General features: G+C 45.3%; 101 protein-coding genes, 1 pseudogene and 1 other annotated feature (1 of these 103 running past the window's edge). Of the genes and pseudogenes, 46 read left to right on the top strand and 56 right to left on the bottom strand.

From position 1 onward, the window contains the following. From fadD to GMES_RS07465, 8 genes are all read right to left on the bottom strand, one after another. Nucleotides 1-415 carry the 5' end (the start) of a long-chain-fatty-acid--CoA ligase FadD gene (gene fadD, locus GMES_RS07500; protein WP_006992030.1) on the bottom strand. 1,244 nt of this gene lie to the left of the window's left edge, so 415 of the gene's 1,659 nt are visible here — the first part of the coding sequence; it begins with the start codon at nt 413-415; its stop codon lies beyond the left edge, outside the window. Between the two features lie 150 nt (nt 416-565). After that, nucleotides 566-1,513, bottom strand: coding sequence for an alpha/beta fold hydrolase (locus GMES_RS07495; protein WP_006992029.1), 948 nt, complete (start codon nt 1,511-1,513; stop codon nt 566-568). A 115-nt stretch (nt 1,514-1,628) separates the two neighbouring features. Next, a complete protein-coding gene (locus tag GMES_RS07490) occupies nt 1,629-2,225 on the bottom strand; it encodes a Slp family lipoprotein (RefSeq protein WP_006992028.1) in 597 nt (198 codons plus the stop codon). Nucleotides 2,226-2,423: 198 nt separating this feature from the next. Further along, entirely contained in the window at nt 2,424-2,735 is a 312-nt protein-coding gene (locus GMES_RS07485) for a hypothetical protein (protein WP_006992027.1), read from the bottom strand. A gap of 230 nt (nt 2,736-2,965) precedes the next feature. Then, nucleotides 2,966-3,670 (bottom strand): tRNA (adenosine(37)-N6)-threonylcarbamoyltransferase complex dimerization subunit type 1 TsaB, encoded by a 705-nt coding sequence (gene tsaB / locus GMES_RS07480; RefSeq protein WP_006992025.1) that lies wholly within the window; start codon nt 3,668-3,670, stop codon nt 2,966-2,968. Next, complete coding sequence (locus tag GMES_RS07475) at nt 3,667-5,790, bottom strand: DNA repair helicase YoaA (protein ID WP_006992024.1); 2,124 nt, start codon at nt 5,788-5,790, stop codon at nt 3,667-3,669. The genes tsaB and GMES_RS07475 overlap by 4 nt, the downstream gene beginning before the upstream one ends. A gap of 133 nt (nt 5,791-5,923) precedes the next feature. Next, on the bottom strand, nt 5,924-7,261 hold the full coding sequence (locus GMES_RS07470) for an alpha-amylase family glycosyl hydrolase (RefSeq protein WP_006992023.1): 1,338 nt from the start codon (nt 7,259-7,261) through the stop codon (nt 5,924-5,926). 119 nt (nt 7,262-7,380) lie between these two features. After that, nucleotides 7,381-8,526: a hypothetical protein gene (locus GMES_RS07465; RefSeq protein ID WP_006992022.1), complete on the bottom strand. Its 1,146-nt coding sequence runs from the start codon at nt 8,524-8,526 to the stop codon at nt 7,381-7,383. Between the two features lie 196 nt (nt 8,527-8,722). Here GMES_RS07465 and GMES_RS07460 point away from each other — a divergent pair, with 196 nt between their 5' ends. Then, nucleotides 8,723-9,466, top strand: coding sequence for a flagellar basal body L-ring protein FlgH (locus GMES_RS07460; RefSeq protein WP_033187154.1), 744 nt, complete (start codon nt 8,723-8,725; stop codon nt 9,464-9,466). After that, nucleotides 9,467-10,657 (top strand): flagellar assembly protein T N-terminal domain-containing protein, encoded by a 1,191-nt coding sequence (locus GMES_RS07455; protein ID WP_006992020.1) that lies wholly within the window; start codon nt 9,467-9,469, stop codon nt 10,655-10,657. Between the two features lie 581 nt (nt 10,658-11,238). Here GMES_RS07455 and GMES_RS07450 read toward each other — a convergent pair. Next, nucleotides 11,239-11,424 carry a hypothetical protein gene (locus GMES_RS07450; RefSeq protein WP_006992019.1) on the bottom strand — a complete coding sequence of 62 codons (186 nt, stop codon included), beginning with the start codon at nt 11,422-11,424 and terminating at the stop codon, nt 11,239-11,241. 141 nt (nt 11,425-11,565) lie between these two features. On the opposite strand from GMES_RS07450, the gene GMES_RS07445 reads away from it, so the two are divergent. Next, nucleotides 11,566-12,456, top strand: coding sequence for a homocysteine S-methyltransferase family protein (locus tag GMES_RS07445; protein WP_039986890.1), 891 nt, complete (start codon nt 11,566-11,568; stop codon nt 12,454-12,456). Nucleotides 12,457-12,546: 90 nt separating this feature from the next. Here the strand turns inward: GMES_RS07445 and GMES_RS07440 are convergent, their stop codons facing one another. Further along, entirely contained in the window at nt 12,547-12,924 is a 378-nt protein-coding gene (locus GMES_RS07440; RefSeq protein WP_006992017.1) for a cysteine-rich CWC family protein, read from the bottom strand. Between the two features lie 497 nt (nt 12,925-13,421). Here GMES_RS07440 and GMES_RS07435 point away from each other — a divergent pair, with 497 nt between their 5' ends. Continuing rightward, nucleotides 13,422-15,518 (top strand): collagen-like triple helix repeat-containing protein, encoded by a 2,097-nt coding sequence (locus GMES_RS07435; protein ID WP_006992016.1) that lies wholly within the window; start codon nt 13,422-13,424, stop codon nt 15,516-15,518. A gap of 540 nt (nt 15,519-16,058) precedes the next feature. Then, nucleotides 16,059-18,221 carry a response regulator gene (locus tag GMES_RS07430; RefSeq protein WP_006992015.1) on the top strand — a complete coding sequence of 721 codons (2,163 nt, stop codon included), beginning with the start codon at nt 16,059-16,061 and terminating at the stop codon, nt 18,219-18,221. 95 nt (nt 18,222-18,316) lie between these two features. On the opposite strand, the pseudogene GMES_RS07425 reads toward GMES_RS07430, so the two are convergent. After that, nucleotides 18,317-18,862 (bottom strand): annotated as a pseudogene (locus tag GMES_RS07425) (outer membrane beta-barrel protein); the annotation flags it as partial. Between the two features lie 251 nt (nt 18,863-19,113). Between GMES_RS07425 and GMES_RS07420 the strand changes: the two are divergent. After that, a complete protein-coding gene (locus tag GMES_RS07420; RefSeq protein WP_006992013.1) occupies nt 19,114-19,587 on the top strand; it encodes a DUF6491 family protein in 474 nt (157 codons plus the stop codon). Between the two features lie 55 nt (nt 19,588-19,642). On the opposite strand, the gene GMES_RS07415 is transcribed toward GMES_RS07420, so the two are convergent. The 3 genes from GMES_RS07415 to GMES_RS07405 form a co-directional block, all read right to left on the bottom strand. Then, nucleotides 19,643-19,978: a YceK/YidQ family lipoprotein gene (locus GMES_RS07415; protein ID WP_039986872.1), complete on the bottom strand. Its 336-nt coding sequence runs from the start codon at nt 19,976-19,978 to the stop codon at nt 19,643-19,645. 131 nt (nt 19,979-20,109) lie between these two features. Beyond that, nucleotides 20,110-20,355: a DUF6868 family protein gene (locus GMES_RS22975; protein WP_039986869.1), complete on the bottom strand. Its 246-nt coding sequence runs from the start codon at nt 20,353-20,355 to the stop codon at nt 20,110-20,112. Nucleotides 20,356-20,437: 82 nt separating this feature from the next. Next, on the bottom strand, nt 20,438-20,806 hold the full coding sequence (locus GMES_RS07405; RefSeq protein WP_006992011.1) for a SpoIIAA family protein: 369 nt from the start codon (nt 20,804-20,806) through the stop codon (nt 20,438-20,440). 218 nt (nt 20,807-21,024) lie between these two features. Here GMES_RS07405 and GMES_RS22800 point away from each other — a divergent pair, with 218 nt between their 5' ends. After that, nucleotides 21,025-21,417: a hypothetical protein gene (locus GMES_RS22800; RefSeq protein ID WP_226990264.1), complete on the top strand. Its 393-nt coding sequence runs from the start codon at nt 21,025-21,027 to the stop codon at nt 21,415-21,417. Nucleotides 21,418-21,513: 96 nt separating this feature from the next. Beyond that, nucleotides 21,514-21,957 carry a hypothetical protein gene (locus GMES_RS22795; RefSeq protein WP_226990263.1) on the top strand — a complete coding sequence of 148 codons (444 nt, stop codon included), beginning with the start codon at nt 21,514-21,516 and terminating at the stop codon, nt 21,955-21,957. Between the two features lie 136 nt (nt 21,958-22,093). On the opposite strand, the gene GMES_RS07395 is transcribed toward GMES_RS22795, so the two are convergent. Continuing rightward, nucleotides 22,094-22,978 (bottom strand): ArgP/LysG family DNA-binding transcriptional regulator, encoded by an 885-nt coding sequence (locus GMES_RS07395; protein WP_006992010.1) that lies wholly within the window; start codon nt 22,976-22,978, stop codon nt 22,094-22,096. A gap of 96 nt (nt 22,979-23,074) precedes the next feature. Between GMES_RS07395 and GMES_RS07390 the strand changes: the two genes are divergently transcribed. Next, a complete protein-coding gene (locus tag GMES_RS07390) occupies nt 23,075-23,677 on the top strand; it encodes a LysE/ArgO family amino acid transporter (RefSeq protein ID WP_006992009.1) in 603 nt (200 codons plus the stop codon). 150 nt (nt 23,678-23,827) lie between these two features. On the opposite strand, the gene rluB is transcribed toward GMES_RS07390, so the two are convergent. From rluB to GMES_RS07365, 5 genes are read right to left on the bottom strand one after another with little or no spacing between them, the layout of a single operon-like run. Beyond that, entirely contained in the window at nt 23,828-24,697 is an 870-nt protein-coding gene (rluB, locus tag GMES_RS07385; RefSeq protein WP_006992007.1) for a 23S rRNA pseudouridine(2605) synthase RluB, read from the bottom strand. Next, nucleotides 24,697-25,434, bottom strand: a complete 738-nt coding sequence (gene scpB / locus GMES_RS07380; protein ID WP_006992006.1) for an SMC-Scp complex subunit ScpB — start codon at nt 25,432-25,434, stop codon at nt 24,697-24,699. Before scpB ends, rluB begins: the two co-directional genes overlap by 1 nt. Then, complete coding sequence (locus GMES_RS07375; protein ID WP_006992005.1) at nt 25,435-26,292, bottom strand: segregation and condensation protein A; 858 nt, start codon at nt 26,290-26,292, stop codon at nt 25,435-25,437. Between the two features lie 18 nt (nt 26,293-26,310). Continuing rightward, entirely contained in the window at nt 26,311-26,931 is a 621-nt protein-coding gene (locus GMES_RS07370) for an L-threonylcarbamoyladenylate synthase (RefSeq protein ID WP_006992004.1), read from the bottom strand. A 59-nt stretch (nt 26,932-26,990) separates the two neighbouring features. Beyond that, on the bottom strand, nt 26,991-27,830 hold the full coding sequence (locus GMES_RS07365; RefSeq protein ID WP_006992003.1) for a PHP domain-containing protein: 840 nt from the start codon (nt 27,828-27,830) through the stop codon (nt 26,991-26,993). Nucleotides 27,831-28,272: 442 nt separating this feature from the next. Between GMES_RS07365 and GMES_RS07360 the strand changes: the two genes are divergently transcribed. From GMES_RS07360 to GMES_RS07310, 11 genes are all read left to right on the top strand, one after another. Next, nucleotides 28,273-29,907: an anthranilate synthase component 1 gene (locus GMES_RS07360; protein WP_006992002.1), complete on the top strand. Its 1,635-nt coding sequence runs from the start codon at nt 28,273-28,275 to the stop codon at nt 29,905-29,907. Nucleotides 29,908-29,930: 23 nt separating this feature from the next. Further along, complete coding sequence (locus GMES_RS07355) at nt 29,931-30,587, top strand: aminodeoxychorismate/anthranilate synthase component II (RefSeq protein WP_193362979.1); 657 nt, start codon at nt 29,931-29,933, stop codon at nt 30,585-30,587. A gap of 9 nt (nt 30,588-30,596) precedes the next feature. Next, on the top strand, nt 30,597-31,619 hold the full coding sequence (trpD, locus tag GMES_RS07350) for an anthranilate phosphoribosyltransferase (protein ID WP_006992000.1): 1,023 nt from the start codon (nt 30,597-30,599) through the stop codon (nt 31,617-31,619). Between the two features lie 10 nt (nt 31,620-31,629). Further along, nucleotides 31,630-33,036 carry a bifunctional indole-3-glycerol-phosphate synthase TrpC/phosphoribosylanthranilate isomerase TrpF gene (gene trpCF / locus GMES_RS07345; protein WP_006991999.1) on the top strand — a complete coding sequence of 469 codons (1,407 nt, stop codon included), beginning with the start codon at nt 31,630-31,632 and terminating at the stop codon, nt 33,034-33,036. Nucleotides 33,037-33,090: 54 nt separating this feature from the next. After that, complete coding sequence (gene trpB, locus GMES_RS07340) at nt 33,091-34,278, top strand: tryptophan synthase subunit beta (RefSeq protein WP_006991998.1); 1,188 nt, start codon at nt 33,091-33,093, stop codon at nt 34,276-34,278. Further along, a complete protein-coding gene (trpA, locus tag GMES_RS07335; protein ID WP_006991997.1) occupies nt 34,271-35,113 on the top strand; it encodes a tryptophan synthase subunit alpha in 843 nt (280 codons plus the stop codon). The genes trpB and trpA overlap by 8 nt, the downstream gene beginning before the upstream one ends. 9 nt (nt 35,114-35,122) lie before the next feature. Beyond that, nucleotides 35,123-35,422 (top strand): YciI family protein, encoded by a 300-nt coding sequence (locus GMES_RS07330; RefSeq protein ID WP_006991996.1) that lies wholly within the window; start codon nt 35,123-35,125, stop codon nt 35,420-35,422. A gap of 119 nt (nt 35,423-35,541) precedes the next feature. Further along, nucleotides 35,542-35,955 (top strand): alternative ribosome rescue aminoacyl-tRNA hydrolase ArfB, encoded by a 414-nt coding sequence (gene arfB, locus GMES_RS07325; RefSeq protein ID WP_006991995.1) that lies wholly within the window; start codon nt 35,542-35,544, stop codon nt 35,953-35,955. 274 nt (nt 35,956-36,229) lie between these two features. Continuing rightward, nucleotides 36,230-36,505, top strand: a complete 276-nt coding sequence (locus GMES_RS07320) for a PepSY domain-containing protein (RefSeq protein WP_006991994.1) — start codon at nt 36,230-36,232, stop codon at nt 36,503-36,505. Next, nucleotides 36,505-37,185: a response regulator transcription factor gene (locus GMES_RS07315; protein WP_006991993.1), complete on the top strand. Its 681-nt coding sequence runs from the start codon at nt 36,505-36,507 to the stop codon at nt 37,183-37,185. Before GMES_RS07320 ends, GMES_RS07315 begins: the two co-directional genes overlap by 1 nt. Before the next feature lie 3 nt (nt 37,186-37,188). After that, the gene (locus tag GMES_RS07310) at nt 37,189-38,526 is read left to right on the top strand and encodes an ATP-binding protein (protein WP_006991992.1); all 1,338 of its coding nucleotides are present in this window, start codon (nt 37,189-37,191) and stop codon (nt 38,524-38,526) included. A 55-nt stretch (nt 38,527-38,581) separates the two neighbouring features. Here GMES_RS07310 and GMES_RS07305 read toward each other — a convergent pair whose 3' ends face one another. The 5 genes from GMES_RS07305 to GMES_RS07285 form a co-directional block, all read right to left on the bottom strand. Then, a complete protein-coding gene (locus tag GMES_RS07305; RefSeq protein ID WP_006991991.1) occupies nt 38,582-40,270 on the bottom strand; it encodes a Mur ligase family protein in 1,689 nt (562 codons plus the stop codon). 57 nt (nt 40,271-40,327) lie between these two features. Next, the gene (cphA, locus tag GMES_RS07300; RefSeq protein WP_006991990.1) at nt 40,328-43,144 is read right to left on the bottom strand and encodes a cyanophycin synthetase; all 2,817 of its coding nucleotides are present in this window, start codon (nt 43,142-43,144) and stop codon (nt 40,328-40,330) included. Nucleotides 43,145-43,312: 168 nt separating this feature from the next. Continuing rightward, entirely contained in the window at nt 43,313-44,131 is an 819-nt protein-coding gene (locus GMES_RS07295; protein WP_006991989.1) for a cyanophycinase, read from the bottom strand. Between the two features lie 2 nt (nt 44,132-44,133). Continuing rightward, nucleotides 44,134-45,306, bottom strand: a complete 1,173-nt coding sequence (gene iadA / locus GMES_RS07290; protein WP_006991988.1) for a beta-aspartyl-peptidase — start codon at nt 45,304-45,306, stop codon at nt 44,134-44,136. A 167-nt stretch (nt 45,307-45,473) separates the two neighbouring features. Next, nucleotides 45,474-46,583: a mechanosensitive ion channel family protein gene (locus GMES_RS07285; RefSeq protein ID WP_006991987.1), complete on the bottom strand. Its 1,110-nt coding sequence runs from the start codon at nt 46,581-46,583 to the stop codon at nt 45,474-45,476. Nucleotides 46,584-46,851: 268 nt separating this feature from the next. Here GMES_RS07285 and GMES_RS07280 point away from each other — a divergent pair, with 268 nt between their 5' ends. Further along, nucleotides 46,852-48,768 carry a glutathionylspermidine synthase family protein gene (locus GMES_RS07280; protein WP_006991986.1) on the top strand — a complete coding sequence of 639 codons (1,917 nt, stop codon included), beginning with the start codon at nt 46,852-46,854 and terminating at the stop codon, nt 48,766-48,768. A 125-nt stretch (nt 48,769-48,893) separates the two neighbouring features. Here the strand turns inward: GMES_RS07280 and GMES_RS07275 are convergent, their stop codons facing one another. The 4 genes from GMES_RS07275 to GMES_RS07260 all read right to left on the bottom strand — a co-directional run bounded on the left by GMES_RS07275 (nt 48,894) and on the right by GMES_RS07260 (nt 54,371). Then, a complete protein-coding gene (locus GMES_RS07275; RefSeq protein WP_006991985.1) occupies nt 48,894-49,658 on the bottom strand; it encodes a tetratricopeptide repeat protein in 765 nt (254 codons plus the stop codon). A 215-nt stretch (nt 49,659-49,873) separates the two neighbouring features. Beyond that, on the bottom strand, nt 49,874-52,183 hold the full coding sequence (locus GMES_RS07270) for an FdhF/YdeP family oxidoreductase (RefSeq protein ID WP_006991983.1): 2,310 nt from the start codon (nt 52,181-52,183) through the stop codon (nt 49,874-49,876). Nucleotides 52,184-52,257: 74 nt separating this feature from the next. Then, nucleotides 52,258-53,286 carry a formate dehydrogenase accessory sulfurtransferase FdhD gene (locus GMES_RS07265; protein ID WP_006991981.1) on the bottom strand — a complete coding sequence of 343 codons (1,029 nt, stop codon included), beginning with the start codon at nt 53,284-53,286 and terminating at the stop codon, nt 52,258-52,260. A 107-nt stretch (nt 53,287-53,393) separates the two neighbouring features. Continuing rightward, nucleotides 53,394-54,371 carry a sulfite exporter TauE/SafE family protein gene (locus tag GMES_RS07260; protein WP_006991980.1) on the bottom strand — a complete coding sequence of 326 codons (978 nt, stop codon included), beginning with the start codon at nt 54,369-54,371 and terminating at the stop codon, nt 53,394-53,396. 214 nt (nt 54,372-54,585) lie between these two features. Between GMES_RS07260 and GMES_RS07255 the strand changes: the two genes are divergently transcribed. After that, nucleotides 54,586-55,050 carry a DUF2244 domain-containing protein gene (locus GMES_RS07255; RefSeq protein ID WP_226990261.1) on the top strand — a complete coding sequence of 155 codons (465 nt, stop codon included), beginning with the start codon at nt 54,586-54,588 and terminating at the stop codon, nt 55,048-55,050. Between the two features lie 30 nt (nt 55,051-55,080). Here GMES_RS07255 and GMES_RS07250 read toward each other — a convergent pair whose 3' ends face one another. Continuing rightward, nucleotides 55,081-56,202: a DUF2855 family protein gene (locus tag GMES_RS07250; RefSeq protein WP_006991978.1), complete on the bottom strand. Its 1,122-nt coding sequence runs from the start codon at nt 56,200-56,202 to the stop codon at nt 55,081-55,083. Nucleotides 56,203-56,346: 144 nt separating this feature from the next. Here GMES_RS07250 and GMES_RS07245 point away from each other — a divergent pair, with 144 nt between their 5' ends. Further along, nucleotides 56,347-57,303 carry an MBL fold metallo-hydrolase gene (locus GMES_RS07245; RefSeq protein ID WP_006991977.1) on the top strand — a complete coding sequence of 319 codons (957 nt, stop codon included), beginning with the start codon at nt 56,347-56,349 and terminating at the stop codon, nt 57,301-57,303. A 205-nt stretch (nt 57,304-57,508) separates the two neighbouring features. Here the strand turns inward: GMES_RS07245 and GMES_RS07240 are convergent, their stop codons facing one another. The 4 genes from GMES_RS07240 to GMES_RS07225 all read right to left on the bottom strand — a co-directional run bounded on the left by GMES_RS07240 (nt 57,509) and on the right by GMES_RS07225 (nt 64,725). Further along, nucleotides 57,509-58,012 carry a DUF2059 domain-containing protein gene (locus GMES_RS07240; protein WP_006991976.1) on the bottom strand — a complete coding sequence of 168 codons (504 nt, stop codon included), beginning with the start codon at nt 58,010-58,012 and terminating at the stop codon, nt 57,509-57,511. A 536-nt stretch (nt 58,013-58,548) separates the two neighbouring features. Next, the gene (locus GMES_RS07235; protein ID WP_006991974.1) at nt 58,549-61,200 is read right to left on the bottom strand and encodes a TonB-dependent receptor; all 2,652 of its coding nucleotides are present in this window, start codon (nt 61,198-61,200) and stop codon (nt 58,549-58,551) included. A 753-nt stretch (nt 61,201-61,953) separates the two neighbouring features. Then, on the bottom strand, nt 61,954-62,937 hold the full coding sequence (locus GMES_RS07230) for a DNA topoisomerase IB (RefSeq protein ID WP_006991973.1): 984 nt from the start codon (nt 62,935-62,937) through the stop codon (nt 61,954-61,956). Between the two features lie 390 nt (nt 62,938-63,327). Next, a complete protein-coding gene (locus GMES_RS07225; protein WP_006991971.1) occupies nt 63,328-64,725 on the bottom strand; it encodes a hypothetical protein in 1,398 nt (465 codons plus the stop codon). Between the two features lie 221 nt (nt 64,726-64,946). On the opposite strand from GMES_RS07225, the gene GMES_RS07220 reads away from it, so the two are divergent. The 3 genes from GMES_RS07220 (at nt 64,947) to GMES_RS07210 (ending at nt 69,708) form a co-directional block, all read left to right on the top strand. After that, on the top strand, nt 64,947-65,438 hold the full coding sequence (locus GMES_RS07220) for a GNAT family N-acetyltransferase (RefSeq protein WP_006991970.1): 492 nt from the start codon (nt 64,947-64,949) through the stop codon (nt 65,436-65,438). A gap of 154 nt (nt 65,439-65,592) precedes the next feature. Continuing rightward, complete coding sequence (locus GMES_RS07215) at nt 65,593-67,554, top strand: alkaline phosphatase D family protein (protein ID WP_006991969.1); 1,962 nt, start codon at nt 65,593-65,595, stop codon at nt 67,552-67,554. Between the two features lie 168 nt (nt 67,555-67,722). Beyond that, entirely contained in the window at nt 67,723-69,708 is a 1,986-nt protein-coding gene (locus tag GMES_RS07210) for an alpha-amylase (RefSeq protein WP_006991968.1), read from the top strand. 112 nt (nt 69,709-69,820) lie between these two features. Here GMES_RS07210 and GMES_RS07205 read toward each other — a convergent pair whose 3' ends face one another. Continuing rightward, nucleotides 69,821-70,570: a GntR family transcriptional regulator gene (locus GMES_RS07205; protein WP_006991967.1), complete on the bottom strand. Its 750-nt coding sequence runs from the start codon at nt 70,568-70,570 to the stop codon at nt 69,821-69,823. A 350-nt stretch (nt 70,571-70,920) separates the two neighbouring features. On the opposite strand from GMES_RS07205, the gene GMES_RS07200 reads away from it, so the two are divergent. The 6 genes from GMES_RS07200 to GMES_RS07175 all read left to right on the top strand — a co-directional run bounded on the left by GMES_RS07200 (nt 70,921) and on the right by GMES_RS07175 (nt 79,349). Continuing rightward, a complete protein-coding gene (locus GMES_RS07200) occupies nt 70,921-73,008 on the top strand; it encodes a glycoside hydrolase family 31 protein (RefSeq protein ID WP_006991966.1) in 2,088 nt (695 codons plus the stop codon). Between the two features lie 27 nt (nt 73,009-73,035). Then, nucleotides 73,036-73,587 carry a TRAP transporter small permease gene (locus tag GMES_RS07195; RefSeq protein ID WP_006991965.1) on the top strand — a complete coding sequence of 184 codons (552 nt, stop codon included), beginning with the start codon at nt 73,036-73,038 and terminating at the stop codon, nt 73,585-73,587. 1 nt (nt 73,588) lies between these two features. Further along, the gene (locus tag GMES_RS07190) at nt 73,589-74,875 is read left to right on the top strand and encodes a TRAP transporter large permease (RefSeq protein ID WP_006991964.1); all 1,287 of its coding nucleotides are present in this window, start codon (nt 73,589-73,591) and stop codon (nt 74,873-74,875) included. A gap of 1 nt (nt 74,876) precedes the next feature. After that, nucleotides 74,877-75,917, top strand: coding sequence for a TRAP transporter substrate-binding protein (locus tag GMES_RS07185; RefSeq protein WP_006991963.1), 1,041 nt, complete (start codon nt 74,877-74,879; stop codon nt 75,915-75,917). Nucleotides 75,918-76,303: 386 nt separating this feature from the next. Beyond that, nucleotides 76,304-78,700: a TonB-dependent receptor gene (locus GMES_RS07180; RefSeq protein ID WP_006991962.1), complete on the top strand. Its 2,397-nt coding sequence runs from the start codon at nt 76,304-76,306 to the stop codon at nt 78,698-78,700. 307 nt (nt 78,701-79,007) lie between these two features. After that, nucleotides 79,008-79,349 carry a hypothetical protein gene (locus tag GMES_RS07175; protein WP_039986865.1) on the top strand — a complete coding sequence of 114 codons (342 nt, stop codon included), beginning with the start codon at nt 79,008-79,010 and terminating at the stop codon, nt 79,347-79,349. 92 nt (nt 79,350-79,441) lie between these two features. Here the strand turns inward: GMES_RS07175 and GMES_RS07170 are convergent, their stop codons facing one another. Next, nucleotides 79,442-80,140 (bottom strand): cation diffusion facilitator family transporter, encoded by a 699-nt coding sequence (locus GMES_RS07170; protein WP_006991960.1) that lies wholly within the window; start codon nt 80,138-80,140, stop codon nt 79,442-79,444. A gap of 66 nt (nt 80,141-80,206) precedes the next feature. Here GMES_RS07170 and GMES_RS07165 point away from each other — a divergent pair, with 66 nt between their 5' ends. Continuing rightward, on the top strand, nt 80,207-80,596 hold the full coding sequence (locus GMES_RS07165; RefSeq protein ID WP_006991959.1) for a Cd(II)/Pb(II)-responsive transcriptional regulator: 390 nt from the start codon (nt 80,207-80,209) through the stop codon (nt 80,594-80,596). Nucleotides 80,597-80,707: 111 nt separating this feature from the next. Here GMES_RS07165 and GMES_RS07160 read toward each other — a convergent pair whose 3' ends face one another. Genes GMES_RS07160 through GMES_RS07150 form a run of 3 tightly spaced genes read right to left on the bottom strand, consistent with a single transcriptional unit; the run spans nt 80,708 to nt 85,907 of the window. Beyond that, the gene (locus tag GMES_RS07160) at nt 80,708-83,782 is read right to left on the bottom strand and encodes an efflux RND transporter permease subunit (RefSeq protein ID WP_006991958.1); all 3,075 of its coding nucleotides are present in this window, start codon (nt 83,780-83,782) and stop codon (nt 80,708-80,710) included. Next, nucleotides 83,779-84,834: an efflux RND transporter periplasmic adaptor subunit gene (locus GMES_RS07155; RefSeq protein WP_006991957.1), complete on the bottom strand. Its 1,056-nt coding sequence runs from the start codon at nt 84,832-84,834 to the stop codon at nt 83,779-83,781. The genes GMES_RS07160 and GMES_RS07155 overlap by 4 nt, the downstream gene beginning before the upstream one ends. Continuing rightward, a complete protein-coding gene (locus GMES_RS07150; protein WP_006991956.1) occupies nt 84,834-85,907 on the bottom strand; it encodes an efflux RND transporter periplasmic adaptor subunit in 1,074 nt (357 codons plus the stop codon). Before GMES_RS07150 ends, GMES_RS07155 begins: the two co-directional genes overlap by 1 nt. A 191-nt stretch (nt 85,908-86,098) precedes the next feature. Between GMES_RS07150 and GMES_RS07145 the strand changes: the two genes are divergently transcribed. Continuing rightward, nucleotides 86,099-86,818 carry a TetR/AcrR family transcriptional regulator gene (locus GMES_RS07145; protein ID WP_006991955.1) on the top strand — a complete coding sequence of 240 codons (720 nt, stop codon included), beginning with the start codon at nt 86,099-86,101 and terminating at the stop codon, nt 86,816-86,818. 78 nt (nt 86,819-86,896) lie between these two features. Here GMES_RS07145 and GMES_RS07140 read toward each other — a convergent pair whose 3' ends face one another. From GMES_RS07140 to GMES_RS07110, 7 genes are all read right to left on the bottom strand, one after another. Further along, a complete protein-coding gene (locus GMES_RS07140) occupies nt 86,897-87,292 on the bottom strand; it encodes a hypothetical protein (protein WP_006991954.1) in 396 nt (131 codons plus the stop codon). 2 nt (nt 87,293-87,294) lie between these two features. Next, nucleotides 87,295-88,668: a sulfite oxidase gene (locus tag GMES_RS07135; RefSeq protein WP_006991953.1), complete on the bottom strand. Its 1,374-nt coding sequence runs from the start codon at nt 88,666-88,668 to the stop codon at nt 87,295-87,297. Between the two features lie 22 nt (nt 88,669-88,690). Then, on the bottom strand, nt 88,691-89,671 hold the full coding sequence (locus tag GMES_RS07130) for a YeiH family protein (protein ID WP_039986863.1): 981 nt from the start codon (nt 89,669-89,671) through the stop codon (nt 88,691-88,693). A gap of 81 nt (nt 89,672-89,752) precedes the next feature. Then, nucleotides 89,753-90,742, bottom strand: coding sequence for a TauD/TfdA family dioxygenase (locus GMES_RS07125; protein ID WP_006991951.1), 990 nt, complete (start codon nt 90,740-90,742; stop codon nt 89,753-89,755). A 9-nt stretch (nt 90,743-90,751) separates the two neighbouring features. Continuing rightward, entirely contained in the window at nt 90,752-91,717 is a 966-nt protein-coding gene (locus tag GMES_RS07120) for an aldo/keto reductase (protein WP_006991950.1), read from the bottom strand. Nucleotides 91,718-92,002: 285 nt separating this feature from the next. After that, nucleotides 92,003-92,455, bottom strand: coding sequence for a hypothetical protein (locus GMES_RS07115; protein WP_006991949.1), 453 nt, complete (start codon nt 92,453-92,455; stop codon nt 92,003-92,005). Between the two features lie 3 nt (nt 92,456-92,458). Next, nucleotides 92,459-92,803, bottom strand: coding sequence for a hypothetical protein (locus tag GMES_RS07110; protein ID WP_006991948.1), 345 nt, complete (start codon nt 92,801-92,803; stop codon nt 92,459-92,461). A gap of 438 nt (nt 92,804-93,241) precedes the next feature. Next, nucleotides 93,242-93,355, top strand: a sequence feature (His leader region). 80 nt (nt 93,356-93,435) lie between these two features. Between GMES_RS07110 and hisG the strand changes: the two genes are divergently transcribed. The 12 genes from hisG (at nt 93,436) to GMES_RS07050 (ending at nt 104,168) form a co-directional block, all read left to right on the top strand. Beyond that, nucleotides 93,436-94,335 (top strand): ATP phosphoribosyltransferase, encoded by a 900-nt coding sequence (gene hisG / locus GMES_RS07105; protein WP_006991947.1) that lies wholly within the window; start codon nt 93,436-93,438, stop codon nt 94,333-94,335. A gap of 80 nt (nt 94,336-94,415) precedes the next feature. Beyond that, complete coding sequence (gene hisD / locus GMES_RS07100; protein ID WP_006991946.1) at nt 94,416-95,732, top strand: histidinol dehydrogenase; 1,317 nt, start codon at nt 94,416-94,418, stop codon at nt 95,730-95,732. After that, complete coding sequence (gene hisC / locus GMES_RS07095; protein WP_006991945.1) at nt 95,725-96,840, top strand: histidinol-phosphate transaminase; 1,116 nt, start codon at nt 95,725-95,727, stop codon at nt 96,838-96,840. Before hisD ends, hisC begins: the two co-directional genes overlap by 8 nt. Before the next feature lies 1 nt (nt 96,841). Beyond that, nucleotides 96,842-97,918 carry a bifunctional histidinol-phosphatase/imidazoleglycerol-phosphate dehydratase HisB gene (gene hisB, locus GMES_RS07090; RefSeq protein ID WP_006991944.1) on the top strand — a complete coding sequence of 359 codons (1,077 nt, stop codon included), beginning with the start codon at nt 96,842-96,844 and terminating at the stop codon, nt 97,916-97,918. Continuing rightward, nucleotides 97,918-98,547: an imidazole glycerol phosphate synthase subunit HisH gene (gene hisH / locus GMES_RS07085; protein WP_006991943.1), complete on the top strand. Its 630-nt coding sequence runs from the start codon at nt 97,918-97,920 to the stop codon at nt 98,545-98,547. The genes hisB and hisH overlap by 1 nt, the downstream gene beginning before the upstream one ends. An 8-nt stretch (nt 98,548-98,555) precedes the next feature. Beyond that, complete coding sequence (gene hisA, locus GMES_RS07080; protein WP_006991942.1) at nt 98,556-99,290, top strand: 1-(5-phosphoribosyl)-5-[(5-phosphoribosylamino)methylideneamino]imidazole-4-carboxamide isomerase; 735 nt, start codon at nt 98,556-98,558, stop codon at nt 99,288-99,290. A 188-nt stretch (nt 99,291-99,478) separates the two neighbouring features. Further along, complete coding sequence (locus GMES_RS07075) at nt 99,479-100,477, top strand: branched-chain amino acid aminotransferase (RefSeq protein WP_006991941.1); 999 nt, start codon at nt 99,479-99,481, stop codon at nt 100,475-100,477. Nucleotides 100,478-100,553: 76 nt separating this feature from the next. Further along, nucleotides 100,554-101,327, top strand: coding sequence for an imidazole glycerol phosphate synthase subunit HisF (gene hisF / locus GMES_RS07070; RefSeq protein ID WP_006991940.1), 774 nt, complete (start codon nt 100,554-100,556; stop codon nt 101,325-101,327). Nucleotides 101,328-101,386: 59 nt separating this feature from the next. Continuing rightward, on the top strand, nt 101,387-102,007 hold the full coding sequence (gene hisIE, locus GMES_RS07065) for a bifunctional phosphoribosyl-AMP cyclohydrolase/phosphoribosyl-ATP diphosphatase HisIE (RefSeq protein ID WP_006991939.1): 621 nt from the start codon (nt 101,387-101,389) through the stop codon (nt 102,005-102,007). Between the two features lie 252 nt (nt 102,008-102,259). After that, a complete protein-coding gene (locus GMES_RS07060) occupies nt 102,260-102,817 on the top strand; it encodes a cytochrome b (RefSeq protein WP_006991938.1) in 558 nt (185 codons plus the stop codon). Continuing rightward, a complete protein-coding gene (locus tag GMES_RS07055; protein ID WP_006991937.1) occupies nt 102,814-103,383 on the top strand; it encodes a YceI family protein in 570 nt (189 codons plus the stop codon). Before GMES_RS07060 ends, GMES_RS07055 begins: the two co-directional genes overlap by 4 nt. Before the next feature lie 320 nt (nt 103,384-103,703). Then, a complete protein-coding gene (locus GMES_RS07050; RefSeq protein ID WP_006991936.1) occupies nt 103,704-104,168 on the top strand; it encodes an Hsp20 family protein in 465 nt (154 codons plus the stop codon). A 114-nt stretch (nt 104,169-104,282) separates the two neighbouring features. Here GMES_RS07050 and GMES_RS07045 read toward each other — a convergent pair whose 3' ends face one another. The 10 genes from GMES_RS07045 to GMES_RS07000 all read right to left on the bottom strand — a co-directional run bounded on the left by GMES_RS07045 (nt 104,283) and on the right by GMES_RS07000 (nt 115,168). Further along, a complete protein-coding gene (locus GMES_RS07045; RefSeq protein WP_006991935.1) occupies nt 104,283-104,672 on the bottom strand; it encodes an MAPEG family protein in 390 nt (129 codons plus the stop codon). A gap of 132 nt (nt 104,673-104,804) precedes the next feature. After that, complete coding sequence (gene adk / locus GMES_RS07040; protein WP_006991934.1) at nt 104,805-105,449, bottom strand: adenylate kinase; 645 nt, start codon at nt 105,447-105,449, stop codon at nt 104,805-104,807. A 188-nt stretch (nt 105,450-105,637) separates the two neighbouring features. Continuing rightward, on the bottom strand, nt 105,638-107,560 hold the full coding sequence (gene htpG, locus GMES_RS07035) for a molecular chaperone HtpG (RefSeq protein WP_006991933.1): 1,923 nt from the start codon (nt 107,558-107,560) through the stop codon (nt 105,638-105,640). Between the two features lie 156 nt (nt 107,561-107,716). Beyond that, on the bottom strand, nt 107,717-108,319 hold the full coding sequence (gene recR / locus GMES_RS07030) for a recombination mediator RecR (protein ID WP_006991932.1): 603 nt from the start codon (nt 108,317-108,319) through the stop codon (nt 107,717-107,719). Between the two features lie 265 nt (nt 108,320-108,584). Next, on the bottom strand, nt 108,585-109,448 hold the full coding sequence (locus GMES_RS07025) for an AraC family transcriptional regulator (RefSeq protein WP_006991931.1): 864 nt from the start codon (nt 109,446-109,448) through the stop codon (nt 108,585-108,587). A gap of 265 nt (nt 109,449-109,713) precedes the next feature. Continuing rightward, nucleotides 109,714-110,040 (bottom strand): YbaB/EbfC family nucleoid-associated protein, encoded by a 327-nt coding sequence (locus GMES_RS07020; protein ID WP_006991930.1) that lies wholly within the window; start codon nt 110,038-110,040, stop codon nt 109,714-109,716. A gap of 31 nt (nt 110,041-110,071) precedes the next feature. Further along, a complete protein-coding gene (dnaX, locus tag GMES_RS07015; protein WP_006991929.1) occupies nt 110,072-112,783 on the bottom strand; it encodes a DNA polymerase III subunit gamma/tau in 2,712 nt (903 codons plus the stop codon). Between the two features lie 9 nt (nt 112,784-112,792). Continuing rightward, entirely contained in the window at nt 112,793-113,329 is a 537-nt protein-coding gene (apt, locus tag GMES_RS07010) for an adenine phosphoribosyltransferase (protein WP_006991928.1), read from the bottom strand. A 240-nt stretch (nt 113,330-113,569) separates the two neighbouring features. Continuing rightward, nucleotides 113,570-114,319: an HvfC family RiPP maturation protein gene (locus tag GMES_RS07005; protein ID WP_006991926.1), complete on the bottom strand. Its 750-nt coding sequence runs from the start codon at nt 114,317-114,319 to the stop codon at nt 113,570-113,572. Continuing rightward, the gene (locus GMES_RS07000; RefSeq protein ID WP_006991925.1) at nt 114,320-115,168 is read right to left on the bottom strand and encodes an HvfB family MNIO-type RiPP peptide maturase; all 849 of its coding nucleotides are present in this window, start codon (nt 115,166-115,168) and stop codon (nt 114,320-114,322) included. Nucleotides 115,169-115,343 lie beyond the last annotated feature (175 nt).

The following is a 115,343-nucleotide window of genomic DNA, read 5'->3' as shown; positions in this document are numbered from 1 at the left end:
CTATCACTTCACTAAGGGTACAAGCAAAGTTTTCAACGATCACGATGGCTTTAGCATCCGCATCATTAAGTTGATGTTTTAGTTCGCGCGCTGTGTATTGAGGATTCACATTCACCACCACCATACCTGCGCGTAATACACCGAATAAGGCAACTGGATATTGTAATAAATTAGGCATCATAATGGCGACAGCATCGCCCTTCTTTAACCCTGAATGCTGAAGATACGCTGCAAACTGCTTAGACTGCTGGTCTAGCTCTTTAAAAGTAATTGATTTACCAAGATTGATGTAGCTTACGCTATCAGCGTAGGTTGATACTGCTTGCTCTAAAATATCAACGATAGACGCATAACTATCAGGATTGATTTCATGAGGTACTCGAGCGTCATAACTCTTTAACCAGGATTTTTCCACATTGCCTCCTCGGCGCTACCTCGACCAAAGAAGACGCCCAAGCGCGCCGGTCGACGATATTATACTACTTATTGCGCCGCATAATACCCAAAGCCCATGTAAAAATAAACGAAGATCCCTACATATAATTAACATTTTACCTATAAATAGTTAATTTTCGTGAAGGAAGTGCAAAATATGAACAGAAACTGACTGCGTATTATCCAAGTGTGGATGATGAGAGCCCGGAACGCTGAGTAATTTTGCATCTTTTAACAAGTTTATTCGTAATTCGGCTGTTTTCTTCATAATTTCGTAGCCGTTATCAGCAATAATTACAATGGTCGGACAAGTAATAGCTTTTAAAAACGCTTGCGCTTGGCCTTCGGTCAATCGTAATGAAGAAAATGTGCGAAGGCGCCTGTCAGTGGTGAATTCAAGCTGCCCCTCTATTTCGCACAGGTTTCGCTCAACCAGTAAACGAGCGCACTCATCAGAAAAACCACCTGCGATCGCTCTTGCGCGGATCACGCTTTGCTTATTACTTGGGTGCTTACCTTCACTTGCTGCACCTTTGAGCCGGCTTTCAATGGATTCGCGCAATTGCTCTGGGCTGCTTTCACTGTCTTTGGTGACAGGCCCTAAAGATTCAATCGTAATATACTTGCTCACTTTCTCGGGAAAGCAACTGGTGTACATTGAGCCGATAATTCCACCCATAGAATGCCCAAGTAAAATGAAATTATCCCAACCTTGAGTTTCAACAACTTCATGCACATCGTAAACAAAATCCACCAAATGATAATGCGCATCTTTACTGCGATGATCGGATTTACCGTGACCTGCGAAATCCAGCGCGATGACATAATAACCCTGTAAATAAGCGGCCAAGGGAACAAAGGTGGCGGCATTATCGAGCCAACCATGCAGGGCAACGATTAACGGTTTTGACGGGTCGCCGAACGCTAGGCCACGCAGCGTGATATTACGCAAAGGAAATTCAATTTCGCTGCCACTGGTGTTTAGTGTACTTAATTGATGTGCGCTTAGTTGTTGAGAGCTTATTCCTGTCGTGCTCTTTTCTTGGGTGCTTCTTTGTTGGGTGCTTTTTTCTTGCATAAATCTTCCATAAAAAAACGGCTATCAAGAATACCTAATACTAAAAGGAATAACGTGAGTAGCCGTTTGCTCTGCTGTCTTCAAATCAACTAGCGTTGAACCAAGAAACGTTAATTTAATTACTCTTGGTTTTAGCAGAGGGTTTAGATCTCGCCGGGCTACTTCTAGTGCGATGAGTACTGCGTAAAAACACTCGATTGTTAAACGGGCGATTATACCAACCGTATCGCCAGTAATCATAAGGCCAAACGCTGATCATATTCATATCAACTTGCTGAATCTCTTTCCATAAGTAATAGCCAGTTGAAGCAAGTGTCGGGAATACGTATTCATGCTCGCCTACCATTCCTTTCTCTAAACGAACAAAATCACCGGTAAAGGTCATGGTGCGACCTTTTTTGTACACCATAGGATCTAAGAAGCCGTTCACGTAAACCCTAAAACGCCCGATACTTTCATCACTTTGTAATGGACGGCCATAACTACGTAACGGGTAGTAAACCATTTCGATAAGAGTATCGTTGGGTTTATTTTCTACCTTAGCGATAATCCCGCCCCAGCGGGCTTTCTGACCCATTACATCTTTCGATTTAGACGCTGCTTCTTGATAAGTAATCAAGTTTGATTCATCAGGTAACTGAATTTGTTCAGGAAGCGTTGAACAACCCGCTAACCACAAAGTAACGAATAGGAAACCGATTTTAGTGTACATAACCACCTCGACAAAAATACATCATTGAAACAACGATACTACAGTTCGGGGTAAAGCAGAACTTAACAATAGTTAAAAGGCTTGTATCAAAACGTTACAGTAGCCGGGGTTTATCAAGACAAAAGAGCGTTGAAAATGTGGGGAGCATGAGGCAGGATTATTGAATGAGATTAACAGTGAGCGGTTTTTGTCAGATACTTAAGCGAAGGTATCAACGCCTAGCATTTGTTGAATTTCATTGCGACGTTCTTCCTTGGACACACTTTGGTAGGTATCTATCGCGTTTTGTGAACTAAACGTTGAGCTGTCATCAGCGCCGGCTTGCTGACGAAATGTTTCAGCCTGATCAAATGCATCTACCGAGCCACTGCGAATAATTTCTTGCACATCTTTAGCGCCACCAAGAGCAGATGCCACATCTTGTTGGGCATTATCTTGTTGTTTATTACCCTTTACTGCTTTGTCGTTTAACGGACTTTGCAGGGCACTAACGGACGATTCGACTCTCACGCGGCTCTCTTATCAATTTTAAACAAATACATTATCGACTAATGACGGCACCCGATTCGACAATAGTTTGTATGTTACCTGTTACTTATAGCACAGATTTAATAGGCTTTACTATTCGCCAAATGGTTAAGTTACTTCGCTACTTCTCGCACCTAGGCAGCTTTACGCACCAAGCCAGCTTCTCGCACCAAACATAAGAAGCCGTCTAGGCCATTGACCAGCCAGGGCTATTACTCGCGCCCAGGCAGTTTTTTCCAAGTCACTTTATCGCGCAGATACACTGGCTCTACCTGTTCGATCTCTTTGGCAAGCCCAGCTGTTGCAGCACTTTCAACTAAAGGCAGCATAAATTTCGCATCAGGGTAAAGTACGCTTTGAAGTACATTGGGTTTACGCTCATCATCCAATGTCGCCAGTAACACATCATAGGCGGCCCAACCGGTGCCAACAGCGAACGACGGTGAATTCGATTTCTGAGCAAGGATTTGAGCGGCGTTCTCTGGAGGCAAGACTTGCTCACTGCCTACTAAAGTTGCCAAGCCGTTCTGTGCTTGATAGTGAGCAAAATACACTTCCCCCATGCGTGCATCAATGGCGCAAAATACGTCTTGTGCCTGATGTTCACTTACCGCCTGCTGGGCCATAGCAGCAAGCGTAGAGACACCGACTACGTGCAAGCCTGTGCCCAAGGCTAAACCTTGCAAAATTCCGGTAGCAATACGCACCCCAGTAAAGCTGCCCGGGCCTTGCCCAAACCCTAAGTAATCTATCTCATTTAGGGTTGCGCCGGCTTCTTTTAATAAACCGTCAATCATGGGCAGAATACGCTGGCTGTGTTGCTGAGGGCAAATTTCAAATTGGTTAAATGGTTGGCCATTAATGTTTAGTGCAACTGAGCAAGCCTCTGTTGCGGTATCAATGATCAAAAGATTCATTGTGCTTCCTTTTTTAAGATATCGTTCGTACCGGTAGCTATGTTTTGACTAATGTCTCGACTAGTGTCCTGAGTCACCTCTTGAGCAATCTCTTGAGAGACATGTTCTTCTTTTACTCGAGTCCCAGTGTTTACTGCGTCTTGCCGACATTGATCATCCGCTGATTTTTTAGCGGCCTTAAGTGCTTTCTTCGTTTGCTGAGCGTCTTCATGGATCTCTTCAAGAAAGGCCAAAGCGTTTGGCAAATGTCTCGTGCGTTTCATATCGGGTAAACTACGTAAAAACGTTTTCGCATAATCTTTGGTCACCAGTCTATTATCACAAATGACCAGTACGCCTCTGTCTGTTTCATCCCTTATTAAGCGCCCTGCACCTTGTTTTAATGCAATGGCTGCCTGAGGGATTTGCAACTGACCAAAGGGGTTGCCACCGGCTTTACGGCAATCCTCAATTCGCGCTTGCAACAAGGGATCATCCGGTGAGGCAAAAGGCAATTTATCAATCAATACACACGTTAAATCGTTACCTCTGACATCCACCCCTTCCCAAAATGCACCAGTGCCAAGCAGCACAGCATTGTCACTTTTCACATATGACTCTAGAAGCGCACGCTTAGTCGTCGTGCCCTGCACTAAAATAGGGTTGTCTACCTTGTCTTCCAGCATACCGGCAATGGCGCGCAAAGTGGCGTGACTGGTGAACAATAAAAAACACCGCCCACCACTGGCCGCTATTAACTTAATGGAGATATCCAATAAGGTTTGCCGCATTTCTCTGGCATTAGGCTCAGGTAAAAAACGCGGTACACACAACATGGCCTGTTTTTGGTAATCAAAAGGGCTATCCAGCGAGAGTGTTTTGGCTTGTTGTAAGCCCATTTGTCGCTGAAAATGATCAAATGCATCACCGACCATTAATGTGGCTGAGGTGAAGATCCATGCGCGCTCAGGCGTTGAGACAATTTTGGAAAATTTCGCCGCGATGCTCAAAGGGGTTAAGTGCAACACTATATGGCGCATGGTGGTTTCATACCACAAGCTCACGCCTTTTTGATTGGCATCTGTGAGGCGCGTTAGCTTCATTCTGGCATCACTGACACGCTCAAAAATACTGTCTAAGTCTTTGTCGCGACTCAAATGCAATTTGATCACTTCGTACAATACATCTAGCGAGTCAATCAACTTACTGATTTGGGTTTGCACATCATTACGCGCCAACATTTCTCGCCAGTTCCCTTTTTGCGCTTGCTCGGGAAATAGCAAACGTAAGTCGGCAGAGATCATTTTGCATTTTTCACCGGCACTGTGTAACTGCTTAGCGTCTTTTAAAGACGTGCGATACACCAACTCCAAATCACGGCTTAAGTCATGCAATTGTCTGCTTGATAACGCTTCACCAAAATACTCACTGGCAATATCCGGTATCTGATGGGCCTCATCGAATATGACCACGTCAGCTTCTGGAATAAGCTCGCCGAAGCCGGTGTCTTTTAGCGCCATGTCAGCAAAAAATAAATGGTGATTGACCACGACCAAATCAGCATCTAGGGCTTTGCGCCGCGCTTTGATCATGTAGCAGTCTTCGTAGTCGGGGCAGTCTTTACCTAGGCAATTATCCACAGTAGAAGTCACAAAGGGTAAGACTTTGGCATCTTCTGCGAGGGTTTTCATTTCCCCCATGTCACCGGTTTTGGTCGATGTCGCCCAGCGGCGTACATCAGACAGCTCCACCATGGTTGTTTTGTCGAGTAAGGTACTACTGCCACCGTGCTGACGTAGGCGGTGCAAACATAAGTAGTTTGAGCGCCCTTTTAGCAGAGCAATTTTACCGTTTACCCCGATGGCTTTTTTAATCAGGGGTAAGTCTCTGTGGTAGAGCTGTTCTTGCAGGTTTTTGGTCCCTGTAGACACAATCGTTTTCTTCTTCGATTGTAGTGCAGGCGCTAAATACGCAAAGGTTTTACCTGTGCCGGTACCCGCCTCAACAATCAACGGGGATTTTTGCTCGATAGCCTCTTCTACCGCATTCGCCATATCGGTTTGCGCTTGGCGTACTGTGAATCCGGGGATCGCTTGAGATAAAATGCCATCTTGGGCAAACAGTTTAGAAGACTTGGACATAACGAGCGGCGCACGTACCTTTAAATAAAAAAGAGAGGGATTATGCCAAATTATCGAAGGCTTTTCAGAGATTAATCGCCCTTTTGCGCATTAATTCTGACACTGCTACTTCGCCCGCTAGTCAGCGCTTGGGTCACGACGTAAACACCTGCCATTCCCACGCCCCTAAGCTAAATTCACACCTATTCGTCAGCTCTATTCGCTCACCGCTCAACCAATCAGTTACTCGCCCAAACGCGATATTCGATGACAGCGATACCGTGAGTGACTCGCCGCTAAAGTTAAGTAACACCAGCACTTTACTTTTTTCGTCTTGGCGCACGAAACTAAATACTTTGTCGGCATGGGAGTTCTTCACGGGGATCATACGAGCGCCCCACTGACCATTGTGCAAAGCACTGTGCGCTTTTTTTAGGGCGATCAAATCCGTATACAAATCACCTATATTGTGGCTACGCCAATTGATAGGGGAGCGCTCAAAAAAAGCCAAACGTTTAGGGTTACCGGCTTCTTGACCATTGTAGATCAGCGGCATTCCCTCTCCCAGGACTGACAGCACGATGGCGCATTCTAAAGCTTCGCCAAATTGCTCGAATTGGGTGCCGTCCCAAGCGTTTTTGTCATGGTTACTGACAAAGGTCATTCGCATGGAGGCTTTGGGATAGGTTTTTTCATTCCAAGAATAATATTTGTAAAGCTTACTCAGGGGTAGCTTTCCCAAGGCGATACCGTGCATGGCTTCATTCCACGACCACGCGTAACTCATATCAAATGCGTCGTAGTGCACATCCCGGGCTTCCCATTCAGCCAGCATAAACACCGGCTTAATGTCACATAACTCCTCACGTACTTGAGCCCAAAAGTCTTGAGGTACGAAGCCAGCGACATCGCAGCGGTAGCCATCGATATCGGTTTCCTTAAGCCAATAACACATAGCCCTAGCCATGTAGGCACGAAGCTCAGGCACAGAATAGTCAAAGTCGATAATATCATCCCAGTCCCACCAAGGTGTGGGCGTGAAATCACCCTCGTGATTTTTGGCGTACCAGTCGGGGTGTTGCTCGACTAGGACATTGTCCCAAGCACTGTGATTTGCCACCCAGTCAATAATGATGTGAAAGTCCAGCTCATGTGCAATATCGACAAAATGGCGCATATCATCGAGATTGCCAAACTCGGAATTTAGTGAAAAATAATCTTGCACAGCATAAGGGCTACCCAGGGTGCCCTTACGATTTTTTAGTCCAATAGGATGAATAGGCATAAGCCATAAAATGCTCACACCGAGTTGCTTCAACCGTGGCAGGTGCGCCTCGGCCGCTCTAAACGTACCCTCTTGTGTAAATTGGCGTAAATTGATTTCATAGATAACCGCATCTTTGCACCAGTTTGGCGCTTGGATCTTCACCGGTGTCTGGGGCTGATGAGCAGTTAAATTGGACGCATGAGCAGATGGTTCGGTGTTAGGCATAGAGACTCCAACTTTTTAGCGCGAAAGAAAATTGTAGTCTTTTTGCCTATGCAATCATCATGCGTATTTTTAATTTAAGCTTGGGTCGCTTTTAAATAAGACTGCTGAAGATAGCGCTTCTAGAAAAGACGAGACACAAACTGATAGGCATTCGCCGATTCTTCAATTGGCTCTTCTTTGGTCTTCAATGCTTCTTGAGCGGCGGACGCCTCTATGTTGTCGCCGAAGAATGTACCTGCATAATCGAAGTCGACAATCGCATCACTGACCGTTGTGCCAGTTACGCCTTTGACGACCAAATCAGCAGCTGATAAGGCTAATCCTGTCGGCCCGCCATATAAAAAACCACCCGCCAAACTTGCCGCCGCACTCATCGCTTCACCCGTCATATCTTGGTAAAGACTAGAAACAATTGGCACGTGCTGTGCAATATTTACCGTATCAAAAAATTCATTTAAGCCAAATCCGTCTTCACCAAAAGACAGCTCACTCATATTTTGTAAAAACGAATAATTGGCTTGGGCATCGCTCACGGCACTCTTTGACGCGGTTAAGAGGTTAGTCTCATCCGTGGTAGTTTGTGAGGTGGTGGCTGAGTCAGTCAGGCCGCTAAACAAACTAGCATGCAAACTGGTCAATAAATTTGACTGCATAGCGGCCAGTGACTCATCCGAAAGTGAATCGTCTAAAAAAGAAGTACCAATGCCTGCGAGTAATCCGCTCGTCGAGGCACCAGTGCCGTCAGCGTTTGTGCCATCACCTAGCATTGCGCCGAACAAATTCGCATTAAGAGAGGCCATTAATTGTTGCTGAATTTTCGCGATGCTTTCATCTGCACTCAGCGCGGCACTGATAAGCGAGCTACCTGAGGCGATAGCAGTCGAAGATGCATCGAGCGAGTCAGACGACACTAGACTACCAGCGGTCTCTTCGCTGTCAGATAAAAGTGAGGAAAATAGGTTTGCTGCCGCAGCACCCGATGTGACCGCGGTAGCTAGGGCTGATTCACCAGAGCTGGAATCTTGTTTTGTGGTACTAGCAATTTGCGTGATGACGCTGGCATTATCATTGCCCATGAATTTGCTGGCTGAGCCTTGCAGGCTAGCCAAAATGTCCGCAAAGTACGCACCAACGGCTGTACCGCTTTCAAGTGAAGATGAGGTAGTTTCATTTCCTGTGGATTGCGCATCATTCTCTACTTTGGAAAGTACTGATGTGTTCGGCTCGGTAAATTGGCTTAGCGAGAATTGATCAATGATGCTCACCCTGTCCCCTAATTAACGTAAATATATAATTTTTATAGCAATACTAGTCATACCAAAATAATACAATGGCAGGCAGATAATTTACCTATCTTTGCAAAGTTGACCCTTCATTACACAACCTTGACACAAGTCAGACAGACAAGCTTCAAACGAATATGCGAACATCATTATTCGCTTTTTATTTGAAGTTAAAGTCATGTTAATCAGAATCTTATCGCTATCTGTGGTGCTCCTTGTCACAGCTTGCAGTACCCCCGTATCGAATGAAGAACAGGTTATAGCCAGTAGCCCTACTAACCCCAATGTGAAGCAAAGGGCTATTCAGCCGACGAAGACCGAAATTGACCGCGGAAACCCTGAATTTCGTCCTGTGAGAGTCGACCCCTTCCCTGCAGTTAGAGTCCCTACAGGTTCGCTGTTTGATCCCGACAACTTAGTCGGTTTGTATCAACGCAATAATCGTTACCGTGTAGGGGACATGATATTGGTTGAACTGGCTGAGAAGACCTCGTCCAAGAAAACACTAAATTACAGCCGGGATAAAAGCGGCAATTTCACCCTTGACCCCGTCACCGTGAATGCAGGACCGCTGCAAATCGATGGTGACAAACTTAATGCGGATTTTGAGCAAGAAAATGAGTTTGATAGCTCAGCAGAAACCAAGCAAGACAATTCATTGGAAGGCGATGTCACGGTTTATGTGCTTGAAATTATGCCTAACGGAAACTTACTCGTGGCCGGTGAAAAGTGGATGACCCTGAATAAAGGTGAAGAATATATCCGTTTTTCTGGCGAGATTCGACCTACAGATATCGATAATGACAACACTGTCAGTTCAGTAAAAGTGGGCAATTCACGTATTGAATTTAGCGGTAAAGGCGAGCAACAAGATAATCAAGAGTCATCTTTGTTAGGCAAACTTTTCGGTATTTTAGAATAAATGAACGCGTTACGCCGGGCACTACTCGCTTACTTACTTCCTATTCTCTGGCTTGGTTTGTGCAGTCAGCAGGCCTTAGCCGTATGGTATCAAGGTAACGCAAAATTGGCCGTTGACGGGGTTGATCTTAACGTAATTCGAGCGGCAGCGATTAAAAATGCTATTGCGGATGCTTCTTTTCAGCATGGCATCATGATCACAGCCAAAGACATTTCACTCGATGGTTTATTGCAAAGCAGTAAAACCGAATTGCGCAGTGAAGGTAAAATCAGGCGCGTCGAAATTCTCAGTGAAGAGGTCATCGACGATATTTTACACGTGTACGTGAAAGTCGATATTGAACCACTTTTTGATTGTAGCCATGACAACTACATGCGCTCTTTGCTTGTTACCCAACTACCTATGTTAAAACCTGCTCAAGCCAGTTATGGTGCTATTTTTGACCTAGGGCCACAGGTTAGTAAACGCGTCGAACAGCAGTTATTCTCAGATGAGCTGGTGGCAAAAGTACAACTGATTAACCAGGTGTTTATACCTAAAAGCGTGCTGCAAGAGCCTACGTTGGGGTATATTTCCCAGACCGCTCGTCATTTGGCAAACCAATATCACAGCCAATTTGTGCTATTTGGCTATATCAGAGACATTAGTCTTTTTGAGCAAACCACTAAGGGCTTAATCAGCGATGATGTGGCCCTTAGGCGCAATTTCACTATGCAACTGTATTTATTTGACGCCTTTTACAACAAGATGCTGGTGAATCAGAGTTATCATGGCGAAGCAGATTGGAACTTCGATGCCACCTACCCGGTCGATACCTACAATAGCCTCTTTTGGCGCAGCGATTACGGCCGCGTAGTATTGAACACGATCAATAGCGCTGTCATCGATATCAGCAATACCCTCACCTGCCAAAAATCACTTGGCCAAATCATTCATAAAAACAATCAACAGATAGTAATTAATATTGGCAGTGAAATGGGCGTCGCAAGCGGAGACAGATTTCAACTGATTAAAAGCGAAGCAATACCGGGTCAAAATGGTGATATGTTCAACATACTTACCAACGAAGACAAACATGTATTGACCGTAGTCAGTGTTGATGCACAAACCTCCACTCTGACCAGCGACGATACCAGCCTTTTCGACAACAGTAATTTGTTTGACCTCGTCAGCCCGCTTGCTGGGTACTAAAAGCAAGCCCGTGCTTGCGGGCATCAAGAGCAAGCTGCTGCGGAGCGTTGAGAGCAATCCCGCTTGACGACTTTTAAAAAAGTTGAACTGGTGTTGACACTAAATACCCAGTGAACTGAAATTGCATTGAAAATTGTATTAGGCTTTTCTACTTCTTATCCTTGACTCACATGTGGCTTTCAAACCAGCTTGCTATCCTGTTTGTCACTTCATGATGATGCGAGAATAAATTGTGGCCACAGGTTTCGAGTTCCACAATTTAAAAGGCCTGCTCGGCCGCGTTTAGGACTTTTTTCATATCGATTGAATGCTTAATGTTACCCGCTTTTCGTCTTGCGCCTAGATTAACGAGATTGGGGCCTTAGGTGATCAATATGTAGTTAACCGATAAGTGTGAATTTAGCGCTTCATTTGTTTTGATATCACAATTAGAAATTAGCGTACTTAGCATGAGAGCTGTCTTCTCGTCACAATTTATAAATATACGCTTCACTGATGTCTGATTTCACTACCATCGCTTTTACATTTTGATAGGGGTTAGAAAACAAAAAGCTCTACATGCCTTGTACTGCCATAAGTTCCTATCCGTTGCCATTTGCAATCTTTAACTGAGTGATAATAGTTAATAATGCGACCACACCTTGAACAGCAATAGCGCCAAATTGTTCTTCTGAACCGTCGGTCACGAATTGTTCTTTATTCCTGCGTTTTCCCGACCGCCGAGACTGATTGGCTATTACGCCGGAGCCATTTTCGGCAAGAGGCATGAGATCACCCATCATTTTGTCACAGAAAACACACTTCATAACAGAACATGTCTGTACGGCTCCAGTGAATAAAGAAATAAAATAAGGCATTATGTCGTGCTATTTCATGGCATCACCAATATTCAAATTGCAGGAAGTTTAATGAGTACAATTACCATACTAGATGGCGGCATGGGCCAAGAATTATTGCGCCGAAGCTCTCGCGAGGTCACCCCTATGTGGTCGGCTGACATCATGCTTAATGAACCAGAACTGGTCAGAGATTTACACCGAGAGTTTATCGACAGTGGTGCTCGGGTCATTACGTTAAACACCTATACTGCTACCCCACAGCGCCTTAAGCGTGAAAACCAATTTGAGCAATTAACGCATTTACATCACGCAGCGATGCGCGTCGCCCAAGAGGCGATTGAACTATCCCAACGTGATGATGTAGCTATCGCAGGTAGCTTGCCGCCACTAGTGGCAAGCTACCATCCTGAAGTGTCTTTATCTTATGAAGCCTCACTGATGAGCTACCGTCAATTGGTAGCATTGCAATCGCCGGCTAGTGATATCTTTATTTGCGAGACAATGTCGTCGATTTGTGAAGCACAAGCGGCCTGTACGGCGGCTAAAGAAAGTGGGAAACCCGTGTGGGTGGCGTTTTCTGTAAGTGACAGTCACCCCGAGCAACTTCGCAGTGGCGAATCGCTTAAAGAGGCGTTAGCTGCGCTTGAAACACTGGCACCAGAGGCGATATTACTCAATTGTAGTCAGCCTGAAGCGATCAGCGCCTGCTGGCCACTGATGCAAGCTTCTGGTGCAAAAATAGGTGCCTACGCGAATGGCTTTGTGTCTATCGATGCGCTGTATCCAGGAGACACAGTAGAAGCGCTAGAAATGCGCAACGATTTAAGCCCAGCACATTACGCGGCGCACGCTATGAATTGGGTAGATAATGGCGCATCCATTATTGGAGGTTGCTGTGAAATAGGCCCTGCCCACATCAAAGCGCTAGCATTAAAACTGCAAAGTGAAGGCTTGTTGTAAACTATTAGGCAGCTAACGCGGCTTAAAACCGCAGCTAATAACCTATAGGCATTTAGGAACCGACGACTACTCTTTCGTCAGTAGCAATTGTCAGCAGCAATACTTGCGTTTGAACGCACATGGATCGTGGCTGAAAGCATTGACGCATTGTTGGCAGATACACTGTTTGTGCTGGCTATTTGCAGGCACTAAATCAATAAGTGCTTGAGGAATAGAAGCCACAAAACACCAGCAATCAAGCTTATTTTGTGGTTTTAACTGTTGTTGATTATTAGCTGCGGCGTTTATTGGCTCAAGGCTGTTAATTGGCTCAGGGCTGTTAATTTGCTCAGGGCTGCAGGTCTGTACGTCTGCTTTTGCTCGCTTTGACGTATTTTGAGCAACTTGAGCATTATTACACTGATTACCTTGGTGGCAAAATGGGCAACGCATGTCATCAACAATAGAGAGTGCTTCCTCTTTACGCATTGTTATTTCTCGAAACATTCTAATAGTTAAAATAAATGATGTGTTTATTATTGCATGTGAGGGCCATGCTATTTTATACCCATTCCAGTAAATCATTGCCTTTTAGAACTCAACCAGCGTATTAAGTACAAAGCGCCGCTGAGCGCTAATGCGTACCTTTTAAGTTGTTTCATTCTTTAAAATACCAAGAATGTAGCACAAAACCCGCTGAAGTATTCCCTTAAGCTAATTGGTTGTTCGAGCAAACCAACCGTGTTGGTTATGTAGTTGTTTTCTCTTTTGCCAGCCCTCCGCTCTAATACCAATCCGCATTAATAATTGCCCTCCTCACTTGTTACAGTGGAATGATGTAACTGATTTTTATCATTTTAAATATTTTTTGCACAATTTTGCATTAATTTGCATCCAGTGCGCTTAGTGAATCGTTAAGTTATATGTACCGCGCGTTTTCGGCGCTTTGCAATATGGCAATCATGCTACTTTAAGGAGCTAATATCATGATCAGGAATACACAAACAAAGAATACGTCAACCCGGAAATTTGTAACTACATTGATTGGTCTATCCGTCGCTTTATCGCTTACAGCCTGTGATGGCGATGATGGCGCCCAAGGTCCACAAGGTGAGCAAGGGGAAATGGGTACCCCAGGTAATGACGGCCAACCAGGCACGCCCGGTTTCGCAGCAGCGCAATTCTTAATATCAAATAACGGCCCTGACAATGCAGGAACCGTTGATCTAGTCGATCAAAATGCGGCCAAACTAAAAACCCTTTCTAGCGGCAACAATGAAGGCATCGCCCTTGATCCACTTAATAACCTTGTACACGCTGGCGATGCCACCACAGGCAGTTTGCGTTTTCTTTGTGGAGTTGGGCAACGCGCCGAAGATAACGCATTTAATACGACTGAAGACCGAGAAATTACCGGCGCCAATACTGGTTTAGTTAACCCTAAAGGTATCGGCATAGCACATAGTGCTGGCTTGGTTTTGGTCGCTGACTTCAACGGTATGCGTATCAGTGTATTTGGCTCAGCCGCTGCGGGCGACGTCGCCCCTCTAGCAGAAACCTTAACGGACGCCAAGCCATGGGACTTGGATTACGATGAAGTCAACGATCGTTTATTCGTGGCGCTAACCGACGGTACTATTGCGGTTTATGACGACTATGTATCAGGTGGGTTTGCTGCCATGCCTGCCCGCGTGATCACCCCTAGTGACGATACTCAAACTACGATTTCAGTAAATATTCACGGTATTGTGTACGACCGTGAGACAAACAAACTGGTTGTCAGTGATGTTGGTGATGCAGCATCTGCCACTGACGGCGCTATTTTTGTCATCGATAATGCTGCTAGTGCCGATGGAAATGTCAGTGTTGCACGTTCTATTTCTGGTCCGCTGACATTATTGGGTAATCCAGTCGATATCATACTTAGCGGAACAGATTTACGTGTAGCGGAGAAATCTAATGACGCCATACTGGTGTTTTCGAATATATTTTCTGGTCCAAGTGGAGATATCGCTCCGACATTAACCACCAGCAGTATAAAACCTGAGTCATTAGTGCAAGTCACTGAAGCAAACAACAATGCAGACGCATCGGACATTGCCACAACCAGCGTCAGTTTTAATGGTATCGCGGTAAGTGGAAACCCAGCAGCAGGCGATGATACTTTTGGTATGATTGCTAAATTTAACACGTCATTGAATACTCAGCTCAGCGGGTACGATTACAGTCAAAGCATAGAAAGCGTTGCATTTGACATCGCAGGCGATGCCTACGCAACCTTTGATGATCCAGATACAGGTACAGCCGGTATACTCGTGGGTAACCGCGTTGCTAAGTCTCGCGATACGGAATCATTCGATACCTCCAGAGACAGAGTTATTGCCGGTGAAAACACAGGACTCGTCACTCCCAAAGGCTTAGACGTCGCGTCAAATAGTGGCTTACTGTTTGTGGCCGAAAATAACGCCACCACCCCAGGAATATTGGTATTTTCTTTGTGCGCCTCAGGCGATGCTGCTCCAGTACTAACCTTAAATCTTGCCGACAATACTCGTCCGTGGGACGTTGATTATGATGCGAGTACAGACCGAGCATATGTAGCGCTAACCAATGGTACGGTTGCCGTATTTGATGAAGTTACCGCGCGTATGAATAGCGGCATGACGACGTTAACAGCACAAGATCGTACGATCATTCCTGCTGTAGGCGGCACCGCATTACTCGCACCATCAAATATCCACGGCATTGATTTTGACCCAGCGTCAGGTAACTTAATTCTATCCGATGTAGGCAGCGCAGCTGATGCAACTGATGGCAAACTATACGTATTATCGGCCGCTGATTCAGCAGATGGACTAACCGAAATACAAGTTAATATTGGCGGTGCAAACTCCAATTTAGGCAACCCTGTTGATATTATGTATTCGGGCAGTGATCTATTCGTAGCAGAGAAGTCAAATAACGTGATCATGCGTTTTGACAACATCTTAGCCAGCGAAGGAGGAGACATCGCTGCCAATGCAACCATAAGCTTTAATGCGCCTGAATCGGTCGCTATTATTCCGCATTATATTTCTGAATAAATAACAAAATAAAGCCACTGCATAAAGTTATTCACTTTATGCAAGCTACACTTTTGTACTAAAACCTACGCCACTAAGCAGAGCAATTTGCTAAGTGGCGCTTTTGCATCGCTACCCTTTAAATATCGTTCCCTTTTAAATAAGGCTACATGTCACCTTTCTTAACCCACTTTTCGCCAATATTAAGGTTAAAAGTATGGTCGCTAGCAACGGCTTTATCTCATGCTAAAGAGGTAAAGCATCTACCCATCATGCAGAACCTACGATGAAGTCAGCTCTGCCTCTTTATAGTAGGTTGCTCACAAGAGGCATCAAACGGTAGACTGGGTAAAATAACCCTCCATTATCGACTAAGCTTTAGTTTAATCCGTCTATGACGTTAATTCGCCTAGACCGTTAATTCTTTTAAGTATTTGATTTTATTGATAATTTATTGCGCTCGCTAAAAAAGACACATAAAACGGTTAACTTGACGTATATTACAAGGTTCAAGGTTAGTGTCGACACTCGATGATAACCATGAGCACAGGAGTAAGGACTTTGGCAGGAAGGACAGGTTTATCGATTCGTGCACGTTATATCTTAGCATTGACGCTAGTGGCGGTAACCGTTACTGGTTCTGCACTAATTCTTAAGTACATATTCAGTGCCCAAGCAAATGACGCAAATGTGATTAATATTGCGGGGCAGCAACGTATGTTGTCGCAACGTATCGCTCTATCGATTTCTAGGTTATCCGCTTGCCAACTCTCCCCTCAATCTACGCATCAATTTAAACAAGCCCTAGAAAGCGCCCTCAGCACATTTAGTGGTAATCGAAAGTATTTGACCAGCTTAAGCAATGTTCCCCCAGCGGTAAGTTCTTTATATTATGGCGAACACGGCCTAGATAAGGCCAGTCAGGATTATGTCGCTGATGCCAGAGCATTTTTAGCATCAGGTAATACTTGCACCGCCCCGCCTTCTCGGTTTAATGCGCAAAACAGTGACGCCTTACTGAAAAACCTCGACAGCGCAGTACATGCATTTGAACTTGCAGCAACAAGCAGAGTTGAACGCGTTGAAAAAGTCGAAATATTCTTGTGGATTTTCACCTTGATTCTGTTGCTCTGCGAAGCGTTGTTTATCTTTCGTCCAATGGAAAACAAAGTGCGTGATGCACTTTCATCCCTTAAAGACGCCATACAAAAAGCGGAAGAGGCCGAACAGCAAGCAGTAGAGGCAAACAAAGCAAAATCTGAATTTCTTGCCAGCATGAGCCACGAATTGCGCACACCAATGAATGGCCTTTTTGGCATGATGGAATTAGCCTTAGATAACCCGCATAAAAGCGGTGAGTACCTAAAGAAAGCCAAAAATTCCGGCAAACAATTATTAGTACTGATTAACGACGTGCTCGATCTTTCAAAAATTGAAGCGGGTAAGTTACGCATAGAGCGAACATCACTAGATCTTTTGCAATTACTTGATGATGTCACATCGGTGCAGTCTGCCAATGCGCGCTTAAAGAAGCTTAATTTTAACTACCGCAAAAATACCACCTTACCTTCGCACATGTTCGGAGACCCCACTCGAATAGCGCAAATTATGCATAACTTACTCAGCAATGCGATCAAGTTTACCCTCCAAGGCGAGGTGAATTTAGACGTGGGAGTACAGGTTAAAGACAAACGTTTTTGGTTAAATATTTCGGTTCAAGACACAGGTATTGGTATTAAACCTGAAAAACTAAAGTCGATTTTTAATAAGTTTGAACAAGCAGACCATAGCACCACCCGATTACATGGTGGAACGGGGCTGGGCTTATCTATAGCGAAACAACTCACCGAATTGATGCATGGTACGTTAACCGCTCAAAGTACTGAAAATGAAGGTAGTTGCTTTGTACTGACGCTTCCCGTTGAAGTTGATAATAAGCGCATCGAAAATATTCACCCTAGTATTCCTCTGCACTGCGCTATCGTAGATGACTTGCAAACCAGCCGTGAGTATTTAGAGCATGTGGTGAAAGCGCAAGGTTACAAAGTCACAGTGTTTGAACATGCCGCAGAGTTTCTAGCTAGCGACATTAGCCAATTTGACGCCTTACTGCTCGATTTATCCATGCCTGACATCAATGGAATTGACGTCATCAACACCATGCAAACACAACAACTGCCCAAAAGACCGCATATTATTTTGGTATCTGCTGTTATTGAACATCTTGAGTGCACCCAAGACATAAGACGCCTTATTTGGCGAACACACGCAAAGCCTGTGCTCAGACAAGAATTGGAAGCAGACCTAAGAGAACTGCATAACCTTCATCAACAACGAGAAGAAAAACCCGTTGAATCGACCTCAGCTCATAAGATACTCATTGTTGAAGATAACGAAATTAACGCTGAGGTCGTAAAAGTCATGCTGGAAGGTGATGGCTACCAGGTTGCCATAGCTACCGACGGAGAAAAAGCAATTCAAGCTTGTATCTTTGAGCAATATGACTTGATATTAATGGACATGCACATGCCCGTTATGGACGGTATCACTGCAACCATCAAACTTAGAACAGAAATGAACTTTACTCAGCCAATTGTCGCCCTTTCTGCCAATGCCTTTATCGAAGACAGGGATAACTGTTTAAATGCGGGTATGAATGACTTTTTATCTAAACCGATCGATAAGCATGCATTGCTGACGACTATCAACCGCCAACTAGCCTAACCTACTGTTAGATTGGCTAAATGAGCTTCGTTTCCTGACTAAATAAAATGAAGTAAATCGCTGTTCATACACTGAACAGCGAAAGCTGCCCAAAGTTAGAACGAATATCGGACGAGCGCACCTAAAGTGCCAACATCTGCTATGTTGGTGAAATTTAAACCAACAGAAACATTTGGGTAAAAATGGTAGTTTGCCGCCAGCATGGCGATTGCTTCGCTGTCTCCATCAAAACGAAGAAAACCTGCTGAGGCCTCTAAATCAATTTTACTGGTTAGCATGGAGCGAATACCTATATTTGCGCCAAAACCGTCGGTATCAGAAGTTAAATTCCCACTCGGACCGCTAGCAGAGATTTCAGCATACTGATAAGCAAGCGTGCCATATATATCAGTTGATCCCGTCATCTTGTAACGATAACCCACTTCTGCGCTACCTTGGTCAAAATCAACATCACCGTCAAATATGTCGTCATTTGTCATGCTATAACTACCTCTGACAAATACATTTTTGCCATGTGATTTTGCCCCGCCTATCCCAAAGCCATGAGGATCTAAGCCATCAATATCGGAAATATTAACAATGTAATATCCCCCTTGAATATAATCCCAGTTAGGAGAAGCAGCGAGCGCTGAACTTGTCGAGAATAATGCACAAAAAAATGTAACTGCCTTTGTTTTCTATTTTATTTCTCCTTAAATTAATACTGACACTTTTTTAACTTTAGTCAGCCTACAACCCGCTCACATTGAGGTTAAATTTTTAACCTTTAATTTTAATTCAGGCTCGTTACCATAAAATGTAACAACTTGTATTTTGAGCGTTTTTCCTGAAACTTAAGATTAATCTGACACTCCTAATTGGAGTAATTAACTTCAATAGAAAAGGAGCTGCTATGAAACGTGTCGTGATCCTGATGGGAATGTTGCTAGCATTAGCCAGCTGTGCATCGAATCGATTATCCGATCCTGAAAAGACTGCCATTATCGAAAAATTCATTACCACGGAACAGCTTGAAGCGCGCAATACCATCAGCGCATTCGATTTAGACAGTTGGACATCATTAAGCGATCAATACCTTATATTAAGGACATCTCCGTTTCGCTCGTACCTGGTCAAACTCACTATGCGTTGTAACGATATAAACTACTCACCTGCTCTTCTGGTTTATTCCCGCATCCCTAATTCCTTAAGTGCTGGATTTGACAGCGTATTTACCCCAGATAACCACAGATTCAAATGTAATATCAGCCGAATTTATCCGCTTAGCAAAGCACAAAATAAAAGCCTAATTTCAGCTGTAAATCCAAAAGGAAAAGACAAATCATTACAAAAAGCCCAGGAAGAGGCAGAAGACAACAAAGAATAAGAACAAGAAAGATCGAACGCTCAATAGCCTGAAATTTGGTAGCAATCAAAAGTGTTTAATTAACCTTAATCGAGCCTTTTGTAGCTTGGGAGTAGATGGTGTAAGGCAGTAAAAGTGTGTCTGTAGCGGCAGAAAATGCGCTATCAATCAGTAAATAAGGCACCCCATTAAAGGAATCCCCCATATTTAGCGTTTGACTTGGCTCGCCGTACATTAAACAAACGTTGTGGCTGAGCCCGCTGTATACCCGCGGAATACTATTACAGTAGCTCTTTTTATCATAGTAGGCGATATCGACGTGATTTCCTTTGGGGGCGAGCGTTTTCACCGTAGCGCATGCGTGGCATAGGAAAAGTAAAAATAATACAGCCAGCGTCCTTTTATTACTCATGAGTGAATCTATTCTTAGTAAAAGATTTTATTACCATACACTGAATGTAAAAGCGAATATTTTTTACCTTCAGGTTGGCTGATATTCCACTCGTATAAAACATGCCCCGTGCCTTTGTAGCGCATGTTTATTCAATATATGAATTTTAATGCTACATAAGGAATCAAGTTAAAGACAAAAATAAGCAATTTATACTGTGCCAAATAATTCATATACATGTTTTTTAACCGAGGTACCGGAACGCCAAACAGCCTGCTATGAATGGAAGTAATTTTGTCTCCCCACCATATTAAAGCCAACGAAGCTACACTCAACAAACCAATATTGATCAATGACATCCAGCCAAATATTTCACTTAACAGTATGGAATTTTGCATATTGATTTCCTTTATTTACCCTGTTGTATTGCATAATACTTGGCGTTTCGACCCCACTACTGATACATATGGCGTGTTAGCCCTATTTACTTTTAACCCAAGCCCATGCTTTGTTTAGCTCGTTTACATCGAAATACTTTTCCTCGATATTAACCATTTTGGCAAAAGGGCTGTCAATTTCTACCAGCCACTTTATCACTCTACGAGTTGATACAATGGCAAGTTTATCTATATGCTTAAGATGACCGAACGTCCACTCTAGGTCTTCATAAGCGGCCTTTAAACCCATATCAAAGTTATCTTCGATTAAGACTAAGACATTGATTTTATCGTGCTGCGCGATCAATGCATTAAAAGTGCTGTTCCACTTTTCTTCTTCAGCCTGATCAACTTTACCTGTCACCATAATCCCAATGGTGGCACCTTCGCTTTCAGGTAACTGCGTTATCATAAAGCCCCTCCCGTTTATATTTTCGCCTGCAATAAACATGCGGAGTAACCCAGCTAATTCAAGCCCCTTGCTGTCCAATTCTGATGATTTGCGCCATAGCGTTAACCAAGCTGGGCGCGAAATGGCCCGAGCGTCATGTTGCCCGCTTCTTGCTCAATTAACATACTGTCTTGACGAAATAAACAACAGCACGATATTACTCTACTATGTGGAAAATAATGATAAAAAAGCACTTAGTTCACTTATGTTTAAGCGCGGTATGCGCGTCTGCGTTATGGGGTTGCGGTGGCTCTGGGGACTCACTTTCCACAACAACTGCTACAACACAAGATCAAACCATAACCAGCAACACAAACGAGGAAGGCTCACCTGATGATCAAAGCGTCACCTCGCCGTTTAATTCCTTTGACAGCGTATCGAGCTTCACCCTATCTGCTGATGGGCCAAACGCAGGCTTGAGTGCTTATGACCTAATTGAGAATGTTTTTGCTGCAGGGTCGATTGAGGCGCCTGATATGTACCCGACCGACCACACAGAGGTTGCGCATATTGTTGAAGATAGCGATAACATGGTGGGTTCCCACTTCGTGTTTTTGGCGCATAAAACATAAGATTTCAATAAAGGCGTTGAGTCTGACCGACAACGCAATGAAATAAAAACCTATGACAAGTCGCCTACCGCACTCAAAGGTTACCAAGGCGAAACGATGCAGTTTAGTTGGAAATTTAAAATATCAAATGAACTAGAATTATCGAAAAAATTCAGCCACTTTTTCCAGCTAAAAGCCAAAAACTTTAGCCAAGACAATAGCAAAGGGTTTAACGCTGATGGCACAAGTACCAGCGACATTTACTTAATAAAAGCCGACTGGTCATCCATCACTGACGAGTGGCTAAATATCACAGTACAAGCGACCTTTGCCGAAGAAGGTGCTTTTTACATGCAAATATCTCGCATGCAAGACAATGCTATTTTAGTTGATATTAATGAGCCCGTTATCGATATGTGGCGCGGTGTATCAAGTGAAGACTTTGTGAGACCTAAATGGGAAATTTATCGCTCGTTAGCAGATGGCGACAGTTTGCGCTCAGAAGAAGAACAAGTCCGTTTTGCTGATTTTGTAGTAGAAAAAGGCACTGCTGCCGATTAGTTAGCCACATTTTAAAAATGTTCCAATAGTCCTTTATAAGCCTGGAGAAAAATTTTAAATTTTAAATTTTAAACATGGGTGTCTCTATAAGTTTTACTTCTGTACAAGTTTTAGTGCAGATATTCCGGCTAGCTTATTAAAGCAATTGTTTCTTCGCGACGTCCTTTATGCATTGACTAAGCTCCCCGAGCGCATCCGATTCAAGTTCAATCCAGTGCCAAAACAGCGGGACAGCAAGGTGTTTATCTGGAAAGAGGGGCACCAACTGCCCTGAAGCGACTTCATGTTTCACTTGCAGTACAGGCAATAATGCCCAAGCAACACCTGCAACGGCCATTTGCAAAAAACCATAGGAAGACGGATACCAATGGCAATGCTTAAGTGTTGGGGCAACGCCTAGGCATTCACTCTGGTATTGCGTCAATAGCGCAACGTCGAATTCGTCATAGAGTAATCCAGGAGACGAAAAGACTTCATCTGGTGATAGGCCTTTGCTCAGGTATCGCGCTATGTAGGCAGGAGACGCGTAAAGCTGATAATTCATATTTCCTAATCGAGCAGACTCGCCACCTGTTATCGGTGTGCCCGTTTGGCTAATGCAGCCCATCACCTTTCCCTGTTGAAGAAGTGTTCGCGTTTGGGTCTGATCCGCATTAAAAATATGCACAGGGTTTGCACACCTAAAACTAAAACGCGACATTACATCGCTAAACCAAGTGGCCAGTACGTCATTATTTATGGCAATACTCAACGGGGATGCTTCATCTGAAATGCCAGTGCGAACGCTTAACTGTTCTTCCAGCACGTTTACTCTTTGCACATGTGCCAGTAATTGTTGACCTAGTGGCGTCGGCTTTAGAGGTTTGGTGCGCACCAAAACGGGACTACCTACCTGCAACTCCAGCCGCTTAATCTTCTGAGAAACCGCAGACTGAGTAAGATGCAATGCTTGCGCCCCTTTATCGAAGCTCCCATAACGTAGCACCTCGCTTAAGCAGTGCAGTGCGTCATAATCCAACATAAATTAAATTAATCAATAAAAAATATTATTAATTTAATTTAAACCCAAGCCCCCGTTATGATCAACCTAAAGTTAAAACATGTAGTGATATTAAATATGATGACAGCAGCGGTAAGTGGTTTCTTGATGGGCGGGACGCTCATCATCGCAGTGGGTGCACAAAATAGTTTTTTGATAGAGCAATCTTTAAAACGCCAATGGGCCGGTTTGTTTGTTGCTCTGTTTATTATCAGTGACGCGATTGCTATTAGTGTTGGGGCGATGGGGTTTGGTTTGCTACTGCAGCAGCATCCTACACTGGTAACGGTAACAAAATGGTCTGGGGTCATCTTTTTGTTATGGCTGGCCTTTAATAAACTCAAAGCGTCTATGGCGGATGATGCAATGATCATTGCACTTTCTAATACAAAAACACCATTTTACCGTGCTTTGTTAACCGCCTTGGGCGTCACCTGGTTAAACCCGCATTTTTACATTGATACCATTTTATTAATGGGTAATCTTGCGGGGCAATGGCAGCAGGAGAAATGGTGGTTCGTCATCGGTGCGATCCTGGCGTCTGTCGTGTGGTTTATCGGGTTAAGTGGCTTAACATCGAAATGTGCAAGATGGATGGAACGCCCCAAGTTTTGGCGCTGGTTTAACCGCCTAAATGCCTTCGTTTTAGGGGCAATTGGTGTGCAGCTAGCGACTCTATAGCAGGTGTGAAAGGGAATGCAGGTTTGCCTTGAACGAAGTGAAGCAGCAAAGCGGGTTGCTAGTGATACTGACAACCCGCCAGCTATTCTGCTGTTACGCGCAATGGAAAGATCAGCGAACTGCGCGCTGCAATAGGAAGTATAGAGCGCCCTACTTCTTTTTCGGTCTTGCTTTGGCGCGACCTTGATTAACCTTGTGCTTTTGCACTGAACGGCGCATGCGACTCAAGCGCACATGATCCAATTTAGTTTGCTTGTCCTCAATTAATGATTCTTGCTCTAAATCTAGTTGCACACTTTTACGCAAAGTATTCAGATCGGTAAGTGGCAACTCAATCCAACCGCCTTGAGGCAGGCGATTTTGCAAATTCAAGGTTCCGTAACGCACACGAATTAGGCGGCTAACTTGCAAGCCTTGAGATTCCCACAATCGGCGAACTTCACGGTTTTTCCCTTCAGATAGGCTCACGTTGTACCAACTATTCAGACTTTCATCATCACCTGGACGTTTGCGCACTTCGGTAAATTTGGATACACCGTCTTCTAGTTCAACGCCTTTTTTTAGACGTTTAATCATGTCGTCGTCTACTTCTCCAAAAACACGAACCGCGTATTCACGCTCAATTTCATGCTTGGGGTGCATTAGACGGTTGGCTAGCTCACCGTCGTTAGTGAACAACAACAAGCCACTGGTGTTGATGTCTAAGCGCCCTACGGCTATCCAACGACCATTTTGAATTTTAGGCAAACGGTCGAATACAGTTGGGCGGCCTTGAGGATCTTTTCGGCTGCATAACTCACCTTCGGGTTTGTTGTACATCAATACCCGGCATATCGTACTTTTTGCCGCGGCGGTGATAAGGTTGCCATCAACGCGAAGCTGATCTAGAGGCTCGACGCGGTCTCCCAAGGTGGCGACTTTTCCGTTAACCGAAATGCGCCCAGAGGCTATCCATTTTTCCATCTCACGACGGGAGCCCACACCAGCATTGGCTAGGACTTTTTGTAATTTTTCACTCATTAGTGTAACTGCTCTCTTTGATTAGGGTTGTCAGTATTATCAAGCTTAGTCTCTTGTGCTTGGTCTGACGGTATTTGTTCTTTTGCCGATAGATTCTCGTCAGTTGATTGCTCACCTGCTTTCTTTGCATCTGAAACCGAATTAGTTTGCTTGTTAGCACTTTCGTTAGGTTCAGTGATGACACGGCGCTCATCTTGGCTATTACTCGCATCGAAGGCATCTTGACTGGGTAAGTCTTTCAAGCTTTTTAACGAAAAATAGTTTAAAAATCCTTTTGTTGTTGCATACAAGGCTGGGCGTCCCGGCACTTCTTTGTGCCCTACCACTTTCACCCAATCCCTCTCGATTAAGGTTTTCATGATATTGCTACTCACGGCAACACCACGTACATCTTCGATTTCGCCTCGCGTGATAGGTTGGCGATAGGCCACCATTGACAAGGTTTCCAGCAGTGCTCTTGAATATCGCGGCGCTTGCTCTTGCCACAGCTTGCTTAGCCATGGTCCTAAGCTATCCATTGATTGAAAGCGATAGCCACTGGCGACCTCAACCAATTGCACTCCGCGAGATTGATATTCTACCTGCAATTCTTCAATGGCTTGTTTGAGCGCTTTTTTACTCACTTTAAGGCCACTTAACACTGTATCTTGCAAATGTTCTTGGCTAAGGGGCCCGTCAGATACAAACACCGCGGCCTCAATCAATTGCTTCAACTGTAGCGAAGATATTTTTGCCATTTACAGGGTCTCTCCTGCGTGCAATTTTACATGAATATTGGCCATTGGCTCACTTTGGACCAGTTCAACTAACTGCTCTTTACACAACTCTAGTATCGCAAGGAACGTCACTACCACACCAGCGCGGCCTTCACTGGCCTGAAAAAAACAATCAAAGCCGGTGAATTCATGACTGTTGAGCTTTTCTAAAATCAACGCCATTCGCTCCCTTGTCGATAATGCCTCAGGGGCAATAGAGTGATGCTCGAAAGCACTGGCGCGCTGCAATACATTTTGAAAACTTGTCACCAAATCTTGCAAGTTTACTTTTGGCAGAATTTTAATCGGTGCCACAGATTCACTGGTTTGTGCTTGGGCGCCGAATACATCCCGCTCTAAACGAGGCACTGCATCTAATTCTTGGGCCGCACTTTTTATCAGCTCATATTCCTGTAAGCGCCGAATCAGCTCAGCCCTTGGATCATCTTCGTCTTCTTCTGCATCCGGTCGTTTAGGCAGCAGTAAACGAGATTTTATCTCGGCTAAAATCGCAGCCATCAACAGGTACTCAGCCGCTAATTCAAGCTTTAAGTCTTTCATCATGTCAACGTACAACATGTATTGCTTGGTTATTTCGTAAACCGGCAAATTAACCAAATCGAACTTTTGCTTACGTATTAAATACAGCAGCAAATCCAGTGGTCCTTCAAATGCATCTAAGATCAGCTCTAATGCATCTGGCGGAATGTATAAATCTTCAGGATGTTCAGTAAAGGCTTGTCCATTGATAAACGCCAAGGGCAAAGGCTGCTGTACGCCTTGACCTTGGTTCGTCGCTTCTTGCTGCTGTGCAGTTTGAAGCGTTTTATCAATATTCATTTATTAGCAACAGCGCGATTAATTAAACGGGCTAACGTCGCCGCTGCCCTCACGAATGATCCTAGGCTCGCCATCCGACAAATCAATCACAGTCGTGGGCTGCTCTCCTAAGAAACCACCGTGAATAATCAGCCCTACTTGCTTCTCAAGTTTGTCGCGAATTTCGTCAGGATCAGACTCAGCAACGATTGCGTTTGGCAAAATAAGCGTGGTCGACATCAGCGGCTCACCTAGTTCTTCAAGCAAGGCTAAGGCGATGGCGTTGTCTGGCACACGAATACCTATGGTACGGCGCTTAGGATTTTGCAAGCGCTTGGGCACTTCTTTAGTCGCCTTTAAAATAAAGGTGTATGGCCCAGGCGTGTTGTTTTTGATCATACGAAATGCGGCGTTGTCGACCTGTGCATATTCTGACAGCTCAGACATATCGCGGCACATCAACGTGAAATTATGATCTTTACCGATTTGGCGAATACGACAGATTTGCTCCAAAGCGCTTTTGTCATCCATATGACAGCCAATGGAGTAGCCAGAATCTGTTGGATACACCACCACTTGGCCATTATGAATTAACTCACACGCCTGTTTAATGAGACGCGCTTGAGGGTTGTCAGGATGAATATAAAAAAATTGGCTCATAATCGTTACTTCCCAGTAAGTTAAACGCGTTATTATGCGTTAGATGTTGTTTCAATTGACTAGTCTACAAATGACCAGTCATGCCAAATAGGGGTCAGGTGTTCTGGCACCCCCAAGTTTTTACCCAATTCAGTCCAGCGACTGACAAAATGAAAATCAGATCCCGCAGATGCCTGTAAATTATGCTCCATGGCTAATTCAACAATCAACTTACGTTTTTCAGGATTAATGCGGGCATGGGTGGTTTCAATGCCATCTCCCCCTGCTTGTTTAAATTCAAGGACTAATCGACGTAGCCACTTGGTGGTCATGTCATAGTGCCCAGGGTGTGCTAATACCGCTTTGCCCCCTGCATCGTGGATCCACTCAATGGCTTCTTCAATTGTAATCCACTGGGGCTTAACATGGGCGCGTTTACCCTTGCCTAAGTATTTTTTAAAGGCGCCCTCAAAGTCTCGCACTTCTTTGCGCTCAACTAACACTCGGGCGAAGTGGGCACGGGTCAGCTGGCCCTCACCCGCTAATAATTTTGCATCATCGAGCACATTTTCAACCCCAGCTTTGGCCAGTTTGTCTGACATTTTTTGTGCTCGGGCATCTCGCTCGTTCTTTTGTTCAACTAAGCGCTGGCGAAACACCTCATCGTCTTTGTCTACATTTAAGCCCAAAATATGAATATCGAAATTGTGCCAAGAAGTCGAAAGCTCGATTCCGTTAACGATATGCATCTTACGTTTTTGCTTCGCCTGATGAGCTCTAGCTTCATCTAAAGCTTGTACGGTATCGTGATCGGTAATAGCCAGCACATCCACTTGCATATTATTAGCGCGATCCACAAGCTCAACAGGTGAAAGTTGACCGTCTGAATAGTACGTATGGCAGTGCAAATCGATTTTCATGAAACAGTAAATATGACCTTTTAACGAGTACCCAAAGGATACGTTTACAAAATTGGGTGTTGACAGAGAAGCAAAATTGTTTTCTTCTATGCATCTGAAATGTGTATTATACGCATTTGGTGATGAATAGCAGACAAAACCTGAAAAAAGGACAATGTTTGTTATCAAACGATATATTTTTCGCACGCCTAACAATGATTTCTGCGTGCATAAAAACGAGAATTTATACCCATGAATACAGTATTACGCGTTTCAACTAACTTAATTTGGTGGTGGCACATCCCTAACTAGCGGGCTGTGAGCGTATGTATTTGTGCGATTGAACAAGAAAAGCCCGTATAATACGGGCTTTTTTTATGCCCGATTGAAAATTACGACCCGATTAATGCCCAATAAAGTCAATACCTAGAACAGGTTATAAACAAGGTTATCGAGAAAAATCATGAGCTTAGCGCAATTAACACAACAAGCAGGCAAAGTAGAAACATTGCTACTATCCGCTGATTACGTGGCCGACCCACTCCAAGCGTATCAATATTTATGCCAAGGCCAGCCCCATAATTTGCTGCTTGAATCAGCAGAAATTGACAGCAAAGATAATTTGAAAAGTTTAATACTGGTAGATGCCGCCATCAAGTTGCAATGCGATGGCCCTGTGGTGACCTGCCAAGCGCTGACCGATAACGGGGCTGCTGTTTTACCTTTATTTATCGAACACTGCCCGCAAGGTGTTGAGCATACCTTTGATGAAGATTCTCGCACTGTGACTTTAACGTTTACCTTCAGTGACGGCGAACTAGACGAAGACAGCCGTTTAAAGGCCCCAGCCGTATTTGATGCTTTGCGCTTATTGATTAATCGTGTGGTGGCTATTCGCCCTCATCCTGAAGCGTTATTTTTAGGCGGTGCCTTTGCTTATGACTTACTCGCCACATTTGAGCAATTGCCAGTGGTGAGTGAAAGCGAAAATACCTGCCCTGACTTTGTTTTCTATCTCGCTGAAACCTTACTTTTAATTGACCATCAAGCGAAGAAAACCGAATTAATTGGCAGCGTGTTTAGCGGCAAAAATGTCGGTAATAATTATTTCGCCATCAGCCAGCGCTTAGAGCAAATAAAGCACAAGCTGGGCAAAGCGATGCCCGTGCCAGAGCTTGAATCACCCAGTGTTGCGCCAGATGATTTAAAAATTAGCAAATCAGACCAAGAATTTATTCAAGACGTAGAAAACCTCAAGCAACATATTTTGGCCGGTGATATTTTCCAAGTTGTACCATCACGTACGTTCAGCCTTCCCTGCCCTGACCCACGTAAAGCCTACAAAGCATTGAAGTTACAAAACCCGAGTCCGTATATGTTTTTCATGCAAGACATCGATTTTTGCATGTTTGGTGCCTCCCCCGAGTCAGCACTTAAATATTTAAAAGACACCAACCAAGTAGAAATTTACCCCATTGCCGGCACGCGTCCTAGAGGTAAGCACGCCGATGGCTCAATCAATTTAGATCTAGACAGTCGTATTGAACTTAATTTACGCGAAGACGAGAAAGAAAAGTCTGAGCATTTAATGTTGGTAGATTTAGCCCGTAACGACGTAGCAAAAGTATCAAAGCCCGGCACAAGGCACTTAAAAGACTTACTGAAAGTCGACCGCTATTCACACGTCATGCACTTAGTCTCTAAAGTGGTTGGACAGTTGCGCGATGATTTAGATGCACTGCACGCGTACCAAGCTTGCATGAACATGGGCACCCTAGTCGGCGCGCCAAAAGTCAGTGCTGCTAGCCTTATTCGTGAAGTAGAACAGCAACGCCGAGGCAGTTACGGCGGTGCAGTCGGTTATGTTAACGGCCACGGCGACATGGACACCTGTATCGTTATTCGCTCAGCCTTTATCAAAAATAACACGGCTCACATCCAAGCTGGCGCTGGCGTGGTATTCGATTCAGACCCGCAATCAGAAGCAGATGAAACCCGAGGTAAAGCCCAAGCGGTTATTCGCGCGATTCTCACCTCTCATGAAGCGCCAAGCGCTGTACCAGCTAATCAAATGCAAACACCTAAGGAGACAAAATAATGAGCTTAGTGACTCCCTCCTCTATGGATAAGACTTCTTCAGTGGGCATTGATTCAGTGAATGCTGATTTAGTAGAAAGCACTCACGTTTTCTTAGTCGATAACTTTGATTCATTTACCTATAACTTGGTGGATGAACTGCGCACTATGGGCATGGGGCTCACCGTGTATCGAAACTCGGTGTCTCCAAACGCTATTTTTGAAAAGATGCAAGCACAAGCCAAGCATAGCCAAGTGATACTATTATTGTCACCCGGGCCGGGTGCTCCTGCAGACGCGGGCTGCATGCCTCTGCTGATTAACTTAGTCAAAGGCGTTTTTCCAGTGCTAGGTATTTGCTTGGGGCATCAGGCGATTGTCGAGTCATACGGCGGCGACATTATTCGCGCCAATGTGGTCATGCACGGTAAATCGTCGTTAATAACTCATCAGGGCGACAAAATGTTCGCCAACTTGCCACAGCCGCTACCTGTTGCTCGCTACCATTCACTCATGGCCAGTAACATGCCTGCTGAATTGACTGTTTTAGCCCAATTTGACGCTGTGCCTATGGCAGTTTGCCACGAGCAAGATAGAATGCTGGGCTTTCAATTTCATCCCGAATCCATTTTAACCGCTTTTGGTAGCCAGTTATTAATGCAAAGCATTGATTATCTCACCCAAGAACAAGCGAACGATTAGAGGACAATCATGCTATTTCCATTACTTGAAACGCTTTATCAAGGTAAAGCCCTGAACCAGAACGAAACCACTGATGTATTCAGTCAAATAGTGACCGGCCAGGTAGACAATATCGTGCTCTCTTCGTTGTTAACGGCATTAAAAATAAAGGGCGAGACCCCTGAAGAGATTGCTGGTGCAGCGACAGCTATGATCCAGAACGCTAGCTCAATAAAGCGCCCAGAATATGATTTTGCCGATATCGTCGGCACTGGTGGAGACGGTCACAACACGATTAACATCTCATCCGCGGCGGCCATAGTGGCTGCCAGTTGTGGTGTAAAAGTGGCCAAACACGGTAATCGCAGTGTGTCGAGCAAGTCAGGCTCAGCGGATCTGTTCAATGCCTTTGGTATGAAGCTTGATATGTCGCCAGCGGTCGCGCGGGAATGTTTAGACAAGTCAAACTTATGTTTTTTATTTGCTCCTGTTTACCACGCGGGTATCAAACACGCCATGCCGGTTCGCACCGCCTTAAAAACCCGTACCATTTTCAACTTGCTGGGCCCCTTAGTTAACCCGATGCAGCCCACTCACATGATGATAGGTGTATATGCGCCTGAACTAGTTATGCCTTTTGCACGTACATTGCAGCTACTGGGTTACAAAAAGGCACTAGTGGTTCACGGCTGCGGATTAGACGAACTCGCTGTGCATGGCCCTTCTATGTTAGTCGAGATTGATGGGGACGCCTTAAATGAATATACCCTGTCACCCAGTGATTTTGGCCTTGAAGAATATCCATTAGCCGCCATTGAAGGTGGTGTGCCTGATGAAAATAAACAGCTGATCCAAGATGTGCTCGCCGGTGAAGGCCAAGCTGCCCATGAAGCGGCGGTGGCGATGAATGCGGGCGCTCTGATTAAATTATGTGGCCACGCTGAAACTTACCAACAAGGGGCAAAAATGGCGATTGACGCCATGCAAGCCAAGCGTCCTTTACAGGTAATTGAAGCCTCCTCTGCGGTTAGCCGCAGCCACGACATTATTTAAAGGAAGTTAAATGGCCAATGTATTAGAAAAAATTGTTGCCGATAAACGCCAAGAAATTGCCCAGCGCAAAGTTGATTTACCTTTGGCAAGCTTTATTGATGGTTTACAGCCATCACAGCGTAGCTTTTTTGATGCGCTCAATCAGCCCAATGCAGGCTACATTTTAGAATGTAAAAAAGCCTCTCCATCCAAAGGTTTAATAAGAGAGCACTTTAATTTAGATGAGATCATTGAAGCCTACTTACCTTACGCCGCGTGCATTTCAGTACTGACTGACGAAAAGTACTTTCAAGGAAAGTTCGAGTATTTAGAGTATGTTCGCGAGCGGGTAACCCAGCCCGTGATTAATAAAGACTTTTTCGTTGATCCTTATCAAGTTTACTTGGCCCGCTATCACAACGCCGATGCTATTTTATTGATGCTGTCAGTACTGACTGACGATGAATATCTTGAATTAGCCAATATCGCCCACAGCCTTAGCCTTGATGTACTTACCGAAGTGAGCAACGAAGAAGAAGCTCATCGCGCAGTTGCTCTCAAAGCCAATATTATCGGCATCAACAACCGAGATTTGCGTGACTTGAGCACAGATTTAGCCACCACTGAGAAATTAGTGCCGCTGGTAAACCAAGCCACCCACGAACATGTGATTATTTCAGAATCGGGTATTTATACCCATCAAGACGTACGCCGTTTATCACCTATTGTTGACGGTTTCTTGGTAGGCAGTGCATTGATGGCCCAAGATAATGTCACCCAAGCGGTAAAACGTTTGGTATATGGCATAATCAAAGTATGCGGTATGACCCGAGCAAAAGACGCCACGGATGTAGCAAAAATGGGCGCCAGTTATGCTGGGCTTATCTTTGCACAGAAATCAAAGCGTTACTTATCACTTGATGACGCCAAAGACATAGTGGCTGCGGTTCCATTTAACTACGTTGGCGTGTTTGTTGATGCCAACGTTGCACTGGTCGTTGAGTACGCAAACACCCTTGGCCTAGCTGCGGTACAACTGCATGGCAGTGAGTCACAGTCCTACATTAATGAACTGCGCAGTGCGCTTAATAATGCGAATTTGACTGATTGCCAAATCTGGTTAGCCAAGGGGATCACTCATACCCTACCCGCCCTTGATGAACAGAACGTTGATCGTTTTGTATTAGATTGCAAAGTTGGCGAACAAAGCGGAGGCACAGGCCAGGCGTTTGACTGGCAATTGTTCGCGCAGGCTGCCCTTAGTGCCCAAACCCGCAGCAAAATCATTCTGGCCGGTGGTATCAACCCAGATAATGTGCAACAAGCTGCTGCACTTGGCCTCGGTGGAATCGATTTAAACTCTGGCGTAGAAGACGCCCCTGGCAAAAAGTCCGAGAAAAAGCTGCAGAGCGTGTTTGAAAAATTACGCGCGTATTAGCTCAAAGCGAAACGAACAGCCCATATTTTAACGATTTAAAGACGAGAAATTATTATGAATCATTTAGAGAGCAAATTCGGACAGTTCGGTGGTATGTACGTACCAGAACTGCTTATTCCCGCGCTTGATCAGCTAGAGCAAGCGTTTATTGACGCCCAAAGCGATCCTGAATTCCAAAAAGAGTTTATGGAATTACTTACCGATTACGCTGGTCGCCCCACGGCAATGACCTTGTCACGTAATCTGGTGTCCAACCCAAATGTGAAATTGTATTTAAAACGTGAAGACTTACTTCATGGCGGCGCTCATAAAACCAACCAGGTGCTAGGTCAAGCACTACTGACCAAGCGCATGGGTAAAACAGAAGTTATCGCCGAAACAGGTGCCGGGCAACACGGTGTGGCCACGGCTTTAGCGTGCGCGCTTTTAGGCCTAAAAGCACGTATTTATATGGGAGCTAAAGACGTTGAGCGCCAAGCACCAAACGTATTTAGAATGCGTTTAATGGGCGCAGAAGTCATCCCTGTAAACGCAGGCTCAGGCACTTTAAAAGATGCCGTTAACGAAGCTATGCGTGACTGGTCTGCAACGTATGACAAAGCTCACTATTTGCTCGGCACCGCGGCTGGCCCTCACCCATTCCCGACCATAGTGCGTGAATTCCACCGTATGATAGGCGAAGAAACGCGCGCGCAAATTATGGCCAAAGAAGGTCGCTTACCTGACGCGGTAGTCGCCTGCGTGGGCGGAGGTTCAAACGCCATTGGTATGTTCGCTGACTTTATTGACGAGCCAAGCGTGCAGTTAATTGGTGTTGAGCCAGCAGGTAAAGGCTTGCACACGGCTGAACATGGCGCTGCTATCGGTAAAGGCACCACAGGTATTTTGCACGGTGCATACAGCTACATCATGCAGGATGAAGACGGCCAAATTGAAGAGTCATATTCAGTATCTGCAGGGCTTGATTATCCCGCTGTTGGCCCGCAGCACGCTCATCTACACGATATTGGCCGCGCCACTTATGCCGCTGTCACCGATGACGAAGCGCTTTATGCATTTCAATTATTATCCCGCAAAGAAGGTATCATTCCGGCCCTTGAATCATCACACGCCTTAGCGCATGCCTTAAACATGGCAGATGAAGCCGAAGATGGCACCATCATAGTGGTTAATTTATCCGGTCGTGGCGACAAAGATTTAGCCCACGTACACAGCATTTTGGGAGGCCAAACCAATGAGTAATCAAAACTTCCGTAACGGGGATCGTAACGACGACCGTTACGCCGATATGTTCACCCGTTTAGATGCAGCGAATGAGGGCGCATTTGTACCTTTCGTGATGCTAGGTGACCCTGACATAGCTACGTCCTTAGAGATTTTAAAAGCCTTGGCCGAAGGCGGCGCTGATGCACTAGAGTTAGGTATCCCCTACTCAGATCCTATTGCCGATGGCCCTACGATTCAGCAGGCGAGCATTCGAGCCCTGAGTCATAAAATTCACCCCAGTGATTGTTTTGAGGTGATACGCCAATTCCGTGAGATCTATCCTGATACACCTATTGGCTTGTTGCTTTATAGCAACTTGGTCATCAAACCCGGTCTTGAAAAATTCTATAACGATGCGGCTAATGCAGGTGTTGACTCGATTCTGATTGCGGATGTGCCACTTCGCGAAGCAGACCGCTTTATTGCTATTGCCAACGAAACGGGTATTAAGCAAATCCTGATTGCTCCGCCTAACGCCAGTAATGAGACCTTGGCCGAAATCGGTCAAAAATCACAAGGTTACACCTACTTACTTGGCCGCGCTGGAGTCACAGGGGCTGAAACAGCTGCCACCATTCCTGCCAGTGAGTTGATTGCCAAGTTAACCCAGTACAAGGTGGCTCCACCACTATTAGGCTTTGGCATCTCTAAACCTGAGCAAGTCAAAGAAGCGATCACTGCAGGAGCAGCCGGCGCCATTTCAGGCTCAGCGACAGTGAATATCATTGAACAAAACCTGTCTCAGCCTGAGGTGATGCTTAGCAAGCTTCGTGAGTTTGTTAGCGCCATGAAACAAGCAACTAAAAAATAAGGAAAGCCCATGTGGTATGTAGTTTATTCACAAGACGTAGAAAACAGTTTGCCACTTCGCAAACAAGCACGCGCTGCCCACTTAGCCCGTTTACAACAGCTAAGTGATGAGGGGCGTTTATTGGTTGCAGGCCCTTGTCCTGCTATTGATAGCAAGGATCCTGGCGAGGCGGGTTTCACTGGCTCTGTGGTTATCGCTGAGTTTCCAAGTTTAGAGGATGCCCAAGCCTGGGCCGATGCTGACCCATATATGGATGCAGGCGTGTACAAGAACGTCACGGTAAAACCCTATATTAAGGTTCTGCCGTAACGCATTTAACATACAACAATGTGTGCGAGGCCATTCGTAGTTCCCTTCGAATCGGCCTCGTATTCTTTAGCGCGTTAGCCAAGCACCACGTAAAGCCATTGCAGTAAAAGGACAACAAAATGATTTTTATCAAAAGCTATATTTCGCTACAAGATCACGAAGTTGAACTAACGGCTATTCGTGCTCAAGGTGCGGGCGGTCAAAACGTCAATAAAGTATCAAGCGCCATTCATTTACGCTTTGATATTAAAGCGTCATCTTTACCTGAGTTTTATAAAGAGCAGTTGTTAAACAGTAACGATAAGCGCATAACCCAAGACGGCATATTAGTATTAAAAGCCCAAGCCCATCGTACCCAAGAAATGAATCGACAAGACGCCCTAGAGCGTTTGGCCGCTATTGTGCGTGACGCTGCCGTCGTGCAAAAACCCCGCAAAGCCACAAAACCTACCAAAGGTTCACAAGTGCGCAGAGTCGAGACCAAAAAGAAATCTGGGCAAAAGAAGCAGCTTAGGAAGAAGGTCGATTTTTAATCGGTTCGCTCTGGCTTTTCACTATCGCCCATAATTCGTAAGTACGTTCTTCGCGGCTTATTCAGCTCTTGCACACTCAGATAATGCATATTCAATTCAGGCACAATTCAGCTAACAGCCCGTAAGCTTACTCTCGAAGCAAACTTCGTCACTGGCGCGCTTTACCTCTAAGGGACTTTATACCTGCTTGGGATGTTGATTTAAGTAGAAGTATTTCCACCAAGGTATTGATTGCGCTAAACTATCCGTAACCGTTTGTGAATGGGGTCAATCGTTGAAACATATCGCCAAAAATACACTATTTATTTTATTTCTCAGTCTTTCATCGGGTTTGTTAGGTCATGCCTATGCCCAAGACGACAGCGCTAAAATAGATAAAAACCAAGCTGCTCAAAAAGCCCAGCAGCAGGTACAAGGTCGTGTATTGAAAGTTGACCAAAGTAAAAATAAATACCGCGTAAAAGTACTGCAAAAATCAGGGCGTGTGGTCAACGTTGACGTTGATAAACGCTCAGGTCGAGTTGTAAAAAGTGGTAAGAAGGACGACTAATGCGCATTTTAATTGTCGAGGACGACAGCCGTTTATTAACTCAGTTAGACACACTTTTACAAACCCATGGCTACAGTGTTGATTTAGCCGATGATGGCGCCAAAGCACTGTTTTTGTTAAGTGAACACCCATACGACTTGGCGATTATCGATATCGGTTTGCCTGTTATGGATGGCTTTGAAGTTATTCAAAAAGCCCGAAAAAATAATGTCACCTGCCCTATCCTCATTTTAACCGCGCGTGATCGTTGGCAAGAAAAAGTCGAAGGACTCGATGCCGGCGCCGATGACTACCTGACTAAGCCATTTCAAAACGAAGAATTACTCGCCCGCGTTAAAGCGCTTATTAGGCGCTCTGCCGGTCAAGCTAACCCCACGATTGAACTTGGCCCCATCAGCCTAAATACCTTAAGCGAGCAAGTCAGCGTCAGCGGCAAAGATATTGAACTTACGGCCTATGAATATAAGGTGTTTGAATACCTGTTGCTCAACCCAAAAAAGGTGGTGTCAAAAACTGAGCTTACGGAACACATATACGATCAAGACTTTGATTTAGACAGCAACGTCATTGAAGTATTCGTTGGCCGCTTACGTAAAAAACTCGACCCACAAGGAAGCATCAACCCGATTGAAACCATGCGCGGGCGTGGTTATCGCATCAGTCGAGAATTCCAAGTCTAACGGGTGCGCAATTTATCCTTACGCCTTCGCAGCTTTGCCGCTGCCCTGTTGGTATTGGTTGTATTCATTCCGCTGGCCGCATTTACCCTTGAGAGTGCATTTACCAGCAGTTTAAGTGAATCAATGCAGCAGCAATTGCGGGTGCAAAGCTTAACGCTGATTTCTGAATTTGAAATGTCTGGCACGCAACCGGTCATGCCTGAGCACCTCTTTAACGATCAGCTCAACATCCCAGATTCAGGCTTGTACGCGTTTATCAAGGTTGACGATGAGATGGTGTGGCGCTCGTTATCGACCCTCAATTGGCAGGTCATGCCCGAATTTTATGCGCCGGAAGTGGGTAAAGAGCGCTTCGATGAAGAATATGCATTACTTGAGCCGTACTTTTTATTTGCCTATACAGCAGAGTTCGATGCTGGCGGTTATTTCGTTCCAGTGAGTTTCCATATTCTGCAAGATAAAAACGCATATAATGTTCAAGAACAAGCCTTTATCACTACGCTGTGGCGCTGGTTAAGCTTAATCGCTTTGGTATTGCTTGGGTTACTGCTGCTGAGTTTGAACGCCGCATTATGGCCGATTAACCGCTTGATCAAACAAATCAAACAAGCGGAAGCCGGTCACATTCAACACATCAGCCAAACCTATCCCCCTGAGCTTGAGAAACTAAAAAGCAGTATTAATCACCTGCTCGCCACCGAACAACAACAGCGCAGCCGCTATAAGAACAGCTTAAGTGATTTAGCCCACGGCCTGAAAACCCCGCTAGCCGTGTTATCAGGCAATACAGCACTGCCCGATGATGCTAGAGAGCCCATCAACCAAATTGATTTACAAATTCAGCGCCAACTAAAGCGCGCAGTAGCAGGTAGTAGCGCAGCCTGGGAGCAAGCGGTAGAGATAACCCCTGTTTTAAGCAAACTCATCAACGCTATGAATAAAGTGCACGCCCAAAAGCAGCTTAAAATCGAGCAAGTTAACGGTGATACTCCGGCGCAATTTTACGGCGATAGTACAGATTTAATGGAGTTATTGGGCAACCTATTGGATAACGCCTGTAAAGCAGCAGAGCACAAGGTTCGTGTTGATATTGTGGCGCACGAAAAGTTTGTATTTATTGATGTGGAAGACGACGGGCCAGGCATCCCGATCGAAAAACGCCAACTATTACTCAACAGAGGCACCCGCCTTGACAGCTACAAAGAAGGCCAAGGGATCGGCATGGCCGTGGTGGCTGATTTGGTGGATGCCTATCAAGGCACATTGACGATTAAGGACAGTGAGCTAGGCGGAGCAAAAATCAGCTTGCGCTTTCCCACTCCGCACATTGAGCACGCGTAGGCCATCAATGAGCTCTGTATAAACGAGCTATGTTGAATGGCTATCCGCTGCATCTCTAGTCTGCTAAATGACTCAACCATTCATGGATTTCTTGACGTTGGTCGAGTACAAACAGTAACACCACATCCCCAGGCGATGCATGGGCTAAGGCAGTTTTCACTCCCTCCAGTGGACTAGCAGCAAGCATAATCTGTTGCCCTGGAACATTAGCGCTCATCAAATGCTGTTGCACAAGGGATGACACTTCGTTTGGCTGACGACCGCGTAAATATTTTTCAACCTCAGCTGGAATATACAGCGCTGCATTTAGCCCAAGCACTGCATCGGTCAGGGCGAAAATTTCCTGATCACTGCGATCCCCTGCGTGACTGAACATCGCAACATATTTATTGGCTGGCATGTGCCGCGCCATGTCCACTACCGCTTTCATGCCATGCTCGTTGTGGGCAAAGTCGACAATGATCTGACTGCCATTGATGTTGTAAATATTGCCACGGCCTGGATTATCTAACGCATCGCTGCCAAAATTTTTCAAACCGCTTACGATCGCTTCATTTGACAAGCCAAGCGCCTTACACAGCCCCACCACACCCAGCGCATTTTGGACATTATGCGATGCTGCACCTTGCAGCGTCATAGGAATGTCGTGGATATTACAAATAGCCTGATACTCACCGTTTTGGTGATAATACACCTCACCAGAGCGCACAAAAACAGCACGGCCTCCGGTTGATATCTGTTGCTGAACTTCAGAATTGAATTCGCCGCAGCTAAACCAGCACAGGTTATTTTTAAGGGTTTTAGCGTGCTGTACAACTAAATCGTTATCGGCGTTAACAACCAATACTCCGTCCTTACTCAGCGCTTTTGCTACCACGAATTTGGTCTGTGCTAGGGCTTCAACGGTATAAATTCCGTACTGTCCAAGATGATCGCTAGCGACATTTGTAATCAGCGCGGCATCAACATGATGAACAGGTAAGCCACGGCGCAAAATACCCCCTCGGGCGACCTCTAAAAATGCCATCTCGGTTCGTTTATCGCGTAATAACATGCGCGCCCCACCTGGGCCAGAATAATCACCGTGCTCGATGATTACATCCCCCACGCGAATAAAATCAGTGGAGGTTACACCCGCGCAAATGCCCTGTGCTTTGGCTATTTGCGATGCGAGCCGCACACAAGTCGATTTACCGTTGGTGCCGGTAATAAATGCACAGGGTATGTGTTGGTATTTTGCCCAGTCGATTTTATCCACCAGGGGAAGTTCGTCCACTGGCCACCTATCTTGCTGCGCTCCCATGCCTAAACTCAGTTCATCATCATCGAACAAACAACTCACATTATGATGACCAGCATTCTCGATAATGCTTAGCATCAAGGGATTTTGTTCTTGTACTAGCTCAGCGCGAAGTGCACGCATTCGCTCCTTCCAATCGGGCAGCGCTTGCTGTTGAACTTCACTGGCGCAGCAATGCCACGCCAGTTCAGCGACTTCGCATGCAGTATATAGGGCGTCGATAGGCGCACTAATCGCAAAGTTGAAGCCGTGCTCATGCTCTCGGTAGGTATGAGATTGCGCTTGCCAGCCAAAGTCGGTTAGCAGGCGCTCTATCCATTTGTTCCAATGCGCAAGCACCTCAGGTTTGTCAGCTTCAGTGAGTAACACGTCAACTATCGCCCCGGGTTTATCCCATAAAAGGTTCGGCCCAGTGAGCCGCCTAACTTCATCAAGCTCTAACATGGCGTATTCATTCCCGCGCTATTGATCAAAGAATTCATCAAGTTGTCTATCAGACGCTTAGTCAGACTCTTCATCATGTTCCACTATTAAGCGCACACCACGTTCATCATGCACAAGACGCTGACCTTCAGCCAGTTCAAATTTATGTTCGATGGGCTCATAGAGTTTTTCAGGATAAGTATGTGACGGCTCATCCTCTGTCGTCGCGTCGCCTTCTTCAGCATTGAAATGCACTATTTGTTTCCAGCAGCGAGTGATGTCATCTCCCAAAATAATCAGTAGATCGCCCTTTTCACATTGGTTTAAAGCGCTTTCTATTGCTTCTTCTTCGGACGGGATCACTTGAATGTCACTTTCACTGATACCCGCTGCAAGTAGAGTTTGCTTGAGCAATTGTGGTACTTCGTCAAAGCCACGGCGACGTCTGTCGTCATCGGCTTTACAAATAAACGAGTCAAACCCTTCTGCGGTAATGTTAGCCGCTTCAATTATATCTTCGTCGCGTCTGTCACCCGGCATGGCCATCACAATACGTCGTTTTCCTGTGATATCCAGTCTTAGGGCTAGATCAGTAATGGTCTGAATAGCGGCAGGGTTATGGGCATAATCAAGAATAACTTTGAATGGATGTTCATCGTAAATATTCAGTCTGCCTGGAGCTTGATAGAAAGAGGTATTAAAAATGCGTAAGCCTTGGCGAATGTCTTCCAAAGAAATTTTAAAGCTGTAAGCCATGGCGGCAGCAAACATGGCATTTTGCACATTGTGCAGCGCCTTTCCTTCAATTGTGGCAGGTATCAGGTGTGTCCATAACAGAGGAATATGCGCACCTTTATCATAAATGGTTATCATGTCGCCATTTATGCCCTTTTCTAGCACCGCTGCTAAGCCGCCTCTGCGGATATGCTCCCTCACTAAGCCATGCCCTGGGTTCATCGTTACGTAGAAAATGTGTTCAGCTTCGCAGTAATCCGCCATTTGCAGGCACAAAATATCATCAGCATTGAGTACCACACAGTCTTTTGCGACTTCGACGACCACGCGTTTAATTTTAGCTAATTGCTCAACAGTATCGATGCCTCGTAGGCCCAAATGATCCGCTGTTACGTTCAAGCACGCACTCACATTTGACTCAGTGTATCCCAAGCCGCGCTTGAGAATTCCACCTCGGGCGGTTTCCAGTATGGCAAAATCAACGCTGGGATCACGCAGTACAATTTGTGCCGATGTAGGCCCAGTCATGTCGCCTTTAACCGTTAAATGACCGTCAATATACACCCCATCAGTGGAGGTCATGCCGGTGGTAAAACCTGCTGACTTAACAATACTGGCAAGCATTCTGCTGGTCGTTGTTTTACCGTTTGTGCCGGTAATCGCCGCAACGGGGATACGTGCTTCGCTGCCAAGCGGAAAGAGCATGTCCATGACTTTACCCGACACGTCTCGTGGCTTACCTTCACTTGGTGCCACGTGCATTCTGAAACCTGGCGCTGCGTTACATTCGCAGATACCGCCGCCGATTTCTTTATAGGATTTACTGATATCTTCTGTTAAAAAATCGACACCTCCTATATCTAGCCCAATGGCTTTAATCGCCCGTACTGCCATATCACGGTTATCAGGATGCACTATGTCAGTCACATCGATTGACGTGCCGCCAGTAGACAAATTAGCTGTTGAGCGCAAATAGAAGAGCTGTCCCTCTTCAAGAATCGTATTTTCGTCATAATCGGCCTCTTCCAACAAGCGCAATGCTTGGTTGTCGAGTTCAAGGCGAGTGAGCACCTTTTCATGCCCTATGCCGCGCCGTGGATCGAGGTTAACCAAATCAACCAATTCACTGATCGTCGACTTACCATCCCCTACCACGTTGCCCGGTACACGCTTTGCAACGGCAACTAGTTCATTGTTCACCACTAGCATTCTATGGTCGAAACCGCTTAGGTAACTCTCAACAAGCACCGCTTTACCAGTGCCAAATTGTTGCGCTTCTTCAAATGCGATCCCGACCTGCTCATCACTCAACAGGTTGATGGTAACGCCCCGTCCATGGTTAGCATTGAGCGGTTTAACGACCACGGGATAGCCAATTTTCTTGGCGGCACGAATCGCTTGAGGCACACCATAAACCATAATTTGCTGGGGGACCGGCAAGCCTAAATCATTCAATAAGTTATGGGTGTCTTCTTTATCACAGGAAATTTCCACTGCGATATGCTTAGTCTCACTGGTAATGGTCGCTTGAATGCGTTTTTGATACTTGCCATGACCAAACTGCACCAATGAATAATTGTTCAACCGCAACCAAGGAATATCACGCGCTTCAGCAGCGCTGACCAACGACCCTGTGCTGGGCCCAAATTCTTTGCGCTGTGCCATGCGAATAAAATCGTGGAGTTCTTCAGAAAAATCAAAATCATCGCTAGTTGCAGTAACGAGTGCGTCTTGTACGACTTTGGGCATCAAGTGCTTCAATAAGCGCAAGCCTAATTCACCAGCCTCTAAACCTACGTCCCGTTGTTTATATTGATAAACCACGTCGTAACACCCTAGCTTCCCTGAGCTGCGAGTCTTACCGTAGGTGACATCAGAGCCTGCTAAGTGTTGCAGTTCAAGGGCGACATGCTCCCAAATGTGTCCTATCCAAGTCCCTTCGTCTTCTTTGAGGCGCCGCAAAAAACCACCTTCTTCACGATACGAACACCCGTGGCTTTGTAACGTGGGTAAAGCAGCAATCAAACCATTAATAAATCCCTCACCAAGCTTTACAGAGGGCCAGTTTTCTAATTCACCAATATCGATTTGATGGCGGATAACAGGAAAATTTGCATACACATTTGGACCAACATACACATTTGAGCTAATTATCTTCATAGCGTTCTTCCCTTTAGGTTTAATTATTGTAGGACGTAGAGCAGACAATCTAGCGTGAACAAGAATACAACTGATTTCTCACTGATTTGAATAGTTCTAAGGTATAAAAAAACAGCAGCCTAAGCTACTGTTTTTGTATAGGACGGAGCTTGGAACATTGAAAATGTGTTATTTGATATAAGCCTGTTTACTGGAAAAATCATAACGGCTGCCCGGCGCCAAAATATGCATTTTTAGGTTCAGTAGCGTTAATGCTTCATCTCCACCAGCATCCGCCATTGATGAATGGTCAATATCGGATGGGTCGATAATGGTAATTGCCCCGCTACCTACCACAGTCAATATATTATCACCGTCAATAAAAGCAGCGGTGTCTTCATCTAGACCCATACCAATTAAAAATGGGTTATATGACACAGCACTTAGCAAGCGTGATAATCGATTACGTTGATTGAAATGCTGGTCGATAACGACCGTATTAATTAACCCCATGCCCGGCGCTAAACTGACCCCGTTCGCGGTTGGCACTATGCCGGTATTACCGCCAGTAATCATATGCTGTGAAACGATTGCCGCCCCAGCAGATGTGCCAGCGTAATGCACACCTTTGGCGTTAAGTTGCCTAATGGCTGTAACGATCGGCGTTCCACCTAATATGGTCGATAAGCGAAGCTGATTGCCACCCGTGATAAAGATGGCGGTACTCTTTTCAAGCTGATCTACATATTCCTGCTTTTGTGCATCGGCGCGCTCAGTAATCGGCAACGAGAATATCTTCCCCGCGCCAAGTTCTGCAAATATCTTCTCATAGCGTTCGCCTGTGTCATCTAACTGAGACGCAGTCGGGATCACGCATATTACGGCGTCTTTACCACCAGCGAGGTCGACAAAGCGTTGCAATATCATGGGCTTATCTATTTTTTCTTCGGCCCCACCAATGGGGATAATGTAGCCACGTTGGGCGCCTTTCACGTCAGGAGACGGCATATTCATTCCTCAAACGACCCTTTTTTAATTATGTGCGTATCAAACACATGCCAAAGGCCTTGGGCCATCACATGTTTGATCCGCATATTGGGGTCTAGTATTAACAAGTCAGCGTCACACCCTAGGGTTAATCGGCCTTTATTTTTGAAATTCATCAAATCTGCAACGTTACTGGTGAAAAATGGCAAACATGCTTCCATGCTTATACCTTCATCAAGCAACTGATAGAACACCTCGGTCATGGACGACGAACTGGCAAAGTCCATCTTTGTCATATGTCCGTGGGAGTCGAAACAGGGTAAACAACCACCACCGTCAGAACTGATGGTCAATTTGTCTTGGGGTAGATCTTGCCCCATATAACGCATTAAGGCCTCAGCGGGTTCATACCCAACATCACCGGTTTCAAACGCAGTAACATCCACCCAGCAACCTTGTTTAGCCAACTCACAAGCTTCGTCAAATAGAGCTTTACGGCGATTAATATGCGTCGGGTTATAGGTTCTGGCAGGAATTTCGGCGGTATCTAACGCTTCGCGGATCAATGAAAGCCCGCGCTCACCATCCCCTAAATGCAAGTGTAATGTTCCCGCTTTCCCCGTCATCAAACGCGCTACATGCGCTTCAGAGGCTACTTTTAAAAGTTCGTTCAAAGTGGGTTGGCTAGAACGATGATCACTTATCGCCAGCTCCCCCACCCCAACTATGGGTTCAATAAACACAATATCTGATTTCACTGAACCAGTCAGCGTTGTCGGTGGCAAGTGATAACCACCTGTATAGCAATACGCTGATAATCCCTCTTCGCGTAATGCATACACCTGAGCGATGATTGATTCGGTATTTCGTGTTAAATCATCTGTACCTAATAAGCCCACCACAGTAGTGACACCCGCGCGCGTAAATTGACTCAAGGGCACGGGAGGGACTCGGGTTGAAAACCCAGCCTCGCCGCCTCCGCCCGTAATATGAGTATGGGCGTCGATAAAGCCAGGGATCACTGCGTGACCTTCGACGTCTACCGTTTGTATCGCTAATTCGTCTCCCAAAGTAGGGCACTTTCTGCCAATATAAACGACTTTACCACCAGCAATCATCAAATGAACCAAACCAAGGTTTTTAGGCGAGTACAGGGTGGCGTTTTTAATCAGTATGATAGAAGTAGATGGGCTCACAGGGGCTCTAGTCAAGAACGTTACATACGTTAGTTTACCCTAAAGCAACTCAAGCAGATAGAAAAGAACGCCAACGCAGCTATATAAAGGCACCCTGCTCACTTAAGATATTGCTCCACTCACACCCAACAATATGTGAGCGGCGGTGTTAAAACATTTGAGCGCATTTATTCAACGTCGTCCTTTGGCTCTTCAGAATATCTTGTCGGCATTTCTTTAATGTACAAGTCGTGCTTAGAGTAAGGTATTTCAATGTTGCGTTGCTTGAACTGTTTAAAAATTTCACTGTTGAGTATGTCAATCACTCTGCCCCGCAGTGCCGGTTTAGTAATCCACACCAGTAATTCAAACTCTAACGCGGATGCCCCATAGCGGCGAAAACGCACTCTGGGCTCTGGGTCGTCGCACACGTACTCTTTTTCCCCTAGCGCGATTTGCATTAAAACTTCACGCACTTCATCAATATCCGCATTGTAAGACACGCCAATGGGCACGCGGCAACGGGATTTCTCATGGGGTCCGCCTGATTCATTAATAATTTTAGAATTGCCCATCACCGAGTTTGGAATGGTCACTTCCACATCTTCACGGGTCAGCATTCGCGTACTGCGCATACCGATATGGGTGACCTCCCCGCGTTCACCAGAATCAAGCACAATATAATCACCAATTTTGTAAGGTGCATCCGCCATTATAAATACGCCCGAAAACAGATTAGCTAAGGTGTCTTTGGCAGCAAAGCCCACAGCGATACCGACAATCCCCGCTGATGCCAGCCAAGCGGTCATGTCTACACCCCAAACAGAGAACACGAAATACACCGCCAGCACCAAAATAATGATATTCACCAAATTTAAGAACAGCGGCAGCGTTTTGTTGTTCACCGCATGAAAGCGATTGGGATTAAGCGCTATTTGGCGCAACAGCACATGATTTGCGCGCAAGAAGAATGCAGTCCAAATAAGGATCGAAATGGACTGTAACGAGGAAAAAATGATATGCGCATACAAGTCAGTCGGCGCAAGAATTGACGCCGCACTTGAGAACCCCATTAGCAATAAACTGTAATAAATTGGCGTGTGTAGCAAATGTAAAAAACTACCGTCCAAGTCTACGTGTATGCGGGAGATAAGCGCTTTTAAACCCACAATCAATACATATTTAAAAATCGAAGCAACCAAAAACGAAAGAACAATAACCAGCGCAGCTTGGGTATAAAGATTATCGCCAAAGAAGGTTAAAAAGGGGGTAATGGTTTGATGTAATTGCTCAAACATGTATTTAATCCAATGGTATTTATGGGAAAAGTATAAATGAATCCGCTATTTAAAGCAGTTTAACCGCGACAGCAAGATAAAATTCGATACATCTCACTCTTTGATAAAGTTAAATGCGGAGATACAAGGCGTAAAAGCGCAATGGGCCAGGTGTGTGACTTTTCATGTTGCAGTGACGTCTACTGTGCACTAATTGAAATTAATTGGGCGCTGTTAGCTGACCGTAATTGATTTCACTATTGATTTTTACGCACTAAGGGTTATTCACATGGTACAGCCACATACGAATTTACTTTCTAATGATGAAAAATTACGCTCCCTGCCCTTTGGCGGCGTACAGGGCGTTACCGCCGATGGTGTTGTATCTTACTCTTCAGATTATGACACGGTAGATGAAACCCAATACCCCAATCGTAAAGCGTTTCGTAGCTACTACGATGGCGTTTACATGGGCTACAAATGGCAATGTGTGGAGTTTGCTCGGCGCTGGTTGTACATCAACAAAGGTCAAATATTCAACGATGTCGCCATGGCCTATGAAATATTCAAACTACGCTCAATTCGTGATGTGGTGAATAACACTGAATTACCGCTAAATGCCTTTGCTAATGGTTCCCTTCGTCGCCCTGAAATTGGCAGCATGCTGATTTGGGATGAAGGGGGTGAATTTGCACACACAGGTCATATCGCCATTGTGACTGAGGTTTTCGATGACAAAATTTGTGTCGCTGAGCAAAACATGAACTTCACCCCTTGGCCTGCGGGCCAGCATTACTCACGAGAAATTGAAGCAAAAGTAGGCATCAAAGGCGACTATTGGCTTAAGTGCGCCTTCACTGATTCCACTATTTTAGGCTGGGTTACCCAAACGGCAGATAGCACTCATAGCGTACTTTTGCCTGACGCTAATCCTGCACTGTTCCAGTTAGGGATAGCCGAGCACACTCATTCTGATGTAATAGAGCGACCTTGGCTGAATATTGCCAACGAAGATGAATCCGCGTATGTCGATATGATGAACGGACACTGGTTAACCTCCGTGGAAGGCGACTACTTTAAGTATTTCGCGGTTTCCCAAAGCGCGCTAGACACGCTTGAGTCAGCCACCGACGAGCTACATGGCTTATTCATGCACGCAACCGACTATGTGTTGCAACACCCAGAGTTGCTAAGTGCATTTGAATTACCTGAATCAATATTGCCTAAGGTGATTCGCTCTTGGGACAACCGAGATAATCAGTTGATCACCAGCCGATTCGACTTTGCGATGACCACCAATGGCCTCAAGGTATACGAATACAATTGCGACTCTGCTTCGTGCTACATGGAAGCGGGAAAAGTACAAGGCAAATGGGCGCGACATTTAGGCATTAAAAGCGGTGCCGATAACGGCGCAAACTTATTTAAAGAGTTGGTCGACGCTTGGCGCGAATGTGATGTAGTTGCAGGGCCCAATGCCACCATACATGTACTGCAAGATGTTGATGCAGAAGAAGACTACCACGCGCTTTTTATGAAAAAAGCCATTGAAGCTGCAGGGTTTAAATCGGTACGTGTTATCGGCTTAGACGCACTCACATTCGGTGCGCAGGGTCAAATACTCGACCAGTTCGGTAACCCTGTTCGTTGGGTATGGAAAACATGGGCCTGGGAAACGGCACTTAATCAATTACGCCAAGAGAGTCAGGCAAACGGAAATAACGCATCAGCGCAACATAGTGTTCAACTTTCTGATGTGCTGCTAAATGACAATATCATGGTGTACGAGCCCCTGTGGACACTGATCCCAAGCAACAAAGCGATATTACCCATATTGTGGTCGCTGTTCCCGAATCACCCTTTGCTGCTTAATACCAGCTTTGAGCTCAGTGATGAGTTAAAAGCGACCGGCTACGTGGTGAAACCGATTGTTGGGCGCTGCGGCGAAAACATTCAGCTTATTGATGCGAACAGCAATGTGCTAGATAACAAAGGCGGCGCATTCGGTGAACGGGAGCAAATTTACCAACAGCTTTTTGCACTGCCCAAAATCGAGAATTATTACGTGCAAATCTGTACGTTCACCGCAGCCGGACATTATGCTGGTAGCAATGTAAGGGTAGATAAATCGATGATTATCGGTAAAAGCAGTGACTGTATGGCGCTGCGTACTTTAGACGACGAGGCATTTTTACAGCTAAAATAGCGAACCTGCACAGAATTACCGTGCCTCACGGCTAAAAAGCTAACAATACCGATTTCCAGCGTTTAACAACCAAGTGCTGTGACGGCGTAACACCGAGCTATTATGGCACTTGGTTAAATATCACCTCAGTCGTTTTCTATTTTTACCAGCAGTTCGTCGATGGCCATACGGCGATATTTATCAGCAATGGGCCTGTCGAGTCGAACCGGTGCTTGTTTTGCGCGCAGCAAATACCCTTTCGCGTCTTCGCTATCACCGTCATTAAACAAGAACTCGCCGTAAAAGAAATTACTGTCGATACTTGCCGGGTGGCGTTCAATGGCTTTTATCAAAAGCTTTTTGGCTTGTTTATCGCTGCCGAAGCTTAAGGGCCATCCCGGTACCTTATGATAAAGCGTACCGAGGGAGAATGTCGCGACCCCATCTAGCGCGTCGTTATCTAGTTCAAGAGACTTTTCAAAAGAGACTTTGGCTTTTTTTGCCAGCCCAAGGGCATCAGTGCCACCGATTGCAGCCGCTGCGGTGGATTGGCAAATACCTAACCACGCCCAATACCCGGCATTGTCAGGCTGGTCTTGAACCAGTTCATTTGCTTGGGTGATTAACGCCTTGAATGCATCAATTTTCTCGTCGCCGCTAAAGGTGTAATTCACCTTTGCCCAGCGCTGTTGCAACGCATGAAGCTCTGGCGTTACGCCAGCATCCAAAACCAGAGACTCTGCTTGATGATCATTGCCACCACGTAGGCTGGCTACTTCGTCACTTTTTGGCTCGGCATGGGCAAAGGTAGATGATGCTGCCAACAATGAAAGACCAAGTAAGGCGGCTTTTTTGCAGCTTCCAGTTTGTAACGCGTTGCCAATCACACTGTTGCTTATTGTTTTGACCACTGATTTTTCTGCCTTTTTATTATGGTTTTACCGTGTTTATATCGCAATTTAAAGCCCTGTCCATCAGCGCGACGGATAACCCCCACACGGTATTGATTCGCCAATCGTTTTAGCCGTGGCTCTACTTATGCGCTGATTTTTAACGTGTACGCAGAGCTTATACTTATGCACTGAGCTTAAACGTATGCGCTACACCTATGCATAGCGAGCACGCACTAAGCATGTAAGCTAATGACGATTGACTTGTAAGCTGGCGTGTTACTTTTATCCGCTACACTGCCAATGGGTATTAAATCGTTGGTCTCTGGGTAGTACGCTGCGGCGCAGCCTCTGGGAATGCCATATTCCACTAAGGCAAAGTCACTTACCTCACGTAGCGCAGCCTTATCGTTTGGCCAGTGACTTCGGATACTCACATGTTGACCGGCCTTTAAGCCAAATGCTTCCATGTCTAAGCGATTAATAAACAAGACTTTGCGCGTACCATGAATACCACGATAGCGATCATTGTTGGTATACACAGTGGTATTGAATTGGTCGTGACTACGAATGGTCATCATCAATAAACACCCCTTGGGCACCTCAACACTTTCAATCGCATGCACCACAAAATTAGCTTTTCCGGTGGCGGTGACAAATTTGCGGGCGTCACGCACGCCGTTGGGTAATACGAACTCTCCCAATTCATCAATCCGTTGGTTAAAGTTTTCGAACCCTGGGATCACGTTAGCGATATGGTCGCGAATAAGTCGATAATCAGCACTTAAGGCTAACCAATCGATGGTGTCGTTTTTGAGCGTATGCGCAGCTAACTGGGCAAGAATATCTATCTCACTTTTTAACAACGTTGACGCTGGGGGAATTTTACCGTGAGATGTTTGAATCACCCCCATTGAGTTTTCAACCGTAATCGTTTGAATGCCGCTTTCTTGGGTGTCTATTTCGGTGCGCCCTAAGGCGGGTAGAATCAAAGCTTGCTTGCCCGTATGTAAGTGCGAGCGGTTGAGCTTTGTAGACACCTGCACTGTTAATTCACACTGGCTTAGGCCTTTATCGTTGGCTTGGTGATCTGGCATGGCTCTAAAAAAGTTGCCGCCAAGGGCGAACAACACTTTTATGTCACCCTTTTGCATGCCGTGCACCGTTTCGACAGCGTCAACGCCGTTTGCCCGCGGTGGGCTAAAGCTGAATTCCTTTTCAAGAGCATCTAAAAATGCGGGTTCCGGTTTCTCCCAAATCCCCATAGTGCGATCGCCCTGCACATTGCTGTGGCCACGCACAGGGCAAACGCCCGCCCCGGGTTTACCCAAATTACCTTGTAGCATCAAAAAATTGGTCATTAATTGAATATTGGCCACGGCATTTTTATGCTGCGTCATGCCCATGGCCCAGCAGCATATGGTCTTTTTAGAGCTGCATGCGATATCAGCGGCTTCTTCAATTTGCGCGTGGGTCAATCCGCTGCCCTGCTCTATGTCTTGCCAACTCGTTTGCTCAATGTCGGTTTTGAATTCGTCAAAGCCATGGCAATACTGCTCGATAAACTGATGATCGAGTACTGGTTGGTGCTGGCTGTCTCGCTCAATCAGTGATTTACATAAGCCTTTTAGTAAAGCCACATCACCGTTTATTTTCACCGGCAGGTATAAATCTCGTAGCGCAGTACCGCTGCCTATAACGCCCGACACTTCTTGCGGATTTTTAAAGCGTTTAAGCCCCGTTTCGTCCAGCGGGTTAACGGCGACTATTTTCGCCCCGTGACGTTTCGCTGCTTGCAGCGATGAGAGCATTCGCGGGTGATTCGTCCCTGGGTTTTGGCCAAATAAGAAAATGGCTTCTGCATGCTCCAAATCTTCAAGGCTGACGGTGCCCTTGCCTACGCCTATAGTTTCGCCTAGGCCCACTCCACTTGATTCATGGCACATGTTTGAACAATCAGGCAGGTTATTGGTGCCAAATTTACGCACGAACAATTGATATAAAAACGCCGCTTCGTTACCTGTGCGCCCTGATGTGTAAAATGCGGTTTGATCCGGCGTATCTAATTGATTCAACTGAGTGGCAATCATCTCAAACGCACTCGACCATTCGATTGGCTGATAATGGCTCGCCCCTTCTGGCAACCACATTGGCTGCACTAATCGGCCTTGGTCGTTTAGCCAGCGGTCTGACTCTCCGCGCATTTTGCTTACACTGTGCTGAGCAAAAAACTCAGCATCTGCGCGCTTTGTAGTGGCCTCATCGGCGACCGCTTTTGCACCATTCTCACAAAACTCGAACGTGGCTCGTTTTTCAAGTGGATCAGGCCACGCGCAACCGGGGCAATCGAACCCTTCTATTTGGTTTAGATCAGATAGTAGCCGCGTCCCTTTAATCGCCCCAGCTTTGGTCGTTACATTTTTGTAGGCGGATAGTACGGCAGGTATTCCGGCAGCCCACTCTTTGGGCTGACTGATTTCGATGCGCTGAGTGTCAGATGGGTCGAATGAGGGTGACTTTTCACTCACGCGTGATTCGGTTTTCATATTGACTCCTTGAATCAACACTCGCCAATTGAAACTGACAAGCACTGAGTAATGATTTTAGATTAAGCAAGCCACTAAACAATTCTGTGGTCGCAGGTATATACATTGATACGTTTTTGACTAATAAAGCCCACTAAGCAAATATCGCATTCTTTGGCCAGCTCGATAGCCAACGTGGACGGTGCACCCATGGCGAGGATCATACCGATATTTGCCATGGCGGCTTTTTGCACTAAGTCGAAACTGATCCGCGAGCTTATGACCACCCCGTACTCCTTCGTTTTTTCGGGGGTATTTTCCACTAAAAGCATGGGTAAATTAGCACCAATCAGTTTATCGAGTGCGTTATGACGACCAATATCTTCACGCACATCAATAAGCCTGTTTGCACCTGTTTGCGGTGCATTCAAGTCAGCACTCTCTGGTAGTGCAAATAGCCCAGCCCCGTGACTGCCCCCCGTGGCGGCAAAGGCGGTTTGCTGTTGGCGAAGTGCATTCGCTAAAGATAAAACCTCGTTGTTTAACAGCGAAGCGTTATTGGGCATATCTCGCTGGGGAATTTTATCGAGCAATACATCAATAGAGCGCTGGCCACACACACCGCAGCCTGAATTAACATACTCGATGTGACTCCCACTTTGGCTTTGCCCTGAGGTAATGTCGAAGTCAGATTGGGGGTGTAAAGTCACTAATATCTGATTTGCCTCATTACCTTTTATTCGCTCACTACCGGTATGAGTAACGCTTTGAATATCAGCGCTATTTGCCAACAATCCGCTGGAGTGCAACCACCCCGTGACTAACGCGACATCGTCCCCGGGGCTGCGCATAGTGGTCAGCAACAAACTGGCGTTACCGCCCTGTTTAAGAGGATGTTTCAACCAAATTTCAAGCGGCTCTTCACTGGCGATGGTATCGTCGATGGCCAAGCGGCCAACGGAGCTTTGCTCCCGCTCAGGTTTTTCTGTCAGCTCAAGGCTGTTTGCCCGCTCATGGCTATTTGCCAGCTCAAGGTTATTTGCCAGCTCAAGGCTGTTACCTTGCTCCCCAGTGAGGTTCGTTGATACAAGGCGCGTTATTGGAAATGTTTTAACTCTACTCACCTTTACATAGAAAAAATAATTCAGTCGTTAATTCAACATTTAATCAGATGAATTAACCCGTTTTGAGGTGCCTTTCTAATTGAGCAATCTGTGACAGAGCCTTTTGCTTAAAACACCAAGCCGGATACACCTAAAACTAAGATCCAACTCGCGAAAAACAACTTCAAATGTGTGGGCGAGAAATGCAACACCAGCCGTTTGGCCAATATGCCGCCAACCACGGCACCCGGCCCTGCAAATAATACCACCGGCCAATAAATGGCATGGCTCACTAAGACATGGTGCGCTACACCCGACCACACAGTGACGGCACTTAATATGACTGCACATGCAATTGAAAAGGTCACATTGAAGCCGCGCATAATTAAATACACAGCCATTAGCTCACCTACTCCGATGGACAAATATGCCGTAATTACGCCGCCACAAATACAAATAATCGGTAACAAAATACTATCTAACGGGCGTAATCGCAGTTTTAAAGTGCTGCGACCTGTCATGGCGACCATCAAAAACATGCTGATTGCCAGCAAAATAGAAAACACACCGAAACCAATGTGCAACTTGTCACCCTGGGCGAGTACGCCAAACCAGCTAGGGTTAAACTGAGCAATCAGCAAGCCAACTATCGATGCAGGAATGCTCAGTAACAGAACCGGATACAAACTCTGCCACTGAGTTATATGCAGAGTTTCCGTGGCACGCTTATCACGGGTGTCGTTTTCATCACTGCACTGCCCTGAAATTTCATCAAAGTGTTCAATTGGCTGCACGTCATCACCGCTTTGCGCTACATGAAAGCGCCACCAAGTGATTGCCCCCGCCGTCATGCCAAAACACTGAATGGCAAAGCTAGTCGCGACCGTTGCGGCGGGTGAAAAGCCCATTTGATTAAAAAATGGCACAAACACTACGCCACCACCAGCACCTGTCGCGTTAGCAAACACAGCGCCCATCACACCTAAAAAAGCGAAAGCGGCGTGCTGTGTAAAGAGTTGGATAGGCTCTTGCTGAAACGCCAAAACGGCGCACCACGTTACGATCAAGAAGCCACGAATTTGCCCAGCGGAAAATTGAGAAAACATTGAATTTACACTACATTTTGATATCGACAGGACTTTGCCAGAAAACCCATATTCGCGCAAAGTAATTCAATTTACTAGGGTTGTTAGCTTTTAATGGTCACGCGTACTTTTACACAGTTATTGCTTTGCGCATCAGCAACTTCGCTCAGTGCGCTTCGCTTATTAAAAGCGCAAACACCCTGTGGTTAGTTTGCGTGAAACACAAGAGTGCTGGGTGCTAACTTTATCACCTAATCGCTCAGCCAATTGGGCGCAAACTAAGCGATTGATCAGTGCTATGGCATTTATCGTTATGAGCATTGCGTTAGCATGGACATTTGTCGGCGCTTGGTTAGTACTGCCTTTCGCCGGCATGGAAGTGGGTTTACTGTGGTTTATTTCTTATCGCGTGTCGCTTTTCACTTATCAGCAGCAAGTCATCACTATCAGCAAGACCGACATCAAACTGCAAGCGGGTATATACAGACCGCGAAAAAGCTGGCTTTTCAAGCGCCACCAAACCTACCTTGGCTTAATAGAAGCTGACAGTAAATATGATTGTATTCAATTACGTTTTGTTGACGATACGCGGCATGTGACATTTGGGGAGTTTTTGAATCAGAGCGACCGTATGCTTGCACTGGCGCATTTGAAAGCGCTGCCCATTCAGGTATTAAGCGACAGATGGTGGCAAGCTTAGCTCACTACCACTCGTCAAATAATTAAGCGCTTAAAACTTCAGTACGTTAATTTCTTCGTTGTTCAACGTGCCGGCTAAACCTTGTTGATACAAGTCTTGAATGGCCTGCGCACCTTGGTAATCAACCACTTCAATTTTGCCTTGCATGTGCGCGTTAAAACTTCCCCACGCTTGCGCGTAACGCTCATTGAACCCTTCGCGCGTCCATTCTTCTGTGCGTTTTTTCACTTGGTGAGGCGCAAAGAACAATTGCCCGTGTAATTTACCTTTGGGTTTATTGGTTTGCGATTTCACATCAGTGGCGCCAATAAAGACCTCGCGAGACAGTTTGTCGCCCAGTAAATCTTGTAGGTCTAGGAGCAGTTGCTTATTGCCCGCAAAGTCGAGCACCCAGCTTTCACCGTCTTGGCTTATCTGATCGATATCTTTGTATTCAAGTACATCATCGTAACAAGCAAAGGACTCTGTTAGCGCTTTGTTCGCTGTACTGGTTAACCCCACAACTCGATAATGCCCACCACGCTGAGCTTTGTGTTTCATCAATAAATGCGCACAACCATATGCGGTTTTACTTGATGCACTGGTGAGTAACACAGTCGTCACCTTATCGGTAATGTGTTCACCCACAAAGTCGTCCAGCACGAGCGATGTCATAAACAAGGGGCGATAATTCAGTAACCACGCTTGGGAGTCTTCTTGGTAAGCTGGGTCTTGAGCGCAGCGTAAGTAGTTGTCATACACAGGTGAGCTACTAACACGCTGAGGATGATTATCAAAAAAGCTCACGTCTGTGGCTTTATCCACATTCACCAGCAAATGCGTACCCATAGGAAAATAGCCATACACCACTTCACCGACTTCGGCTCTAGGATGCTTGGACGCAATAACGGTACCGAACCCCCAAACAGGTACAATACCCCACTGCTCATCAGCAGGGAAAAATCCCCAATAACCCATTTTTTCGCCGGTGACAGCATAGCTAATGTTATTGGCCGAAAAACCAAAACTATCGACTTTTAAAATTGCTTGTCCGTCTTGCAATTGCGCCGCATCTAGCTCGCCATCAACGATTTTGGTTTGAGAAATATCTGCTTTATTTACCCAAATCTGTGTATTGTTTATTTTCGTATCGTTGCGCTTATGGTCTGACATGAGATGTGTCCTTGTATGAGAAAACTGCAACGATTATAGGGATGTAGTGAAATTTTTATGCTACAAAATCCATCATATTTGTGAATACGCGCACATCACAGCGACTAATTTCTGCGCAGAAATCTTATAAATCAAGGACAGTCCATGGCAATAATTAACACTGCATCACGATCTATTTCGCTAAAGCAGCTAACATCACACGCCGTAACAATGTTGCTGGTAGCCACTGGTTTTAGTGCGCACTCAGCGCCTGCCCAAAGTTGTGCTAAGCAAGATGTTACCTTGCAAGTGCTGGGCTCTGGTGGCCCAGAATTAAACGACGGGCGCGTTTCGTCCAGCTACCTTATTTGGCATAAAAATAAAGCTCGAGTGTTAATTGATGCAGGCCCTGGCAGCAGCGTTAATTTTGGTGCGTCAGGGGCAGACTTCGCCGATTTACAAGGGATATTGTTAACCCATTTACATGTGGATCACAGCGCCGATTTACCCGCCTACGTCAAAGGCTCTTACTTTACCTCACGCAGTGAAGACTTAACTGTATTTGGCCCTGCAGGGAACGCCATGATGCCGGATACCAGCGAATATTTGGCAAGTCTAATGGGCAGCGAAGGGGCTTTTGCTTATTTAAGTGATTACACCCAACGCACAAGCCAAGCTGACTACCATATCAACGCGCAAAACATTCCCCTGATGCCGATAAAGCAGCACAGCCAAAAAATCAGTAATGACATCGCCATCACCGCCAGTCCAGTGCATCATGGGCCGATTGCTGCACTCGCATGGCGAGTAGATATTGGCACCTGCAGTATTACCTTTTCAGGGGATATGAGTAACAAAAACGATACGTTAGCGACGTTAGCCAAAAACAGTGATATTTTGGTTATGCACAATGCCGTGCCACAAAGTGCAACAGGCGCTGCCATAAACCTACATATGCGCCCAATCGATATAGGTAAAATAGCCCAGCAAGCCAATGCTAAACGTGTGGTATTATCCCACTTTATGAACCGCACTAGAAATGACAGCGAAGCAACGCTTGGCTTTATTCAGCAGTACTATTCCGGCAAGGTAGAATTAGCCACAGATATGGCGACGTTTTGAAGAAGCGTGAGTTTGATGGGAACGGCTTGATGTGAAGTACTATGACTTAAGTACAGGCTCAATTATTAATAATTTTATATGAAAAGCCGCCTGATGATTGGAATAAAATCACCGAATGAGGCGGCTTTTGGCTACTGTTTTAAGAGTGAAAAACCTCTAAAGCCTGCCACAAAGACTGGCGTAACATTATTATCACGCGGCTTAGTTACTCGCCGTCTTGCTGTCGAGCTTGTTGTATTTCGCCCTGCATTTCTTGGGCAATAGCTTGTATTTCGGGCATTAAACTGCGCATAGCCTGTTGACCCGCCATCATTGAGTCTTGCATCACTAAAGGCATTTTTTGGGTCATGCTTTTACCTACATCTGATTTGTAAAATTCAATCAAACCATCAATTTCATGCTGATTAAAGTGCTTCAAGTACACATTGATCATGGGCTCTTTAAATTGCTCCCATGTCATTTTCTTTTTGAGCAATTGATCGATCTTGCCCATGTATTTTTCAAAGGCGGGCCTTTCCGGTTCAGAAATGTTCATTTGAGTAGCCATGTTATTAAACATAGTGCTCACCTGCCCTTGCATCGCATCCATGATTTTCGATACATCCGTTAACATCATTAGTTTTTCAACCGATTCTCGGCTCGCTTTGGTCTCGGCTTGAGCGCCAAAAGTGATGCATAATAAGGTTAACAGTAAAATTCGTACTTTCATTTTTAATCCTTTAGATTTGAGGGTAAATAACCCCCGCGTATTCAAAATTGCTTAATTCGTGATCCTTATACCTGCGCTATCAAAATCAATTAATACTAAGCATTTCAATTAATAGCAGCCACTAGCATAAACTATTTTTACGTCTATTTGCTTACGTTTCGCACAAGAAATCGTGACTGGCACGAGTAAAAAACAACCTTTAAGAAGCGCTGTGAATGCATCATCTACGCTAATCACACGTATACTAAATTATTCTCACTTTTTAAGTTCTCTCTAATGTAAATCACAGAAGCAACTTTCATGAGAACTTGGTATAGGCGAACCACCACTTATTGGAAATACCATTATGCGCCAAGTAAACAGCGTGTTCGTCTGCGATGTCGTCGACACTCAACTAGCGTCAGAACTCGGAAATACTGATTTGGCTGCTGGCTTAGTAATACAAAAAAATCCGGTAAATATTATTTACCGGATTTATGCTTAACGTGTTTTTATAGCTGTTGACTATTTTATTTCTAGGTTTCTCGCTTTCTAGCCTAGAAGCGTGCAGTGACCTTGGCGTGATAGTAACGGCCCATTACGTCATATACTTCGGGTACGGTATTGGCGTTATTCCATGAATATATGTATGGCGGCGTTTTATCAAACACGTTATCTATACCGGCCGAAACTGACCACGTGTCATTCACAAAATATTGCGCGGCTAAGTCATGATAGGTTACAGAGCTTACGTCTTGCACTAAGTCATAAGCAGCGTAGTAATCATCTGTCATGCTACCGATGTAGCGGATTTTGTAGCTTGCGGTCCAATCATCTTGCCCGACTTTAATACCTAGGTTAGATTTCCACTTGGCGAATCCGCCGTTAGTGCCATCGATTTTACCCGTATATTCCACCTCGTCTTCTGTGTATTCAAGCAGGCGGGTAGCATCTAAGTCCACACCCCAATCGTACCCCATGGCTTCGAACACGTAGGTCATGTTCATGTCAATGCCGCGGGTTTCAACCGTTCCCACGTTGGTCAAGGGCGATTCCATGTAATCGATGTTGCCAGTGATTTCATTACGCGTGATGTTTAGCACATCACAATAGGATGTTTCGCCGGCGTAACATTGATCCAAATAGGTCTGGGTAGAGATACGTGAAATCGCATTGCTCACTTCAATATTGAAGTAATCTACCGTGGCGGATAAGCCTTCGATATAGTGCGGGTTGTACACCAATCCTAGGGTAAAGGTATCGGCTTCTTCTGGGCTCAAATTGGCCACAGTGGTGTAGGTGTTTTCAATTTGGCCATCGCTGTACACAAAGTTGGCGTTATTGATTTGCGCCGCACAGGTTTGATACAGGCTTGAACTCGGGTCGCCAGCGCCATACCCCGAACAAGGATCAGTTAAATAATCGTATGAGCCAACATCGCCGCCGTACAGCTCATCAACCGTTGGGGCACGAAACGCGGTAGAGGCCACACTTCGCAACATTAAGTCATCATTCACATGCCAACTTAGGCCTAACTTCCAGGTGGTGTCGGAATCAAATGTACTGTAGTCAAACCAACGCACGGCTGCATCAACCGATAAACTTTTCACAAAGGGCAAATCGGCTAGAAGTGGGATCGCAAATTCAGCGTAGATTTGCGTGGTGTCAAAGTCCCCTGATGTAGGCTCTTGTGCTGATGCACTGCCATCACCAGCAACGGTGACCGCATCAGGCTGATACCAGCCTTTCTCACGCCGGTATTCAGCCCCTGCTGCAAAGCCAACAAAACCTGCCGGAAGCTCAAATAAATCACCGGTCACGTTAAGGTTTACGATATTGAATTCGTTACCGCCACTGGCTTGATCGGTGTATGAGATATAATCGATGGTATCGCTAGAGAGCTCGCCTTCATTAACGAACCAATCTTGACAAGGAATGCTGACGTCATTGCAGATTGTCGCGTCCATGGTGTTATAAAGCTTGGTTAAATTAATGTAGTTAGAGGAGCGGTCTGTGGCATCGTTACGGCCATACGAGTATGAGAGATCCCAGTCGTAACCTGAGCCGACATTCCATACACCTTGGGCGCCCATCACCACTCGTAAGGTATCTGTGACTTGATCGAACACGCGATCGCCCACTTCTGTCATGCGCCGGCGCATAGACGTAGCAGTTCCAAATGGATTGCCGGTGGCGTCTGCGGTTAATATGGCTTCAATGGGTGACGGGGCCATTTGCTGAGTAGATGTGCGTTTGGTATATAACGACTCTAAGTAGATTTGTGTGTGTTCATTGATATCATAATTTGCATTGGCAAATAGGCCTACACGCTTTTGTGGTGTGTATAGATACGATCTATCAGCGTAGTTATAGGCGTTGTAGTCCTCAGTCCAGTTCTTCTCGCTGTCTAGGGTTCCCCAACCATCTCCTGAGTTGTAGTTGCCGCCCGGAATGTATGAACTCCCACTCACGCATGCACCTGAATCATCAAAATCATTGTCTGGACAGGCTGAAAAGCCACGATCACCTTGCATCGCTTTACCACGATCAACGTAACTTAAACCCAATACGAAATTGCCTTTTTCACTGCTGCCACCTGTGACCAAACTGATATCGGCTGTGTTTGCATCGCCTTCATCTGAGCCAGCATAACCCGTGGATAACTCAATACCGTCGAAATTGGTCTTAGTAATAATGTTCACTACACCGGCAATGGCGTCAGAGCCATAAACGGCAGATGCGCCGTCTTTTAGCACTTCAATGCGCTCGATTGCCGCTAACGGGATGGTGTTTAGATCCACGGAAGAGTCAGCCCCAGTGCCGGAATTCACCATACGGCGGCCATTGACTAACACGAGTGTGCGACTGGTACCTAAGCCACGTAAATTAATTCGCGCGGCACCTGCTCCGCCGTTATTGGTTGCAGCCCCCGTAGCCATACCGCTTGATGCGGTACTTTGCTGCAACACTTGCTCAACCGAAGTAAAGCCACCTAGGGTAATGTCTTCGGCGCTGATAATGGAAACAGGGCTAGCGGATTCTAGATCAGTACGCTTTATGCGTGAGCCGGTGATTTGGATTTTTTCTACTGACTTTGCATGCTCGTCAATTTCTTGTGCTAAAACCATGCTACTGGGTAGCAGCATGGTTGAGCCAGTAACCAGTAATGAAAGTCGAATCGACTGCGTTAAAACACTCTTTATAAACATTTCGAATTCCCTAAATGGACCCATGCAACATAAGTAACATGAATGCACTTTCTTTATTATTTTATGAGTGACACTGCGTGTCTGTATGTTATTTATGGGATACACCCAAGCGCGAAATTAAGCACCGAGAGTAGAAATGAATCAAATCAAATCAAATGGATTAAAAACACAGCTTTAAAACAATAATTTACTATCTGCTGACAGTGGCTTTACAGTCTCTGACATAAAATTGCATAACTATGCAATAAGAACAAAAATAGAACGCAGAAATTTGCTTAACGCTCTATATAAGTAAAAGGAAGATTCACGGGGACTTTCAATTTATGATTGCGTATGGATTAGTTTAAACAGAGAAAGACCTTTAAAAAAGCAATAAACAGCGCTACGGATTTATTTTTAGGTTAAATTAAAGGGTTAGTTTGAAGTACTCTATATTGGAAAAATTAAAACAAGCGCGGCCGCCGCATTTTTATAAAACATGAATTAAAATTCATTATCTATCGCCCAACTACACACTTTATGCACATTGTTTACGCAAAAATTACACTAGACCTATGCTATATGGTGTGTGAATTTGGCATAATAGCTATCGACAGCGTAGTGAACTGTTATGTACCTCCCTGGTGCTAATTGCTGCTAGTTGATAACGACTAGCAGCATACCTTTCACTGCATCGTTTATGTTATTTTTCGCTCAATATCACATAAGTTTAAAGAATGCACTTTCAAATAAGAATAACTTAAAGCCATAGACTTACGATTCGACTATATATTCAAGCAATTTTAAGGTGGCTTTTTCATCTGGGCTGAAATACTTGGCTCGAGTGCGCTTAAGTTGTTTGCGAAAATAATCAAGTGTACGACCACTTTCGTAGTGCAGGATAACGCCGGGGTGAATATAGTTTGAGCGGCATACTGCTGGCGTGTTACCAAGCTCGCCGGCCACTTTTTTAACTGCCGCTAACACATTACTTTGACTGAGCTTTTCATCATCAGCAGGCCCAAGTTCGTCAAGCGCTATGGCCATCAGTACTGTACCAGCCCAAGTACGAAAGTCTTTCGCGCTAAAATCTTCCCCCATCACTTCTGCAATGTATTGGTTTAGATCCTGTGCGCTAATATTTTTACGCTCCCCATCCGCTAGCGTGACATCAAACAACTCGTAGCCAGTCATCTTTTCCAGCTGAGTTAACACATTGGTCACGTGTTTGTCGGCGATTTCGCGATGCTGTTGTTTGTGACTTTTCCCGACGTAATCAAATTCCACATGATTGCGCTCAATATTCATGTGTTTAACGCGCAGCGTGGTCAAACCGTACGTTTGATTGTCTTTGGTGTAGGTCGGGTTGCCAGGCCTGAAAAATGCGTCATCTAACATGCGTGTCATGCAGGCTAATACCACGTTTTCATCAATAGGGCGCTGGGTGATATGCTGTCCGGTGACACGCCGCATAGTGGAAAGTTCTTTTGCGAAACGCAATATACGTTCAAATTTTTGCTCGCTGGCCTGTTCGGTCCATTTGGGGTTGTATATATATTGTTTGCGATTTTGCGCGTCCCTGCCAAAGGCTAATACTTTAGCGCTACGGTCAAGCTCAATTTGCACCTCTTGCCAAGCAGGTGGGATAGCTAAGCTCTGCACCCAACGCTTAATTCCCTTGTTTTTAACCGTTCTACCAGAGGGGTATCGGTAGGTAAACTTATCACCAAACGGTTTTCGAATAATAAAGCGCTCCATTTACAATCTCCTAACTTGCTGCGTTGCGCAGTCATTTTTATAAATTTACATACTGCACTTACCAATAGTTAGTTCACTTACTAAAGGTTTTTGAGTAATAAAAAGCACTAACGATAAAGGCGTTTTCACAATAATTATTAGTCTTGATTGAACAGAAAGTTCAGTGGTCTACATCGAGCAGAATAAGATTTCACCTGTTGTCGCTCAATCGCTTCTGTTATACGGCATAGCGCAAGCTCAAAGAGTCTTCACAGAGAAAAATCTTGTAGGCAAGATAGTGCTGAGCATAGATTAATTCTAAAAGTTGATTTGAATTTATTTTAAATCTGATAGCGCCGTCTACATTGGCGCTTAAGACTCATATAATAAGTTTCATGTAGTCAGTTTTCTTCAATAAAAAGTCACTTCACTTGAACTCAATTGCAGCTCATCTTCGTAGTCAACAAAAAAGAACTCTTGATTAAATGTATCGTCACTCACCTCAATAATGTCGTCAAAACTAAAGAGATCATCTCCTAATAGCCTCTTCACTTCAGCCATTGACTGACCCTGCTTAAAGGCCCCGAATTGCCAAGGGCGATTAATCGTCAGTTTATTTTGACGAAAGACCGAATCCAATAAATACACTCTGTTCACTGTGCTACCTGTCACATCCACGACTAGGTGGTTATCCATAATCAGCAAATTTGTGTCTTTGTCACTCGCGACTTCTCCTATCGCTAAAGATTTCAGTGTATTAACATCAACTAACTCGAGATCGCCATTAATATATTGGCTTAAGCTATCAGTAATGTGCGTATTATGGGCGACATCAAGTCTACTTGGCTCAAAATCGCGATGCGATACAGAATAAAAACTCGCAACATAGTCAGGTTGTCGATTTCGCTCTACTGATTTAGCGATACCCTCTATTGAAATGGTTTGAGATGAGTGTTTAAGCACTGCAGTGTGTGTAGAATTTTGCTGGGTATTTAGGGCTTTCTCAACGTCAAACATAGGCATGTCATGTGACACCTTATTAAAAATTCGCCACTCTTGCTTTTCAAATCGAGCATCAAAATCAAGCATACTAAGAAGCTCATTGCTAAACCAAACATTTCGATTGGTGACACTTACCAGCTTATCGTTGGAGAATGTCAACCAAAGATCACGACCATAAGAAACAAGCAATAAGTCATCATCCAGAGCATACACTCCTGCAGGGCGACCAAATAACTCCACAGCTTCGTCATAGGTACTTTGTAATCGCAATCCAAATACCCCCTGCTCAAAGTCGATTGAGAACGATTCAATGGAAGGCGGCGGTAATTTGTTAGTGTTTATTTGATAGGTAATAGCATGTTGTTTTTTAGCGCGTATTTTTGACTCAAAACTTAAAGCAAATTTCCTTAGGCCACTTGCATCATAGGGCGTTGCCTTGGGTGACAGCGCAGCCCCCATAGCGCAATTATTAACAAGTTGCGCAGTGAAACTTATTCGGTTACGTGCCACGCGGGATTCCGATACCAAGCTATCTAACACAACCGATTTTTTTGTTAATATGACGCCATCAACTCTCTGCTTTTGAGCAATGTCCAAAATATCTTGAATAACTTTGCCTCGTGTTTTTGCCAGCGATTCAGCATCAGTACTTCCTGTCGAGAATCTTAATCGTCCACTTACTTTAATAGTATCTACAACTTCATAATCACAAGCTGGATAAAACTGTAAAAGCTCTACGGCAGGGCTTTCTTTGGCCTGCATGGCAAAACAAGCACCTAACAACAAATTTATATTCAGATATCTCATAAATTTCCTTTTTACCTATCATATCTGTCTTAACATATACCTGTATCTTATTGACGAATAATAAAAATCAGCGAATAGTTTGCAAGACAAGGTTAAAGTCATTATTGGTTAAAAAAACTCTCAATACAACAGACGGCGTTTCGCACTTCATCCCTGCAGCTAGTATCTGACTGAATTTTTTCGTTGGCACGAAAGGTTACGGTTGGTAACTTAGTGAGAATATGCTGCTAATACGACATTTCACTCAACAAGAGAAGGCACATCTTATCCGCTGCTTAAACTCTCCTAACGTGACGCGCTTCTTGTCGAGCCGCATTCCCTCCCCTTATACAGAAGATGACGCCATTTGGTGGATTGAGCATGGCAGCAAAAATGGCATTATTCGCGCTGTTGAAGTGGACGGTGAATTTGCTGGCTGTGTGGGCGCTGAGCCAGGCCAGTTTGAATATGCCTATGCAGCTGAAGTCGGCTACTGGTTGGCTGAGCCGTTTTGGGGCAAGGGCTACGCCTCAAAAGCGCTTGCGTTACTGATTGATGAAGTGCAAAACACCAGTGAAATAGTGCGCTTACACGCCAGTGTATTTGAAGGCAACCAGACATCTTGCAAAGTGCTAGAAAAATGTGGCTTTATATTAGAAGGTAGGTTTAAAAAGGCGGTCTACAAGCAAGGTGAATTTTATAATACGCACCTTTACGCCAAGATAATACGCTAGCCGGACTGCATGCTTATCAGACTCACTTAACATTTAAACCCACACATCAGTAACATACCCTCTAATCAATAAATGCATGTCTGTGTGGATCAACCCAAGAGAACATTGCTAAAGTAACCGCCACTCTATTGACTATTAAAGTTAGGAAGTCGATTTGCAGCAATCAGCGTTAAAAGTACTCGCAGGACCTGTTTTAAAGAAACTCACGTGCGATAAAGTGACGTTATGGTTAGTCACCAACCAATCCATCAATATCAAGTTGTCGCTTACACCTGAAGGTCAAGCTGCGCAAACCTATCCACTTGAGCAAACCAACGATCGCGAAATTCCTCAGCACAGACGCATTAAAGTCGGTGAACATCTTTATATTCATTTACTGCACTTGACACTCGACACCCCGTTACCCACTGACTGCTGGATTGGCTATCAGTTAGCGTTTACCGCTGAAAACGAAGCAGAAGTGAAGCTCACCGAATTGCTCAGTGATATTTGTTACCCACGGCGCTCCACTCCTGGTTTTGTGGTGCACAATAAACTGCGCAAAATTCTGCATGGTTCGTGCCGCAAGCCTCATCATGACAGCCCTGATGGCTTAGTCATTGCTGATAACTTACTCGCTGCGCTGCAAGACTCCCCACATCAGTGGCCGAGTTTATTGATGATGACGGGAGACCAAATATACGCTGACGATGTGGCAACGCCCATGTTGGCAGCAATTCACAGTGTTATCCCCTCCCTAGGCATAGATAATGAAATCTTTGCAGATTCCACCGTTGCTGACAGTCACGCCCTACATGGTGAAACGGCCTTATACAATCAACGCATGCAAATTTTGCCCAATGACAGTCAAAGCCAAAAATTAAAGATCCCGCTTTTTAAGTCCGCTGAAAAGCCGGTCTTCACCACAGTGCACGCGAATAATCATTTGGTGTCGTTTGCAGAAGTGATGGCCATGTATTTACTGTGTTGGTCGCCCGAATGTTGGGCAACTGCGAATACCGATATACCTAATGGTAATGGCGAGCAAAGCGCAATAGGCGAGCAAAGCGCTGATGAATATCTAGGCGAGTTGGCCTTAATCGAACAATTTGTATCGGGCTTATCGCAGGTTAGGCGTGTGATGGCGCATCTTCCTTGCCCTATGATGTTTGACGATCACGACGTAACCGATGACTGGAATTTAACCGCCGATTGGGAGCAAGCAGCCTACGGTAATGTGTTCTCTCGGCGGATAATAGGTAATTCATTAATGGCCTATTTACTGTGCCAAGGATGGGGTAACGCACCGCAAAACTTCAGTGATGAATTACTGCAAAAGGTGCAATTGAGTTTGCAGGACTTAGGCTGTCCAGAACACGATGAAACCATCACTAAATTGTTAGAGTTTGAACAATGGCATTACCAATGGCCCACCTCGCCCAAATTATTGGTGCTTGATACCCGCACCCAGCGCTGGTGGTCAGAATCGAACGCCAATAAGCCGTCAGGTTTGATGGATTGGGAGTCACTCACTGAATTGCAACAAGCTTTGATGAATGAGCCAGCAGTGGTGCTAGTGTCGCCAGCACCTATATTTGGGGTGAAACTCATCGAAGCTATTCAAAGGGTATTTACCCGTATTGGAAAACCACTGGTGGTGGATGCCGAGAACTGGATGGCTCACCCCGGCAGTGCAAATTACCTATTGAATCTATTCACCCATCGAAAAACACCTCAAAACTTCGTGATTTTATCCGGGGACGTGCATTACTCCTACGCATACCATGTGAAGTTAAAGCGCAGACGCAACAGCCCTGACATATGGCAAATCACCAGTAGTGGCTTAAGGAACACTTTCCCAGAAGGTTTGCTCAATTGGCTCGACCGATTAAACCGCTGGCTGTACGCGCCGTATTCGCCTTTAAACATGTTTACCAAACGGCGAAATATGCGCGTCACACCGCTAAAACCGTCTCACGCATCGGCCGGTGAACGTTTAGTTAATGGCTCAGGCATCGGTTTGGTAGAGCTTGACGATGAAGGGAAACCAACACGCATCAGCCAATTATTGTTTGATCAGCAAATACAGTTTGAAGAAGCGGATATTGCCGACTCAGCACAAATGCAAAGACAATAAAGGTAAAAACAATCACAAAACAAAAAAACAACATTTTATTTACATACGTATTCATTTGGTAATTTTTTTGCTCTTGCCGTAGGGTTTCATCGCCACGGCTAGGAGCATTTACATATCGTCACGTATGCCTTAGCAGATGACAGAACGATCAACCTAAGGGATACGATAATGAATACATCTTTAAAAACCATTGCTTGTGCACTGGTAGTTAGTTTTAGCACTCAAAGCAGTGCAACACCCACAACTTTTGTCCACTTATTTGAGTGGAACTGGCAAGACATAGCCACTGAATGCGAAACCTATCTGGGCCCCAAAGGCTATGCCGCGGTTCAAGTATCTCCGCCAAACGAGCACATCACCGCAATTCAGTGGTGGGCTCGTTATCAACCCGTTAGCTACGTGCTGCAAAGCAGAGGGGGAAACCGCGCACAGTTCATTGACATGGTACAGCGCTGCGATTCAGCAGGCGTGGATATATACGTAGACGCGGTCATCAACCATATGGCGGCAGGCTCAGGAAATGGTACTGCTGGCAGCAGTTTCGGCGCTAAGCAGTACCCTATATTTTCCCCGCAAGACTTCCATACAACTTGCACAATCAACAACTACAGCGACCGAGGACAGGTACAAAATTGTGAATTGGTTGGCCTAGCTGACTTAGACACGGACGCGCCCTACGTTCAAGACACCATAGCGGCCTACTTAAGTGACTTGACTAACATAGGCGTTAAAGGGTTTAGATTAGATGCCGCGAAGCATATGCCTAGTGCCGATATATCTGGTATTTTATCCAAAGTCTCGGGGACCCCCTTGATCTTTCAGGAGGTCATCGATCAAGGGGGTGAAGCTGTATCAGCCAGTGAGTATGCCAGTAACGGCTTAGTAACCGAGTTTAAGTACAGTGTTGAAATAGGTAACACGTTTCGAAATGGTAAATTAGCTTGGTTAAGTAATTTTGGAGAAGGCTGGGGGTTCATGCCTAGCTACCAAGCAGTGGTCTTTGTTGACAACCATGATAATCAGCGGGGTCACGGCGGCGGGGGCAACGTTATTACGTTTGAAGATGGCAGGTTATACGATCTGGCAAATGTCTTTATGCTTGCCTATCCCTATGGGTATCCAAAGGTGATGTCTAGCTTTGACTTTCATTCTGATACCGATGCGGGAGCTCCCAATGTGAGCGTACACAACAACGGTAATCTTGAGTGCTTTGGGCAAAACTGGAAGTGCGAGCACCGCTGGAGTTACATAGCTGGCGCAGTCGATTTTAGAAATAATACTAATGATGACTTCTCACTGTCTGACTGGTGGGATAATGGTGCTAATCAAATCGCCTTTGGCCGCAGCAGCTCAGGCTTTGTCGCCATAAACAAAGAGAGCTACCAACTTAGCGCGAGCGTACCCACTTCGATGGCACCAGGACAATATTGCAATGTATTGAAAGGTCAACTTGCTGGTGATGCTCAAAGCTGTTCCGGAGACGTTATAACCGTACAAAACGATGGAACGATAAACCTTAATGTTCTGCCTTTTGATGCGATAGCGATTCATCACAATGGCAAAATCACAGACTCTGCGCCCACTCAAAATAGGCAAAGAACGGTCATATTTATTAAAGCACAGACGCAAAATGGTCAGGATATGTTCGTGCGCGGCGGTATAGACCATGCCTATGCCAGCAGCCAATTAGGCAAGGCCTGCACAGCTGAAAACTATCAATGTGCAATTCCAATCACCCACAATAATCTGCGCAACACAACCACGGCTGTGTGGAAACAAAGTGAAAAATACCTGGATTGGTATGGTGCTGAAAGCGCGCAAAATGCAACCTCAGAAGGCACCGCAATGGACTGGACGACGAACCTTTGGCCCGCCAGCTATGGCCCACTAAAAACAGTGGTCAACGACGGGTTCGGGCAAGAAGTGCTCAATGAATGGGGGGAGCATTACTGGATGCTAGATGTACAAATGGATTGCAGTAAAACCGTAAACGGCTGGTTCGAACTCAAGGCCTATGTGAAAAACGGACAAGGCTTTGAAAGCGATGTGCAGCAAACCGGTACACCTTACCCTTCGAGCAATCACTTCGCTCAATGCGGTAAGATAAACCAATTCGATTTCAACAGTTCAACTGCGTATATCGAGCCGTTTTAGTTAAGCAAATAGACATCGAATGTGTGAGGTGTAAAGGCTGCGTTAAAAACACGTGCGGGTAAGCCTTACCCGCTATTTTCCAGCGTCACGTCAATAGCAGTGAAGCAGGTTGTTAGTTCAACTCCACTAAGTAATGGTATTTATCACTGCGACAACGGCTGATACGGTATTCCATCGGTTTGTCGTTTAGCGACTGAGCGATGCGTGTTACTTCAAGCAACGGCTCACCGAGCTTTATGTCGAGGTTATCTACGTCATTTTGAGTGGCGAGCTCCGCTTTGATACTGTCACGTATGGTGTGTACGGTCAGGTTAAAGTTGGTTTGATAAAAATGGTACAGCGTATGCGGCACTTCTTTTTCATCGAGTAATGCTTTAAACCATTTATGGGGCAAAAAAATAGTCTCTGCGATACAAAACTCATTATCTAAAATACGCCGCCTGATCAGTACAATCACTTTGTCTTTCGGGTTAAGTGCTAAGGCCGCCGCGACTTTCTTATTGGCCGTTTGCGTTGAAATAGACAATAGCTCAGCCTTAGGCAATTCAGGGGATTTGCCATCCGCAATCAGCGGATAGAAACGATAAAGTCCGTGATGACCCGTGTGCTCAGAAACAAACGTACCAATGCCTTGCCTACGGGTAAGAATTTTAGCGCTCGTTAGGCTGTTCAGCGCTTTGCGCACCGTGCCTTGGCTGACGCCAAACTCGCTGGCAAGCTGAAATTCGTTGGGTAGCATTTCACCTGGCTTCCAGCGCTGTTCAACGATAAGTTGAGTCACTTGCTCTTCCACCTGTTTGTACAAAGGTTGGAAAGCTAAACCAGGTCGGCTAAGTTTGTTGTCAAAGCGATTTTCGTTCATATACGGCAAATTTGTTGAAACAAAATATAAGAGTAATATTAAGTGTATGTCTTATACAAGATATTATCGTTTGGTTTACATTAAACTTTGTTAGAGATCAATTCGGTGCATTTTTGTGAAGTGCATTAATCCCGCTATATTCGATAGTTTTAAGCTTTGTTTCAATCACTTAATATACGCGCCCTGGATAACCTCAAACCCACTGTGCAACTAAAACCCAACAAAGATTGACAAGAATTTAACACTACTATAACTTATATCTTATATAAGATTGTGAGGGTTAATCGCATCGCCTCAGTGCTAGCATTTGCGCTTCCCCATTGTGCCATTATCACGAGTGAGAAAAATTCATGTCTACAACTACGTCTTTGTTTGATGTTACTGCCCCAAATTGGAACGATATAAAGCAAGCTGAAGTGGCCGGCGCGGCCAGCTTGCAAAGTGATTCCAGTGTGCTTATCCCCACGTCTCAAGGTGATTTACACATCGCATTTCATGCGTTTGGTGTGCGTTTACAAATTGGCAAAAAAGACCAGCCTGATTATGGCTTGCTCGTATCTACACACGATGTAATAGCAGCAGACATCGTTTCAAGTGAGCAGCAAACAACCTTGATTGCTGGCGACAGTAAGTTGGTGATCACCCACACCCCCTTCACGTTTGAGCTATCACAAAACAGTAAAACCATTCAACAAACTGCGACCGATGGCCACTTTGTGCGCCGCTACCGCTTGCCGCCTCTAGCCAAAGTAGACAAAGGCTGGTTAATGAGCCTAGAGCTTGATACCGACGAAGCTGTATACGGCTTAGGTGAAAAATGGGGTAGCCTTAATAAGCGCGGTCAACTGGTGCGCTCATACAACCATGATGCACTGGGCGTAAACGCAGAAATTTCCTACAAAAACACGCCATTTTGTTGGAGCCCCAGCGGTTGGGGCGTGTTTGTGCATACCCCTGCCCCGGTAACACATGCTGTGGGTTATGCCACTTGGTCACAACGTGCTTACGGGGTGTTAGTGGAAGATGAATGCCTAGATATGTTCTTGATGCACGGTGAAGATGGCAACGCCATGATCAACACCTACACAGATTTAACCGGCAAAGCACCAACACCACCCGTATGGAGCTTAGGGGTTATTTTATCGAAAGCCTATTACAAAGACGTACCTGAATTATTGGCCACCGCAAAAGACGTACGCGATCACAAAATGCCGTGCGACGTCATCACTCTTGATGGACGTGCATGGCAAGACACAGACACCCGCTTTGCCTTTGAATGGGATCCCAAACGCTTTGACGATCCAGCGGCGGTGATTAATAAGCTCAAAGCAGACAACTTTAAAGTGTGTATATGGGAATACCCGCTGGTATCGATTCAACACCCTCTTTTCGCTGAAATGGCCAAGAAAGGCTGGTTACTGAAAGACAAGCGCACCGGCGAAGCGTATCAATACAAGTGGGACATGAGCGCGTTCGCAGAAGTGCTCACTCCGCTACCTGAGTCCGGCATTGTCGATTTCACCCACCCTGACGCATACCAATTTTGGATGGAATCACACAAGCCGTTGTTTGATTTAGGCATTGATATGATCAAAGCCGACTTCGGTGAGCAAGTCGAAGATGACAATATGCTGGCTCACAGCGGTGATTCAGGCAACCGGTTGCACAACGTTTACAGCTTTCTATACAACAAGTGCGTGTATGAAGCCGCAGAGAAATATTCTAAAAACGGTCCTTTCTTATTCAGCCGTTCAGCATGGACCGGCTCACAGCGCTTCCCTAGCCAATGGGGCGGCGACCCACAAGCTGATTGGGGCGGGCTAAGCGCCAGCATCCGAGGCGCATTGTCGTGGGGAATGTCAGGAGCGCCTTTCTTTGCCACCGATATCGGCGGTTTCTTTAAAGATACTCGTGACCAAGAGCTATTCATTCGTTGGTCACAAGCCGCCGTCTTCAGTGCTCACATGCGTTTACACGGTATCGGCCAGCGTGAACCTTGGAGCTATGGCCCTGAAGCAGAAGAAGCGGTCAACCAAGCATTAGTGCTACGTTACCGCTTACTGCCGTATATTTACAACGCTATGCAACAAGCAAGCAGTACGAGTGTGCCCTTGATGCGCGCGATGCCACTGGCGTTTCCTAAAGACCGCTTGGCGGCAGCGTTTGAATCGCAGTTTATGTTCGGTGACGACATGCTAGTGGCTCCCTGCTTAAAACCCGGCGGAGAAGTAGAGTTCTACTTACCCGAAGGTGAATGGCAACGTTTCCCAAGTGAACAAACCTACCACGGTGGCAAGGTTTATAACCTGACCCTTGGCGCTCAAGAAATGGCCGTGTTCATACCTAAGGGCAAGCGCATACCGCTTGGGCCAGATGTTGAACACACGGACGAGTTGACAGATAAGCAACCGCAAATCAGCCATTACTGGCCCAAATAGTCCTTAAGCGCAGTCGGAGAATACCTCATGCAAAATGCTGTCAGTCGCGGGTTTTTAGCCATTAATCGCCCGCTCGGTAAGGTCAATTATGCCATCAGCACCCTTGGCAAAAACGTCGCGGGCGTGCTGTTAAGTGCTATGTTGCTGATGATTTTAGCTCAGGTGTTCTGCCGTTATGTGTTAAACGATTCCCTGGCATGGACCGAAGAACTCGCGAAATACTTGATGGTATGGGTCGCATGTTTAGTTGCGCCTTGGGCATACCGTGAAAATTTAAACGTGTCTATCGAGATGTTTGCCGACGCCCTGCCACAAGGCTTACGCAGAATGTCAGAAATTATTATCACTCTTTTAGTGATTATGATCAGCGCGGTGTTCTTCAAACAAAGCGTGGCATTTTTCCAAGGTGGTTTTGAAATATATGCCTCGTCCATGCCCGTCAAGCTTGCTTACTTTTATGCCTGCGCACCGTTAATGTTTGCGGCCCTGTTTTTAGTGGGTATCGAAAACCTGATCAAACAACTCTTTGCTCGTGATTATCTCACTGCGCAAACTATTCCCCCCATGGAAGTAGAATAATATGTCTATCAGTTATTTTTGGGTTTTCATTCTATTGCTCACTGCTGGCACGCCAGTGGTATTTGCCTTGTTAATTGGTCCAGGCGTCAGTTTAATGCTGGACGGTAACGAGGTGTTTTTCTCTGCGCTGTTAACCCGGTTGTACTCAGGGATGAATTCGTTCCCTTTGATGGCGGTACCGTTTTTCATATTAGCCGGTGAGCTAATGAATCAAGGCGGGATCACCCAGTCTATTGTGCGCTTTAGCCAAACCTTAATTGGCCATTACAGAGGCGGCTTAGCGCAAGTAAATATTTTATCGTCAGTGCTCTTCGCAGGGCTATCAGGCTCAGCGGTCGCCGATACCTCTGCGTTAGGTAAAATGCTTATCCCCGCTATGGAAGAAAACGGCTACAGCAGGCGCTTTGCGGCTGCCGTTACTGCCGCATCGTCTGTTATCGGCCCGATTATTCCGCCCTCAGGGATCATGATCTTGTACGCATTTATCATGAACGTATCTGTGGCGGGCATGTTCTTAGCCGGTATTACCCCGGGCTTATTGATTTGTGCTGGTTTGATGATAGTCACTAGTCGCATTTCCAAAAAACGTAACTACCCAGTAGCAAATCAAAAAGCCACGTGGTACGAACGGGGCAGCGCACTTAAAACATCTTTTTTACCCCTACTTACCCCCGTAATTTTACTCGGTGGGATCGTATTAGGTGTGTTCACCCCGACAGAAGCAGCCGCAGCTGCAGCGGGTTATGCACTGATCGTTACCTTATTTGTGACCAACACCCTTAAATTCGACAAACTACCGCACATATTAGTTAACGCAGCCGTGCAATCAGGAACAATTTTATTACTGGTAGGCTCAGCGGTAACCTTCGCCTGGATCATCACCGTGTCCGGTATGGCTGATATGTTAGCCGAACAAATCGTCGGCATAACCGACAACGTCTTGTTGTTGCTGCTGATCATTAACTTATTCTTATTCGCCATCGGAATGTTTCTAGATGCAGGCCCTGCGATCTTGATCCTCGGCCCTGTGCTAGCGCCTATTTTTATATCCCTAGGTATCGACCCACTGCATTTTGCAGTGATCATGTGCGTAAATTTAACGGTTGGCTTAGCAACGCCTCCTATGGGCTTAGTGCTATTTGTGGCGGCGTCCGTTTCCGGCGAAAAAACCGAGAATATAGCTTACGAAATGCTGCCATTTTTAGCAGTTGAAGCCTTGGTGATTTTTATTATTACCTATTTTCCTGCGGTCACTATGACCTTACCTCGTTTGTTTGGGTTTGCTTGATATGAATACAAAACGCATTGCGCTTCTGACTGTTTATGCCGTCATTGCTGTAGCCAGTATGGTCGGTATTATTAACGCCAATTCCGATCGGGCTGAATTTATCATCAAGGCGTCTATTCAGGCATCCACCCAAGATGAAGATTATGTGGGTCTACTGGCATTTAAAGAATACGTAGAGCAAGCCAGTGAAGGTCGAGTACAAGTTCAGCTTTATTCCTCGGGCCAGTTTTGTGGCGGTGTGCCTGAGTGTATTGGTAACTTACAAAAAGGCGTGCTTGAGATGTTTCCTACTACGGCCGGTGGTACGGGTAACTTTTTCGCGCCGGCCCAAGTACTCGATTTACCCTACGTATTTGATAACGACAAGCAAGCCCAGTGCGTACTCGATGGGCCTATTTTAAGTAAAATGCGCAGCACCGTTTTAGAGCGTAATCTACAGATACGCTTAATGGGTGTGACCAACACTGGCGGCTGGCGCAATTTCGCTACCACCAGCAAAGCCATTCATCACCCGCAAGATTTGGTAGGCCAGAAAATACGTACTACGCCGGCTAAAATACAGCAGGAGCTTGTGCGGCAATTGGGCGCAAACCCGACGCCGGTTTCATGGGCTGAGCTCTATACCGCACTGGCAACAGGCGTGGTGGAGGGCAGCAAAAATGGCATTCAGGATATTATTGGGGCTAAATTAGAAGAGCATTTAAAATACATAGTGCTGGATGGTCATTCGTATATGGCGGCTTTATGGTGGTTTTCGGAGTCCGTTTGGCAATCATTACCTAAAGATATTCAAGGCATTATTGAACAAGGCTTTGTACGTCAGCAAAAAACAGCAAATGATTTAGTCTTTAATCAAGAAGCTAACTCGTACGCGTTGTTTGAAAAAGCCGGGGGTACGGTTTATCGCCCGACCCCAAGCGAAAAACAAGCCTTCAAAGATGCTTCAAAAAATATGCGTCAGTGGTTTAAAGATAACTACGGCGATGATTGGCTAACGTTGCTGGAAACCTCTGTGGCGCAATGTGCTACAGACGCTAGCTGATCTGTTACGAAAATGTATCAATTCTATTTATAGCCACTATAAGTAAGACTCAAAAAAAACGCCTCTGCCTACCTATGTAGTCCATTGTTATTGGGCTACAAGCTTATTCTCCACATCCCCTAACAATTAAAAATAGATTTAACAAAAAGATTGCAATTGGTTAACTTTATGGTTAAATTTTGTCTATCTTTTGTCTTATATAAGACATCTAATGTTTGACACAAGATGCCCTATGCGTCAGCACAATGATCATTTCATGCTGTTGATGAAATGAAATATTAAATGAAGAACGGTAAGCCAACTACGAACACACTGACATTCTGCAACCTGGACACGCTGCAAATGAACACTGGACTTGCCCCTAAAACAATACCGTGGAGAACACCATGTTACTAAGACCTAGCACACTACACTCAGGTATCACGCGCGCACTCGCTATCGGTACGTGCATGACAATCGGCTTCGCCGCCAACGCACAAGAAGCTGAGCCGGCGGAAGATAAAGGCCTAATGGAGAAGATCACTGTTACGTCGCAAAAACGCGTAGAAAACCTCAACGAAGTTCCTGTTGCTGTATCTGTGTTACGTGAAGATCAAATTAACTCTGCGTTCTCTGCGAACATTGAAGGCTTACAAGCTTTGGTTCCTTCAGTTAGCTTTCGTAAAGGTAACACCAACCGTAACTCGGCTATAACTGTACGTGGTATCGGGACGATTTCATTCAGTGTGGCGGCAGAGCCAAGTGTATCTACTGTGGTTGATGGTGTTGTACTGGGCCGTTCCGGCCAAGCATTTGTCGATTTATACGACTTACAACGCATCGAAGTACTACGAGGCCCTCAAGGCACCCTTTTTGGAAAAAATGCGTCAGCCGGTGTGGTTAACATAACCACCAAGCGCCCTTCTGATGAATTTGGCGGCACGGCCGAAGTGACCTTATTTCAGGATAACGAATACCGTTTAAAAACCAGTGTAACAGGTGCATTAAGCGATAATGTTAATGGTAGTTTGACGGTACTTAAATCGCAGTTCGACGGCTATATCGACAATGTATATAACAACGAAACAACCAACGGCTACGATAAGGAAGGTATCCGCGGTATGTTGGACATTACCGCTGCTGACGATACCGACATCCTGTTCATTTTTGAAAACGTAAAATCGAATGATAATTGCTGTGCAGATTTAGAACTTGCACCAAGCAACCGTTACGTTACCTCTGACGCGGCCCCTGACAGCACAGGCAATGGCGACCTCGATTTAGAGCAACGTAAAATTGACCATGACTTTGAAACTCGCACCATAGATGAAACCACTGGTTTCTCAGTGCAAGTGGACAAAATGATTGGCGATCACGAATTTACTTCAATCACAGCTCATCGCAGCTGGGATAACACAGAATTCCGCGAAGGTGACTTCACCTCAACCACGGGCTCTATTCCTTTACCTGTTAACTTTGGTAGCGTGCCGGACGGTGGCGTTGGATTTCAGCTTCACGATACGGGTGTACAAAACTGGAAACAAACATCTCAAGAGTTTCGTATAGCCTCCCCTGTTGGCGGTGACTTTGACTACCAATTAGGTGCATTCTGGTGGACACAAAAATCTGAGCGTAACTTTACCCGTGATGCCAGCTGTCAGAATAACGGTGGCCAATTCCCAGCGGCTATTGGCACATACCTGACCGAAAGTCTTGGCGTAGTTGACCCTTCTGAAGCGCAGATTAATCAATTTATCGCCGATGAAAATCTAAGCTGTAATGCTAACGACATCGTCAGTGCTACTGCCTTTATGCGCACTCAGTTCGATAACTGGGCATTGTTCGCTGACGGTAAATACCACATTAATGACGACTTGCGTTTATTGTTCGGTATTCGTTATACAGATGATGAGGTGAGTTACTCACATGACCGTCGCAGTAACGATGAATACAAACGCACAGGTGTTGGCGTACGTAGCTTTGAAACTAACTATCAAGGTGAAACTGACGAAACTAATGTATCAGGTAAAATTGGTGTGCAGTACGACTTAACTGACAGCAGTATGGCGTATTTCACTTTCTCGCAAGGTTATAAAGGCCCGGCGTTTAACGTGTTCTACAACATGGCCGATGCTGATGCACTGCCCATTGATAAAGAAACATCTGATGCATACGAGCTAGGTTATAAATACGCCAGCAACGATTTAATTTTCAACGCGGCTATTTTCAGAACTAACATCGATGGTTTCCAAGCGAATAACTCTGAATTACTTGATGGCGTAACGATTACCCGTTTGACAAACGCAGGCTCAGTGATTACTGAAGGTATCGAGTTTGATTTGATGTGGCAAGTAACAGATGACTTCACACTCACCGGTGGTCTATCTAAAGTTGATGCCGAAGTTGATGAGTTCAAATGCCCAGTGACTGACGCAAACTGTACGGGTCGCTCTGGTGCAGACTTACCTTTCTCGCCTGATCTTAAGTACTCTGTAACGGGCGAATATCTATGGGAGCTAGATAACATGAACGTTATCTTGAACAGCTCTTACGTGTACACCGACGAAATGTACGCAGGTGCCCCAGGTGGTACGGCAACTGCAATAGACTTGCTACCAGATTACGGTATTTTAAACGCAAGCTTGGCATTCTCGTTTGACGACGATGCTTATCGTATTAGCTTAATCGGTAAAAACTTAACTGATAAGAGCTTTGTCACTACCTACAGTGGCGATAACTTCCGTTATCAAATTCCACGTGATGCAGACCGTTATTTCGGTGTTCAATTACGTGCAAATTTCTAACCGTAAACGTCTAACCTTTCCCTGAGAGTTAGTGTGTGTTTAGGGCGCCTTCGTGGCGCCCTTTTTTATGTCCGTGATCAAGAAAAACGCACAATTTTAAAACAATCCTTTAATTCCATTTGCCACTGGGGTAAGTTTATTTATAATCGGCTTTTACTTATTATGCACATGAGCCATTAGCCGATAAAATTCAAGTAGTTAGCTTTAAGCTGTGTTTTACTCGCGGTTTAATCTGTGGGTGCTTAAACACGTAAATTGATATGGCGAGCCATATTGTTACTTTTTATTGATAATCTATTAGTTAATTATGAAATTTCACATTCAAAAGCATTTAGAATCTTACTTAGTAAAAGAACGCGTACCAACCGAATACAGAAAGTTAGCCTTGGGTTGTGAGTCACATCTAGAAGACTCTTGCACGTTAATCACTTTCCCTCACGATCGTAAAAACATGGTGAAAAGCAGCTTAGTGCAAAAAGCACTGACTAAACTAGGCGAGCTTGAAGATCAAAGCTTGGTCGTGATCGGTGGCTGTTTTACCGCTGAATCAGTTGAGCTTCTTAATGGAGTGGACGCTGTGATATTGTCACTGTCTGAAGGTCATTGGACCGATACCAGTAAAGGGCATATTCGCGCAGATCACGATTAATATATTAAGGTTTTACCCTAAAACCGAATGAAAGCGACGAACTTTTCGTCGCTTTTTTATTACTGCTCATTACCGCTGGCAGTTCTGCGGTTCTAGTTACAACAGGAGGATTTAGGCTTACTTTGCGCTTGGTCTGTCCCCTCTTTCTTGTTTCCCATCTCAGCAGATGACGCCGAGCAATGGCTAACTTGAGGCTTCGCGGCCAATAATCCTCTCGCCTCAGCGACAATTTTCCATGATGACTGAACAATCACTAAAGCAATGATGGTCCCTATGACTAAATCCGGCATTGGCGAATCTAGCCACACCACCAGCCCAGCAGATACAATCACGCCCACATTGGCTATCATATCGTTGCGCGAACATATCCAACTGGCACGCATGTTAATGTCACCCGTTCGGTAGCGAGACAGTAATACGAAGCAAAATAAGTTTACGGCTAAGGCTAACAGTGAAATCCACAACATAATATTGCTTTGCGGTGCACTTCCACTTATTAAGCGCCTGATGACATCAAATAAAATAAAGCCAGCTAACACCAGCTGCAGACTGCCGTTGAACAGCGCCGCCTTGGCTTTGTACTCAATGGCCTTACCTACAGCGTAAAGCCCCACCATATAGACCATGGCATCCGCTAACATGTCTAACGAGTCCGCCATTAAACCGCTTGATTGCCCTATCCAACCGGCAATAAATTCCACGAAGAACATGCCACCATTCAGACCTAGCACAGTCCACAATAACGTTCGTTGTTCTTTATCTTGGGCGTTCACACCACAACATTCGCTCATATAACTCCCATTGAATTGCGTATCAGTAAGCGTAGAATAAAGGTTCCAGTAACAGGAAGGTCAAGCATGCAAATTAAACAATTAGCGCAAGTAACGAAAGTCAGCGCCAAAACGATCCGTTATTACGAGGACATTGGGCTGTTACCTGAGGCAAAGCGCGGGGAAAACGGTTACCGCTACTATCAGCAAACCGATGTGTCTTCATTGAATTTTATTCGTCGCTGCAAAGAACTAAGGATGCCCTTGGCTGACATTAAAAGACTGGTGGCAGTCCAAAGTGATAGCAATGCCCCCTGCGCCGAGGTTGACGCATTGATTGCCCAGCAATTGGAACAAATCCGCGTTGCCCAATATGAATTGCAACAACTGGAAAAAAACCTGCAAGGATTGGCCGATAGCTGTGAGCACAATCAGATCAAAGATTGCAGCATACTCAACCAGTTACACGCAAATTGAGCGTGCGTTTGAAGTGCATAAAAAAAGCCCTACAGACGTAGGGCCAAAGGTGCCTAGGAAGGCTGCTAAAAGTGACGCTATTAACGCCGTGCAAGTATTTTTCTCATGAATTTACGCCGTAGCGGGTTTCACTTTATAAAAGATAGAAAACAACACAGGCACCACAATAAGTGTTAATACGGTAGCAAAGCCCAGACCCGCCATAATAGTAATCGCCATAGAGCCAAAGAAGGGATCAAACATCAACGGCACCATGCCTAAAATGGTCGTCATGGCGGCCATACTGACAGGTCGTACACGGCTTAGCGCACTGTCGACTACCGCTTTATACGCATCTTTGCCTGTGGCAAGTTCAATGTTTATCTGATCCATCAATACAATGCCATTTTTCAAAATCATCCCGCTCAGGCTAAGTAAGCCAAGTAAAGCAGTAAAACTAAAGGGTAAACCTGTGGCCAGTAACCCCATAGACACGCCTATGATTGCCAAAGGCACGGTAAACCAAATGACCAGCGGTTTACGCACAGAATTGAACAAAAAGACAGTAATGATAAACATCACCAATGCACCCAAAGGCAAAGACGAAAACATCGCCGCTTGAGCATCATTAGTGGATTCGTACTCTCCTCCCCACGATAGCTCATAGCCTTCAGGTAATGTTATTTCCTCAACTTTAGGGCGCAGACGGGCAAACAAAGATGCTGCAGTTTCATCCCCTAGTACATCGTGATCAGCCATAACGGTAAGGGTACGCTTTCTATCGCGGCGTAGAATAAGCGGATCGATCCACTCCATTTTTACGCCATCAATAATTTGCTCGATTGGTATGTATGTTTGCAAGGTAGGGCTCCAAATATTTAGATTCTCTAAAGATTCAAAATCCACCCTTTCTTCTTCCGGTAAGCGTGCGATAACAGGCAACATATGCGTGCCGTCACGAATGATACCTATGGTGTTACCACCAAATGCCATTTGCAGAGTACTTGATAAGTCTTGTTTAGAAATGCCTAAACGCCGTGCTTTGGATTCATTAAACTGAGGCACCAGCTCTTTGGTACGTTCGCGCCAGTCATGACGAATATTTCGCGCACCAGGATCGGCATTAAACTCATCTTCTATTTGTAGGGCGAGTGAGCGTAATATGTCAGGATCTGAGCCTGTGATCCTTGCTTCGATCTTCGACCCCGGGGTCGGACCAAATTCCATGACCCTTAGGCGAAAAGTAGGATGCGCAAAGTTTTTGTTCAAATCAGCTTCTAAACCATCCAGTAGCAAAAACATGTTTTCCCGGGTGTCAACACGTACGGTCATTTGTGCAAACGCCGCGTAGCTTTGCTCTGGTTGATAAGTCAACATAAAGCGCTGCATACCTTGGCCTACAGTGGAGGCGACAAAATCAACATGCTCCAAAGACTCTAAATACGCTTCTACCTCAGCGCTCTGTTTAATCGTTTGCTGAATATCAGTCCCTTGTGGCATCCACACATCAACATGAAACATGGGCGTGCTAGAAGCAGGAAAGAACGATTGCTTCACATTGCCAAAGCCAATCACAGCCACCACTAACAAAACGACCATTGATGCTACCGTGGCCCAACGAAAACGCAGGGCAAATCGCAGCATCGATCCGAAGACAACAAACAAGGCCCCTTTGTACGCATCGTCGTCTTCGTCATCATTCTGACTGCCATCGGTACTTTGTGGCTTTTCTTTAAGCAGTAGATTGGCTAAAAATGGCGTTAGGGTCAGCGCCGTTATCCAGCTTAAAAATAGCGAATAACACAATACCCAAAACAGCGATCCCATAAACTCACCGGTGGCATCTTCTGACAACCCTATGGGCGCAAATGCCGCTATAGCGATAACGGTAGCCCCAAGTAAAGGCCACTGTGTTTGGGTGACAATATCCTTTGAAGCTTGCAATCGGGTACGACCTTTTTTGAGCCCTACCAATATACCTTCAACAACGACGATGGCGTTATCCACCAGCATACCCAAGGCGATAATCAATGCACCAAGAGAGATACGATGCAGCTCAATATCGTTGTAGCTCATAAGCATGAACGTACCAAAAACCGTCAACAGCAACACAGTACCGATTATGATCCCGCTGCGCAGGCCCATGGCAAACAATAAGACGACAATCACAATACCCACCGCCTGTGCCAGACTTATCACAAAATCACTGACGGATTTATCAACCTCTAACGCTTGATTATAGAAATAATCTAACTCCACTCCGGCCGGTTTAATACTTTGCAATGTTTCAAACTCTTGCTCGATATGTTTACCGATTTCAACCACATTTACCCCTGGGGAAAATGAAATTCCCAAGCTTATCGCTTGACTACTATTGAACGTCACCACATTACTTGGTCGCTCAGCAATGCCCCGTGACACTTTCGCCACATCTTTCAAACGAATAAGGTTACCAGTGTCTCGGCCATGAATAATGAGGTTTTCAAGCTCTTCTACTGAACTTAATGTGCCACTAGGTCGGATGATAAGCGACTGCCCATTGACCATGATTTGGCCAGATTGCTGCACGCTATTTTGCTGATTAAGTAAACCAGTGACCGTGCTCATGTCTAAGTTGAGTGACGCTAAACGCTCTAGGGACAATTCTACAAAAAGCTGCTCGGTTTGATCGCCAGAGATAGCCACCTTACCAACGCCTTGCACTAACTCTAATTCTCGGCGCAGTTGATCCGCATAGCGCTTAAGTTCAACCGCATCGTATCCGTCGCCGGTGATCATGATCATAATGCCGAACACGTCACCAAAATCATCAAGGATCTGTAAAGAGCTCACGCCTGAGGGAAGCGTTGGCTGAACGTCGTTTATCTTACGACGCATTTCATCCCAAATTTGCGGCAGACTTTCGGGCCCATAGATGGACTTCATGCTAACTTTGAGTTGAGACATACCAGCAGAAGAAATAGAGGTAATAGTGTCGATATAGGGTAATTGACGAATTTCACGCTCTAGTGGGTAGGTCAGCTCCTCTTCGACTTCTTGCGGTGTCGCACCAGGGTAAGTCGCAATAATCAAAGCATCTTTTAGGGTGAACGCAGGGTCTTCCAAGCGGCCTAAACCGTAGAAGGCAGACAGACCGCCTAAGGTTAAAATAGTCAGAAATAGCCAGCTAATGACTTTGTGTTTAATCGAGTATTCGGCGATATTCACTTTATGGCTCCTGGGATCGTCATACCCTGTCTTAATTTTCTTAAATTCGAATTGGCAATCACATCGCCCTCACGCACACCGCTGGTAACGATTACACCATTGGATTTAACCTGACTCACCTCAACCGGGAATGCTGTTATTGCCCCGTCCTGAATTTTCCATACTTTGAATTGCCCACGCTCACTAGCAGCGTCAAGCGCGGTCACGGGTAACGCATAGCCTTGTAGGACCGACATCTGCGCTTTAATCATGTCTACACTGACGCGCACATTGGTACCGGGTAAAATCTTAGGAGTAACTTGAGGCATACGTAGCCAAAATTGATAGGTCTGAGATTCAGGGTTTAGCTCGCTGGTGTGCTCAAGGTAATCAAGTGGGTAATTCCCTTCGTAGCCATTGAAATGCGCAACAGGCCGGTAATTCGGCACGCTTAATAATGGTTTCAAGCGCGTCAATACGGTGTCAGACACTGAAATTTCAACGTATACATCTTTGCTCTGATAGATACTGACTACCGTTTCACCCGCAGCTGTGCGCTCAAAATCTTGTTTCGATACTTGCGAGATAATGCCATCTACAGGGGCTTTAATGCGGGTATAACCAAGTTGTACTTCGGCCAGTTTTGCATTCGCTAGTGCGAGTTTGTAGTTTGCCTTCAGCTCGTCGAGTTCCGAAGAAGATAGCATTTCCCTCTCTCTTAGCTCTTTACCCCGAGCCAATTGACGCTCGACTAAATCAAGTTTTGCTTGGGCGTCATTCAACGTTTCTTTGCGCTTGCTGTCATCCAGAATTGCCAATACTTGATCTTTTCTGACCTCATCCCCTTCTTGTACCAATACATCTAGAATCTCGCCTTCTAAACGAAATGATAACGGTGTGAGCTCAGGTGCAATCACCTGACCGTTAAATGCACGAAATTGAGTTTCGATAGGAGCAGGTACAGTGATGGTATCTAAAATAAGAGGTGGTTTAGTGCGGTGTTCTATATTCGGCGAGCAAGCTTGCAGCATGATCGCGCCAATAAAAACCAAGCGACATTTTGCACTGTTCATCAAATTCCGTCCTCTTCTACCCACGGCTTAACAAGTTGGCCTTCTTCAAGACCGTGAATTCCGGTTTCAACCACAAGATCACCTTGTTGCAACCCGCTATGAATAAAACCATTGTCATCTAAAATCACGGCTGTTTTCATCACACGTTTTTCATTTGGCTCGAATTTCCAAACGTGACCTTTGCCATCTTCTTTGCTGATCCACGCGGTTCTAGGCAAAGTGAACTGACGTTTGTTTTCGGGGTTAGCCACATGTACTTGGCCACTCATGCCTGACAGCAAGGTCACATCAGCTGGGCGGCGCACCGTCACGCGTGCCGTATAAGTATTAGTATCAGCATTTGGCTGGGTGGAAATTTCTTTAAATAGCGCGGGTATTTGCTGCTCACGGGCTGAGTCCATCGTCACCCATACGCTCGATTGGCTAATCGCCTGCACACCATAATTTGAAACAAAACTGACGGGAACGGTAAAGACCACATCCATCACGGTGTTGTTGAGTACTTTCATCACTGGCTGATTGGCCGCCACCACCTGATGGGATTCGGCGTTAGTTAATGACACCGTGCCATCAAATGGCGCAATAATTTTAGTGTAAGTTAAGTCTATCTTAGCTTGGGCGAGCTGAGCCTTAGCCACTTTATAATTTGTTTCTGTTTGATCGAATAAGTCTTTGCTAATGAGGGTGTCTTTGATCAATGCTTTGGCTCTTAAATACTGTGTTTCAGCCAAATCAAACTCTGCTTGACGAGTGTCTAAAGCAAGTTGGTAATCCGTTGGGTCTAGCGCTGCCAATAACTCGCCTTTTTTGACCTGCTTGCCCATGCGTGGCATGACTGATGCAATTTCGCCGGCTACGTTGAATGATAATACCGCACGCTCTGTGGCATCCAGTTTACCGATAAAGCTGTCAACATGCTGACGGCTAAGGTCCGGAACCATAGTTAACTTCACAGGCTTAATAACCCGGCTCACTTCTTGAGAGTTAACATTATTGCACCCAGTTACGCCGACACTGACGAGCAACATAACTCCTAACGAGCCTAATATGCGACTAACATTTTTACTTGGCATTTCACTCATCTCTATTTTATTAACTTAATCTCTACTTTACTGCCCAATCGTATAGTAAAATACTATACAGGCGTGCAGTATATTTAAATTATTGCTAAAATCAATATTTATTGACCTATCGGTACATTAAAAATTTTAAACAGGGTAAATATCTGTTACAACACCGCCAGCAAAAGGGTGAAAGAGTAAAAATGAACGTAAAAAAGCAAGGGCGTAGAAGCGCCGAAGACGCAGAACAAACCAAATCAGACATACTAGAAGCCGCCGCTGAATTGTTTTGTGAGCTCGGGTTTGAGCGTGTTTCTTTGCGAAACATCAGTGACAAAGCCGGGGTGTCTCATAGTCTGATACGCCATCATTTCGGCAGCAAAGAAGAAATCTGGCACGCAATTAGTGACGAACTGCATGAATTCATTGTTCGGTATGTGGCAGTGGTATACCAAAATATGTCAAAAACAGTCCCAGCTAACGTGCAGCTGTTCGAATTTACTAAGCGCATGCTGGCGTATATGTTGGTGTTTAAACGCCCTGTTCAGTTAATGGCCGATGCTGTGCGCCAAGAAGATGCCTTACTCGACTATTTCATTGGCAGCAGCGACGATATTGAAAGTTTTGTCGAAGGGCTAGTCAGCGCTCACAATGCTGCTTTTCCTGAAGCACATATTCGCATGTGGGATCTAAAGTGGCAGATTGTAATGTACGCCCATGCTGCTGCATCTCTAACGCCGTTTCTAAAGGAAACTTGGTCTGACGAAACAGACGATCTCAACACCTGCTTACTGCGACATTTTATGTTGTTCGAACAGACCATGGCTGCAAGGTTAAAAATCGATAATTGCTATCGCAGCATCCCCGACAGCGTAGAAGAGTTGGTTTACGAGTTACCTGACTCAGTAACGCCAGAGGAATAGCTTTTTATCGAACTAAAGTTGGTAAGGCATAAAAAAGCCTAGCAATGGCTAGGCTAACTCGATTGTTGGTAAACTAGGCTATTTCACCTTTTTCGGCATTAAGTGCTCTGGCAATGGGGCTCGTCGCCCCATGGCTCGCTCGCCATAGTTGGCACTCAAATAATCGAGTATTTCTTCCTCTTGGGGCAAAGGCCAAAGGTTTTGGGTTTTCTGCATCCAGCGGATAGTCGTCAACCAGCGTTCTCGACTCATGTGATTCTGAGTGACCAGTTTTGCAGAGTGACAAGCCGTACAATGGGCCCGCACCATTTCAAAACCGGGCTTGATGATAAAACCTGAACTAGGGTCTATCTGGCCATCCGTGCTGGCTGAAGGTTTTACATCAGCTGCGATAGTTAATCCACTTACTAAAGCGCATAAGGTTAACAGCGTCAGCCTTTTTGGCCCATTCTGTCTATTTTGAAAGAGGCTCATGGTTACACCACTTGCACAGCAACACGATGGCAGGCATTGTTTAAATACCCTTTAGGATTCCAGCCCGGTAATATCATGGGTTGGCTTATTCCATCGCTATCAGTGGCTTTTGCCCACACTTCAAAATAGCCTTTAGTCGGAAAGTTCAGCTCACTTTGCCAGTGTTGCCACGCATTGCGATTCACCGGTTTTTCAATCTTGGCTTGTTGCCATGTTTGGCCAAAGTCGACAGAGATATGCACCTCGCTTACCGCTTTATCCCCAGCCCAAGCGTGCCCGCGCACTGCAAAGGCTTCATCCTGTTTATGGCTTTCGCCTGATTTAGGAAAGGTAATGAGTGATTTAACAGGCATGGCATGAATAATACACATGTCATCAGCGGCCACTTTACTGCCAGGGGCCACTGGCTCACAGGGAACACGATAGGCGGGTGCCGCCATTTTCGCGCCGTCATGCACTTGGTCACGGATCACGATACGCTCAAGCCATTTACCAGAGGTGGATGCTGGCCAGCCTCCTATGACTAAACGTAAAGGGTGACCGTTCATGATGGGAATATCAGCATCATTCATGGACCAAGCAATTAAGTTTTCATGTTCAAGGGCTTTATCGATAGGCACACCGCGAGAAATCGCTTCTTTGCTCGCGTCACCGCTGATGTGTGTGTCTTTGCCGTAATAACCGATGTAAACCGCATCGTCTTTAATGCCAACGTCTTTAAGTACATCCGCTAAGCGCACGCCTGTCCACTTAGGACAAGCTACCGCCCCTGTTGTCCACTGGTTACCCTTAGCTCCTGGGCTAAATTCCGCGCGGCCATTACCGCCGCACTCTAGCGTTAGTTGATAGCTATGATGCGTAAATTTCTGTTTTAGATCATCTAGGCTATATTGTTTACGCTGCTTAGCGGATTCACCTTCTATGGTGAGTACCCAATTGTTTACATCAATTTCACTGGGCGGAATACCATTGTTACGCACGAACATATTTTCGGCGCTGGTGATTTTGTCATCCAGCATATGGGCAGGGGTTTCAGCATTAATTGGCCTGTCATTGAGTACCACCAGCCCCGCGCTTTTACCAATAATGGTCGATGGGCTATTGGTTTGGGCGAACGCGCTGGATATCATGCCCGAGGGTAGTAAAGGCGAAAGTAAGGTTTGTGCGCCGGTAACAGCACCGAGTCCCAGTAAAAACTTTCGTCTGGAAAGCCCCCTGTGCGCATTGTTAATAGGAGTTGTTGCGGGTGCTTCAAAAGACGAAGCACCCGCAGAAAGTGTATTTGAATCAAAGTCAGTACGGGAAACGTAGGAAATTGCCGACGAATGTTCGGCAGAGGAAAAAGCAGACTCTGGCTTGGTCTGTGTTGGTTTCATGACATCACCTCATTAAGAAAATTTAAAGATAAGGAAGGCATACCAATATCAAGCCAGCAATCCATGCCGTTTCTAGCATTAGCAATAAAATAGGTTTGAAACCTACCGTCAGTAATTGGCTTAAGTTGGACTTCATACCAATTGCTGCAATGGCGATGACTAATGCAAAACGAGAGATATCGCTAGATATTTTGGTCAATGCCTCAGGCAAGGCTACCATGCTGTTGATGCTCATTAAAATAACAAAACCGATTAAAAACAAGGGAATACCCGGCGCTTTGGCATGAGTAGTTTTGTCTAAATTCATCCTAAGTACCAACAAAATACACACAACGACCGGCATCAATAAAGCCACACGTACCAGTTTCGTCAGCGTAGCTAACACGCCTGTTTGTTCTGACACCGAGTAACCTGCGCCCACTACTTGAGCTACATCATGAATAGTGCCGCCGAGAAAAATACTGGTGGCGGTTTCATCGAGACCCAACATACCAGCGATAATCGGATAGACCACCATCGCCATGGTCGATAGTGCCGTCACACCAATAATAGTTAATAGAGTGTCACGATCTTTGTCTTTGCTATCAGGTAATACTGCGGATATCGCCATGGCAGCTGATGCGCCGCAAATGCCTACTGCGCCGCCAGTGAGCACTCCAAAGCGTTTTTGCAAGCCAAATGCTTTGGCTAATACTATGCCAAGCAAAATGGTGCTCATAATAGCCACTACCAGTAACAAGCCGGTTTTCCAGCCCAAGGCAATTAAGTCACCAAAGGCAATTCTCAGACCTAGTAGCGCCACACCGATACGTAAGATAGTACTGGCGGTAAATTCGATACCGGTTTTACATTGGGTACCTTGATGTAAAAAGGACATTGCAATGCCCAACAGCAAGGCAAATAGCATGGCTGGCGCGCCGTAATGGTCGCTTAAAAATAGCGCTGCCATGCCCACAGTTGTCGCCACCATAATGCCAGGTAGCAATGTTTTGATTCTTTCCATATGTGTTTTTTCCATATGTGTTGCTACCTGAAATGAAGGCGGGCTGTGTAGATATTTTAACGATGTGATGCGTTAGCGATATTAATTCATCGCCAAGGCAACGAGCACTTCACGCTTGCGCTCACCTGAGTATGAACGGCGTCCGTGCATGCTCATGTAGTTATCGACTAAAGCAACGTCACCGTCTTGCCAAGGCAAATCGAAGGTGTAATCTTTGGCTAAATCCGTGGCTAATTGCAGTCCTTCTACAGGGATCGCACTGCCATCGCCAAAGGTAATTGCACTTGAAGGATTTTCACGCACGCCCTTCCATCCCATAAACGCAGCAATAAGCTGGTTGTAAAAGACTTCTTTGCCGTTATCCAACTTTACCACCGCTGGTAACACTGGTGTGGTGGCACGTAAACCGCCATCTTCAGTCCACGTCCAGCTGTAACCTAGCTCTTTAAGCTTGGCTTCTGCTTCCCCTTGGCTTTCAACACTTAGGGTGCTCTTCCAGCTGCGACCTTGACCTGAATTCACGTCATTTTCACTGGGCATGTGCGTGGTGTACTTTAAGCCTTTGTTAATGAAGTCTGCTGCTAATACAGGTTGTTGCGCTTTAAGCTGAGCAAACAACAAGTCAGAGCGGCAAATAGGCGTGGCTCCGCCTTCATCCGCAGCCGTTTTGCAAAAGAAAAATACTTTGCTCGGTGAAATAGGCGTCTGAGCCATCTCGTGATGCAAGAATATCTCAACGTGCTTAGGCGCTTCATTAGCGGTAAACACGCGCTTAGTGAAGTTAATGCGTACCGCGTTTGACAAAGATTCTTTGTAGGTAAAGTTTGGGTACCCAAAGGCGCTAGAGAACTCATCAAACGTTTCCGCTGAATCAAGCGGAAAGCCTCTGAACAAAATAGCCCCTGACTCTTTTAGCTCAGCCTCAAGTGCTGCTTTATTTTGCTCAATCCACGCAGCACAATCATTTAGTGTCTTTACTGAACCGTCGTTTAACACAACACGTGGAAAAACCGAGTCACCGCTTTTTAGTTGATGCGGTACGTCAACATAATTAATCGCTTGTACTGACATGATTACACCCTAATCGTAGATTGGATAAAAAGTATTGAATGCTTCTTCACAGAAATGGCCTGGGTCGTTAAAACGGCGGTTGCTGTTAAGAGCGTTGATATCGTCCATTTCTTGCTGCGACAGTTCGAAGTCAAAAATGGCTAAGTTTTCCACTAAACGCTCAGGTTTAGAGGTTTTTGGAATGATTGCATTGCCGCGCTGCACGCCCCAACGAAGCACTACTTGCGCTGCAGTTTTACCTAAACGTTGTGCTGCTGCTTTGACCACGCTTTGCTCTAGAACAGATTCAGCAGCCCCTGCCATATCAAGCTCAAGGTATGACAAAGCACCAAGAGGTGAGAACGCAGTCACTTGGATGTCATATTGCTTGGCTAATTTCATCAGACGTTCTTGCGTCAAATAGGGGTGCGACTCAACTTGCAACATAGCGGGCTTGATTTTAGCGTAAGCCATCAAATCATTAAGCAAACCTGTGTTGTAGTTGCACACACCGATTTCTTTGGTTAAGCCTTTCTCAACCAGAGACTCCATGGCGTGCCATGTTTCAAATAACGGCACTGGAGCCAATTCCATCTTAGGATTAGCGGCACTTGGGTCTGTGATCCACTCAGGTGGGTAGCGATCATCGAAGGCGACAAAAGGCTGAGCAATGGGAAAATGAATCAGATACAAGTCTAAATAGTCTAATTTTAAGTCTGACAAAGAACGTTCAATTGCTTGTTGCACATGCTCTTTTGCATGATACGTATTCCATAATTTTGACGTGATCCATAAGTCGTCACGGGTACAGATTCCTTCGTCGATGGCGCGCTTAATCCCCTCGCCTACCTGTACTTCATTGCCGTAATCACAGGCGCTGTCTAAATGGCGATACCCTGCTTTTATGGCCTCATAAACGGCATCGGCACAGATATCTTGGGGGATTTTCCAAAGGCCGAATCCGACTTTGGGCATTTTGCTCTGACTGAGTGACATACATTCATTCCTACGGTGAAAAGCTACGGGTAATAAATAGACGCTAATTAAATCTAATATTATGTCTTATATAAGACATAAGTTAAGGCACTACTTATGATTTGTCAAATAGTTGTGTACCAATTCACTAGAACCAGCGAAGACAAGCGACCAAGTAATTGAATTTCAATGAAAATTCAAAATACGAAATGGTAAACAAAATGTAAATTAAAGGTCAAAAGGCGAAAGAGATGACCTTTATAGAGCCTTATAACAGGCGAATTTATGCATACAAGACTAGCGTTTTTATTGATTCAGCAGTTCTCGCAATTTGCGCTCTGCTGCTTGGGCGGGTGTTTCGCTATGAGGGGATTGTAGGGGCTCTTGCGTGTGGTTTTGCGAAATATTGATCGCATCATCAAGCTTTTGTTCGTGATTGTCGTGACGCTCACTATCACACTCTTCATCATCAAACAGCGCAGCAAGTTGTGCTTTTGCCTGGCGTTGTTTGATGAGTTTTGTATCGTCAAAAGCGCGGCTAGACAAAGCATAATATTCACAAAAGTTGGCCCGCTCTTTATCCACGATAAACTCGGCACGCTCTTCATTACAGCCAGTACGATTGTGGGTATCATAATGCTGACACATTTTACAAGCATGAATATCACTATGACACTGGCTGCACTCTTCGCGACGAGACACAGGGGTAATGATATTGCTTAGGTGCGCACCGCATTGCCAGCATGTTGCCGTGGCCATTTGCTATACCTCTATATCAATAAATTTAGGATCATCAGACTCTGTGTTTTTAACAGCTTGCTCCTTAGCTGTCTGCTCAGGCGATTTCGCCTCGCTTTTAGCAACTTGCTGGTCGTGTTCGTCAAGCTGTTTTTGTGCATCACGCTGATCTTGGGCGTCACGCGTAGCATTGCGTCGCTGACGTTTCTTTTCCCTAGGGTCGTCTTTGTCAGGTCGGTATGCCTCATCCTCTTCATCGATCTGTTTGATAGCACCCTTTTTATCAATCTTTTTGACCTTGAGTTCGTCACGGGCAATGGGTGACTTCCCCTCACGAGGCAGAATCGAAAACAGCAAGTCGTTTAACATGGTTCTCTCCGTTTTAGCGTAACCATCAAAAGCCAATAAAAGCTGAGATTATTATAAGCTGTAACCGTTATTTACTGATTATGAACCGAGTAGCTCATTAATTACGTCAATCATCAACCGCGCCAAGCATAACATTTAGAGCTTAACGGCGTTGCTTGGTTCCCCCGATTTTGTATGTACATCGACTAGGTCAATAAATAACCACGCAGATGCTAAAACCAGCTATTTAAATTATGCCTTTTAGCAGTAACTTATACCTGTTTTACGTTACAAAACCTATTGTAATCCCCTTTGCGACAGTCTTTCGATGCTGTTGTAACACTTTGACGTAAAAAGTTAGAAATTTACTGTTGCATTAAGCAAGCCAATTAGCTAATGTTTGCGCCCTCAGTCGAAACACGGCCCAAGAATTACAATGTTTATCTCAATTACGCCAGCAAAACATCACCATCATATAGCATAACCTTTCAGGTTGGTGCTGGAAGGTCTATTGATTCCTTCCTGCGGCGTAACGATTAACGAGCCCTCGGAAGGAAACTTCCGGGGGTTTTTCATTTAAGGCATTGAAATATATATAATTCATGAGCATCGGTAAGATGAATTTACGCAAATGATAATAGGACAAGCAACTTATGAGTGACAGCAACAGATTACGTATCGCAATTCAAAAATCAGGTCGCTTAAGCGACGACAGCATTGCGCTATTAAAAGCCATTGGCGTTAAACTGCAAATTCGTGACCGCTTGTTAATTGCTCACGCGACCAACTTACCTATCGATTTACTACGTGTACGTGATGACGACATTCCTGGTCTAGTCATGGACGGCGTCGTTGATTTAGGTTTCATCGGTGAAAACGAGCTAGAAGAAAAAATGCTTGAGCGCCAGGCATCGGGTAAAAAATTCGAATTTAAGACCCTGCGCCGTTTAGATTACGGTGGATGCCGTTTGTCTATCGCCGTACCAAATGAGTTTGATTACCAAGGTGTTCAATCGTTAGAAGGCAAAAAAGTAGCGACAACTTACCCTTTCCTGCTTGAGCGTTTCTTCAAAGAAAATAACGTCAATGCGTCTGCGGTTATGTTAACCGGCTCTGTTGAAGTTGCACCGCGAGCAGGCGTAGCCGATGCAATTTGTGACTTGGTATCAACCGGCGCGACCCTTGAAGCAAACGGATTGCAAGAAGAGGAAGAAATCTTCCAATCTAAAGCGGTGCTTATACAACGTGCAGGCGAATTACCTGAAGCCAAAGCCCAACTTGTGAGCCGCTTCTTGCCACGTATCGATGGCGTGATGCAGGCCAAGGAAAGCAAATATATCATGTTGCACGCACCTAAAACCTACCTAGAGCAAGTGAAAAGCTTGTTACCAGGTTCAGGTAGCCCAACAGTATTGCCATTAGCAGGCAGTGACGACACTGTCGCTGTACATGTGGTTAGCTCTGAAACCCTTTTCTGGGAAACCATGGAAAAGCTTAAAGCCCTAGGTTGTAGCTCTATATTGGTGATGCCAATCGAAAAAATGATGGGCTAGTGGTTCAATTACTCATTGTATAATTGAGCAAGCTAGTAAGCAGTACGAATACCTTATATTGGTCAGTGAGACGAACGAAAATGCAAACATGGTCGGGCCTAAACGAAGGCCAACAACAGGCATTGTTAAGCCGCCCAGCAATGGCGGATAACAAGGCGCTCAGCAGTGCAGTGGCTGACATTATTCAGCAGGTTGCCGACAACGGCGATAACGCATTACGTGAATTAACCCGCCGCTTTGATGGCGTTGAACTGGGCGAGCTAAGTTTACCAATGGGTGAACTGACTACCGCCGAGCATGATATTAGCCATGACGTTAAAACCGCTATTGATACGGCATATGCCAATATTCATGCCTTTCACAGTGCGCAAAAGCCAAATGATGTAAAAGTGGAAACGGCGCCGGGTGTGGTGTGCGAATTAAAACATGCCCCGCTAGATTCTGTTGGTTTGTATATTCCAGGCGGCAGTGCGCCACTTATCTCTACTGTGCTGATGTTAGGTGCGACCGCGCAAGTCGCTGGTTGCCCTCGCAAAGTCTTGTGTACGCCGCCTAATAAGCAAGGTGAAGTACCGGCCGAAATACGTTACGCAGCCAGCTTATGTAATATCAACGAAGTGTATCTAGTGGGCGGAGCGCAAGCGATTGCCGCCCTTGCCCTAGGCACAGAGTCCATCACCAAAGTGGACAAAATCTTTGGTCCTGGCAACAGTTTTGTGACCGAAGCCAAGCAGCAAGTCAGTCGCATTCCTGCAGGCCCAGCGATTGATATGCCAGCAGGTCCATCAGAAGTGTTGGTGATTGCCGATGGCAAGGCGAATCCTGTGTTCGTCGCGTCCGATTTGCTGTCGCAGGCAGAGCACGGCGCTGACTCCCAAGCCATTTTGGTCAGTGACTCACAAACGTTGATTCAAGCCACAGAGCAAGAGGTAGAGCGTCAATTAACCACTCTTAGCCGTCAGGAGACTGCCCGTAAAGCTATGGCACACAGCCGTTATATTTTAACGGACGCTATAGACAGCGCGATTGAAGTAAGCAACCAATACGCACCTGAGCACTTGATTGTGCAAGTTGAAAACCCACGAGCATGTTTGCCTAAGCTAAAAAATGCAGGCTCGATTTTCGTCGGTCAATGGTCGCCGGAATCTGCCGGTGATTACGCTAGTGGAACCAATCACGTGTTACCCACCTATGGCTATGCACGTAATTACTCAAGCTTAGGCTTAGCCGACTTTATTCGCCGTTACACGGTGCAAGAACTAAGCGCCAGCGGCCTACAAAATATTGGCAGTGCCATCATGGATTTAGCCCAAGCGGAAGGCCTAGATGCCCACAAGCAAGCCGTTGCCTTACGTTTAGAGACCCTTGCAAATCAACAGGAGCAAGATAATGGCTAAGCCTGTGAATAATCTTATCGACTTGCTGTTAAACGACAACATCAAAGCATTAAAGCCGTATGAATCAGCGCGGCGCTTGTTCTCAGGTGCAGGTAATAAACAACAAGTTTGGCTAAACGCGAATGAATCACCGTTTGCCAATGATTTTACTATCGATGCCGAGCGTTTTAATCGCTACCCTGATTGTCAGCCGCCAGCAGTAATTGATGCCTACGCCGCCTATGCCGGTATTCAACCTGACCAGTTATTGGTCAGCCGCGGTGCGGATGAAGGCATTGAATTACTCATTCGCGCTTTTTGTACACCAGGCAAAGACAGCGTGCTTATTTGCCCGCCGACCTACGGCATGTATGCCATCAGTGCAGAAACCTGTGATGTGGGTATAGAACGCGCTGCGTTAAATGATGACTTTTCATTAAACGTTGACGCCATCAAGGCCTTTAAAGGCAAAGTGAATCTGGTGTTTATTTGCTCACCAAATAACCCCACCGGCACCAGTGTTGACAAAAACCAACTACTAGAGGTGATTGAACACTTTGCCGACAGCGCCATTGTGGTCATTGATGAAGCCTATATCGAGTTTGATAAAGACAGCAGCTGGGCCGCTGAGCTCACTCATTATCCGAACATTGCTATTTTACGCACCCTGTCCAAAGCCTTCGCTTTAGCCGGTTTGCGTTGCGGTTTCACGTTAGCCCAAGCGCCCGTTATACAAGCATTAATGAAGGTCATTGCGCCCTACCCTATTCCAGAGCCTGTGGCGCAAATTGCCGCTCAAGCGCTTAGTAGCAAAGGGCTAGTAACCCTTGAACAACAAGTTGCCGTGATCAATCAAGAAAAAGCCCTGCTCAAAAGCGCTCTGGCTAAATTTGCAGACGTTGAGCTTGTCGGTGACGATAAAGCCAACTTTATTCTTTTTCGCACACCCCAAAAGTCTGCATTGATGAACCACTTGGTTGCCAGCGGTATCTTAATACGTGACCAATCGAAACAAGTTAACCTGGATAATTGCTTGCGCATCACTGTGGGCAACCCAGAACAGAATAAACAATTGCTGAGCGAGATCAGTCGTTTTTTCACCCTTCAAACTTCTACGCAGGAGGCCTAACGTGAGCCTAAGTCAGCAAGCCATTTTATTCATCGACCGTGACGGTACCTTGGTTGAAGAGCCACCTATTGATAAGCAGTTAGACACCCTAGCAAAACTGGTTTTTGAACCTATGGTAATGCCGGTATTAACCCAATTGCAAAATGCAGGATTTCGCTTGGTCATGGTGTCAAACCAAGATGGTTTAGGCACGGATAGCTTCCCTCAAGCCGATTTTGATTTACCACATGATAAAATGATGAGCATTTTTGCTAGCCAAGGGATTGTCTTTGATGACGTATTGATATGCCCGCATTTTCCTGAAGACAATTGTACTTGCCGTAAACCGAATTTAGGTTTGGTCAAAGACTATCTTCAACAAGGTAAAATTGATTTCACGCGCTCGTTTGTCATTGGGGATCGTGAAACCGATATTCAATTAGCTGAAAATATGGGTATTGTTGGTATTCGCTACGATCGTGACACAAAAGACTGGCCAGCGATTGCCAAGCAACTATTGGCATCAAGCCGTATTGCTGAAGTGGTGCGTAAAACCTCAGAAACAGACATTCACGTTAAGGTCGATTTAGACTCGCAGGCCAAATCGACAATAGAAACGGGCATTGGCTTTTTCGATCACATGCTTGATCAAATCGCCACTCACGGCGGCTTTGAACTAAACCTACGCGTAGACGGCGATTTGCACATTGATGATCATCACAGTGTTGAAGACACCGCCTTAGCCCTTGGCGAAGCGTTGAAAAAAGCCTTAGGTGATAAGCGTGGCATCGGTCGATTTGGTTTTGCTTTGCCAATGGATGAGTGCCGCGCAGAGTGTATTTTAGATATATCAAACCGCCCTCACCTTAAATTTGAAGCCGACTTTAGCCGAGACACAGTAGGCGAGATGGCGACCGAAATGGTGCCGCATTTCTTCTATTCGATTGCGCAAGCCATGGGCTTGTCGCTGCACTTGTCGACCTCTGAAGGCAATGCTCATCACCAAGTAGAGAGCTTATTTAAGGTGTTTGGCCGTGCGCTACGCCAAGCGATTCAGAAGAACGGTGAAGCACTACCCAGCAGTAAAGGAACGTTATAGTGAGTACGTCAGCACCTTTAGTTAGCAGCAAACAGAACATTGTTATTGTGAACACCGGTTGCGCGAATATTTCATCGGTAAAATTTGCCGTTGAACGCCTAGGGGTAAAAGTGGATGTGTCTGATGATGTTCAGGTCATTCAAAAAGCCGATAAAGTGTTTTTGCCAGGCGTAGGCAGTGCCAACGCCGCTATGGCCAGCATTGAGGTTAAACAGCTAAAATCCTGTATTCAGAGCCTAACACAACCGGTATTAGGCATTTGCCTAGGCATGCAACTCATGGTTGAGCGCTCCGAAGAAAGCCTAGTGGATAGCACCCCATGTTTAGGGATGATCCCCGGTGAAGTAAAACGCATGCAAGTAGGCGATTTACGCTTACCCCATATGGGCTGGAATACAGTGAACCCAGTTGAGCAAAAAACCTTATTCAAAGGCATCGATGCTGGCAGTTACTTTTACTTTGTACATAGCTTTGCCGTTGCTGTCGGTGAATATACCCTAGCGCAAACTGACTATGGCATGCCGTTTTCAGCTGCGCTGCATAAAGACAATTTTTTCGGCGTGCAATTTCACCCTGAACGTTCTAGTGACGCGGGCGCCGCCCTTCTTAAAAACTTTATCGAGTTATAAACCAGATTATGATTATACCCGCAATAGATTTGATTGAAGGCTCTGTGGTTCGTTTGTATCAAGGCGACTATGAGCAAAAAACGCAATACGAACTAGACCCCATTGACGTAGTCAACAACTATGCCGATCAAGGCGCTAAGTGGTTACACATAGTGGATTTAACTGGCGCGAAAGACACCAACAAACGCCAGCTAAAGCTGATTGGCGACATGGTGGCCACTGGCCGCATGCAGTTTCAAGCAGGCGGTGGTATTCGCAGCGAACAAGACGTAGCGCAACTGTTAGAGCTAGGCGTTAAACGTGTTGTTATTGGCTCGCTTGCGGTGAAAGAGCCTGAGCTGGTCAAAGGTTGGGTCACTAAATATGGCAGTGAAGCTATCGTACTCGCCCTTGATATCAACATTGACGAGCAAGGTAATAAATTTATTGCTACCCATGGCTGGCAAGAGAACTCCGGGGTGTCACTAGAAGCGCTGCTAGAAGACTTTTTGTCTGTAGGGGCCAAGCACGTGCTATGCACTGACATCAGTCGTGATGGCACATTACAAGGTGCAAACCATCAATTGTATAGCGAGATGGCTGCGAAATTCCCGACCATTGAATGGCAGGCATCAGGCGGCATTGGTAATTTGGATGATATCGCTGTACTTAAGCCAACCCATGTCAGTGGGGTTATTCTTGGCCGAGCGTTGCTTGAAGGCAAATTCACCGTCGAGCAAGCGATAGAATGTTGGCAAAGTTAATTCACACCCCTTTTACGCGGTGAGAGCACCGGTACAATCAAGCTAGACAAAGTCCTTAACAATTGTATGGGACGAAGTGATTGCACTGGGGTCGTGCTTACTAAATAATTGAATGACTTCAACCGTAAACGATCATGGCAAAGACACACCAGAGTCACCCCATGATCCCCTGTATTTAGGAAAAAGTAATGGCAGCATTTGGTACCGTTTTTATGCCTGAAATGGCATTGGCTACATTTGAAAATGATCAGTGGAATAAAGCGCAAATAGTTTCTGCAGACAGCATTAATCTGCACCCTGCAGCCCATGTTTTGCACTACTCAAGTACGTGTTTTGAAGGTTTGAAGGCGTTTAAACACGAAGATGGCAGTGTGCATGTCTTTCGTATGGATCAGAACATAAAGCGTTTTGCCCAAAGTTCTCGCTTCTTGTCGCTACCTGAAGTTGATGAAGCGCAAGTCGCGCAGATGATCATGGATATTGTGGCCAAATATGCTGACGATGTGCCGTTGCCACCAGGCTCGATGTATATTCGCCCAACACATTTCGGTACCGAGCCTGCTATCGGTAAAGCGGCAGTACCATCACTGACCTCTATGTTGTACGTATTGCTGTCGCCAGTAGGTGATTATTTCACTGGCGGAGCTAAAGCATTGCGCTTGCTGCTGGATGAAACAGGTATGCGCTGTGCACCGCACATGGGTATGATTAAAAGCGGTGGCAACTATGCAAGCGCCCTAGGCCCGATTTCTAAAGCGCGTGTTGAGCATAACGCCGATCAAATCTTGTTCTGCCCCAATGGCGACGTACAGGAAACTGGTGCAGCCAATTTCTTGCTGATTGATGGCAATGAAATCATCACCAAAGGTTTGGATTCGACCTTTTTACATGGTGTGACACGCAGCACTATTTTGACTCTTGCGGCTGACTTAGGCATGACCATCAGTGAGCGTGACATCACCGTCAGTGAGCTTCTTGAGCGCTCGGCTAAGCCTGGCGTTGAAGCTGCACTTTCGGGCACAGCTGCTGTACTCACGCCTGTGGGCACCTTTATTCATAATGATAAAGAATACACAGTCGGCAGCGGTGAAGCAGGCCCAACAACTGCGAAATTACGCCAAGCGTTAAATGATATTCAATGGGGTAAAGCCCCAGATGTTCATGGTTGGTTGAAGCGCGTTAAGTAATCCCTATTAGGACGCCTGCGTACGTAAAGTTGGCGTCTGTTGTTCGTATAAATATTTTGATTAAAAAAGGTTTTCTATGCTCGCTAGGCGCATTATTCCCTGTTTAGATGTTCGTGATGGTCTTGTGGTAAAAGGCGTTAAATTTCGTAATCATGAAACCATTGGCGAGATCGTACCTCTGGCGGAACTATACGCCCAACAAGGCGCTGATGAATTGGTGTTTTATGATATTACCGCTTCAAGTGACCAACGCGTAGTGGACAAAAGCTGGGTAACACGCATCGCGCAAGTCATTGATATTCCTTTTTGCGTTGCCGGCGGTATTAAGTCTGTTGAAGACGCTGGGCGCATCCTTGAAATGGGCGCAGATAAAATATCGATTAACTCCCCCGCTCTTGCTAACCCTAGCCTTATTCGTGAGCTACACGATACGTTTGGGCAACAGTGCGTGGTAGTCGGTATTGATAGCTACTTCAATGAAGAAACAGGAAAATACCAAGTACACCAGTACACAGGGGATGAAAGCCGCACGCAAATTACCCGTTGGCAAACCGCTGATTGGGTCAAAGAAGTGCAGCAACACGGTGCAGGCGAAGTTGTACTTAATTGCATGAATCAAGACGGTGTGCGCCAAGGTTATGATATTACGCAATTGGCTGCTATTCGTGAAAACTGCGCGGTTCCGCTTATCGCTTCAGGTGGCGCGGGTGAAAAAGTCCACTTTAAAGATGTGTTTGAACAGGCTGATGTTGACGGCGCATTAGCGGCGTCAGTCTTTCACAAAGGCATCATTCCAATACCTGATTTAAAAGCTTATTTGCGAGAACAACAGGTGGCTATACGCGATTAAGCGGTGCCCCTCCGCGAGCGAATTATACGATACTAAATTGATACGAATACGAGATAAACATGATCATCAATAAGCAAAACGTTGAGCAATTGGCTTGGCAAAAAATGGACAACCTTCTTCCTTGCATCGTGCAGGATGCCTCTACAGGCAAAGTCTTAATGCAAGGCTATATGAACAGCGATGCCATTCATCACACCCTTGAAACGGGCCATGTTACCTTTTTCAGCCGCTCAAAGCTGCGCCTTTGGACCAAAGGTGAAACATCTGGCCATACCTTGGATCTTGTTCAGCTCAGCGCTGATTGCGATCAAGATTCAATACTTGCTCTCGCTCACCCCAATGGCCCTACGTGTCACTTAGGTAACGAAACCTGCTGGGCTGATGCCGCTGCACCAGACGTCAGTTTTATCGCAGAGTTGGAGCAGGTTATTGCTTCACGCAAGGGTGCCTCTCCCGATTCGAGCTATACCGCCCATCTTTACAGTAAAGGGATAAAACGCATTGCTCAGAAAGTGGGTGAAGAAGGGGTTGAAACTGCACTTGCTGCAACGGTAAAAGATTTGGACGAGCTTAAAAATGAATCTGCTGATTTGCTGTACCATTTACTGGTGTTGCTACAAGCAAGTGATTTGACACTAAGCGACGTCATCGAAGTACTAAAAGCACGCCACGCAAAGTAGCCGCTTTGCCATTAGCTTAACAGTCGATTTATCAGCACAGTCGACTGTTGAGTGCTCTTCTATTTTCACTGTGCTCGCCTAATACCCGCCACGATACCTAATGCATCGCGCGACTCTCTTTATCCTGGAGTGTAACGGGTATGTATCCTGATATAATCGTTCTAATTTATCGATAATAAGCGTTACAAATTTGTCATACTAATTCAATAATACGAAGGGTATAGTATCTCTATTCTTTATTAGGTGTTTGAAATGCTTAAAAATTCGTTTCGGCAATATGGTTGGTTAAGTATCGCTATTCATTGGCTCAGCGCCGCTGTGGTTATTGGCATGTTTGCAGCAGGTTGGTGGATGGTCGAATTAAGCTATTACAGCCCTTGGTATAAAGATGCACCCCATTATCACAAAAGTGTCGGCATACTACTTATGTGCCTTACCGTTGTGCGAATTATCTGGAAAGTAAGCCAAGAGACGCCTAAACCGCTGGGCAAAGCCTGGGAAATATTAGCCGCAAGAGCCACTCACGCTCTGCTCTATATACTAATTATAACCTTGTTTGTGAGCGGTTATTTAATTTCCACCGCCGACAACCGAGGGATTGACGTATTCAACTGGTTTTCTGTGGCCCCTGTAGGTAAATTATTTACCAACCAAGAAGACTTATCGGGCATAGTTCATGAGTATTTTGCTTATACGCTCATCGCCTTAGCAAGCTTGCATGGACTAGCAGCGTTGAAACACCACTTTATTAATAACGACAATACACTGGTAAGAATGCTTACCTTTAAAAAACACAAGGAAAAGAAATGAGAAAGTCACTTTTAGCATTCAGTTTACTTGCCCTACTGACGGGCAAAGCATTTGCCGCAGATTATGTAGTGGATACAGCAGGCGCTCATGCCTCAATTAACTTTAAAATTCAGCATCTTGGGTATTCTTGGCTAACCGGTCGTTTTAATACCTTTGATGGCAAGTTCAGTTACGACCCGGCCAAACCTGAAGCCTCTACCATTTCAGTGAATATCAATACGGATAGTCTCGACTCAAACCATGCTGAGCGTGATAAGCATTTGCGCGGTGAAGAATTTCTATACGTAAAAAAATACCCAATCGCTAAGTTTGTGAGTACCAAGGTAGAAAGTCTAGGGGCAGAGCGCTTAAAGATATTCGGGGACCTATCTTTGCATGGGATCACTAAACCCGTGATCATCATGGCCGAGAAAATCGGAGAAGGAAAAGATCCTTGGGGCGGCTACCGTGTGGGCTTTTCAGGCACCACACGTATCGCTATGGCTGATTATGGCATTATGACGAATTTAGGGCCTAGCTCGACTCATGTTGAGCTGATGTTAAACCTAGAGGGTGTTAAACAATAACTCCCAATTGTGCTTTGACATATCATAGCCCGCTTCTCTGCGGGCTTTTTTTGTTATATTTACTGAAGAAATAAAATCAATAAAATCATAACGTTAAAATATAAATAAAATTTAATTTGCACTTTTCAATTGAAAAATGTTGTGCCTATCCCTACATAGTATTTGTCGACGCCGAAAGGGTCGATACAAATTCAAAGGATAAGAATTTGGCAGGAAACTGCAAAGCCCTAAGGGTTACGCGAGGACCGCGTTGTTAAAATAACGTCGCCGCTAGTCGGGACACTTTAATCTCATATTGCTTTATAAAGAGGATATGCAAAATGCGTAATATCGATCTATCTCCACTATACCGTTCATTCATTGGTTTTGACCACTTGGCATCAATGATTGACACTGCATCTCGTAACGAAAAACAATCTAGCTACCCTCCCTACAACATTGAGTTGATAGCCGAAGATAAATATCGCATCACTATGGCGGTTGCGGGTTTCGCAGAAAATGAAGTCTCGATAGAGGTGCAAGAAAACACCTTGAAAGTCACCGGCAACAAAGCCGCAGCGACGGACGAAGAGCGAAAATTCCTTCATAAGGGTATTTCTGAGCGTAACTTCGAACGCAAATTCCAATTGGGCGACCACGTCAATGTGCTCAACGCCAAAATGGAAAATGGCCTACTTCACGTAAATCTAGAGCGTGTGGTACCGGAAGCGAAGAAACCACGCACGATTCAAATTGGTAGCAATACTGAGAAGTTGATTGAGGGTGAAAGTAAACCCACGAGTTAACTTATAAAATTTGATGTGTGTTCCCTGTGAATCAAAACGGCGCCTAGTGAGCGCCGTTTTTTTATGCCTTTTATCGATTACAAAATGTCCCTATACGAGGACCTACAAAAAGTGCTAATAAAGATAAACGATGTTCTGCACCGATAATCCAATCAAAGCCACGAAGGTTAAAATCATGCCTGAAACGCGTTGCCAACTCGCCCCAGAATGATGTTTGAGGCCATAGGCGTGCACGATGCGACCTACGAGCAAGGCTACGCCAGCACTGTGCAGCACGATAGGGTATGAAGAGTTTATCTCTGCCACTAACATCAATACCAGCGTTAAGGGAACATACTCTGCAAAGTTCCCGTGGGCACGGATAACGCCTAAGAAATGGTTGTCTCCCCCATCCCCTAAGCTAATTTTCCCCGCTCGGCGACCTCTAACAACTAAAATTGAAAGGTATACAAAAGTGATCCCAAGTAGTCCACCATAAAATGCAGTAATAGGCGTGTGTAACATAATGAATAAGTTCCTGTTTTAGTGTGTTTGCGTTTTTAGTTTTGCATTATTCGAAACTGTTGTAGGCTGATTATAGACATAAAAAAACCCACTTTTCAGTGGGTTTTTCATCATTCAATTAAATAGCCATCATTAGCCAAGTAAAGATGACAACTGCTCGCTGACGACATCAACTGCTTTGGTACCATCAATTTTATGATACTGGCAGTTGTTAGCGCTCGCTTCAGCCTGATAATAATCAACCAGAGGCTTCGTCTGTTCATGATAAACACCTAAGCGGTGACGAACGGTATCTTCTTGATCATCAGCACGGATAACCAAATCTTCACCCGTTTCATCGTCTTTTCCGTCGTTTTGAGGCGGATTATATTGTAGATGGTATACACGACCTGAAGCAGGATGCACACGACGACCAGCCATACGCTCGACAATCACTTCATCGGGCACATCAAATTCAATAACATGATCGACTTTAATGCCCGCTTCTTTCATTGCGTCAGCTTGAGGGATAGTGCGCGGAAAACCATCTAGTAAGAAACCACCTTTGCAATCATCTTGTGCAATGCGCTCTTTTACCAAACCAATGATGAGCTCATCAGAAACCAGTTTTCCTTCGTCCATAACGCGCTTTGCGGCGTTACCTAACTCAGTGCCAGCTTTTATTGCTGCTCGTAGCATATCACCCGTAGAAATCTGCGGAATGCCGTATTTACCCATTAAATATTGAGCTTGAGTGCCTTTACCAGCACCAGGAGCACCAAGAAGAATAATACGCATATTCTTTGCCCTCGCCTTTAGTTAAAGTTAAAAAATTCTGTGCCGAACTTTACACATTCGGCCTTTTAGTTACAAGCCGTATAAGACGTATGTCTTAGGTCAAATGTGTAAACATCTAATAATGCATAATATACACAAAAAATGGGCTAAAGAGCCCATTTTTTAACGTTATGTTGAGTAATTTAGCGTTATTTTGCCAAATTCATTAGTAAGGTGTTTAAATTGTGCACAAAGGCTGCTGGGTCTTTCAGACTGCCTTGTTCTGACAATGCAGCTTGATCAAACAACACTTCAGTCCACTGGCCAAAACGCTCTTCATCTTGCTCGTCAGCTAGCATTTTCACCAAGCTATGTTCTGGATTAAGCTCAAAATGATACTTAGCCTCAGGTACTGGTTGACCTGCAGCTTGCATCAACTTAATCATTTGGGTAGACATGCCACTGCCATCTGCCACGATACACGCTGGAGAATCCGTCAGACGGTGAGTGAATTTCACCTCAGCCACTTTATCGCCTAGCGCAGTTTTAACGCGTTCAGTTAAGCCTTCAACTTTCTTCTCAGCTTCTTCTTGCGCCTTTTTGCTGTCTTCGTCGTCTAAATCACCTAAATCTAATTCACCATGAGTAATTGACTGGAATGACTTCTCGTCAAATTCAGTCAAATGCGACATAAGCCATTCATCCACACGGTCTGACATCAGTAAAACTTCAATGCCTTTCTTACGGAAGATTTCTAAATGCGGGCTAGATTTAGCTGCTTTGTAGCTATCTGCAGTAATGTAGTAGATTTTATCTTGGCCGTCTTTCATGCGACTAACATAATCGGCCAAAGAAACGTTTTGCGCATCGCTGTCATTTTCAGTCGAAGCGAAACGTAACAAGCCTGCCACTTTCTCTTTATTGGCGTGATCTTCAGCGGGGCCTTCTTTTAGCACATTACCAAATTCAGTCCAGAAGCCTTGATACTTCTCACTGTCATTTTTGGCAACACGCTCAAGCATTTGCAATACGCGCTTAGTACAGCCTTGACGAATAGCTTGAGTGATTTTGTTATCTTGCAAAATTTCACGAGATACGTTCAAAGGTAAGTCGTTTGAATCAAGCAAACCTTTCACGAAACGCAAATACGTCGGCATGAATTGTTCAGCGTCATCCATAATAAATACGCGTTGAACGTATAACTTCAAGCCGTGCTTTTGGTCACGGTTCCACATATCAAACGGTGCTTTAGCTGGGATATACAGTAAGCTATTGTATTCAGTTTTGCCTTCAACTTTATTGTGTGACCATACAAGCGGATCAGCAAAATCGTGTGAAATATGCTTATAAAACTCTTTGTATTCTTCGTCAGACACTTCAGACTTATCACGTGTCCATAGGGCTGTTGCCTTGTTTACTGCTTCCCACTTTGCAGGTTGCGCAGGTACTTTTTCGCCGTCTGGGCCATCGCTTTCTGGTACTTCTTCTTTGTACATCATCACAGGAATACTGATGTGATCAGAATACTTGCTAACGATTGAACGTAAACGCCAGTCATCTGCGAACTCTTTTTCGTCTTCACGTAAGAACAAGGTAATTTCAGTACCACGGTCTGCTTTTTCGATATCCGCAACCGTAAATTCGCCTTCACCTTCGGATGTCCACTCAACGCCTTTACTGGCATCGTCGCCTGCAGCACGCGAGCGCACGACCACTTTTTCAGCTACGATAAACGCAGAGTAAAAACCAACACCGAACTGACCAATTAATTGTGAGTCTTTCGCTTGGTCACCCGATAAATTACTGAAAAATTCAGAGGTACCTGATTTTGCAATCGTGCCTAAATGCTCAATGACACTCGCTCGGTCCATACCGATACCATTGTCACGGATGGTGATAGAGCCAGCGTCTTTATCAATGCTTAATTTAACGCATAAATCGCCGTCACCTTCGTATAGGCTATCATTCGACAGCGCCTTGAATCGCAATTTGTCTGCTGCATCGGCAGCATTAGAAACAAGTTCACGAAGAAATATTTCTTTATTTGAATAAAGTGAATGGATCATCAACTGAAGCAATTGTTTTACTTCGGTTTGAAAGCCATGAGTTTCTTGATGGGCAACGTCAGCCATGGACAAGTATCTCCTAAGTTAGTTGGTTTCTGTTTGTGAGTAAGGAGATAAGGTCGCTTGAAGGCATTTCAATACAAAAGATGAAAAAATTGTAACTATCAGTGAGATAATTAACGGCCTAAGAACTAGACCGCCAAAAAACGTAGAATTTTTCGCCTAAGACAGGCTTCTGCGACCCACAAAGGCATGCGTCAACGTATTGCCATCAACATACTCCAACTCGCCACCCACCGGCATACCGTGGGCTAAGCGAGTCGCTTGAATGTCTCGCGCAGAGCACATCTGACCAATGTAGTGTGCCGTTGCCTCACCTTCAACCGTAGGGTTGGTCGCGAGGATCACTTCCGTCAAATCTTTGCTGTCTAACAAATTCGCCAACTCGTCTAACCCTATTTCACTCGGCCCAATACCATCGATGGGCGATAAATGCCCCATCAATACAAAGTACAAGCCTTTAAATTCGGCGGTTTGCTCAATCGCCACAACATCTTGGGGAGATTCGACAATGCACAACGTGCCCGCTTCGCTTCGTGTAGGGTGAGCACAAATTTCACACAACTCGCTTTCGGTAAACGTACGACACTGCTTGCAATGTCCCACATGTTCCATGGCGTTGTGTAACACTTGGCTTAACTGCAAGGCACCACTTCTATTTCGCTCTAACAAATGAAACGCCATACGCTGAGCACTTTTTGGGCCCACACCGGGTAACACTTTAAACGCGTTAATAAGCTCTAAAATAAGAGGACTGAGTTTCATCTTTACTGCCTTGAGTGAAATAGTAATTTTACTTGCTATAAATTTGTGACGCCAAACACCTAACCGTATAATTAAGCTTACTGATTATTAAGCGACATGCTTAACAAACCAAGGATTCACGCACGCCAAGCATGGTTCACAAGCAGCGCATACTAACGTGTTTATTAATATTTCTCTATCCCCAAGTCGGCCAATTTTTAAGTGCTTAGTCATGCTACTCGTGTTTGTTTATTAACTTAATAAGAACAAGGGTATCGCCTGTTAGTCACGCTATAGGCAAATATATATCAGTTATCATTTCACCCTCTGGTACGTCGGGAAACAAGCTAACTCTTTCAAAAAAAAGTGGGAAATTACGGAGCTCAAAGCAGGAATTCTCTAACCATTTTGAATAAAGGAAATTTACCACCTCCCCAATAGTGTCATCACTGCCGATATGCCTAACAACTGCGCATTTTCCTGCTGGGATTGTTTTATTAATCACCCCATATTCATTTGCGTCAATTGCGTGAGGAGTAGAACAGCAAATATCAAACCTATAACCTTCTGGCTCAGTAGAACTCGGATCATCATAAACCAAATTAAAAGTCTTGCTTATCCTAGGTGGCAGATGATTAAACTTTCTCCATTGGATAAATGTTTGTATTGTATTTACGAGTAAATTCGGCGCTCCTCTGTGCTCTAAAGCTGCAATTGGTGTTTCGGGGAAATCAATTAACTCGACTTTACAATCAGAATTCACTTTCATATTTTTACACCTTAGCGTTAACACTGATTCATATATAGTTTGCCAAGGAGTCCAATCAGGTTTCTTCCTGAATTCGTACGGGCTTTTATCGAAGTGCTTTTTAAAAGCCCTAGAAAACGCTTCGTGACTTTCATAACCATTTTCAATGGCAATATTTATAATTTTATCGCCCCTATACGCTAACCGAAATGCGGCTCTTTTGAGTCTCAATACTCTTACAAGCGCCATTACAGATATGCCAAAGTATATGGAGCATTGCCTATGAAAATGGAATTTTGATAAGTTCGCGTGCTGGCAAAGCTTATCGAGATCAATTTCCTCATCAAGGTTAGCTTCAATATACGTCACTACATCTGCAAACCGATCGCGATCTTTGGCCATATAACTCGTTTTCTCCTTAGCCGTTAAATACTAACAACGGTATAAATATGACTCTTGACCAAAATTGCTTATTTCTGAAATTAAGTGACGCTTTTAATCCATGATGCCCCCACAAAGAAGTCCTCTTTATGTCAACCTATTTGGAATGGGACAGAACAAACAAAAAAGCCCTAGTAAAAACTAGAGCTTCATATAAGAGGATTATCCCCTATTTGTCCCCAAGGCTATTTAAACGCTTGGACGCCAACAATTCGGGGGATACTAACTAGAACGGCATTTTGAAGCCGGGAGGCATCGCCATGCCGCCAGTGACGTCGGCCATTTGCTCTTTGGTAGTTTCTTGAACGCGGCGTACAGCGTCATTGATTGCAGCGGCAACCAAGTCTTCAATCATCTCTTTATCGTCTTCCATCAAGCTGTCGTCGATGTCAACGCGGCGTACGTTGTGGTTACAGGTCATAGTGACCTTCACTAAACCTGCGCCAGACTCGCCGGTAACTTCCATTTTGGCTAGCTCTTCTTGTTTCTTCTGCATGCGCTCTTGCATTTGTTGCGCTTGCTTCATTACGTTGCCCATTCCACCTTTAAACATACTTTTTCTCTCTTAATCTTTGAAATAAAACTTAGCGTGCTTTGATCGAATCATTTAGCACTTGGGCGTTGAACATGTCTTTAAACATACAAATGGACTCATTAGTTTCGACCACCTGCTTGGCATATTCAAATCGCACACGATTAATACTTTGTTGTAACGCAAACGGCGTGTTAATTGCGTCACCTACATGTACCTCTAGGGTAATTTGTTGTTGCAACACATCACTCAGTGCGCACTGCAATTGCTCTTTGGCTGACTCGGTGTTGAGGTGCTCCTTGGTTTGTACCAAATTGAGCACGACTTTGTCTCCATCCCGAGTGAACTCAGAGTGCAGCGCCAGTTGCTTCGTAAGCGCTGCCACTTGCATCTGTGTTATCAACGCGCTCCATTTATCCAATTGGGGCGCTATTGTGACCTTCTCACCCGATTCAAGAAATGCAGGTACCTCATAGTCCACCTCACATTCTAAATCTTGCGCTAAATGAGCAGTGGGGTCGAAAACGGTATTTTCAATCTCTTGTTCGTTTTCTGATATTTCTTCTTGCGCGTCAACGGGGACCGTCACTTCATCAAGGGCTAACGCCTCATGGCTTAGCTCATTAACGGGTACTTCTCCAACAGTGACTTCATTAACGCTTACTTCATCAATGTCGTTGATGTCATCAAGCGAAGCTTGATGACTAGCATCATCAGTCGCCCAGGGCGGTGTTTCGCCTAACTCTGCGTGATGTGCATTGGGCTCATCAGCATCGTTTGGGTAAGGTGCATCAGCTTGAGCAGAATACGCGTGAGGCGCAGATTGCCCAGGTGAAGGCTGCTCAGATGAAGATTGCTCAGATAAACTCGGTTTTTCAGTAGAAGTAGCCTGAGTGTCCGGTTGATTCCTGGGAATTGTGCCAGCCATGGGTTCAACCCCCGGCCCGCTGCCACCAGGCAAAAACTGACTGGCATCATAACCACCTTCAGACTTTTTTACTGAAGGGGCATTCTCCTGTTCTTCTTCCGCCGCTTGAGTTAATTTGCGGCGCAGCGCGAGTAAACTTTCGGTAGATTGACTTTGCGGCTTAAGGGCTTCTTGCTGATGGTCGACAGCGGTATTCGTATCATACGCTTGCTGATCCTGCGGCTGTATAAAATACTCAGCTTCTTGCAAAATGCCTGCTTGTTGCGCTTCCATATCCTGCATTTGTGCACTGTGATATTCGTCATCATCAAATGGCTGAACTGAGACTTCATCTGCTCGTGTCTCTTCAACAACGGCTGCATCTTCCACTTGATTTCGTACCGCTGCATTATCTGCATGCGTACTTTGCGAGCCCATCGCCTGAGGGGTTAGACTGTTCTGACGAGCTGTAGAATCACTGTCTTTAGTAAAATCGTTGCTAGACGCAAAGTCACTAGGGGTAGATGGCGCATCTTGTGGCGCAGCCACACTTTGCGTGTTATCAACCTCAGTAGCTATTGTTGGTACTTGGGGTGTTTCCTCAGCTTGTGCCGGAGCTGCTACAACAGTTTCTTTAGTCTCAACTGGCGTGTCGTCAGTCGGTGTAGCAGGGTCGTGTTCGTCTTGCATTGGCAGCGGTGCAATACTCGGCCCACTACTCGGTGCTGAGCTTGGTGTCATTGCCACTAGCTCTTCAACACTGGTATTTACTTGCACTGGGCTAAAGGCCAACATGCGCAGCAGTGTCATTTCCAAGCCTGTTCTGGCATCTGCGGCAAATGGCATATCGCGCTTGCCTTGCAATGCAATTTGATAAAGCAGTTGTATGTGCTCTGGCACTGCATTTTTTGCTAACTGATAAATTGCCCGAGCGGAAATAGTCTCAAGCTTGCATGCATCAGGTACAAATTGGGTCAAAGCGATTTGATGTAGCAAACTCATCAATTCATTCAGCACTTGGCTATAATCGACGGCTTGTTCAGACATAAAGTCGACCAATTCAAACACCGACTCATTTTGCTTATTCAGCACAGCATTGAGCAACTTAAGAACTTGGGTTTTGTCCATTAAACCGAGCATATCAGTGACTATGCTTAAACTAACGTTGCCATTTCCTTGCGCGATGGCTTGATCTGATAAGCTCAGCGCATCCCGCATACTGCCCTGGGCAGCTCTGGCTATCTGGGCCAGTGCTTCTGGCTCATTTTGAAGTTGCTCTTGAGTAAAAACATGCTGCAGTTGCTGGGCAATTTGCGCTCGCGATAAAGCTTTGAGATTGAACTGTAAGCAGCGAGATAAAATTGTGATCGGTAGTTTTTGCGGATCGGTCGTGGCCAACAAAAATTTAACGTGTGGCGGTGGCTCTTCAAGGGTTTTAAGCAGGGCGTTAAAACTATGCTTAGACAACATGTGTACTTCATCAATTAAGTACACTTTATATCGACCGCGCGAGGGACGATATTGTACGTTGTCTAATAATTCCCGAGTATCTTCGACCTTTGTGCGTGAGGCTGCATCGATTTCTAACAGATCAACGAAGTTGCCCTGCTCTATTTCAACACAGGTAGAGCATTTACCACAGGGTTTAGAGCCCATGCCCAGTTCGCAATTTAGACTCTTGGAAAAGATCCGTGCGATAGTGGTTTTACCCACACCACGCGTACCCGTAAACAAATAAGCGTGGTGTAAGCGGTCATTATCAAGTGCATTTGAAATGGCTGCGACTACATGCTCTTGACCAACTAATTCACTGAAATTATTCGGCCGCCATTTTCGCGCTAGAACTTGATAGCTCATGTTATTGGATTACTCGCCTTCGAACTCACAAATTGAATGACTTTGTACACCGATTTCCTGAAGTTTTGCTTCACCACCTAAATCAGGTAATGAAATAACAAAACCAGCGTGCTCAACGATACCACCTAAGCGTCTAATTAAATTCGCAGTGGCGATCATTGTCCCACCGGTAGCAAGCAAGTCATCTAACATCAAAACTTTCTCACCCGGTTTGACCGCATCTTCATGGATCTCTAGGCAGTCGGTACCGTATTCAAGATCGTAGCTTTCGCTAATCACTTTTCGCGGCAGTTTATTGGGCTTACGTACAGGTATAAAACCAATACCTAGCTCAATTGCCAGAGGCGCACCGAATAAAAAGCCGCGGGCTTCTGTGCCAGCCACTTTATCGAAATTGTATGGAGCGAACTCTTTTACCAAAAGTTCGATACTCGTCGTGTACGCTTTATGGTCTTCAAGAATCGAAGTTACGTCACGAAATAAAATCCCAGGCTTGGGATAATCAGGTACGGTTTTAATAACCGACTTTATATAAGCAGCGGGCACAGCTTTCCCCGTTGTAATGGATAATTAAAAAACGACGGTTAAAGGAAAACCATCCAACCAAGGATGACATGCATTAATGGCAGTGCCAGTAACGTCAACAGCCCAGCGGCCAGATAAGTGAAGTTGAACGGATCTTGAGAACCATTATTATCTTGCATTGAAAACCCCATTCGTCGCGATTTAACTAATATGAATTCAGCCGTAAATGGTAATTCAAACAAATAAAAATTGATAGCCTATTTACGTGCTAATCGCATACGGTACGAGTATCTGTTGCTCTAGCATTTGCTGCACAATGTGATTTACGCCTTGTATCACTTGCGTTGGTTCTATTTGCGGGAGACTTTCAATCATACTTTGATTCAGTGACTCAAGTGACAAATGCTGATTATTTTCAATCGTGACGAGCAAATGGGCTGTCATGGCGGTTATCAGTGTAAAATCTACTTGATCGTCACTATCACGATGGATCACTAAATAAACAGGCTCGCCAGGTTCGCTTGGTTGATAATCTTGGCTAATTTGGTGCACGGGAAATTGGTAACTGACCACGCTGGCTAGTTGTGACAATTGCACTGCTGTTATCTTTTGTGCTGCGTCGTGTGTTTGGGTCTGGGTTTGCTTTCTGATAGATACCGTAAGCTCCATCCATTCGTAGTGGGCCAGTTCAGCCATAAAAATGGGGTCATGTGGCTGGCGTTCGTATTCATTGCTTAAATACTCAACGAACTCTTTACTGATATCCGTAAAATAGGGCGAACGGCATTCGTGCTCAGCAAAAAACTGACGAGCAAGAGCGTTCCATTGCTCGACCGTATACAAACTCTCAAGCACAGGAAAGCCAGAACTGAGAAACCCCTTGATATTGTTGAAGAACAAATCGCGGTAGATTTCCATTCGTCTTGGCTCGATGCCATGTGAGAAAGGATGAGTAGCAGGATCTTTTAGGTGATCAATGAACGCCAGCTGGGTCTTTTGAAAGTCGTACATTTATGCCAAATCCTTGTGTGTTTCGGCCGCCCTGTGCTTATGTTGAATCTGTCGGATTTTGTCAACTTCAAGCAAGAGTTCTTCAATCGGAGGTATATTAAAATCACGCTCTAACAAAGTGGGAAAGACGCCGTGGATCTCATACGCTTTTTCGAGTAAATCCCATACAGGTTGAATCACATCAGCGCCGTGCGTGTCCACTTTCAAATCGTCTGCTTCATCATAGTGCCCAGCAATGTGACCATAGACAATACGTGCTGTTGGCATGGCCTTCAAAAATGCCTCAGCGTCATAGCTATGGTTAATTGAATTTACATAGATATTGTTTACATCTAACAGCATTTTACAATTTGATTCTTCTAGTACTGCTACTGTAAAGTCTTGTTCGCTCATATTGGCGTTGGGCGCAGCATAGTAAGATACGTTTTCTAGTATGAGTGGCCGCTCAATTATGTCTTGCACCATATTTACTCGCTCAACCACGTACTTCACGGCTTCTTCACTGAATGGGATCGGCATCAAATCGTAGAGATGGCCCTTACCTGAACAATAACTTAGGTGCTCGCTGTAATGCTGAATATTATGGGTATCAAGAAACGCTTTTACGTCTTTGACGAAATTAATGTCTAACGGCTCGGGGCCACCAATAGACAGTGAAAGCCCGTGGGTCGTAAACTGACTCCTGCTGGTAAACTGATTGAGCTGTTTTTGGTACTTTCCTCCCAGCGGGATCCAGTTCTCGGGGGCAACTTCCCAAAAGTCGACAGCGCGAGGAATATCGTCAATTAATTCGTTGATCATCTCACGGCGCAGGCCTAAACCCACACCTGATAAATGCTTACTCTGCATCACTTACCTCTTCACTGCCGGTACAAATACTATTCTAACTACTTTTCAATTACTGTTTAGGCTTAGCCGACAACTTACGTCGCCTAAACAATAAAGGCCAGCAAAGCTGGCCTTTATTCAGAAAATTCTATTTAAGAATTAAGCTTGGCCACCACATTTACCTTCGCCGCACTTA

Origin of the sequence: Paraglaciecola mesophila KMM 241 (genome assembly GCF_000315015.1) — a bacterium.
GTDB classification, from domain to species: Bacteria; Pseudomonadota; Gammaproteobacteria; order Enterobacterales; family Alteromonadaceae; genus Paraglaciecola; species Paraglaciecola mesophila.
This window is presented reverse-complemented; position numbering and strand designations above follow the sequence as displayed.

Excerpts from the sequence above, each read along its gene's own strand:
- GMES_RS07495 (WP_006992029.1), bottom strand. The coding sequence starts at position 1,513 with ATGCAAGAAAAAAGCACCCAACAAAGAAGCACCCAAGAAAAGAGCACG.
- GMES_RS07490 (WP_006992028.1), bottom strand. The coding sequence starts at position 2,225 with ATGTACACTAAAATCGGTTTCCTATTCGTTACTTTGTGGTTAGCGGGT.
- tsaB (WP_006992025.1), bottom strand. The coding sequence starts at position 3,670 with ATGAATCTTTTGATCATTGATACCGCAACAGAGGCTTGCTCAGTTGCA.
- GMES_RS07475 (WP_006992024.1), bottom strand. The coding sequence starts at position 5,790 with ATGTCCAAGTCTTCTAAACTGTTTGCCCAAGATGGCATTTTATCTCAA.
- GMES_RS07470 (WP_006992023.1), bottom strand. The coding sequence starts at position 7,261 with ATGCCTAACACCGAACCATCTGCTCATGCGTCCAATTTAACTGCTCAT.
- GMES_RS07460 (WP_033187154.1), top strand. The coding sequence starts at position 8,723 with ATGTTAATCAGAATCTTATCGCTATCTGTGGTGCTCCTTGTCACAGCT.
- GMES_RS07455 (WP_006992020.1), top strand. The coding sequence starts at position 9,467 with ATGAACGCGTTACGCCGGGCACTACTCGCTTACTTACTTCCTATTCTC.
- GMES_RS07450 (WP_006992019.1), bottom strand. The coding sequence starts at position 11,424 with ATGCCTCTTGCCGAAAATGGCTCCGGCGTAATAGCCAATCAGTCTCGG.
- GMES_RS07445 (WP_039986890.1), top strand. The coding sequence starts at position 11,566 with ATGAGTACAATTACCATACTAGATGGCGGCATGGGCCAAGAATTATTG.
- GMES_RS07440 (WP_006992017.1), bottom strand. The coding sequence starts at position 12,924 with ATGCGTAAAGAGGAAGCACTCTCTATTGTTGATGACATGCGTTGCCCA.
- GMES_RS07435 (WP_006992016.1), top strand. The coding sequence starts at position 13,422 with ATGATCAGGAATACACAAACAAAGAATACGTCAACCCGGAAATTTGTA.
- GMES_RS07420 (WP_006992013.1), top strand. The coding sequence starts at position 19,114 with ATGAAACGTGTCGTGATCCTGATGGGAATGTTGCTAGCATTAGCCAGC.
- GMES_RS07415 (WP_039986872.1), bottom strand. The coding sequence starts at position 19,978 with ATGAGTAATAAAAGGACGCTGGCTGTATTATTTTTACTTTTCCTATGC.
- GMES_RS22975 (WP_039986869.1), bottom strand. The coding sequence starts at position 20,355 with ATGCAAAATTCCATACTGTTAAGTGAAATATTTGGCTGGATGTCATTG.
- GMES_RS07405 (WP_006992011.1), bottom strand. The coding sequence starts at position 20,806 with ATGATAACGCAGTTACCTGAAAGCGAAGGTGCCACCATTGGGATTATG.
- GMES_RS22800 (WP_226990264.1), top strand. The coding sequence starts at position 21,025 with ATGATAAAAAAGCACTTAGTTCACTTATGTTTAAGCGCGGTATGCGCG.
- GMES_RS22795 (WP_226990263.1), top strand. The coding sequence starts at position 21,514 with ATGCAGTTTAGTTGGAAATTTAAAATATCAAATGAACTAGAATTATCG.
- GMES_RS07395 (WP_006992010.1), bottom strand. The coding sequence starts at position 22,978 with ATGTTGGATTATGACGCACTGCACTGCTTAAGCGAGGTGCTACGTTAT.
- GMES_RS07390 (WP_006992009.1), top strand. The coding sequence starts at position 23,075 with ATGATGACAGCAGCGGTAAGTGGTTTCTTGATGGGCGGGACGCTCATC.
- rluB (WP_006992007.1), bottom strand. The coding sequence starts at position 24,697 with ATGAGTGAAAAATTACAAAAAGTCCTAGCCAATGCTGGTGTGGGCTCC.
- scpB (WP_006992006.1), bottom strand. The coding sequence starts at position 25,434 with ATGGCAAAAATATCTTCGCTACAGTTGAAGCAATTGATTGAGGCCGCG.
- GMES_RS07375 (WP_006992005.1), bottom strand. The coding sequence starts at position 26,292 with ATGAATATTGATAAAACGCTTCAAACTGCACAGCAGCAAGAAGCGACG.
- GMES_RS07370 (WP_006992004.1), bottom strand. The coding sequence starts at position 26,931 with ATGAGCCAATTTTTTTATATTCATCCTGACAACCCTCAAGCGCGTCTC.
- GMES_RS07365 (WP_006992003.1), bottom strand. The coding sequence starts at position 27,830 with ATGAAAATCGATTTGCACTGCCATACGTACTATTCAGACGGTCAACTT.
- GMES_RS07360 (WP_006992002.1), top strand. The coding sequence starts at position 28,273 with ATGAGCTTAGCGCAATTAACACAACAAGCAGGCAAAGTAGAAACATTG.
- GMES_RS07355 (WP_193362979.1), top strand. The coding sequence starts at position 29,931 with ATGGATAAGACTTCTTCAGTGGGCATTGATTCAGTGAATGCTGATTTA.
- trpD (WP_006992000.1), top strand. The coding sequence starts at position 30,597 with ATGCTATTTCCATTACTTGAAACGCTTTATCAAGGTAAAGCCCTGAAC.
- trpCF (WP_006991999.1), top strand. The coding sequence starts at position 31,630 with ATGGCCAATGTATTAGAAAAAATTGTTGCCGATAAACGCCAAGAAATT.
- trpB (WP_006991998.1), top strand. The coding sequence starts at position 33,091 with ATGAATCATTTAGAGAGCAAATTCGGACAGTTCGGTGGTATGTACGTA.
- trpA (WP_006991997.1), top strand. The coding sequence starts at position 34,271 with ATGAGTAATCAAAACTTCCGTAACGGGGATCGTAACGACGACCGTTAC.
- GMES_RS07330 (WP_006991996.1), top strand. The coding sequence starts at position 35,123 with ATGTGGTATGTAGTTTATTCACAAGACGTAGAAAACAGTTTGCCACTT.
- arfB (WP_006991995.1), top strand. The coding sequence starts at position 35,542 with ATGATTTTTATCAAAAGCTATATTTCGCTACAAGATCACGAAGTTGAA.
- GMES_RS07315 (WP_006991993.1), top strand. The coding sequence starts at position 36,505 with ATGCGCATTTTAATTGTCGAGGACGACAGCCGTTTATTAACTCAGTTA.
- GMES_RS07305 (WP_006991991.1), bottom strand. The coding sequence starts at position 40,270 with ATGTTAGAGCTTGATGAAGTTAGGCGGCTCACTGGGCCGAACCTTTTA.
- cphA (WP_006991990.1), bottom strand. The coding sequence starts at position 43,144 with ATGAAGATAATTAGCTCAAATGTGTATGTTGGTCCAAATGTGTATGCA.
- GMES_RS07295 (WP_006991989.1), bottom strand. The coding sequence starts at position 44,131 with ATGCCGTCTCCTGACGTGAAAGGCGCCCAACGTGGCTACATTATCCCC.
- GMES_RS07285 (WP_006991987.1), bottom strand. The coding sequence starts at position 46,583 with ATGTTTGAGCAATTACATCAAACCATTACCCCCTTTTTAACCTTCTTT.
- GMES_RS07280 (WP_006991986.1), top strand. The coding sequence starts at position 46,852 with ATGGTACAGCCACATACGAATTTACTTTCTAATGATGAAAAATTACGC.
- GMES_RS07270 (WP_006991983.1), bottom strand. The coding sequence starts at position 52,183 with ATGAAAACCGAATCACGCGTGAGTGAAAAGTCACCCTCATTCGACCCA.
- GMES_RS07260 (WP_006991980.1), bottom strand. The coding sequence starts at position 54,371 with ATGTTTTCTCAATTTTCCGCTGGGCAAATTCGTGGCTTCTTGATCGTA.
- GMES_RS07250 (WP_006991978.1), bottom strand. The coding sequence starts at position 56,202 with ATGTCAGACCATAAGCGCAACGATACGAAAATAAACAATACACAGATT.
- GMES_RS07245 (WP_006991977.1), top strand. The coding sequence starts at position 56,347 with ATGGCAATAATTAACACTGCATCACGATCTATTTCGCTAAAGCAGCTA.
- GMES_RS07240 (WP_006991976.1), bottom strand. The coding sequence starts at position 58,012 with ATGAAAGTACGAATTTTACTGTTAACCTTATTATGCATCACTTTTGGC.
- GMES_RS07235 (WP_006991974.1), bottom strand. The coding sequence starts at position 61,200 with ATGTTTATAAAGAGTGTTTTAACGCAGTCGATTCGACTTTCATTACTG.
- GMES_RS07230 (WP_006991973.1), bottom strand. The coding sequence starts at position 62,937 with ATGGAGCGCTTTATTATTCGAAAACCGTTTGGTGATAAGTTTACCTAC.
- GMES_RS07225 (WP_006991971.1), bottom strand. The coding sequence starts at position 64,725 with ATGAGATATCTGAATATAAATTTGTTGTTAGGTGCTTGTTTTGCCATG.
- GMES_RS07220 (WP_006991970.1), top strand. The coding sequence starts at position 64,947 with ATGCTGCTAATACGACATTTCACTCAACAAGAGAAGGCACATCTTATC.
- GMES_RS07210 (WP_006991968.1), top strand. The coding sequence starts at position 67,723 with ATGAATACATCTTTAAAAACCATTGCTTGTGCACTGGTAGTTAGTTTT.
- GMES_RS07205 (WP_006991967.1), bottom strand. The coding sequence starts at position 70,570 with ATGAACGAAAATCGCTTTGACAACAAACTTAGCCGACCTGGTTTAGCT.
- GMES_RS07200 (WP_006991966.1), top strand. The coding sequence starts at position 70,921 with ATGTCTACAACTACGTCTTTGTTTGATGTTACTGCCCCAAATTGGAAC.
- GMES_RS07195 (WP_006991965.1), top strand. The coding sequence starts at position 73,036 with ATGCAAAATGCTGTCAGTCGCGGGTTTTTAGCCATTAATCGCCCGCTC.
- GMES_RS07190 (WP_006991964.1), top strand. The coding sequence starts at position 73,589 with ATGTCTATCAGTTATTTTTGGGTTTTCATTCTATTGCTCACTGCTGGC.
- GMES_RS07185 (WP_006991963.1), top strand. The coding sequence starts at position 74,877 with ATGAATACAAAACGCATTGCGCTTCTGACTGTTTATGCCGTCATTGCT.
- GMES_RS07180 (WP_006991962.1), top strand. The coding sequence starts at position 76,304 with ATGTTACTAAGACCTAGCACACTACACTCAGGTATCACGCGCGCACTC.
- GMES_RS07175 (WP_039986865.1), top strand. The coding sequence starts at position 79,008 with ATGAAATTTCACATTCAAAAGCATTTAGAATCTTACTTAGTAAAAGAA.
- GMES_RS07170 (WP_006991960.1), bottom strand. The coding sequence starts at position 80,140 with ATGAGCGAATGTTGTGGTGTGAACGCCCAAGATAAAGAACAACGAACG.
- GMES_RS07165 (WP_006991959.1), top strand. The coding sequence starts at position 80,207 with ATGCAAATTAAACAATTAGCGCAAGTAACGAAAGTCAGCGCCAAAACG.
- GMES_RS07155 (WP_006991957.1), bottom strand. The coding sequence starts at position 84,834 with ATGAACAGTGCAAAATGTCGCTTGGTTTTTATTGGCGCGATCATGCTG.
- GMES_RS07150 (WP_006991956.1), bottom strand. The coding sequence starts at position 85,907 with ATGCCAAGTAAAAATGTTAGTCGCATATTAGGCTCGTTAGGAGTTATG.
- GMES_RS07145 (WP_006991955.1), top strand. The coding sequence starts at position 86,099 with ATGAACGTAAAAAAGCAAGGGCGTAGAAGCGCCGAAGACGCAGAACAA.
- GMES_RS07140 (WP_006991954.1), bottom strand. The coding sequence starts at position 87,292 with ATGAGCCTCTTTCAAAATAGACAGAATGGGCCAAAAAGGCTGACGCTG.
- GMES_RS07135 (WP_006991953.1), bottom strand. The coding sequence starts at position 88,668 with ATGAAACCAACACAGACCAAGCCAGAGTCTGCTTTTTCCTCTGCCGAA.
- GMES_RS07130 (WP_039986863.1), bottom strand. The coding sequence starts at position 89,671 with ATGGAAAGAATCAAAACATTGCTACCTGGCATTATGGTGGCGACAACT.
- GMES_RS07125 (WP_006991951.1), bottom strand. The coding sequence starts at position 90,742 with ATGTCAGTACAAGCGATTAATTATGTTGACGTACCGCATCAACTAAAA.
- GMES_RS07120 (WP_006991950.1), bottom strand. The coding sequence starts at position 91,717 with ATGTCACTCAGTCAGAGCAAAATGCCCAAAGTCGGATTCGGCCTTTGG.
- GMES_RS07115 (WP_006991949.1), bottom strand. The coding sequence starts at position 92,455 with ATGGCCACGGCAACATGCTGGCAATGCGGTGCGCACCTAAGCAATATC.
- GMES_RS07110 (WP_006991948.1), bottom strand. The coding sequence starts at position 92,803 with ATGTTAAACGACTTGCTGTTTTCGATTCTGCCTCGTGAGGGGAAGTCA.
- hisG (WP_006991947.1), top strand. The coding sequence starts at position 93,436 with ATGAGTGACAGCAACAGATTACGTATCGCAATTCAAAAATCAGGTCGC.
- hisD (WP_006991946.1), top strand. The coding sequence starts at position 94,416 with ATGCAAACATGGTCGGGCCTAAACGAAGGCCAACAACAGGCATTGTTA.
- hisC (WP_006991945.1), top strand. The coding sequence starts at position 95,725 with ATGGCTAAGCCTGTGAATAATCTTATCGACTTGCTGTTAAACGACAAC.
- hisA (WP_006991942.1), top strand. The coding sequence starts at position 98,556 with ATGATTATACCCGCAATAGATTTGATTGAAGGCTCTGTGGTTCGTTTG.
- GMES_RS07075 (WP_006991941.1), top strand. The coding sequence starts at position 99,479 with ATGGCAGCATTTGGTACCGTTTTTATGCCTGAAATGGCATTGGCTACA.
- hisF (WP_006991940.1), top strand. The coding sequence starts at position 100,554 with ATGCTCGCTAGGCGCATTATTCCCTGTTTAGATGTTCGTGATGGTCTT.
- hisIE (WP_006991939.1), top strand. The coding sequence starts at position 101,387 with ATGATCATCAATAAGCAAAACGTTGAGCAATTGGCTTGGCAAAAAATG.
- GMES_RS07060 (WP_006991938.1), top strand. The coding sequence starts at position 102,260 with ATGCTTAAAAATTCGTTTCGGCAATATGGTTGGTTAAGTATCGCTATT.
- GMES_RS07055 (WP_006991937.1), top strand. The coding sequence starts at position 102,814 with ATGAGAAAGTCACTTTTAGCATTCAGTTTACTTGCCCTACTGACGGGC.
- GMES_RS07050 (WP_006991936.1), top strand. The coding sequence starts at position 103,704 with ATGCGTAATATCGATCTATCTCCACTATACCGTTCATTCATTGGTTTT.
- GMES_RS07045 (WP_006991935.1), bottom strand. The coding sequence starts at position 104,672 with ATGTTACACACGCCTATTACTGCATTTTATGGTGGACTACTTGGGATC.
- adk (WP_006991934.1), bottom strand. The coding sequence starts at position 105,449 with ATGCGTATTATTCTTCTTGGTGCTCCTGGTGCTGGTAAAGGCACTCAA.
- htpG (WP_006991933.1), bottom strand. The coding sequence starts at position 107,560 with ATGGCTGACGTTGCCCATCAAGAAACTCATGGCTTTCAAACCGAAGTA.
- recR (WP_006991932.1), bottom strand. The coding sequence starts at position 108,319 with ATGAAACTCAGTCCTCTTATTTTAGAGCTTATTAACGCGTTTAAAGTG.
- GMES_RS07025 (WP_006991931.1), bottom strand. The coding sequence starts at position 109,448 with ATGGCCAAAGATCGCGATCGGTTTGCAGATGTAGTGACGTATATTGAA.
- GMES_RS07020 (WP_006991930.1), bottom strand. The coding sequence starts at position 110,040 with ATGTTTAAAGGTGGAATGGGCAACGTAATGAAGCAAGCGCAACAAATG.
- dnaX (WP_006991929.1), bottom strand. The coding sequence starts at position 112,783 with ATGAGCTATCAAGTTCTAGCGCGAAAATGGCGGCCGAATAATTTCAGT.
- GMES_RS07005 (WP_006991926.1), bottom strand. The coding sequence starts at position 114,319 with ATGTACGACTTTCAAAAGACCCAGCTGGCGTTCATTGATCACCTAAAA.
- GMES_RS07000 (WP_006991925.1), bottom strand. The coding sequence starts at position 115,168 with ATGCAGAGTAAGCATTTATCAGGTGTGGGTTTAGGCCTGCGCCGTGAG.